Annotated in this window: 93 protein-coding genes and 1 pseudogene (2 of these 94 running past the window's edge); 20 read left to right on the top strand and 74 right to left on the bottom strand. The window is 34.5% G+C overall.

Annotated features, from left to right (window positions below):
• A protein-coding gene (gene gldG, locus V1468_RS11630) for a gliding motility-associated ABC transporter substrate-binding protein GldG (RefSeq protein WP_331810404.1) crosses the window boundary here: on the top strand, nt 1-951 show its 3' portion. 714 nt of this gene lie to the left of the window's left edge; the window shows 951 of its 1665 coding nt (coding positions 715-1665); the start codon falls outside the window, past its left edge; the stop codon is at nt 949-951.
• Between the two features lie 89 nt (nt 952-1040).
• A complete protein-coding gene (gene dnaN / locus V1468_RS11625) occupies nt 1041-2159 on the top strand; it encodes a DNA polymerase III subunit beta (protein ID WP_331810403.1) in 1119 nt (372 codons plus the stop codon).
• Between the two features lie 132 nt (nt 2160-2291).
• Here dnaN and V1468_RS11620 read toward each other — a convergent pair whose 3' ends face one another.
• The 16 genes from V1468_RS11620 to V1468_RS11545 all read right to left on the bottom strand — a co-directional run bounded on the left by V1468_RS11620 (nt 2292) and on the right by V1468_RS11545 (nt 22473).
• Nucleotides 2292-2834 carry a hypothetical protein gene (locus V1468_RS11620; RefSeq protein WP_331810402.1) on the bottom strand — a complete coding sequence of 181 codons (543 nt, stop codon included), beginning with the start codon at nt 2832-2834 and terminating at the stop codon, nt 2292-2294.
• A gap of 78 nt (nt 2835-2912) precedes the next feature.
• Nucleotides 2913-5450 carry a T9SS type A sorting domain-containing protein gene (locus V1468_RS11615; RefSeq protein ID WP_331810401.1) on the bottom strand — a complete coding sequence of 846 codons (2538 nt, stop codon included), beginning with the start codon at nt 5448-5450 and terminating at the stop codon, nt 2913-2915.
• Between the two features lie 104 nt (nt 5451-5554).
• Entirely contained in the window at nt 5555-6307 is a 753-nt protein-coding gene (locus V1468_RS11610; RefSeq protein WP_331810400.1) for a LytR/AlgR family response regulator transcription factor, read from the bottom strand.
• Nucleotides 6308-6310: 3 nt separating this feature from the next.
• Complete coding sequence (locus V1468_RS11605; RefSeq protein WP_331810399.1) at nt 6311-9136, bottom strand: sensor histidine kinase; 2826 nt, start codon at nt 9134-9136, stop codon at nt 6311-6313.
• Nucleotides 9137-9368: 232 nt separating this feature from the next.
• On the bottom strand, nt 9369-9731 hold the full coding sequence (locus V1468_RS11600) for a DUF4870 domain-containing protein (RefSeq protein ID WP_331810398.1): 363 nt from the start codon (nt 9729-9731) through the stop codon (nt 9369-9371).
• 59 nt (nt 9732-9790) lie between these two features.
• Nucleotides 9791-9976, bottom strand: a complete 186-nt coding sequence (locus V1468_RS11595) for a YgaP family membrane protein (RefSeq protein ID WP_331810397.1) — start codon at nt 9974-9976, stop codon at nt 9791-9793.
• Between the two features lie 9 nt (nt 9977-9985).
• On the bottom strand, nt 9986-10291 hold the full coding sequence (locus V1468_RS11590; protein WP_331810396.1) for a hypothetical protein: 306 nt from the start codon (nt 10289-10291) through the stop codon (nt 9986-9988).
• A 116-nt stretch (nt 10292-10407) separates the two neighbouring features.
• Complete coding sequence (locus V1468_RS11585) at nt 10408-13602, bottom strand: efflux RND transporter permease subunit (protein ID WP_331810395.1); 3195 nt, start codon at nt 13600-13602, stop codon at nt 10408-10410.
• Nucleotides 13603-13640: 38 nt separating this feature from the next.
• Nucleotides 13641-14723 carry an efflux RND transporter periplasmic adaptor subunit gene (locus V1468_RS11580; protein ID WP_331810394.1) on the bottom strand — a complete coding sequence of 361 codons (1083 nt, stop codon included), beginning with the start codon at nt 14721-14723 and terminating at the stop codon, nt 13641-13643.
• A gap of 1 nt (nt 14724) precedes the next feature.
• On the bottom strand, nt 14725-16038 hold the full coding sequence (locus V1468_RS11575) for a TolC family protein (RefSeq protein ID WP_331810393.1): 1314 nt from the start codon (nt 16036-16038) through the stop codon (nt 14725-14727).
• A 129-nt stretch (nt 16039-16167) separates the two neighbouring features.
• The gene (locus tag V1468_RS11570) at nt 16168-16305 is read right to left on the bottom strand and encodes a hypothetical protein (RefSeq protein WP_171032517.1); all 138 of its coding nucleotides are present in this window, start codon (nt 16303-16305) and stop codon (nt 16168-16170) included.
• 13 nt (nt 16306-16318) lie between these two features.
• A complete protein-coding gene (locus V1468_RS11565; protein WP_331810392.1) occupies nt 16319-17776 on the bottom strand; it encodes an NAD(P)/FAD-dependent oxidoreductase in 1458 nt (485 codons plus the stop codon).
• Between the two features lie 119 nt (nt 17777-17895).
• Complete coding sequence (cydB, locus tag V1468_RS11560) at nt 17896-18933, bottom strand: cytochrome d ubiquinol oxidase subunit II (protein ID WP_331810391.1); 1038 nt, start codon at nt 18931-18933, stop codon at nt 17896-17898.
• A gap of 10 nt (nt 18934-18943) precedes the next feature.
• A complete protein-coding gene (locus V1468_RS11555; RefSeq protein ID WP_331810390.1) occupies nt 18944-20299 on the bottom strand; it encodes a cytochrome ubiquinol oxidase subunit I in 1356 nt (451 codons plus the stop codon).
• A gap of 94 nt (nt 20300-20393) precedes the next feature.
• Nucleotides 20394-21731: an MBL fold metallo-hydrolase gene (locus tag V1468_RS11550; RefSeq protein ID WP_331810389.1), complete on the bottom strand. Its 1338-nt coding sequence runs from the start codon at nt 21729-21731 to the stop codon at nt 20394-20396.
• 82 nt (nt 21732-21813) lie between these two features.
• Nucleotides 21814-22473 (bottom strand): peroxiredoxin, encoded by a 660-nt coding sequence (locus V1468_RS11545; protein WP_331810388.1) that lies wholly within the window; start codon nt 22471-22473, stop codon nt 21814-21816.
• A gap of 172 nt (nt 22474-22645) precedes the next feature.
• On the opposite strand from V1468_RS11545, the gene V1468_RS11540 reads away from it, so the two are divergent.
• The 3 genes from V1468_RS11540 (at nt 22646) to V1468_RS11530 (ending at nt 25783) form a co-directional block, all read left to right on the top strand.
• A complete protein-coding gene (locus V1468_RS11540) occupies nt 22646-23023 on the top strand; it encodes a hypothetical protein (RefSeq protein ID WP_331810387.1) in 378 nt (125 codons plus the stop codon).
• A gap of 64 nt (nt 23024-23087) precedes the next feature.
• Nucleotides 23088-25184, top strand: coding sequence for a TonB-dependent receptor (locus V1468_RS11535; protein ID WP_331810386.1), 2097 nt, complete (start codon nt 23088-23090; stop codon nt 25182-25184).
• A 59-nt stretch (nt 25185-25243) separates the two neighbouring features.
• Nucleotides 25244-25783 carry a phosphatase domain-containing putative toxin gene (locus V1468_RS11530; protein ID WP_331810385.1) on the top strand — a complete coding sequence of 180 codons (540 nt, stop codon included), beginning with the start codon at nt 25244-25246 and terminating at the stop codon, nt 25781-25783.
• A 130-nt stretch (nt 25784-25913) separates the two neighbouring features.
• On the opposite strand, the gene V1468_RS11525 is transcribed toward V1468_RS11530, so the two are convergent.
• The 7 genes from V1468_RS11525 to V1468_RS11495 all read right to left on the bottom strand — a co-directional run bounded on the left by V1468_RS11525 (nt 25914) and on the right by V1468_RS11495 (nt 31810).
• On the bottom strand, nt 25914-26060 hold the full coding sequence (locus tag V1468_RS11525; RefSeq protein WP_331810384.1) for a hypothetical protein: 147 nt from the start codon (nt 26058-26060) through the stop codon (nt 25914-25916).
• A 140-nt stretch (nt 26061-26200) separates the two neighbouring features.
• Nucleotides 26201-27463 (bottom strand): NAD(P)/FAD-dependent oxidoreductase, encoded by a 1263-nt coding sequence (locus tag V1468_RS11520; RefSeq protein WP_331810383.1) that lies wholly within the window; start codon nt 27461-27463, stop codon nt 26201-26203.
• Between the two features lie 262 nt (nt 27464-27725).
• Entirely contained in the window at nt 27726-28022 is a 297-nt protein-coding gene (gene trxA, locus V1468_RS11515) for a thioredoxin (RefSeq protein WP_331810382.1), read from the bottom strand.
• Nucleotides 28023-28032: 10 nt separating this feature from the next.
• A complete protein-coding gene (locus tag V1468_RS11510) occupies nt 28033-29043 on the bottom strand; it encodes a Tll0287-like domain-containing protein (protein ID WP_331810381.1) in 1011 nt (336 codons plus the stop codon).
• Nucleotides 29044-29053: 10 nt separating this feature from the next.
• Complete coding sequence (locus V1468_RS11505; RefSeq protein WP_331810380.1) at nt 29054-29392, bottom strand: rhodanese-like domain-containing protein; 339 nt, start codon at nt 29390-29392, stop codon at nt 29054-29056.
• Between the two features lie 130 nt (nt 29393-29522).
• Entirely contained in the window at nt 29523-30938 is a 1416-nt protein-coding gene (locus V1468_RS11500; RefSeq protein WP_331810379.1) for an MBL fold metallo-hydrolase, read from the bottom strand.
• Nucleotides 30939-31009: 71 nt separating this feature from the next.
• A complete protein-coding gene (locus V1468_RS11495) occupies nt 31010-31810 on the bottom strand; it encodes a sulfite exporter TauE/SafE family protein (protein WP_331810378.1) in 801 nt (266 codons plus the stop codon).
• A gap of 217 nt (nt 31811-32027) precedes the next feature.
• Between V1468_RS11495 and V1468_RS11490 the strand changes: the two genes are divergently transcribed.
• On the top strand, nt 32028-34154 hold the full coding sequence (locus V1468_RS11490) for an MORN repeat-containing protein (RefSeq protein WP_331810377.1): 2127 nt from the start codon (nt 32028-32030) through the stop codon (nt 34152-34154).
• 78 nt (nt 34155-34232) lie between these two features.
• Here V1468_RS11490 and V1468_RS11485 read toward each other — a convergent pair whose 3' ends face one another.
• The 37 genes and pseudogenes from V1468_RS11485 to mnmE all read right to left on the bottom strand — a co-directional run bounded on the left by V1468_RS11485 (nt 34233) and on the right by mnmE (nt 76814).
• Complete coding sequence (locus V1468_RS11485) at nt 34233-35087, bottom strand: alpha/beta hydrolase (protein ID WP_331810376.1); 855 nt, start codon at nt 35085-35087, stop codon at nt 34233-34235.
• Between the two features lie 53 nt (nt 35088-35140).
• Nucleotides 35141-35827 (bottom strand): DUF6624 domain-containing protein, encoded by a 687-nt coding sequence (locus V1468_RS11480; protein WP_331810375.1) that lies wholly within the window; start codon nt 35825-35827, stop codon nt 35141-35143.
• 62 nt (nt 35828-35889) lie between these two features.
• Nucleotides 35890-36492 (bottom strand): hypothetical protein, encoded by a 603-nt coding sequence (locus tag V1468_RS11475; RefSeq protein ID WP_331810374.1) that lies wholly within the window; start codon nt 36490-36492, stop codon nt 35890-35892.
• A 230-nt stretch (nt 36493-36722) separates the two neighbouring features.
• The gene (locus tag V1468_RS11470) at nt 36723-38945 is read right to left on the bottom strand and encodes a CocE/NonD family hydrolase (protein WP_331810373.1); all 2223 of its coding nucleotides are present in this window, start codon (nt 38943-38945) and stop codon (nt 36723-36725) included.
• A gap of 33 nt (nt 38946-38978) precedes the next feature.
• Nucleotides 38979-39599, bottom strand: coding sequence for a hypothetical protein (locus V1468_RS11465; RefSeq protein ID WP_331810372.1), 621 nt, complete (start codon nt 39597-39599; stop codon nt 38979-38981).
• A 130-nt stretch (nt 39600-39729) separates the two neighbouring features.
• Nucleotides 39730-40452 (bottom strand): LytR/AlgR family response regulator transcription factor, encoded by a 723-nt coding sequence (locus tag V1468_RS11460; protein WP_331810371.1) that lies wholly within the window; start codon nt 40450-40452, stop codon nt 39730-39732.
• The gene (locus V1468_RS11455) at nt 40439-41530 is read right to left on the bottom strand and encodes a sensor histidine kinase (protein ID WP_331810370.1); all 1092 of its coding nucleotides are present in this window, start codon (nt 41528-41530) and stop codon (nt 40439-40441) included. The genes V1468_RS11460 and V1468_RS11455 overlap by 14 nt, the downstream gene beginning before the upstream one ends.
• Before the next feature lie 122 nt (nt 41531-41652).
• Nucleotides 41653-43050 (bottom strand): alpha/beta hydrolase family protein, encoded by a 1398-nt coding sequence (locus tag V1468_RS11450; protein WP_331810369.1) that lies wholly within the window; start codon nt 43048-43050, stop codon nt 41653-41655.
• Between the two features lie 78 nt (nt 43051-43128).
• Entirely contained in the window at nt 43129-43725 is a 597-nt protein-coding gene (locus tag V1468_RS11445; RefSeq protein WP_331810368.1) for a hypothetical protein, read from the bottom strand.
• Nucleotides 43726-43732: 7 nt separating this feature from the next.
• Complete coding sequence (locus tag V1468_RS11440; protein ID WP_331810367.1) at nt 43733-44218, bottom strand: RNA polymerase sigma factor; 486 nt, start codon at nt 44216-44218, stop codon at nt 43733-43735.
• A gap of 540 nt (nt 44219-44758) precedes the next feature.
• Nucleotides 44759-45400, bottom strand: a complete 642-nt coding sequence (locus tag V1468_RS11435; protein WP_331810366.1) for a DUF6266 family protein — start codon at nt 45398-45400, stop codon at nt 44759-44761.
• Between the two features lie 125 nt (nt 45401-45525).
• Nucleotides 45526-45966 carry a DUF6943 family protein gene (locus V1468_RS11430; RefSeq protein WP_036123372.1) on the bottom strand — a complete coding sequence of 147 codons (441 nt, stop codon included), beginning with the start codon at nt 45964-45966 and terminating at the stop codon, nt 45526-45528.
• A gap of 1050 nt (nt 45967-47016) precedes the next feature.
• Nucleotides 47017-48978, bottom strand: coding sequence for a heavy metal translocating P-type ATPase (locus tag V1468_RS11425; protein ID WP_331810365.1), 1962 nt, complete (start codon nt 48976-48978; stop codon nt 47017-47019).
• 33 nt (nt 48979-49011) lie between these two features.
• On the bottom strand, nt 49012-49803 hold the full coding sequence (locus V1468_RS11420) for a cation diffusion facilitator family transporter (RefSeq protein WP_177229164.1): 792 nt from the start codon (nt 49801-49803) through the stop codon (nt 49012-49014).
• Nucleotides 49804-49888: 85 nt separating this feature from the next.
• The gene (locus V1468_RS11415) at nt 49889-50320 is read right to left on the bottom strand and encodes a cytochrome P450 family protein (RefSeq protein ID WP_027885443.1); all 432 of its coding nucleotides are present in this window, start codon (nt 50318-50320) and stop codon (nt 49889-49891) included.
• Between the two features lie 128 nt (nt 50321-50448).
• Complete coding sequence (gene lpdA / locus V1468_RS11410; protein WP_331810364.1) at nt 50449-51852, bottom strand: dihydrolipoyl dehydrogenase; 1404 nt, start codon at nt 51850-51852, stop codon at nt 50449-50451.
• 87 nt (nt 51853-51939) lie between these two features.
• Nucleotides 51940-52359, bottom strand: coding sequence for a Fur family transcriptional regulator (locus tag V1468_RS11405; RefSeq protein ID WP_331810363.1), 420 nt, complete (start codon nt 52357-52359; stop codon nt 51940-51942).
• A gap of 44 nt (nt 52360-52403) precedes the next feature.
• On the bottom strand, nt 52404-54932 hold the full coding sequence (locus V1468_RS11400) for a heavy metal translocating P-type ATPase (RefSeq protein ID WP_116694860.1): 2529 nt from the start codon (nt 54930-54932) through the stop codon (nt 52404-52406).
• 9 nt (nt 54933-54941) lie between these two features.
• A pseudogene (locus tag V1468_RS11395) lies at nt 54942-55115 on the bottom strand (STAS/SEC14 domain-containing protein); the annotation flags it as partial.
• A 15-nt stretch (nt 55116-55130) separates the two neighbouring features.
• Entirely contained in the window at nt 55131-55289 is a 159-nt protein-coding gene (locus V1468_RS11390) for an STAS/SEC14 domain-containing protein (protein ID WP_240607708.1), read from the bottom strand.
• A 26-nt stretch (nt 55290-55315) separates the two neighbouring features.
• Nucleotides 55316-55738: a Fur family transcriptional regulator gene (locus tag V1468_RS11385; protein ID WP_331810362.1), complete on the bottom strand. Its 423-nt coding sequence runs from the start codon at nt 55736-55738 to the stop codon at nt 55316-55318.
• A 15-nt stretch (nt 55739-55753) separates the two neighbouring features.
• Nucleotides 55754-56092: a P-II family nitrogen regulator gene (locus tag V1468_RS11380; protein WP_009778856.1), complete on the bottom strand. Its 339-nt coding sequence runs from the start codon at nt 56090-56092 to the stop codon at nt 55754-55756.
• Nucleotides 56093-56188: 96 nt separating this feature from the next.
• Nucleotides 56189-57412 (bottom strand): efflux RND transporter periplasmic adaptor subunit, encoded by a 1224-nt coding sequence (locus V1468_RS11375; RefSeq protein ID WP_233494438.1) that lies wholly within the window; start codon nt 57410-57412, stop codon nt 56189-56191.
• A 20-nt stretch (nt 57413-57432) separates the two neighbouring features.
• Nucleotides 57433-61866 (bottom strand): CusA/CzcA family heavy metal efflux RND transporter, encoded by a 4434-nt coding sequence (locus tag V1468_RS11370; RefSeq protein ID WP_331810361.1) that lies wholly within the window; start codon nt 61864-61866, stop codon nt 57433-57435.
• A 138-nt stretch (nt 61867-62004) separates the two neighbouring features.
• Entirely contained in the window at nt 62005-62316 is a 312-nt protein-coding gene (locus tag V1468_RS11365) for a DUF6660 family protein (protein ID WP_105045957.1), read from the bottom strand.
• A gap of 58 nt (nt 62317-62374) precedes the next feature.
• Nucleotides 62375-64498: a Piwi domain-containing protein gene (locus tag V1468_RS11360; protein WP_331810360.1), complete on the bottom strand. Its 2124-nt coding sequence runs from the start codon at nt 64496-64498 to the stop codon at nt 62375-62377.
• Between the two features lie 17 nt (nt 64499-64515).
• Complete coding sequence (locus V1468_RS11355) at nt 64516-65442, bottom strand: Abi family protein (protein ID WP_331810359.1); 927 nt, start codon at nt 65440-65442, stop codon at nt 64516-64518.
• Between the two features lie 219 nt (nt 65443-65661).
• Complete coding sequence (locus V1468_RS11350) at nt 65662-68916, bottom strand: Eco57I restriction-modification methylase domain-containing protein (protein WP_331810358.1); 3255 nt, start codon at nt 68914-68916, stop codon at nt 65662-65664.
• 6 nt (nt 68917-68922) lie between these two features.
• Nucleotides 68923-69222, bottom strand: a complete 300-nt coding sequence (locus V1468_RS11345) for a helix-turn-helix domain-containing protein (RefSeq protein ID WP_331810357.1) — start codon at nt 69220-69222, stop codon at nt 68923-68925.
• Nucleotides 69223-69400: 178 nt separating this feature from the next.
• Complete coding sequence (locus V1468_RS11340; protein ID WP_331810356.1) at nt 69401-71152, bottom strand: DUF3987 domain-containing protein; 1752 nt, start codon at nt 71150-71152, stop codon at nt 69401-69403.
• Nucleotides 71149-72057 carry a BT4734/BF3469 family protein gene (locus tag V1468_RS11335; RefSeq protein ID WP_147130649.1) on the bottom strand — a complete coding sequence of 303 codons (909 nt, stop codon included), beginning with the start codon at nt 72055-72057 and terminating at the stop codon, nt 71149-71151. The genes V1468_RS11340 and V1468_RS11335 overlap by 4 nt, the downstream gene beginning before the upstream one ends.
• The gene (locus tag V1468_RS11330) at nt 72044-72340 is read right to left on the bottom strand and encodes a helix-turn-helix domain-containing protein (RefSeq protein ID WP_027879784.1); all 297 of its coding nucleotides are present in this window, start codon (nt 72338-72340) and stop codon (nt 72044-72046) included. The genes V1468_RS11335 and V1468_RS11330 overlap by 14 nt, the downstream gene beginning before the upstream one ends.
• Nucleotides 72337-72636: a helix-turn-helix domain-containing protein gene (locus V1468_RS11325; protein ID WP_036122936.1), complete on the bottom strand. Its 300-nt coding sequence runs from the start codon at nt 72634-72636 to the stop codon at nt 72337-72339. The genes V1468_RS11330 and V1468_RS11325 overlap by 4 nt, the downstream gene beginning before the upstream one ends.
• Before the next feature lie 160 nt (nt 72637-72796).
• Nucleotides 72797-73744, bottom strand: coding sequence for a DUF6617 family protein (locus tag V1468_RS11320; protein ID WP_331810355.1), 948 nt, complete (start codon nt 73742-73744; stop codon nt 72797-72799).
• Nucleotides 73744-74838, bottom strand: coding sequence for a site-specific integrase (locus V1468_RS11315; RefSeq protein ID WP_036122932.1), 1095 nt, complete (start codon nt 74836-74838; stop codon nt 73744-73746). The genes V1468_RS11320 and V1468_RS11315 overlap by 1 nt, the downstream gene beginning before the upstream one ends.
• 7 nt (nt 74839-74845) lie before the next feature.
• A complete protein-coding gene (locus V1468_RS11310; protein ID WP_331810354.1) occupies nt 74846-75307 on the bottom strand; it encodes a helix-turn-helix domain-containing protein in 462 nt (153 codons plus the stop codon).
• 121 nt (nt 75308-75428) lie between these two features.
• Nucleotides 75429-76814, bottom strand: a complete 1386-nt coding sequence (gene mnmE, locus V1468_RS11305; protein ID WP_408647365.1) for a tRNA uridine-5-carboxymethylaminomethyl(34) synthesis GTPase MnmE — start codon at nt 76812-76814, stop codon at nt 75429-75431.
• Between the two features lie 147 nt (nt 76815-76961).
• On the opposite strand from mnmE, the gene V1468_RS11300 reads away from it, so the two are divergent.
• Nucleotides 76962-78116: a TlpA disulfide reductase family protein gene (locus tag V1468_RS11300; protein WP_331810352.1), complete on the top strand. Its 1155-nt coding sequence runs from the start codon at nt 76962-76964 to the stop codon at nt 78114-78116.
• A gap of 52 nt (nt 78117-78168) precedes the next feature.
• Here V1468_RS11300 and V1468_RS11295 read toward each other — a convergent pair whose 3' ends face one another.
• Entirely contained in the window at nt 78169-78804 is a 636-nt protein-coding gene (locus V1468_RS11295; protein WP_331810351.1) for a rhomboid family intramembrane serine protease, read from the bottom strand.
• 62 nt (nt 78805-78866) lie between these two features.
• Between V1468_RS11295 and V1468_RS11290 the strand changes: the two genes are divergently transcribed.
• Nucleotides 78867-79757 carry a lysophospholipid acyltransferase family protein gene (locus V1468_RS11290; RefSeq protein ID WP_331810350.1) on the top strand — a complete coding sequence of 297 codons (891 nt, stop codon included), beginning with the start codon at nt 78867-78869 and terminating at the stop codon, nt 79755-79757.
• Nucleotides 79758-79776: 19 nt separating this feature from the next.
• Here V1468_RS11290 and V1468_RS11285 read toward each other — a convergent pair whose 3' ends face one another.
• The gene (locus V1468_RS11285) at nt 79777-81282 is read right to left on the bottom strand and encodes an aminotransferase class V-fold PLP-dependent enzyme (protein ID WP_331810349.1); all 1506 of its coding nucleotides are present in this window, start codon (nt 81280-81282) and stop codon (nt 79777-79779) included.
• A 12-nt stretch (nt 81283-81294) separates the two neighbouring features.
• On the bottom strand, nt 81295-82683 hold the full coding sequence (glmM, locus tag V1468_RS11280) for a phosphoglucosamine mutase (protein WP_331810348.1): 1389 nt from the start codon (nt 82681-82683) through the stop codon (nt 81295-81297).
• Nucleotides 82684-82774: 91 nt separating this feature from the next.
• Between glmM and V1468_RS11275 the strand changes: the two genes are divergently transcribed.
• The 4 genes from V1468_RS11275 to V1468_RS11260 all read left to right on the top strand — a co-directional run bounded on the left by V1468_RS11275 (nt 82775) and on the right by V1468_RS11260 (nt 89239).
• Nucleotides 82775-83377: an acyl carrier protein phosphodiesterase gene (locus tag V1468_RS11275; RefSeq protein WP_331810347.1), complete on the top strand. Its 603-nt coding sequence runs from the start codon at nt 82775-82777 to the stop codon at nt 83375-83377.
• Nucleotides 83374-85077, top strand: coding sequence for a gamma-glutamyltransferase (gene ggt, locus V1468_RS11270; RefSeq protein ID WP_331810346.1), 1704 nt, complete (start codon nt 83374-83376; stop codon nt 85075-85077). Before V1468_RS11275 ends, ggt begins: the two co-directional genes overlap by 4 nt.
• A gap of 84 nt (nt 85078-85161) precedes the next feature.
• On the top strand, nt 85162-88419 hold the full coding sequence (locus tag V1468_RS11265) for a S41 family peptidase (RefSeq protein WP_331810345.1): 3258 nt from the start codon (nt 85162-85164) through the stop codon (nt 88417-88419).
• 70 nt (nt 88420-88489) lie between these two features.
• Nucleotides 88490-89239, top strand: coding sequence for a hypothetical protein (locus V1468_RS11260; RefSeq protein WP_331810344.1), 750 nt, complete (start codon nt 88490-88492; stop codon nt 89237-89239).
• Between the two features lie 71 nt (nt 89240-89310).
• Here V1468_RS11260 and V1468_RS11255 read toward each other — a convergent pair whose 3' ends face one another.
• Nucleotides 89311-89835, bottom strand: a complete 525-nt coding sequence (locus V1468_RS11255; RefSeq protein ID WP_331810343.1) for a hypothetical protein — start codon at nt 89833-89835, stop codon at nt 89311-89313.
• Between the two features lie 178 nt (nt 89836-90013).
• On the opposite strand from V1468_RS11255, the gene V1468_RS11250 reads away from it, so the two are divergent.
• Nucleotides 90014-91000: an endonuclease/exonuclease/phosphatase family protein gene (locus V1468_RS11250; protein WP_331810342.1), complete on the top strand. Its 987-nt coding sequence runs from the start codon at nt 90014-90016 to the stop codon at nt 90998-91000.
• Nucleotides 91001-91019: 19 nt separating this feature from the next.
• Here V1468_RS11250 and V1468_RS11245 read toward each other — a convergent pair whose 3' ends face one another.
• The 10 genes from V1468_RS11245 to V1468_RS11200 all read right to left on the bottom strand — a co-directional run bounded on the left by V1468_RS11245 (nt 91020) and on the right by V1468_RS11200 (nt 104545).
• Nucleotides 91020-91166 carry a hypothetical protein gene (locus V1468_RS11245; RefSeq protein WP_331810341.1) on the bottom strand — a complete coding sequence of 49 codons (147 nt, stop codon included), beginning with the start codon at nt 91164-91166 and terminating at the stop codon, nt 91020-91022.
• A gap of 131 nt (nt 91167-91297) precedes the next feature.
• Nucleotides 91298-91588, bottom strand: coding sequence for a DUF2188 domain-containing protein (locus V1468_RS11240; protein ID WP_331810340.1), 291 nt, complete (start codon nt 91586-91588; stop codon nt 91298-91300).
• Nucleotides 91589-91709: 121 nt separating this feature from the next.
• Entirely contained in the window at nt 91710-92792 is a 1083-nt protein-coding gene (locus V1468_RS11235) for an adenylate/guanylate cyclase domain-containing protein (RefSeq protein ID WP_331810339.1), read from the bottom strand.
• Between the two features lie 262 nt (nt 92793-93054).
• Entirely contained in the window at nt 93055-94056 is a 1002-nt protein-coding gene (locus V1468_RS11230; protein ID WP_331810338.1) for a PorP/SprF family type IX secretion system membrane protein, read from the bottom strand.
• Nucleotides 94057-94061: 5 nt separating this feature from the next.
• Entirely contained in the window at nt 94062-100109 is a 6048-nt protein-coding gene (locus V1468_RS11225) for a PKD domain-containing protein (protein WP_331810337.1), read from the bottom strand.
• A 211-nt stretch (nt 100110-100320) separates the two neighbouring features.
• Nucleotides 100321-101055, bottom strand: coding sequence for a LytR/AlgR family response regulator transcription factor (locus tag V1468_RS11220; protein WP_331810336.1), 735 nt, complete (start codon nt 101053-101055; stop codon nt 100321-100323).
• Complete coding sequence (locus V1468_RS11215; RefSeq protein ID WP_331810335.1) at nt 101052-102086, bottom strand: sensor histidine kinase; 1035 nt, start codon at nt 102084-102086, stop codon at nt 101052-101054. Before V1468_RS11215 ends, V1468_RS11220 begins: the two co-directional genes overlap by 4 nt.
• Before the next feature lie 26 nt (nt 102087-102112).
• The gene (locus V1468_RS11210; RefSeq protein WP_331810334.1) at nt 102113-102475 is read right to left on the bottom strand and encodes a DUF4907 domain-containing protein; all 363 of its coding nucleotides are present in this window, start codon (nt 102473-102475) and stop codon (nt 102113-102115) included.
• Between the two features lie 146 nt (nt 102476-102621).
• Nucleotides 102622-103632 carry a Kelch repeat-containing protein gene (locus V1468_RS11205; RefSeq protein WP_331810333.1) on the bottom strand — a complete coding sequence of 337 codons (1011 nt, stop codon included), beginning with the start codon at nt 103630-103632 and terminating at the stop codon, nt 102622-102624.
• Between the two features lies 1 nt (nt 103633).
• Entirely contained in the window at nt 103634-104545 is a 912-nt protein-coding gene (locus V1468_RS11200) for a DUF6268 family outer membrane beta-barrel protein (RefSeq protein ID WP_331810332.1), read from the bottom strand.
• A 212-nt stretch (nt 104546-104757) separates the two neighbouring features.
• On the opposite strand from V1468_RS11200, the gene V1468_RS11195 reads away from it, so the two are divergent.
• The 7 genes from V1468_RS11195 to V1468_RS11165 all read left to right on the top strand — a co-directional run.
• Entirely contained in the window at nt 104758-106065 is a 1308-nt protein-coding gene (locus V1468_RS11195) for a hypothetical protein (protein WP_331810331.1), read from the top strand.
• Nucleotides 106052-107287, top strand: a complete 1236-nt coding sequence (locus V1468_RS11190; RefSeq protein WP_331810330.1) for an OmpP1/FadL family transporter — start codon at nt 106052-106054, stop codon at nt 107285-107287. The genes V1468_RS11195 and V1468_RS11190 overlap by 14 nt, the downstream gene beginning before the upstream one ends.
• A 175-nt stretch (nt 107288-107462) precedes the next feature.
• Nucleotides 107463-110291: an excinuclease ABC subunit UvrA gene (gene uvrA / locus V1468_RS11185; RefSeq protein ID WP_331810329.1), complete on the top strand. Its 2829-nt coding sequence runs from the start codon at nt 107463-107465 to the stop codon at nt 110289-110291.
• A gap of 48 nt (nt 110292-110339) precedes the next feature.
• On the top strand, nt 110340-111026 hold the full coding sequence (locus tag V1468_RS11180; RefSeq protein WP_331810328.1) for an LOG family protein: 687 nt from the start codon (nt 110340-110342) through the stop codon (nt 111024-111026).
• Between the two features lie 20 nt (nt 111027-111046).
• Complete coding sequence (locus tag V1468_RS11175) at nt 111047-112321, top strand: T9SS type A sorting domain-containing protein (protein WP_331810327.1); 1275 nt, start codon at nt 111047-111049, stop codon at nt 112319-112321.
• Nucleotides 112318-115164, top strand: coding sequence for a gluzincin family metallopeptidase (locus V1468_RS11170; RefSeq protein WP_331810326.1), 2847 nt, complete (start codon nt 112318-112320; stop codon nt 115162-115164). Before V1468_RS11175 ends, V1468_RS11170 begins: the two co-directional genes overlap by 4 nt.
• A gap of 155 nt (nt 115165-115319) precedes the next feature.
• A protein-coding gene (locus V1468_RS11165; protein WP_331810325.1) for an alpha-ketoacid dehydrogenase subunit alpha/beta crosses the window boundary here: on the top strand, nt 115320-115343 show its 5' end (the start). Its footprint extends 2388 nt past the window's final position; 24 of the gene's 2412 nt are visible here — the first part of the coding sequence; it begins with the start codon at nt 115320-115322; its stop codon lies off the right edge, out of view.

Below are 115343 nucleotides of genomic sequence, written 5' to 3'. Positions count from 1 at the left end.
CAATACGATTTAATTGTTGTTGCTAAACCAACACAAGCCTTTTCAGAAGAAGAAAAACTGGTGCTCGATCAGTATACCATGAGAGGCGGAAAGAGTTTATGGCTTACTGAGTCTGTAATAATGGATGAAGATAGTTTGCGAAATGCCACAAACTCTAGTGTCTCCATTATGAGAGACCTTAATCTTAATGACTTTTTCTTTAAATATGGTGTAAGGGTAAATCCTAGTTTGGTAAAAGACCTCTTCTCTGCTCCAATTATGTTGGCTATAGGTGAAGGAAGCCAAGCACAATTACAACCCATTCAATGGCAATATGCACCATTGGCCTCGTCAAATCAAAAGCATCCTATTACCAAAAATTTAGAATTAGTACGCTACGATTTTGCAAGTCCTATGGACACGCTTAAAAATGATGTCAATAAAACAATATTGCTTCAAAGTTCCCCTAAATCTAGATTAGAAGGCGTACCAACTGGTATATCTCTAAATGACGTTACAAAATCTCCTGATGAGAGTTTATATAATTCTGGTCCACAAAACTTAGCTGTTTTATTAGAGGGTGAATTTACTTCTGTTTATGATCAACGTGTATTGCCTTTTAAAGTGAAAAATTTTAAGTCTAAAAGTTCACCTACAAAAATGGTGGTTATTTCTGATGGTGATGTTATAAAAAATGACGTTAGACAAAGAAGACCTTTAGAACTAGGTGTAGATTACAGAGGTTTTCTATATGGTAATAAAGAATTCTTACTTAATACCGTCAATTACCTTTTAGACGATACCGGACTTATAAACATTAGAGCCAAAGAAATTAGCGTTGCTTACCTTGATGAAGATAAAACAAAGGAAGAAAGCAGTACTTGGCAACTCCTAAACATTGCATTACCATTGGCACTACTTGCTGTTTTTGGTTTGGCTTTTAACTTCTTTAGAAAGAAGAAATACACCTAGAATTTGTTAATAAGTTTGTTTTACAAATCTATACGATTAAGATATATTTGTAGGATACGTTATAATTGATAAAATTTTAAATTATTAGCATGAAATTTATAGTTTCAAGTACATATTTACTCAAACAACTTCAGGTATTAGGAGGTGTTATTAATAACAGTAACACGTTACCTATTTTAGATAATTTCTTATTTGAATTAAGCCAATCGAAACTTACGATTTCGGCTAGTGATTTAGAAACAACAATGTCTTCTACAATCGATGTAGAGAGTGATTCTGAAGGTAGCATTGCTTTACCTGCGCGTTTATTATTAGACACGTTAAAAACGTTTCCTGAGCAACCATTGACGTTTGTTGTAGAAGAAAACAATACTGTAGAAATCAGTTCTAATCATGGTAAATATGCTTTAGCTTATGCTGATGGTGCTGAATTCCCAAATGCTGTTTCTGTAGAAGATGCAAGCAAAACAACCATAATGGGAGATATATTAGCTACAGCAATTAGCAAAACTATTTTTGCTGCAGGTAATGACGATTTAAGACCTGTAATGAGTGGTGTCTTTTTTCAGTTCTCTCAAGACAATTTAACCTTTGTAGCTACAGATGCTCATAAATTGGTGAAATATACTAGAGATGACGTCAGTGCAACAGAGTCTGCTGAATTTATAATGCCTAAAAAACCTTTAAATCTTTTAAAAGGAATTTTAGCAGGAAATGATGAAGATGTTTTAGTAGAGTATAACGAATCTAACGCTAAGTTTACTTTTGATAATTCGGTGTTAATTTGTCGATTAATAGATGGTAAATATCCAAACTACGAAGCTGTGATTCCTAAAGAGAATCCTAACAAACTAGTTATTGCAAGAACACAATTCTTAAATTCTGTTCGTCGTGTTAGTATTTTCTCTAACAAAACAACACATCAAATTCGTTTAAAAATTGCTGGTGCTGAGTTAAATATCTCTGCCGAAGATGTTGATTATAGCAACAAAGCAGAAGAACGATTAACATGCGACTACCAAGGCGACGATATGCAAATTGGTTTTAACTCTCGCTTCTTAACAGAAATGATTAATAACTTAAGCTCTGATGATGTTCAGTTAGAAATGAGCTTACCAAACAGAGCTGGTATTTTAACTCCGGTTGATGGGTTAGATGAAGGTGAGCATGTAACTATGCTAGTAATGCCTGTAATGCTAAATAACTAAGCTTATAATAATATTGCTATTTCTCAAATATTTACTTATTTAAAAGCTCACTGTAATAGTGAGCTTTTTTTTATTCAAAAAAAAGGTTCATCATAAACGGATGAACCTTAAAATTCTTGTTTTTAGAACGACTTATTCATCTCCCGGAGTTATATATAAAAAGCTTCCTACATATAGACCCGAAATTTCTGTACCATCATTTCTTGTGAAGGAAAACGACAAATTAATAGAATCTACTGTATAATCTATAACAGTAATACTGCCAGAAGCAACTTCTAAATCAAAGTTACTTCCACTTTTATAAAATTGACTGAAACCGTTTTCAAATTCAGAATTAATAACATCTCCATTAACAATAAATTCTACACTTGAAATCTCATCTAGACCGTAAGTTTCTCCTGGAGTAAGATCAAAATGATTAATCCTTGCTAAAAAATAATCTACATTATTAAGTGTCGTACCTTCAAATGAAGCTGATATTTCTGCCTCAGTACTGTTTGTTAAACTTAAAAAAACAGAATTAAATGACGGCTCTACGACTGCTGCTTTCATCTCAAAAGAAGATTCACCTACTTTAATGAATTTACTTTCTGAAGTATTGGAATCATCATCTGATGAACAAGAAGTTAATAAAATTATAAGCAGTGCAAATGTGATTGTTTTTAAATATTTCATAGTTTTTGTTTTGAATAGTTTCTTTTTAAAAAAAGCGCCCACAAAGTGAGCGCTAAATCAAGTTGAAGTAGCATCAACCTAGTCCTTAAGGAACTTCTGATTAATAGAATTGTTAGAGGTGTTGATTTGAATCATGTATACTCCTGAAGGTAATACAGATACATCAATACCATTTGTAGTTTCAATAGCTTGCTTTACAAGCTGACCGTTAATATTGTAAATAGATACACTTTCAATTTGCTCTGTAGACTTAATAAATAACCTATCACTTACAGGATTTGGGTATAGCTTTACTGAATTTGTAGTTAAAGAAATAGCATCAATTCCTAATGTAGAATTGTACTCGTAAGATCCTAAATCTATCGTAGTGTTAAAAAATCTTGTATTACCTGATAAATCTAAATCGCCAAATAAAGCCACATCGAAGTAAGTATTATCTCCTTGATCTATGATATAAGAAGAACTTGCTGTTGGTTTATAGTCACTATCTAAATTTAAGTTATCATTTACAGGATCTAAAGTCGTAACATTGGTTGCAGAAAATGTACCGTAAGTTCCAGCATTATTGGGTACAGCTGCGATGGTATTTGCTATAACAACATCATAATTAGTTTCAGCTCCGTTGGAAATATCTCTGGTTGCTGCTGCTCCATTAACTGTATTCTCCCAAAAGATAGAATTATAAACATTTAAATTAACACTTCCGTTTCCTGATGCCACAATTGAATTACCATGAGTACTATTATAGTCGTTATTAACAAACGTACTATTATTAATTACAACATCTAAAGTGTTTCCGTTATTCCAATCTGATCTGTAAATATCTAAGGCCGCAACATTAATATCGTTATCAGCCACTAAAACGTTAGCCCAACGTGTAAAAATATAGCCGTTTGTACTATCAGACTGCACATAAACCAATCCCCTATTAACAATGGTGTTATTAATAAACTTGGTGTTTTCAATAAGTAAGCCTCCGTTTAATGTTCTCATTTTAAGTAAATAACCATTAGAATAATTACTTCTGAATACCGAATTTTTAATTTTTAAGTTATTAATACTTGAACTATTAGGAATAAAGATTACGCCGTTTTCTTCAACACCTCCAGATGTAGATGTATCGTAAATGTTTTCAAACACAATACCATCAAAAGTGACATCATGAGCTCTAACTTCAAATAAACGCTCTGCATTATCTGTTTTGTTAGAAGTGAAATCACCTTCAATATCATCACCATTAATATCTCCAGTAAAAATTGTTGCATTAGTAGTATGTATTAAAGCTAAATCTCTGTCTGCTAAAGTTGTCTCTGTTCCAGAAAAACCTCCAATAATATCAACTTCATTTGTATTAACAGTTAATGGCGTGTTTTTATCAACTAAAGTATAGGTTCCTTTTGCAACCCAAATAACATCGTTTAAACTAGTATTAGGTAAAGCATCTCCTAAATTTGTATAAGCATCAGCCCATGAGCTACCATCATTTGCTCCTGTTGCATTAGCATCTACGAAGTATACAGAAGGAATACAATTTACACTATAACTTGCTTGACTATCTTTTGTCCAGCCTACTACATACTGACCACTGTTTGCTGGTGGCGAAAACCCGTTATCAACCTCAATACAGTATAAACTTGGGTTACTATAAGCTTTCATGTAATTGAAATTACTATTATTTCCGTTTGAAATTAACAAAGTTTCTAACTGACTATTATTGTAGCAGAAAATTTCGTTAATACTTGTATTTAAACGAATATCTAAACTTGTTAAGTTATTAGCAGCAACATGCAAACGTGTTAGGGATAAGTTGTTGCTAACATCTATAGTTGTTAAGCTGTTATTAGGCACGTCTAAACGTGTTAAATTAGTAAAAGCCTCAATACCTGTTAAGTCTGCAATACCAATACCATTCATAATTAACTCGGTTGTAGCTTGTGCCTCAGCCACTGTAATTTCAGAATCGTTATTTAAATTGATACTGCTATCGTTTACTAAAAAACTTTTAAAATTTGTATCAGGAATGTTTACAATTTGATTTAAGGCGGCACAATCGTCGCTATAAAATGCAGAATTACCTTTGGTCCACCCTTGACTATAAAGACCAGCTTCTGCAGGTGGTGTAATACCAGCATCTATTTGAATGCACGATAAACTATTACCATATGCTTTCATCCAATTAATGTTGACGTTGTTACCATTTGCAATATTTAACTGATTTAACACACCATTGTTATGACATTGAATATCTGTAATTAATGAATTTGCACTAATATCTAATGTTTCAATTTGATTAGCAGCACAGTGTAAACGCGTTAATGCAAGGTTATTACTTACATCTAAAGACGTTAAATTATTGCTGTAACAATCTAAACGTGTAATATTTACAAAGGCTTCAATACCTGTTAAATCTGAAATTGACAACCCATTAATTAATAATTCACCAGTGAAAGCCTGAGCTTCTGCGACAGAAATTTCATTATCGCTATTGGTATTAATTGATGCATTTCCTACGAGATACGCCTTAAAATTAGCATCTGGTATATTTACATTTTGAGCAAAAATTGCAGACACACCCAAACATAAATAGGTTGTAAATAAGAGTAATGTTTTTTTCATTGTAGTTGAGATTTATTTTTATTTTCAACTACAAAACAACTACTACATATTAGGTTTTCAATTTGCTTTTTTCTGAATAGCTCTAATTTCTTTCTAAATGAAAATTACATAAAAGTTTCCTTAATCACTTCTAAAAACTGATCGCGTTTCGATTTTGAAATTGGAATGCGTTTTTGATTGTTCATTAATAAATAATCGCCATCATCCTTAACTAATTCATCAACATATTTTAAGTTGATTAAATACGAACGATGACATTTAAAAAACATCGCGTTACGTTCTAATTGCTCAACAAAATGCTTTAATGGCTTGCAAATGGTTTTTTGTTTACCATCCATAAGTTGTACGTTGGTATACATACCATCGGCTTCAAAATATACGATATCATTATGCGATGCGAACATGATGCCTTTTGGGATTTCTAAAGCAATTTTATCCATTGAGAGTTGCTTTAACGAGTCTCGTAACTTGTTAAGCTGGTCGTTTAAATTGTTGGTTTTTATCGCTTCTTCAGCTTTTGTTACAGCTTCTTTTAACTCGGTTGTATCAACTGGTTTTAATAGGTAATCTACAGCAGATAATTTGAAAGCTTCAATCGCATATTGGTTGTACGCCGTTACGAAAATGATTTTAAAATCAATCTGATTTGGAAAGTATTCTAAAATGTCTAATCCTGACTGATTTGGCATTTCAATATCTAAAAAAACAACATCTGGTTTACTGGTTTTAATCAAATCTACACCAGATGCCAAATCTTGCGCTTCTTCAATGCTTGTGATGCTTGCGCAATGTTCGGTAAGCAAGTTTGATAGTAAATGTCTGGCGCGTTTTTCGTCGTCTATAATTATCGCTTTCATATCTTAATGTATTGGCATGGTGATGACCACTTTTGTACCTGCAGCTACGTTGTTTTCGTCATACAAATCGATGGTAGTTATGGTTATATCACGTTTTAATTTGTTTTTATATAGATGCACACGTTCCTCGTTAGCTTTAGTAGCAAACGGTTTGTGCTGTTGGTTTGGTCGTTTTAATTTTTCGGATTGTGCGCGACCAATTCCGTTATCTTCAACCGTAATTTCTAATTTATTTTGCTGAATAATTTTCGCTTCAATATGTAGTTTTCGGTCGTTTAATTTGTGTAGTAATCCGTGTTTTAAAGCATTTTCAACGTACGGTTGAATGAATAATGACGGTACTTTTATCTGTTTTGTTTTCAATTGATTATCAACCGAAATAGTATATTCCAATTCATCTTCAAAACGCACTTTTTCTAATTCTAAATACAGTTTTAAAGCGTTTAGTTCTTCTTCTAAAGTAATTTCGTTTTGCTGACTGTAATCTAAATACATGCGGATTAATCGGCTAAACTTCACTAAATACGAGCTTGCCAATTCCTTTTCGTTAGAAATGATATAATCTTGAATAGAATTTAAAGCATTAAAAATGAAATGCGGATTCATTTGCGAACGCAGATTTTCTAACCTTAAATTCGTTATTTTTTTATCGATTAAAATTTTATCAACTTCAGCAATGCGTTGTGCTTCTTTTTGTTGTAATCGCCATCTAAAATATAGCCAGATCAATCCAAAAACAGTTAATAAAACCAATGCGTAAAACCAATAGGTTTCCCAAAATGGTTTAGCAATAACAAAGGTTATTGGTACTGCAAAAACAGGATTTTTAGCACTAATATTTTGCGCTTTTAACTCGAAAGTATATGTGCCGCTTGATAAACTATTAAAGTTAACAAAGTGCGTATTTAAAGGTATGTTTTGCCAACTAGAATCTATTTCTTGTACACGATATTGGTAATTGACATGCTGGTTAGATTGAAATCCGTTAGAATTGAATTTTAAACCTATTTTATTTAAATGATGAGGCAATTTATAACTTCTTGTTACCAAAGTATCTCGATCGTTAATCGATACCGCTTCTACCCTTACCTTTGCCGTTTTAAAACTCTTAAACAAACCGTTTTGTTTTGGCAAAGTGTAAAAACCATTAGGTAAAACGACGACCAACTGATTTTGTAACACCAAAAGGCTATTTACTGCAGTATTCAAGCCATCTTGAGCGCTTAACGATTTAAGCTCATTAGTTTTGGTGTGATATTGAAATAAGCCCGAATCGGTTCCTATCCACAGTAACCAACCATCGGACAAAATGGTGTTGATTTGAAGATTTTCAGGAAGTTTAATTCCAGAAGGTTGTAATGTGTTTTGCTCGTATTTTAGTAAACCGTTATGCTGCGTTGCTAACCAAATGGTTCCGTTAGTATTTGCGATGGCATTTACTAATAAACTGGCTGAATTGTATTGAATTTCTTCAGAAGAAAAGGTATTACAATTGTATTTGTAAAGTCCGTCGATATAAGACACAAACAACGCGTTACCCGAAACAACAGAAGCCTTTACACGACTTTCCTTCAGGATTTGTTTTTCAGAATTATTAAACGCTTTTTTATACACAATAGCTTGACGGTAATTACCATAAAACAAGGTGCTGTCATTAATTTTTGAAAATGTTTTTGCAACAGAAAATCGGTTTTTAACATCGGTAATTTTATCGGTTTTTAAATCGATTACAAAAGATTCTGAAGCATTTATACTAACAATTAATTGCTCTTTTTCAGCATCAAAATATAATTTACCAATTATCTTTTTACCTGGTAATTGTAGCGTTTTTAAAAGTTGATTTTGGTTATAGAAGAGTAATTTTCCGTCATTGGTTCCTAATACAAAATGATTATTTTGTAACGCTAAAGAAGCTGTAATTTTAGATTCAATAGTTGATAATTCTACACGACGAATATTTAAATTAGGTGATACAAACACTCCATTATCTAGCGTAATAAACCAATAATTGTTGTTAAAATCTATTTGAACATCGGTAACAGATTCGGTACTAAAAAGTTGTTCTTTAAACATAAACAACTCATTTTCAAATTCATAAACAAAAATTCCAGAACTAGTTAAAAACCAATATTCGTTATCAAAATTTAAAATATTGTAGATGGTTTCGTTTTGTAATCGAAACGGTATTGCTACTTTTTTTGATGTATTTTCTGCTTTGTCAATGACATAAAGCACATTTCCTTTTGCATTATTGTGAATCAAAAATACATCGTTTTTAAAAGCAAATAGTTTTGGCGATTGTATACGATTGGCACTTGTTATTTCAAGTATTTTGGTGCTTTTTTTCTTACCGAATTTATATAATCGGTGACGCTTTAATTCGCCTTCAAAATTAATAATAAACGTGTAATTACTATCGTGGTCTCTAACATTGGTAATACACATACCTTTGAAGACTTCGGTAACTTGTTTGGTGGTTTTATTTATGTCGAAAATCCCAATTACGGTAAATAACCTAATGCTGTTTTCTAAAATTTCAAATTGTGCTAATTGCCCATTTACTAATTGGCTTGCGTCGTAGAATAGCTGTAAACGATTATTTTCAACATAAAATAACTGTCCATAAATATTGTTGCACCAAAGGCGATCTTTTGTATCAAATTTTAACTGAAAAAGTGAGTTAGATTTTTGCTCAGGATGTGTAAACTGCTTATAAGTTTTTCCGTCGTAGCGATATAATCCTTTGTTTGCAGCTAACCAAATGTAGTTTTGGTTATCTTCTGCAATATCATAAAATTCTACATCTGGAAGGTTAGAAACTGTAGACATATGCACAAAAACAGGGTTTTGCGCTTGCAACAAAAGTCCAAAACAGAAAAAGATTATATATTTAAAATACCAATACATGCTTACCAAGAAACAAACTTAAGATTAAAGCACATAATCTCTAATGTATTTTTCTGTAAGTGCTATTTTTTTTTCTAAATAAACAAAAACGCCCACATTTCTGTGAGCGTTCTTCTACTATCTCTTTGATTCTGAATTATTTCAGAAATGCTAACTAACTAATAAAACTAAGAGATAATGGATAGCTAGGTAATTCTCCATTACTAGCTTTTATTGCATTTATGATTGGCATTACAAATGATAAAACACATACTAACATAAGAGGTAAAAGTCCTATAAAAAATACAGGAATTAAAATAATACTTAAGAAAAAGTAGATTATCATACTCAATTGAAAGTTTATTATAGCCTTACCATGATCATCCATGCCATCTACCCTATCTTTCTGTGTTGCCCAAATAATTAGTGGAACTATTAATCCACCAAAGCCTGTAATATATGTAAGCATTTGAGATAAATGCGTAATAACCAATAATTGATTGTCTGAACGTTTGAGTGTATGATAATTCGATTCCATAATATTAATTTATTTACACTAATGTGACGCAAACTTTATCAATATGTTACAGACTTTAACTAATTTTTTACACCTAGCTTTTCCAAAATCGTATCCATTAAGCACCATTTGGTTAAAGATGACTGTAATAAATTAGCGCCTACAAAAGCGGTAAACCATAGCCAATTTTGATTGACGTATATAGCTAATAACAAACTGATTAAAATAAATGTTCCTGCTATACCTCTAACTATTCTATTTTTCATAATTAATTTTTAAATATATTTTTCAATAGGTAATACAACTCCTCTGATAGGATTATTAGTTTCAATTTTTGAATTAAATTCTGCAATAAGATGAAATAAACGCTCTATCTGCTCTTCTTCGGTAAATGAGAAAAACATATGAGACTCGCTCCCTCCCTTAACACTAGGAAACCAACTCGATGTTGCCAACAAGTTTGGAATGTTTTTATAGCCATCTATATCTGACGTACTAAAACTATCTATATTGGCACTTTTGAATAATTTCAAAACTTCATTTTGAAACTCTTCTACTGCTGTTACAATAACTAATTTCATATTATTTATATTTTCCGTCAGTTCGAGTGATTTCAACTTGTTGAAATTGTATCGAGAACTTATTCAACTTCTCCATATAATTGATCATTCTTCGCAATCACTCGAAGTGACTTTTTTTATTCGTGATTTTTACGTTCTATCATATAATACACTAAAGGCACAACTAATAAGGTTAATACAGTCGAAACGATAGTTCCTCCCATTAACGAAATAGCTAATCCTTGAAAAATTGGGTCAAACAAGATGACGAATGCACCTATGACTACTGTTCCAGCAGTTAATAAAATTGGTGTTGTACGCACTGCTCCTGCTTCTATTGCAGCTTGTTTTAATGGCACGCCTTCTTCTAATCTTAAATTGATAAAATCGATGAGTAATACCGAATTACGAACCATAATTCCCGCCAAAGCAATCATACCAATAAATGATGTTGCTGTAAAAAATGCGCCCATTAACCAGTGACCTAGAATAATTCCAATCATAGATAATGGTATGGCAACCATCATCACTATTGGTGCTTTAAAGTTTTGGAACCAACCTACAATTAAGATGTAGATTAAAGCAATTGCTCCTAAAAAGGCTATTCCTAAATCTCTAAATACTTCCAAGGTAATTTGCCATTCTCCATCCCATTTTACGGTGTAATCATCTTCAAATTCTGGCTGTCCTAAATACATTTCGTTAATCTCGTAACCTTGTGGTAATGGAATTGCTTTTAGCTTCTCTTCCATTCCTAAAATAACATACGCTGGACTTTCTAATTTACCAGCCATATCAGCTAACACATAAACCACACGCTTTTGATTTTTACGGTAAATGCTTTTCGCACTTGTAGTTTCAGTAATATCAACCAAGTCTACAATCGGAACTAAGTTACCTTGTTGCGATTTCACTTTTAGCTGTGAAATATCTTGAATAGTTGACTTTTCCTTTTCATCTAAAGCCAATACTAAACCGATTTGATTTACAGCATCTTCGTCATATAAAACGGTTAACGGTCTGTTTGATAATGCCATATTCATCGTGTATGCAATTTGCTTTGGTGCTACACCGTAAAGCATTGCTTTTTCTTTGTCTATAGTGAATTGAAATTCTTTTTGATCTGCTTCTACCATCCAATCCACATCAACAACATCTTCTGTGTTATTTAAAATGTTTTGAACTTCGTTAGCAATCTCCATTTGCTTATCATAATCAGGACCGTAAATTTCAGCCACTAAAGTTGATAATACTGGTGGACCTGGTGGTACTTCAACAACCTTAACATTCGCATTATATTTTGAAGCTATCTTTTGAATTTCGGGACGTAATAATTTTGCAATATCGTGAGATTGCGTACTTCGCTCTCCTTTATCAATTAAATTCACTTGTATATCTGCCATATTGCTTCCACCGCGTAAATCATAATGACGTACTAAACCATTAAAAGTAATTGGCGCCGAAGTCCCAATATAATTTTGATAGTTAACCACTTCTGGTCGCGTTGATAGGTATTGCGAAATTTCTTGAGCAACAACTGCTGTTCGCTCTAAGGTTGTCCCTTCTGGCATATCAATCACTACCTGAAATTCGTTTTTGTTATCAAACGGTAACATTTTTACAACTACCGAATTGGTAAAAAACATCACCATTGTTCCCATTAGCAAGATGAAAGTCAATCCTAAAAACAACCAACGTTTTGAAGAACTTTCAATTAACGGACGTTCAAATTTTTCGTAGAATTTGTAAATTTTAGTGTCTTCTAATGGCTTCTTAGGCTTTTCTGCTACGCCTTTCTTGTCTTTTTCACGCAAGAAAATATAACCTAAATATGGTGTAATAGTTAAGGCAACAAATAATGATAATATCATCGCAATAGACGCTCCGATTGGCATTGGCGCCATATATGGTCCCATTAATCCAGACACAAACGCCATAGGCAATACCGAAGCAATTACAGTGAATGTTGCCAAAATAGTTGGATTACCTACTTCGTTAATGGCATATAAAGCTGCTTGTTTAAATGGTAAGCGTTTCATTTTAAAATGCCTATGCATATTTTCGGCAATGATAATGGAATCATCTACCACAATACCAGTTACAAATACTAACGCAAACAAGGTAATTCGGTTAAGTGTATAATCCAACATATAGTAGCTTAACAGCGTTAATGCGAATGTAATTGGCACCGATAAAAACACGACCAATCCACCACGCCAACCCATTGCCAACATCACAACAAATGTTACTGCGATGATAGAACCAATAAGATGCAATAGTAATTCTGACACTTTATGAGACGCTGTTTCACCATAGTTTCTAGTAATTTCTACGTGAACATCATCAGGTATTAAAGTTTTACGTAAATGCTCTACTTTATCAATAATGACATCTGCAATTTTCATCGCGTCTGCACCTTTACGTTTGGCTACAGAAATAGTTACAGCTGGATATTCTGATTTATAATCGCTCGCTTTTTCGCTAGCTTGACCAAAACCAAGACTAACGTAATTTTGTGGCACTTCTGGACCATCTATAATTTTCGCCACTTGCTTTAAATAAATTGGCTGATTTTTCTGAACACCAACGACTAAATTTTCAACATCGGTCATCGATTCTAAAAACTTACCAGTGTTTACAACAAATTCGGTATCATTTTTATCAAAAGTTCCGCTATTTAATTGAGCGTTGTTGGCTTTAATCATTTTAGAAACTGATAAAAAGTCTAAGCCTGCACTCGCTAATTTGTCTTTATCTAAAACGACACGTATTTGACGTTCTCTTCCACCTATTTTGTGCGTAATGGCTACGTCATTCACTTTTTTAATTTCGGCTTCTAATTCTTGAGCCATTTGCCCTAATTGGAAATCGTCATAATTCTCACTCCATAACGTCAATCCTAACATTGGCACATCATCAATAGCACGTGTTTTTACTAACGGAAACGTTACGCCTTCCGGCATTTGATCCATATGCTTATTGATTTCGTTGTATAATTTCACAAAAGAACGCTCAATATCTTCACCCACATAAAACTGAACGATGACCATTCCCTGCTCTTTCATAGATGTAGAATACACATATTCCACACCTTTTATATTCGAAATTAATTGCTCTAAAGGCTTGATCACTCTAGACTCGACCTCGGTTGGACTTGCGCCAGGATAACCAACAAAAATGTCTGCCATAGGCACATCTATTTGCGGCTCTTCTTCACGAGGAATTAGAAACGAGCTGTACACACCAATGACCATAAAAACAATCATTAAAAGCACTGTAAGCTTGGATGTCATAAAGACTTTGGCAATTTTTCCTGCTAAACCTTCTTTCATTTTTTCTTGAATTTCTTGTTAATGCTTACCGCGATTGCTTATTGAATATTGATTTTTGCTCCGTTATACAACTTTCCTTCAGCTGAAACGATATAACTTTCATTGGCATTTAAACCAGATAATACTTCCACTTCATTTCCAAATGCTCTACCTAAACGCAGCCAACGCAAAATGGCTGTATTACTTTGGCTTACCGTATAAACTCCACTTAATTGACCGTTGTTTACAATAGCTGCTTTTGGTATTAAAACCGTTGAAGTTTCAGCTTTTCTCTCTACAGGAAATTGTACCGTTGTGAACATACCTGATAGAATTTTTGCATCGGTTTTATCTAATGCTATTTTCACTAAATATTGTCCGCCTGTTTGTGCTGCAGATGTACTTACTTCGGTTACTTTTCCAGAAATAGTTTGGTTAATAGATTTTACATTTACACTTACTTTTGAATCTTTTTTTATTTCTGAAATTTCGGTTTCTGGAACCATTGCAACCACTTCAAAATCGCCTGGTGCTTCTATTGAAATTAAAGGCAGACCTGGATTTGCCATGTCTCCTTTTTTTACATTTTTGCTTGTAACAACTCCGCTAAAAGGTGCTGTAATATTGGTATAAGCAAATTGTGCATTAATTTCGTTTTTCATTTGTTTTGCAGCTTCAAGACCTGCTTTTGCCATCTCGTAATTGGCTGTCATATCATCCATTTCTTTTTGAGAGGCACTGTTTTGAGCAAATAGCGACTTAAAACGCTCGTAATCTTTTTTAGCGTTATTAAAAGCTGCTGTAGCTTTTGTAATATTTGCATTTACCTGAGCCTTTTGCGCTAGTAAATCAGCATTATTAATTGCTACTAACAATTGTCCTTTGCTTACTTTATCGCCAACATTTACAGGTACGTTATTGACGTAACCCATCATTCTTGTACTTAAATTAGCACTGTTTTCGGCTTGAATTTTTCCGCTTACCGCTAAAAATGGACTGTCATTATTGTCGCTAACCTGTGCTACTTTTACTGGAATAGCTGGCGAGTTGTCTGCAACTGCTTTTTTGTCTTCGCTACCACAACTTAACAATCCTAGTAAAGTGATAACGGCAAATAATTTATGTATAGATAATGTCTTCATTTTAGTTTATGGTTAAAAAATTTAAATACGCTTTTGTGCTATTATATTCAAAAATGGTTTGGTAATATTCGAGTTCTTTTTGTGCAAATTGTGTTTCTGCAATAAGCAAATCTGTTGTTTTTTCTAAGCCTTCTTTAAATCGGTTTGTTCTAATTCTTAAAGCTTCTTTAGATTGCTCCATGGCTAATTTTGATAACTCTAGTTTACTTTCCATATCCTGAAGTAATCGCTTAGTTTTATTCAGTTCTAATTGACTTTTGGAAACATATTGCTGATACTCTAATTTTGATTTTTCTAGAGTAGCCTTAGATTTTTTGGCTTTTCCAAAACGTTTGGTACCTTGAAGGATGTTCCATTTTAATTCGGCACCAACCAAATAACCATCAGCACCAAACTGAAATAAACTATCGTCATACAATTGATAACTACCAAAGGCATTCAATGTTGGTAGAAATGTCATTTTATCTGACTTGTACATAGTTTCTCTTGAATTGGCTGCTAATTGCATCGCTTTTATGTCAGCGCGTTCTTCATTAAGACTTTTATCCGTTTCTAAAACGGTCGTTTCCAACTGCAGAGAGTCCTGAGGTTTTAAAACGACATCTGAAGTATCATTCATTAAAAATGATAAGTAGTTTGAAGCGTTTTTTACATTACTCCTTGCTGTTTGTAATTGATTCTTTACCTCTGTTACTCTCACTTCAACCAAAAGCACATCAGATCTTTGCAAATAGCCTTGGTCAAAACTGTTTTGTGCCAATTTTAAATTTGCCTCTGTTGCTTCTAACGCTTTTTCTAATACAGCCACAGCCTTATATGCCAATTGCAATTGCATATAGGCATTTTCGACTTCAAAATTCACATAATCCTTAACTCTGTCTGTTTGCAAAGCCATGGCTTCCATTTTATACTTCGCGGCTTTACGTTGGTAAAACCCATCCATATTAATTAAGGGTTGCTGAAACTCAAAAACCGTAGCATAATTTTGAATTTGACTAGGATTGTTTAACGCATCTGGATTAAAATCTGCTTGAGTTACAATCTCTTGATTTAGCTTAGATCCAAATGCCATTAATGGATTTGTTGTAGCTATTGCAGTATGAGACACACTAATGTTTGGTAAAAACACAGCATTGGTCTGTCTGTAATCTGCTTTGGCCTCATTAAAAGCTTCAACCGAAATCTTTATCTGTTGATTTGCCTCTGAAACCCTATTTAATACTTCTTCTTTAGAAATAGGTTGTATTTCCTGAGCATTATAACTAGATATAAAACCTATACAAATGAAAGTGATTAGATATTTTAGTTTATACATGTTGCATTTTAATTTATTTCAAAATTAAGGCGAGCTTTAGTTTTACTTAGTAACAAAGGTTACTAAAGCAAGAAGCACCTTTAAAAAAAGATGCTTCTTAACACTAACCAAAAAAACTAGTTAACCAAACTAGTCGACCTTTCGCGTTCCACCATGTCCTCCTGCAACAACAATCATTATTTTAATACTCAAATAAATGAATTTAAAAAACTGTAAAATAGGATTCATCATTTTAAAACGCTGATATTTTGAAATTCTTTGTGTCATAATTTTTAATTTTTTATTCAGGAATCAACCACCAAAATGGACGCATTTTTGCTTTGTATATAAAGGCATAATGCAATGCCAATTTTAGCCAATGACCTGCCAAGCCAATCTCTCCAAAGGTTTTCCCTAATTGTCGCCCTTGTGTTTTTGGATATTTCTTATAATCTGGCACAATCGGATACGTTGTAATACTTACTCCACTACCTTGTGTCATTCCATAACCTGCAGAAGCGATACAAGCTGCTCCCATGTTTCCTAAACTACCTTTGTGGTGCAGTGACTCTTTACCAGATTTTATACTATCAATAATATTATCTGCCACTAATTTTGCAGTAATACCAGATGGCATACCTGTACGAGGTGGCGACGGAGAAATGGCTGTACCATTTTTACTCTGTCTTGGTTGGGATATAGCATGTGGAGGTGCAAATGCTATACCTGGTGCAAAAATGTTTTTATAGTTTGGATTTTGATAGGTTTCTGGCCAATCTTGTACAGTCCATTCTTCATATGGTTTTGAAGAATAATCAGCATCCACAATCATAAAGCCTTTAAACAACTTTTCTGTAATGTCATTATTATTTTTATCATAAGCTTTAAAACCATGACCTGAAAATGCAGGAATTAACATTGCAAAATCATAGGTTTCGTTTTTAAACTCACCGTCAAGATTTTCGTAATGCGCAATTCCATCTTCAATTTTATTAACACCTGCTCCTAAAATCCATTTTATGCCTCGATCCTCAAAAATCATTTCTACCATTTCACTAGACTTCATGGTCATGCCATGATAACTCATTAGCATACCATCCATACCAAAGTCTCCTAAATGATATTCATTAGATATCCACGTAATTTCAGCATTATCTCTTACATCATGACGTCTTAGTTCTTGCTCTACATTGAGAATGTATTCAAAAGCAGCGCCTTGACATGTTGCTTTTCCGTGTCCAGTACCGATAAGAATTTTAGCTTTTTCTCCTGATTTTAGTTTTTGAATTACTGCGTTTAAACCTTCCCATGCATGCTCTGCATGACCATAAGTACAAACAGAATACACTTTATTTTCTCCTGGAATTAATCCTTCGGTCGCTTCAAAATTTAGTTTAGGACCAGTAGCATTTATTAAATAATCATAGGTTATTTTCTCAGTTGTTCCTTTTTTATCACCAAATACATACTCCGACAGTACATAAGGTTTTGACTCCTTTGCATCTCCTTCCGGATGAAAAGTAATTGCTTTAGCCTGTTTATATGTAATTCCTTTTTTCTTGTATAAAGGTGCCAAAGGAAAAAGTACTTGTTTAGATTTCATTCTACCAATACCAACCCAAATATTAGATGGTATCCATTGATAATTACTGTTAGGCGATACTACAACAACTTCGTGCTCCTTTGATAGCTTTCGTCTTAAGTGAGACGCTGCTACATGCCCTGAAATTCCGGCTCCTAAAACAACTATTTTTGACATGATATTTTTCTATATGAATCAAAGTTAAAGCCAATTCAACTTCTAGATGGTTACAATTGTTACATAAAAAAAGCACCTTAATAGGTGCTCTTTTCATAAAAACAGTTATTGCTCATACCTTAATAACTGGTATCGTCTAGTTTCACTTTACCATGAAATGTTTTATATAAAAATAAAAAGTATCCTGCCAAAAGTGGAGCGCCTATTAGTACAATGGTTAACATAATGCCTAAAGATTTCTGAGAAGAAGCTGCATTATAAATAGTAACACTATACTCTGGACTAATTGTAGAAGGTAACAATACTGGATATAACTGAAATGCTACCAGCATTAATAAAAATGCCATAATCAATGATGAAAATATCAAAGCATGCGAATACTTCTTCTTAGAGACCAACCTTGGCACATTTGCTACTGCTAAAAACGCCAAAATGGGCAAAACAAAAAATACAGGTTGCTCTTTAAATTTATCGGTTACGCCATGTAGAAATGTTAGCGTGTATAAAGATGTAATGGCAAAACTTATAATAAAGAATATCATACCTTTTTTAAGTAAAAAGGACAATCTGTCATGTAGTCTACCTTCAGTTTTTAATAGTAGAAAAATAGCACCTTGTGTCATAAAAATAGATAAGGTGGTAAATCCTACCATCAAGGCATAAGGATTTAAAAACGAAAAGAAAATACCTCCTTTATATTCAAAATTTTCATGAAGCTCAAAGCCTTGTAACACATTACCCAAAACAACACCAAGAAGAAATCCGATTAAGGTATTGGATACAAAATAGATAATATCCCAAGTTTTTCGCCACCATTTCATTTCTTCTGCACTTCTAAATTTTATGGCAGCAGAGCGCAACACCAATAGCATTAAAAACAGCATGAATGGAATATACATTGCTGATAACATAGTGGCATACATTACTGGAAATCCTGCAAATAATGCACCTCCACCTATAATTAACCACACTTGGTTAGCATCCCAAAGCGGACCAATGGCATTAATAGCAATACGCCTACTTAAGTCTTTTCTTAAAAATAAATGCCATGCACCAGCACCATAATCAAAACCTTCTAAAATAGCATAACCCGAAAATAACAAGCCTACAACTAAATACCATAATGTTGGATAATCTATACCTAAAAATGTTTCCATAGTACTGCTATTAAGTGTATTTTAAAAATTCATCTGGGTTTTCAGCTTCATTATATGGTCCGTGTTTTATCTTTTTATTTAAAGAATAAAGAAACAGTAAAAATAATATTGCATATACCACTAAAAACAAGATTAAAGAGAATAAAATTTGATTTGCAGAGACTTCTTGAGAAAAAGCTTCACTTGTTTTTAAGTGACCATAAACTACCCAAGGTTGTCTACCCATTTCGGCAGCAAACCAACCAACTTGATTTGCTATTTGAGGTAATAACACCGAAAATGCAAATATTTTAAGTAACCATTTTTTATCGAACAACTTTCCACGCCACCATAAATAAGAAGCGTAAAGGGTTAATCCTATTAAAAACATACCAATAGAAATCATGATATGATAAAACTGAAATACTGCATTAACTTGTGTTGGAATTTCATCTTTTGGAAATGCATTTAAACCTTGTATTGGCTCTTCAAAATCTTGATGTACCAAAAACGATAAACCACCAGGAATACCTAATCCGGTAACTTTTTGTGATTCGTCATCTACCCAACCAAATAAATACAAATCAGCTGCTGAAGATTTATCATAATGCCCTTCCATAGCTGCTAATTTTGCAGGTTGATTAACAGCTACACCATCTGCAGAACTATGTCCTGAAACTAATTGTGTTAGTGATATAATTGTTGCCACCAACAATGAGATTTTAAAGGCTTTTTTAGAGATTTCTACATATCGTCCTTTCAATAAATAATACGCATGTACACTCAATACCATAAAAGCACCAGCTAAAAATGCGCCTTGCCATACATGAATAATTCTATCTACACTCGAAGGATTAAAGACCATAGCCCAAAAATCGGTGACTTCTGCCCTAGCAGTTAATCCTTCACCAACAATATGATATCCAGCTGGTGTTTGTTGCCAGCTGTTAGCTACCACAATCCAAACCGCAGAGAACATAGATCCCAGAAATACACCTATAGTTGAAATGAAATGTACTTTTGGTGACACACGATTCCAACCGAAAATTAAAATCCCTAGAAAGGTACTTTCAAGACCGAAAGCAAATAAACCTTCTGCAGCTAAAGCACTACCAAAAATATCTCCTACATATTTGGAATATACAGACCAGTTAGTACCAAATTCAAACTCCATGATGATTCCGGTTGCAACACCAATACCAAAGGTTATGGCGAATATTTTCAACCAAAAACGTGTTAAAATTTCATACTGTTTTTTACCTGTTTTTAGGTATAAGCCTTCAAAAATCACCATGATTAAACCTATACCAATACTTAAAGGTGGATAGATATAATGAAAAGCTACTGTGAAGGCAAATTGGATTCTGGCAAGGATTTCGGTATCCATAATTGTGAATTTAAAACAAAAATACGATTGACTTTAGATGTAATCTGTAATAAATATTACATAATTGAAATTTTAACATTTTTCGGAAATAGTGCTATTTAAAATTGGATACTGCTTCACTTAAATCGTATACTTTAATATTTTTCTTTAAGTTAGAAACTATACTACTTCCGGCAGCACTTCGGTATCCTCCTGCACAATGCACCACAATAGGCTTATCTGTAGGAATATCCTCTTCAGAATCTCTTAATTCATTTAGTGGGATAGAAATGGCACTATCGAAGATTTTACCCTCTTCTACTTCACTTTTATTTCTAATGTCTATTATGGTATAATGGTCTGGATGACTTTTAAAATCCTCTAAGTCAATTTTATCTGTAGATTCAAAATTTGAATCACCCAAAGTTATTAAACCTAGAAGTTGTTTTTCGTAACCAATTTTTGCAATTCGGTGTAGAATTCCGTCTTTGTCTTCTACTGAATTTAAAACTACGTAGAATTGTTCTTCAGGTTGTACTATAGAACCTAACCAAGTTTCTAGTTTATCATTTTCGGTTTCGGCTATAACATTTATACTTCCTGCAATGTGATTCTTTTTAAAATCGTCTTGATTTCTCACATCAATAATCAAAGAATCACTATCAAAATCTTCTACTCTAAAATGGAAATATGGTTGTGCGATATTAGCTTCATAATTATCTGCTCCAGTTTTATTAATGTCTACATTAAATCCAAAGTACGAAGGAATAAATGGTTGATCTTTTAAAATATGATCTACGAATTCATCCTCAGTTAAATTTTTGAATGCCCAATTTTCTTGTCGCTCTCTACCTAATGTACTTGAAGCATCAGTACTCATATTCTTTCCACATAATGAACCTGCACCATGAGCAGGATAGACTATGGTATTATCTGGCAAATGGTTGAATTTTGTTTGCATGGTCTGATACATGCTTTTGGCTAACTCTTCTCGCTTAGCTTTCATATTCCCAGCTTTTTCGCGCAAATCTGGTCTACCTACATCACCAATAAATAAGGTATCTCCAGAAAACATTGCATAATCATCATTGTTCTGAGCGATAATTGTAATGCTATCTGGTGAATGTCCTGGTGTATTAATGGCGGAAAACACAGTTGTTCCTAAATTATATGTATCTCCATCATCAAAAGTTTTGTGAGGATAATTAGCACCAACCAATTTACTAACAAAAATATCTGCTCCTGTTTCCTTATGAATTTGCAAATGGCTACTTACAAAGTCTGCGTGTGGATGCGTTTCGAAAACCGCTACGATTTTAGCATTATGCTGTTCTGCTAATTTATAATATGGTTTTGGATCGCGAGATGGATCTACCAAGGCCATCATATTATCGCTAATTATAGCGTAAGAATAGTGTGCTAAAGGTTTATCGTTGTATTGAATTATTTTCATTTTATTTTCTTTTTATAGTTACTTTTTAAAATAAAAAAAACGGCCTTAACTGCTAGAAAAGACCGATTTTTTTAAGAGTATTTTATAAGTTTTTCTTAGCCAAATACCAATCTACTTTTTCTAATGTGTCATCATTAATTCTTTCATTTAACTCATCTAAAGTTTTTGGTGGTCCAACGATAACTTTATCACCTTTTTTCCAATCTAAAGGCATTGCAACTTTATGTTTATCTGAAGTTTGAAGTGCTTCTAAAGCTCTTAAAATTTCATCCATATTACGACCTACATTTAATGGATAGTACATTATAAGACGTATTTTTTTACTTGGATCTATAAAGAACACAGCACGTACAGCAGCCGTTTCACTTTCGTTAGGTTGAAGCATTCCGTATAACTTAGATACTTTCATGTCTAAATCGGCAATAATTGGAAAATCAAAGTAAACACCTGTATTTTCTCTTACGTTTTGTACCCAACCTAAATGTGCATGTATACTATCTATACTTAGACCCATAAGTTCAGTATTAAGCGCATCAAACTCTGCTTTTCGAGTTGCAAAACCACTCATTTCTGTTGTACAAACTGGCGTAAAATCTGCTGGATGCGAGAACATTACTACCCACTTGTCTTTTGCAAAATCTGAAAATTTAATTTTTCCTTTTGTTGTTACTGCTTCAAAATCTGGTGCTTGATCGCCAATTCTTGGCATTGCATAAACTTTTTCTATTGTTTCTTCACTCATGATAAATTGTTATTTAAATAATTTATTCAAAATTAAAAAACAATAGTTTAAAGCTATGTAACGAATGTTACGTTGAGGGCACATCATAATGAAGACCTTTATCAGGTTGTATTAAAAAATTTATGACAAAAGTCAGTAGGTTTATTTTACAATACGTATACTTTTGCAATGCATGAAAATAGGTACTTACTTTCTTTCTATACTTCTTGCAGCTCTTATACTATCTAATAGTTTAAGAGTGTCTATTACCTATGCTTACTATAAGCTTGATCCTGTTGGGTTTATAGAAGCGCTCTGTGAAAACAAAGACAAACCAGAATTACAATGTAACGGTAAATGTCACCTTAAAAAGGTAGCAGAATCGCAAGATAGTAATGAGAAAACACCGGAAAGTATTGTAGATTTTAAAGAACTTATTTTAGTTTCTTATCCAAAAGAAGATATTAAGCAGATTACTGAGTTTGTTCTTAAAAAACAATCACCAAATTGTTATAATAATTTATATTCTTTTTTGAATACTGAAGATTGGTTTCATCCTCCACGAGTATAGTTTTCTTTTTTAAACGTAGATAATATCTACCCTTATTTTTTTAAAAATTATAATTATACTATAAATGAAAACATTGTATAGTGCACTGTTATGTGTACTACTTACTGCTGTGTCTTATGCTCAAAAAGAAACAGAGAAAGACACCTTAAATAAAAAAACAACAAAACTAAATGAGGTTATAGTTACAGGAAATAAAAATACCGATCCTGTACTAACAATAGTCTCCAACAAATATGTAGAGAATATTGTACAGCCTAAAAACGTAGCAGATTTATTCAATAATATTATTGGATTTTCTTCTATAAAACGAGGCAATTATGCCATTGATCCATCATTTAGAGCGTCTCAATACGAACAGCTTAATATTCAATATGATGGTGGAACCAAAGCGATGCATGCGTGTCCAAACCGAATGGATCCGATTACAACGCATATTATTCCTGAAGAGATTTCGAAAATTGAAATCATAAAAGGCCCTTATACTGTTAGGTACGGAGCTACGTTTGGCGGAGTCATTAACATGGTGACCCAAAAACCAAATTATTTAGATTATGGATTACATGGCAAAATCTCTGGAGGCTATGAAAGCAATGGTAATTCTTTTGTAAATATGGCTCAACTACAATACATACAAGAAAAGTATGACATTGTAGCGAATGCTGGATACAGAGATTTTGGCAATTATGAAGATGGTGATGGTACTGAAATTCCATCGTCTTTTAGAAGTACAGATTATGGTATAAAAGTTGGTTATAACTTTTCTGATAACCAACGTTTGCAAGCACATTGGAGACAGTCTTTTGGTAGAGATGTTTTACATGCCGCCTTACCTATGGATACAGACTATGATAATAGTAGTATTATTTCATTAGACTATAAACTAGATAATATTGGAAAGGTTATTAAATCTGTAAATGCAAAGGCTTACTACAGCTATGTAGATCATTTAATGACAAACACAAACAGGCCATCTTTTAATATGATGGAGGCAGCATCTAATGTTGATGCTACAACAACAGGTGGTAAAGTAGAGTTACATTGGCAACCTGTAAAAAGTTTAAATATCTTTTCAGGTATCGATATGCTTAATGTTGCCAGAGATGGTAATAGAGAGCGTTTAGTGAAAGTAATGAATGGAAACCCTTTGCCACAGCCTATGTTATTCACCGACAAAGTTTGGCAAGATTCATACATCAATGACTTAGGTGTTTTTACTGAGGCTAAATACAGTGTTAGTCCAAGTACAATTCTAACAGCTGGTATTAGATATGACAACGTCGTTTCAGACATTAAAGATCCTGAAGCAGATTTTGAGGCTATGTATGATTTAGAGAAACGAACAGAGCATAACATAAGTGCAACTGTTTCTGTCAAGAAAATCGTTTCAGACAACTTTACGATAGAAGCAGCTTATGGTCGTGGTGTACGCTCTGCAAATATGATTGAGCGTTTTATAAATCACTTTACTGTTGGACAAGATCCGTATGAATATGTTGGTAATCCTAACTTAGACGCTGAAGTTAATAACCAATTTGAAATCGGATTTAAAGGTTATGAGTCTCTAAAAAATGGCTTAGATGCCTTTAAGTATGAGGCGTCATTTTACTATTCATTTTTTGAAAATTATATCGTTGCCGTTGTTGACGAAAACTTAGACCGTAAGTTTATGCCAATGGCACAGCCACAGCATGCCAAAGTGTTTAGAAATCTTGATGAAGCTTATAAAACTGGATTTGAAGTTAAAGCCGAATTAGATTTTCTTAATGATTATTTTGTAAAAGGTGAGTTTGCCTATGCATATGCAAAAAACAAAGATTTAAATGAGTCTTTACCACTTACACCTCCTTTTACAACACGATTTTCAGCAGGTATTAAAAAAGAGAAGTATTGGGCAAATTTACAATACAACTTAGTATCTCAACAAGATAATATTTCTGAAAGTTTTGATGAAACTACTACTGATGGCTATCAAACATTAGATGCGCGTATTGGTATTAATGCTTTTAAGAATTTTACCTTAGGAGTTGCCGTATTGAATATTTTTGATGAAACATACAATAATCATCTCAATTTTTCATTTACCAATCAGACTGATTTTGGTCGTGTGCCAATTACTGAACCTGGTCGTAATTTTTCAGCATTTTTACAATATAGATTTTAAACATAAAAATTACGTAAGCGGTATAGTTTTTGAATGAATTAATACAAAATTGAAAATCCATGATACGATTAGTGATACTTAGTCTTTTGGTGTGTTCTATAAGTTTTTCTCAAGAGGATAAAAAATATAGCAAAGTCGAATCTAAGTACTTTAATAATTTATATAGTATTAATGATTCTATCTACAGATCTGAACAGCCTAGTAAAAAAGGGTTTAAAGAGCTAGAAGAATCTGGTGCTAAAACCATATTAAATTTAAGACGCTTACGTAGCGACTCTACAAAGGCTAGAGAAACAGATTTAAAACTAAAGCATATACCCTTAGCCACTAAATATATTACAGAAAATCAAATTCTCGATGTATTAAAAGTGATCAAAGATGCTGAAAAACCATTGGTAATTCATTGTTGGCATGGCTCTGATAGGACTGGTGTTGTTGTAGCTGCTAACAGAATGGTTTTTGAAGGTTGGACAAAAGAAGAAGCAATAGAAGAATTTCAAGAAAAGAAATTTGGGTATCATAAGAAGCGATATCCGAATTTGCTTAGTCTACTTGAAAATCTAGATATTGAATTCTTAAAAAAGCAATTAGATCTTTAATTCTAAAATCTAATACAATAAAAAGAGGCTTGATTAAAAAATCAAGCCTCTTTCTTTAGCCCAAAATTCAAGAAGAATTTCAAAATATCGCACAGCTAAAAAACCATGCAATACATAAAGTTAAATTAGTTTAGTTAGTTTCGTTACTGTCGTTTTTCTTTTTTCCGCCAGACATAAAATTAATAAGGACGCCTACTAAAATTACACAGACTAAAGCAAACACAGCTATCATTATTACTCCGTTGCTGTGGTCATATATTAGTAAAGAGTTGTTCATTGGTTAATCTATTTATCGTTTACAAAAGCTAAAGTAGCTTCAAAATTTTACAATAAAGATGACTTTTGTCAGTAAATAAAAAAGCATCTTAAAATTTTTCAAGATGCTCAGTTGCTATTAAATCAAAATTAAAGGATTGACTAGACCTCTTTTCCTTTCATCATTTTATTCCAGTATAAATATGGTAATCCGTATTTTTTTAGCATCCATAATCTCCAGTGCTCTTTCTCACTGTTAAAGACAAGCATTTGCTTAAGTTTAGGATCTGGAATGAAGTTATTATCATAATCAAATTCGGCTAAAATCATTTTACCATAGCCTGTCACTAACGGACAGGATGAATAGCCGTTATAAGATTTATTTCCTTTTTTGTCGTAGGCAATTAACTGACGAATGTTATCAGAAACCACAGGCACTTGCTTGCGTATAGCTGCACCTGTTTTTGCTGTTGGTAATGCAGCAACATCACCTAAACCAAATATGTTTGGATATTTATTGTGCTGTAATGTATGTATATCTACATCTAACCAACCTGCATCATTAACCAACGATGATTCTTTTACAAATTTTGGTGCAGTTTGAGGTGGTGCTAAATGAAGCATATCAAAAGGCATTTCAATAATTTGCTCACCAGACATTACTTCTCTGAGCTCATTATCTTCATTAATCACACACTTATTTTCGCCAGTACCAACACCTTTAAAAGTTACTATTTGGTTTTCTCCATCAATTTTTATTGGTGCATAAAAGGGTTTAAAGTGAATACCATACTTACTAATCACCTGCATTAAACTCTCTCTAATTTCCTTAACGCCAAAAATTACAGAACCAGGCGTTGCAAAAACCACATTGCTCTTATTTTTAAGACCATTCTTTTTAAAATAGTCCGCTGCTAAATATGCTATTTTTTGTGGTGCTCCACCACATTTAATTGGTGTTGTGGGTTGTGTAAAAACCGCATTACCGCCTTTAAAATTTCTTAAAACTTCCCAAGTATGTTTTGGGTCCGTATAATTACTACACACTACACCTTTTCCTAAAGATTCTGTTAAACCTTCTATGAGTGATGTATCCATTACCAATCCAGGAGATACAATTAAATAATCGTAAGTAATATCACCGCTTTCTTTTGTAGACACTGAATTTCCTTCAGGATTAAAGCCTGTTGCATAATCTTTAATCCAATCCACACCATAAGGCATTACAGAAGACATTGGTCGTTTTGTTTTTTCAAAATCATAGGTTCCTCCACCTACAAGTGTCCATGCTGGTTGATAATAATGCCACTCGGCTGGCTCTATTAAACCAATATCCAAGGATTTATCTTTGGCTAATAAGTTGGCAGAAGTCATAATACCTCCAGTACCTCCACCAATTACTAAGATTTGATAGTGAGATTTCATAAAATGTAAAACAATTAGTTAGTGTTAGTTAGTTAAAAATCAATTCGTCTAAAATTAGATTCTTTTAAATGAATGAGTGTAACTTTTGTTACATAAGCACTAATTTATTGATAAAATATCAAAATTCAACTATATTTTTTATTAGACAACTAATAAATTAACTTATATAATGAAGAATTGACAAAACATGTTATAAATGAAAATAAATAGATGACCTTTAAACTGAAGAACAGAAAACAGAACTTTATCGTTTACTTAAAATCTAATCGTTACTGGTGATGAGATTTATTAAATCGTCTTTTTGAAGTAAACCAGATTGTCGCCAAACTTGCTCGCCATTTTTGAATAACATGAGAGTTGGTACACCACGCACTTGATATCTAGCAGCTAAGGCCTGATTTTTATCAACATCAATTTTTATAATAGAGACTCTACTACCAAGGTTATCCTTAACTTGTTTAAGGATAGGAGTCATCATTTTACAAGGTCCACACCACTCTGCAAAAAAATCGACTAAAACGAGTTTATCTTTATTTATTATGTCTGAAAACTTGCTCATACCTAAACTTTTAATTCTTTTTAAAAGATACATTCCAAATACCTCTTACATGGTTTTCTGAATAGCCTATAGCTTTATCTTCAGGATATAGTAAAGTTAGTGATTTTAAAATATCTGGCTTAATATTAGTTTCTGCTTTACCATGGCATTGTAGACACATTGAATTTGTTACAATCGGATAGTACACATGGACATCGTCTTCTGTTTCCTTTACAATTGGATTGACTTCCTTTTTCTCTGAAAGAAGGTTTTTAAAAGTTTCAATATAATCCAACTCTTCTTTATTGGCCTTATTTTTTTGATTTCGTGGTTTATCACTTATACGCTTAATGTTAGCATTATGAACTACAGCCATACTATCGGTCAATGGATACGCTCTAACATTACAAAATTCTAAGGCTTCTAATGCGCCTTTATTTTGAATTGTACCCATAAGGTTTTTACCCAAAACTGCTTTGGTGGTTAAAGCATACTTTAGACCTCTTTCGCCATAAGGTAAATCTCCATAACTGGTTTGTGCTTGTTGCTGATGTTTTCCTTTACCATGTCCCATGCCTTTGCCTCGACCATTTCCGTTGTGTTTTCCTTTTTCTTCATTAAAATGATCTTCGAACCATTCTGGTTGGTCGATGTCAAAATCAAACATGTAGTCAGCAATTTTTTCAATGGTCTCTTCTGGAAAAGCTTGTTTTGGCATTACTCCAAAGCGTCTAACAGCACCACGCATTTTGGCATCAGCCTCGTTTGGATTTTTTATCCAAGCTTGAATATCTTCAATAAATTGCTCTTTAGAAGTTTCATCCTCAATATAATGCTTTTTTATAGCTATCATTGGTGGCCCAATTCTATCATCATGACTGGCAGTTGGACTATGGCAAACGTAGCAGTTGGTTTCCATCAATTTTTTACCTGGATGATTATTGGCCTGCATGTTTTTTTCAAATGCAGATAGGTCTTTATTTTTGGAGTTATTGCAACTCAAAATAAAGACAGAAATGAATAGTATTAAAATGTACCTCATGTTGAAATTACTAATATCTTAATATACCTCCTTTTAAATCATAGATTTCAGTAAAGCCCATAGCTTCTAACTTCTTAGACGTTTGTCTGCTTCTACTTCCACTACGGCAGTATACATAAACAGCTTTATCTTTATTCAATTTATTAAACTCTACGTTGAATTTTCCAGAGAAAAAATCTATGTTTTTTGCACCTTTTATATGACCTCCTTTAAACTCTGGTGGTGTTCTAACATCTATAAGTTGAACGTTTTTGTTTTCAACTTGCGCTTTAAATTCCTCTGGTGACAATAGTTTTATGGCATCACTCTGTGATGTTTTAGAACCAAATAATGAAGCAAAAAATGACATAAGAATAATTTTTATTTTTAACTATCGTAAAATTAGTTGTTTAACCTTTGGTGTAGCGTAACCTATGTTACACAAAAGGCATGTACTACAATAAAGAGTACATGCCTAATTAATTACAACTTAAGGGTTTTTATTTTAATGTTGATGGACACACATAATCTGTTGTTGGTATGTCCGTGTTCTTAATAGCACCATAACCGCCTGCTACGTCTACCAAATTATGTATACCTCTACTTTTTAGAATTGAAGCAGCTATTACAGATCTATATCCACCTGCACAATGCACATAGAAGGTTTTATCTTCTGGAAATTCGCTTAGGTAATTATTTAAATAATCTAGTTGTGTATTCTTAGCTCCATCCACATGTTCAGCAACATATTCACCTTCTCTTCTAACATCAAAAACAACATCCTTTTTATCTTCAAAGTCCTTTGCAAATTCTTCAGCAGAAATTGAAGTTATCATGTCGATTTCCATATTGGCAGCTTTCCAAGCTTCGAAACCTCCATCCAAGTAACCTATAACATTATCAAAACCAACTCTAGATAATCTGGTAACCACTTCTTCTTCTCTTCCTTTTGGCGCTACCAATAAAATAGGCTGTGTAACGTCTACGATTAATGCTCCTACCCATGGCGCAAAATTACCATCGATACCTATAAAAACAGAACGTGGAATATGTCCTTTAATAAACTCTGATTGATGACGAACATCTAATACAATAGCTTCAGTTTCGTTAGCAGCAGCTTCAAAAGCTTTTGGTGATAATGGATTTTGAGCTTTATCCATAACCTTGTCAAAGCTCTCGTAACCTTTAATATTCATTAGCACGTTCTGTGGAAAATATCCTGGTGGCTCTGTTAAACCGTCTAAAAGTTCTTCTATAAACTCTTCTCTGGTCATATCTGCTCTAAGTGCATAGTTTGTTTTCTTCTGGTTACCAAGTGTATCAGTAGTTTCTTTACTCATGTTTTTACCACATGCAGATCCTGCTCCATGATTTGGATACACAATTAAATCGTCACTTAATGGCATTATTTTATTACGCAAAGAATCGTATAAATGAGACGCTAATTTATCTTGAGTAAGTTCAGCTACTACTTTTTGTGCTAAGTCTGGTCTACCAACATCACCAATAAATAATGTATCACCTGTAACAATACCATGTTCTTTTCCGTTTTCGTCTATCAATAAATAGGTTGTACTTTCCATAGTATGACCTGGTGTATGGATGACTTTAACTTTGTAATTACCTACTTCAAACACCTGACCATCTTCTGCTACGATAGCTTCGTAGTTTGGCTTTGCAGTTGGTCCAAATACAATTTTAGCTCCTGTTTTTTCTTTAAGATCTAAATGACCTGAAACAAAGTCTGCATGAAAATGCGTTTCAAAGATATATTTGATTTTTGCATCGTCAAGCTTTGCTCTTTTAATATATGGCTGAACCTCTCGAAGCGGATCAAAAATAGCGGCTTCACCATTACTCTCTAAGTAATAAGCTGCATGCGCTAAACAACCTGTGTAAATCTGTTCTATTTTCATTATTATTTTGGTTAATGTGAATAAATTTCATTCAAATTACTAACACTTCGAAAAATAAGCTGTAACAAAAGTTACATTGTTAATTCCTTATAAATAATGTAGATACCCATTATTAAAACGAACCAACCGAAGCCTTTTTTTAGCTTTTTACCTTCAATAAAATTAGATAGGTAAATCCCTAAAAATATTCCAATAACAGATATGGATGTAAAGGTTAAAAGGAATGTCCAATCAATGTCTAAATTTTCAACATCACCAATAAAGCCAATCAATGATTTTATAGCAATAATGAGTAATGAAGTAGCTACAGCTTTTTTCATTGGGAGCTTGGCTAGTAATACCAATGCAGGAATAATTAAAAATCCACCTCCTGCTCCAACGATTCCTGTAATAACACCAACGATTATACCTTCTGTAACGATTAATGGATAATTAAAAACTACTACGGAATCAGAAACTGCTTTAGCCTTTTTATTCTTAATCATAGATACCGAAGCAACAAGCATAACGATGGCAAAAAAGATCATAATACCTATGTTTTTTGTAACCAAGAAATCACCAACTCTAAACAACTCTTCTGGAATTGCTGGTACCAAATATTTTCTTGTAGTATAAACGGCAATAAAAGCTGGTATAGCAAAAACAATGGCTGTTCTAAAATCTACTAAGCCCTTCTGAATATTTCTTATAGCACCAACCAAAGAAGAAACACCAACTACAAAAAGAGAGTATGCTGTTGCCGTAACAGGATTTACAAACAGTAAATAGACCAAAATAGGAACAGTTAAAATAGAGCCTCCACCTCCAATGAGACCAAGAACAATACCAATAATTAAAGCTCCTATATAGCCAAAAATTTGATTTAAATCCATAAATAATTTAGTTAGTGAAAGTTCAAAGCTAATAGAGAACTAAACTTATATACGTAACAATTGTTACAATGTAGTAATTGTAGAACAAAGATTAATTTTTATAGTCAACTGATTAATTTTAATTTGACGAAATAAATGCGTATTTTCTTCAAAATACGCAATTTATCGTATGGTTTCATTAAGTAACTTTTTTGATTTTTGTATAAACTTTAACATCATGAAGAACCTACTAAGCCTTATTATTTTAGCAATATTTAGTTTAAGTATTTCTGCACAAGAGATAGATTTTGTAAATGCACCTGTTAATCCTATTGGATTTAAACAGAAAAAAGAGCATTATAAATTGAAAGGTGATATATATGCATCTGAGGGAAAAATCTTTGATAGAAAAGGTAACCTTGTATATAATTTTGGAACGAGATATTATTATGACAATTCAGGTCGAATAACAGGAAACAACTACAATGATGAGTTTGAATATGACTACCGAGGAAATATTATTCGTTTCAAATACCCATCTGGTTCTGAGTATAATTACCAATTCAACAGCAAAAACCTATTAACATACGAGAAAAACACCTATGGTGATGAAAAGACCTATAAATATGATAGTCAAAATCGTGTAACTGAAATGGTACACAAAAAAAAGGGCGTACTAAACCTAACCAAATATTTCAGCTATGAAAAAGCAGGTAATATTATAATAGTGACTACAAGAACTGCATATGCTGATGGAAGACCAAATTATACAAGTAAAGTACATTATCGCAATGGCTATTTAGTTAAGGAGGAAGTAACATCAGGTATTTATGAATACGTTGTAGAAACTGATTCTAATGGGAATAAGATTAAATTCTATGACGCAAATAAAGAAGACCCTAGAGTATTTGAATCTTATAATCGATATTATAGCGATATCAACAAACCGCTAAAAATAGAACTTGGATATTATATTCCTGGTGGTCTTAAAACAGGGAATAAAAAAGAGGCTGTTTACATTAATGGAAATCATGCTAAAGATATAGCTATAAGCAAAGGTATGAAGCCCAATGAAAAAGTAATATACGATGGTCTTACAGAAACCTATTATTCTGTTCCAGACTTTATAGACACAAATCACACTTTAGATACTCGTGTTCCTGTTACAACTGTTCTGTCTAAAAACTTACCATATATTAACTATGCTTACGATGGAAAGTTCATTAACTATGTTCATGGTTACAACAGAGTAAAATCAAGAGAGTTTTCTTTCATTGGCCCTCACATGATTGACTACCGCATAGATAAAAGTAACGGTATTACTTATATTATTGATGACTATAAAAACATTAAGTACAAGGAAATAAAACCAATGCGTGTTTTTACGACCGATACGTCTTCAATAGTTTATAACCGTAATCTAGAAACAGAGAATTTTTATGTTGTGGTAAAAGGGAAGCATATTGATTATAAAAAAGCAACGTTTGAATATCTAGAAAACGGAGATCCTGTTATTTCTATTGATAACAAACCTATGTACGTTCTTAATGGTTTTGCAGCAGCAAGAGAAAATAAAGTTTTTAAAGGAAGTCTTTATAATAATGAACTGAACACCAATAAGACATCATCAACACAAGTAACAAATACATCTAAAACTACGAGTACAACATCTAGTAGTTCTAGTTCTTCGGGATACCAATGTATAGAAGGAGATTGCACCAATGGTTGGGGAAAAATAAAACTTCCAGATTCTGAGACGGAGTCTACATTTAGCAATGGTGCTCTTAATGGTGTTACTTACATAAGCTATTCTAATGGAGGTTCTTATCATGGTGAGTATAATGACAACAGACGTGATGGTACTGGGTTTTATTATTGGTCTTCAACAGGTAACACCTACATAGGACAATGGAAAAACGGCAAGCAAGATGGATATGGGTATGTTATTGATAAATATGGCAATATAAATAGTATGGGGAAATACGCAAACGGTGAGTTTGTTAAAAATCTGGGAACAGATTACAAGTCTAAAAAAGTTTCTGGTAATTGTATGGGAGATTGTAGTAATGGATTCGGAAAGTACACATACAGCAACGGAGACGTCTATATTGGTTTTTTTAACAACGGTTACCGTGCTCACATAGGTACATACTATTGGAAAAACAATAGTTCATACACAGGCGCTTACTCAACAAACGGAAAAAGAAATGGATATGGTAAATATACCTATGTAGATACTTCCGTTTATAAAGGTATATTTATTGATGATAAAATTGATGGCTTAGGAAAAATGAAATATGCCAAATCTGGTAATGTAGTTAATGGTGTTTTTAATAATAACGGAGCCAAGGTTAAGGATTATTAATAAACGATAGAGACTTATTGTCTTTGCTGATATAGAAAGTCATAAATCATTGATCCTAATTGCTATTTGAATAAGCTATTAGTTGTCACCAAGTATTATCTCTTCTATTTTTTTAAAGTTTGCTGTATTTGGTACATGTTTAGACCCTTTTAGTAGCAGAACTTTATGCAACGATGAAAAGATATTCTGGGCTCTTTTTATCATCTTTTTTCCTGGAAACATAAGGTCGTTTTCACAAGCAAAAATGGTAATTGGTGTTTTTATGCTTTTAGCTGAATCTTTAGATATTACTGGTAGTGGAGAGAAATCCATATTACAATGCTGAAATGTAAATGACATGTATTTTAATGCAAAATCATCATACTCTGAAAACAAAGCACCCATTACCTTTTTAATATACTTTGAGTTGTTAGTTTTTATAAACTTTTTTAAAGGTATAAACATTTTCCATAAACCTATTAAAGGATTACCATTTACAATATAAACTGGTGCAATAAGAAAGGCCTGTTTTATTAATGTTTCATTAAACTCTAAGGCCTTTAAACTAATAAAACCACCAAACGAAAAACCAACTAAAGTAACCTCTTTAAGTCCTAGTTTTATAATGATTTCTATCAGCCATTTCCCATAATCTAAAGACTTCATGTCTAATCTATTCTCAGCACTTTTATTGGGCTGTGCTAATACATCAATAGCATAGACACAATATTTTGAAGACAAACTTGGAAAAGACTCCAAAATTTGTGGCGCACAACCTCCAGTACCATGAATAAGCAGAAGTGGAGGCAAATTTGTATCACCAACACTTATGATATTGGTTATACCAAACTTGGTTTCTAATAGTTGTTCAGAATAATCTATTGAGAGGTCTTCAAGCTTTTGATGATATAGGTCTAAGATTTTTGATTTTCCTGCTTCCGATTTAAAAAACATAAAGTGTTAGTTTTGGATTGATGTTTGAAAAGGCTCTGTTTGAAAAATAGAATCTAATTGGTTGAACCATTTTTACTCTTTTCCTGTTTATTCAATTCAAATTCTTTTGTTCGCTTGATCTGTTCTTCAAGATTCCATTCAAAATCGAATCTATTCTTTAGAAAAATGGCAATAGAATCTAAACCAATTGCTGTTCTTCTTTTATCTATATTTTCTGGATCAAAAACTGGCCAAAGATTAAAACTTTTAGTTTCTGGATAGTACTTCATCTGTCCACCATAGATTTGTAAATCGCCTCGTTCAGTTGCAATTCTGTCTTCTGCTCTAACCAAAAAGCGTGGTTCTAACTTTTTGTCTTTTACAGCTTGTCTCATCATTGGAAGGTATTGTATTCGAACTTCATTATCTGAGTGTTGAATAACATTACATATAGTCCAATTACCACGTTCTCCAATCATATCTTTAGTTGGCCAACCATGTTTATCTAGAATTTTTTTCACTCTATCTTCATTAACTATATGATTTTTATCTATAATCAACTGCTGTTCTTTTACTAGCTCTGAGTCAACACCATGTACAGCCATTAAAGAATCTCTTAGTCTTATTGGCTCTTGTTCTGTTTTCCAAATGTCATCAATCAGTGCTATTAAGTTTTCTTCCTTAGCCTCTTTGGTTTTAGTAATACAAGAACTAAAAACTAATAACACTAAAAGAGTCAATAAGTAATATGGTTTTTTCATTTTCTTATACTTTTTAATTACTAGGTTCATTTATTGAACCTTATGTTATTATGTTCATTATTTTACAACCAGCTAAAGCCTAATCCTACATTAAAGATTACTGCATCTCTATGTGCATCACCATCTAAAGACGTACGCCCTAAAACTAATTTAGACTGAACATTAAGTGCAAAATTTTTCTTTTTATAAATCTCATAACCTGTACTTGCCATAACAGCACAACCAAAGTTCCAATCGTCATTTACATTGTCTTTAATATCATATAATGCTGGTGAATCTATAGCTAAACCAATTCCGCCATGAATCCACCATCTATCTTTTACCCAATATTGAACGGATGGAATAAAGCCACCAAAGTTTCTGTCATTATCTTGAAATTCGTATATATTTCCTGGCATAGCAACAGTAATGGCGAGTTTTTCGTTTAACATGTAACCAAACTTTAAATCTGGAAAAACGAATGTCCCTTGAGATTTGTCGAAGGTTTGAATACCCTCACTATCTTCTATACTGATAATACCTCCACCTACTACAAATTCGAAGATAAAACCATCTCGTTGTGGTATAGGTTCAGAATTTGTGTTTTGAGCATATGTTGTGCTAGATAATAATGCAAAGGCAACACAAGCCATTTTTAATACAATTTGTTTTTTGATTGTTTTCATTTTAATTGTTTTCATAATTGTTCGTTTTTTGATTAATAATTGATTGATGATTTTTAAATTCGAAGTGCAAACTTCCAGTAAAAAACAGATGTCTAAATATTAAAGTATCTGAACTGTTGACTTAGGATGATGAATTGTCGATTTTCTAATACATAGTTCTCTATAATTTTCAACCCATCATGTGATCTTTATTTATGAAAGCTGAAAACAGTTATTGTAAACAGGATATTTTATTTATTAGAATTCCAAATAGGTAAAGAAATACTACTGTTACCTGTAAACGTTATTTTTAAAGGAATTTCGGCATCTTTAATGCTTTCGCTGTTTACATCTCTACCTGTGCCGTAATTTATTTGAGCATTGTTGTTTTTATTGACGTTAACAACTACAACAATCCGACTACCTTTCTGTATTTTTTTGCTAATCAATTTAGAATTATCAAAAGACACTTTCGTCATTTCGTTCGGTATAAGTAAATTTCTATACTCTCTGTCTTTAGCAAAGCTAGCTCTACCAATATAATAGCTTAAATGAAAGTATTTGTTTTCTGGTGTTAATTGATAAACTATAACAGAATAGTCAACATCTTTTTTATTAATTGAAAACTCAAGATTTCCTGTAAAAGAACCATTCATAATAACATCTTCTTTTAGAGCTTCCGATTTAAAAATTAAACCATCGTTTAAGTTGATGTTGTCTTTTTCTAAAGGCCATGGATAATATTCGGTATTAGTCATGCTTTCTCTATCTTTAAAGTCAATCACCATTTCTATTTCGGAAGGATTCGATTTCGACTTTAACCCATAAAAACCATCTGTTTTTGTGTCACTTAAATGAAATTTTAAGGTGTCATTTGTCATGGCACTTAAACTCGGTTTATGCATCCAAGTATCTGTATCCATCACTTGAAAGTTTACTTTATCTTTTAAAATACTTGGTTTTTCTTTTCCGTTTAAAACATAATCAAACCATTGGTAAATAATATCTTCTTCAATATTGATTAATGCAGATTTGTCTAATTTGTAATTCCTTAAACTTTCTTGTGGCTTCGATTGTGCTGTCCAGTGATCATAAGGGCCAATTAATAAATAATGATTCGGATTTTTTGCGTATTTATGATGTTGATTGTAATAATACATCGCACCTCTTTGTGAGTCATCATAATAACCTGTAATCGTTAAAATTGGAATATCAACCTTAGCAAACTCCTCCTTGTACGGAATCATCTTTTTCCAATAATCATCATAACTTGGATGTTGCATGTAGGTGTTCCATAATTTGTTTACTTGGCCATCTAAACTGTCCAATTTGTTAAATGCAACACCGGTTTCGTACCATGTGTTTTTTAAGGTATTCCAACGATTAAAATCATTTGAAGCTTCAAAGTCTAAAAACTTGTTGTTAGTGACATAAAAATTCCAAGAGTATGAATAATTATGCAGTACATTATTTTCCATCGGATAATCAATTCCAGGCGCAATGGCTACCATTGGAACAATTGTTTTTAGTGCAGGATGTACTTTGCGTTTCATAGAAGCCCATTGCGTAAAACCATTGTAACTACCACCAAACATGGCTACTTTTTGATTGGACCATGATTGTTTACTAATCCAATCGATGACTTCATAAACATCTGTGTTTTCATATTCAAGAGGCTTTATATCGCTTTTGCTCAATCTTTTCCCTCTTGTATTAGCAATAACTCCTACATAACCATTAGATGCTGCTAACATTGCTGAAGCTACATTTGTACCTGTATAGATTGAAGATACAAATATTGCTGATTTTTGGGTTGTTGAACTTCCCTTTCGCTGAACTAATACCACTGAAACTTCTGCGCCATCTTTCATAGGTATTACAATACTATCATTTACAACATATCTACGTTTATGGTCTTGCTTTATTTCTTCAAAATAAATACCTCTGGTAGATGAAAACACAGTACTTAAAAAGTATTTTTTCACTAAATCTTTAGCTATTCCCTGTGTTATTTTTCCTGATTTAATATTACTGTACGTATTGTTGAAATCACTAACATAATAATCTGTAGGATCTCTTAATATCAATGCTTTATCTAAATTAATAACTTGTTTATCATCAGAGTTTTTTACGTATTTGCTGTAAGAGTTTTTAAACGCATTTTTAAAGTTCGTAGAAAGCCTTGCTTCTGCATAATGCATGTATACATCTAAATACGGTCTTTTATCTATTGGTATTTCTTTGATTCCTTTTTTGAAAGTAACTAATGCTGCTTTATAATCACCGCTAATCACCTGTACCTTAAACACATCTAATTCTGATAAATTTTGAATATTACATAATAGGGCTAATTGCTGCATTTGATTTGCAAGTGCTATTGAATCGGATAGTTCTACCTTCTTAAATGGTATTTCTTGACCAAAAGAAGCTATAGGTATTGCGATTAAAAATAATATCAGGACAGATTTTTTCATTGTTTTACGATTGAAAACTGATAGCAAGCTATACTATTTCTCTTTTGGATTTTTATACTTAATTAACTCTTCATTGTATAAAAAACCATCTTGAGTCTGTGTCATTTTAATAAAGTTTTTAATTTCTGGTGCATACAACCAAACTTCATCCGTTTGCGCGTTGTAACCTCTAGAATTTGAAACAGTTCCTTTGTATTCAATGGTGTATGCCATAAATGTACCTGCGTCTACAGTTTCTTGTTTATAAGATACTACTTTTGCATCTTGACTTTGAGTTCCTGTAGTACCATCTTGACTGGTCCAGTTTTTTTCATATTTCCATGTCTCACCAACTTTTAAAGGCCACTTGTATTTTGGTGTTTTGCTTTCTTCTGGCTTTGTAATGTCTGATAAGGGAATCGTATCTTTTCCTATTGTCATACCTAAAACACCTTTCTTACTAACAATTTCTCGTGTATCTTCTCCTTCTGAACGTACTTCGCCTTTTGTGGTTACTCCTTTATATTTCCAAGTCCAAGTTTCTCCAACCATATAATCATTTAATGTTGGTTGTTCTGCTAATGAATCAGTGCTTTCATTACAAGATATCAATATTGAAACAAGCACTAGATAAACAATTTTTACTATTCCGAATACTACTTTTAAATAACTCATAATTAAAACTTTTAAATTAATGATAGTACAAAGTAAAGGTGTCTATTTCTACCTTAAAAGAAAAAGTACATGAGCGTAAATAAATGTAAATGAACGTAAATGAACGTTATAAAATTAAACGATTGTTGATTTACAAACTGTTCCAGTTTTTAAATTTAACAGATTGTCTGCTAGACACTTCTACCTTTTCGCCAGTAGTTAATATAATTTGTAGTTTATTATTGAAGTATGGATGAATCTCTTTGATATAGTGTATATTAATCATTTGGCTACGATTCACACGGAAGAAAACTTTAGGGTCTAATTTTTCTGCTAATAAATTTAAAGAGCGTTTTATCATTGCTTTATCCGAGCCAAAATAAAGACGCGCATAATTTTCTAAAGATTCAATAAAATGAATCTCTGTTAGCGGAATAAAATGACATTTTTCACCATCTTTTATAAATATCTTTTGATGCATCGGTAAGGTTGTAGGCTCTAATTTCACCCTATTAGATAGTTCTTCCTTCACTTTTTCAATAGTTTTAGAAAAACGTTCATCTCTTAAAGGTTTTACTAAATAATCTAAAGCATTCATCTCAAAAGCTTTTACAGCATATTGATCGTAAGCTGTTGTAAAAACAACATCTGGCACATTGGTTAACTCTTCCAATAAATCAAACCCAGATTTCCCTGGCATGTGGATATCTAAAAACAATAGATCTGGCTGTAAGTCTTCAATTAAAGTTATGGCCTCATCTACATGACTTGCTTCACCTATAATTTCAAACTCTATGTGTTTTTCTAATGCACGTTTTACTTCTTCTCTCGCCAAACGTTCATCATCAATGATTATGGTTTTATATCTTTTCATCTTCAATATGCATTGGAATTAATATTTCTGCAACTACAAAGTCATTTCCCTTCCCTCTTAAACTAAAACTAGCCTTGCCTTTATATTGGATATCTAAACGTTTTTTTAAGTTTTTTAAACCTAACCCAGCTCTTTTATCGGTATTAATTACTCCAGGGTTCTCAACAATTATACAAATATTGGCATCCTGTTTATTTATTTTCAAGGAAACAACACCTCCTCCAACTTTTAAGTCGATTCCATGTTTTATAGAGTTTTCAACTAACAACTGAATACTTAACGTGGGAATCTTATAATTAATCAGGTCATTATCAATATTGGTTTTTAGTTGTAGCCGTTCTTCAAAACGCATTTTTTCTAATTCTATATAATCATAAACTAAAGCAAGTTCATTTTTAATAGATATTAAACCTTTGTCTTTTTCGTATAATGATGATCGCAATAAATCTGATAATAAATCAATTGCTCTTCTTGCCACGTTAGGATTTTCAATTACCAACGATTTAATTGAGTTTAAAGAATTGAATAAGAAATGTGGATTTAATTGAGCTGATAAATTATCTAATTGAGCTTGTTTAGCTATTAAAGATAATTGAGCATTTTCTTTAGCGGTAACAACTTCCCTCTGATAGTAATGATACAAGTGATATGCCAAAACCCAAATAGACATTAATCGAAGTCCTGTAAGTAATATTGGATCCCAATAAATAATTGCCTGTAATAAATTTTTATTCTCGCCTGCTATGAAAGTCCAGTATGCATACCATTTCAAATTATTCAATAACACATATAAAACAGCTAATAGAAGTATGGTAGGCACTAAACGGATTAGTAATTTTTTTATGGGCAAACTACTCCATTTTGCTTTTAAGGCAAATCGTCTGTACATGTGTGTTAAAAATATTCCAATGGAAATATCTAATACATAATTTAACAGCGTATAAAAAATGCCGTAATTATCTCTTGTATATACTGTATATGCCCAATAAATAGAAACGGTACTCCATCCTATTAATTGACATTTCCAATAAAGCGATAGTCTTGTATTACTATTATTTGTTTTTTTATTGATATCCATTCCTAAACAAAGCAACAAAATACTTTAAAATAGTGAAAGGAAAAGTACAGGAACGTCAAATATGAGGTTTAAGTGCTATTTAAAAACAGCAAACTAGGTTTAAACCGTTCTAACTTTCTGAATCAATTTATATGCTCTAAAACCCAGCTCGATACTTCTTTTAATGCGATTGGAGAAAATGTTTGCTCTATCTTTCTATATTCATCCATCTTTCCTGTTTCACACTCTTGAAAAAAATGGTTTAAATTTTCTAATTCTAAGATTTTATAATCCTTATTTCCACCTTTAATCAAAGCTTCTCGTATACCATTTTGATTTATTTGAGCGTTCACTTGGGTGTCTTTACTTCCATTTAAAGACAACACAGGAATTTGCAATTTCTCGATTTCGTCAGCTGGATTATATTGTAAAAAGTAACGCGACCATGGTTTTATACTTGTATTTACCTGACTGGTAATAAACGTATTGATATTCTTTTCTGGCACATTTAAACCACTTAAAATTGGTCTTAAAAAATCATTGTAGTGAGCTGTCAATTCTGCTTTAATTTCAGATTCACTCTTATTAGAGGTGACAATGGCTATGGCTTTTCTAGTATTTTTTTCATAAGCTTCTTCATCTTTTACAGGAAATTCTCTTAATGTCTTAGACTGCATTACGGACAATTCAGTTCCTGATATTCCTGTAGAAGCAAGCAATACCATAAATGCAACATCCTTAGAGTTATTAGCTGCTAAGGGTGCAATAATACCACCTTCACTATGACTGATTAAACCAATATTCTTTTTATCTACTTCCTTTCTAGTTTTCAAATAAGCGATTGCGCTTAATACATCTTTAGAAAAATCTTCTGTTGTTGCACTTCCAAAATATCCTGTAGATTCTCCTTGACCACGATCATCAAAACGCAATACACCAATGCCTTGTTTTGTAAGATGATCTGCCAATACTAAAAAAGGTTTGTGTCCCATAAAGGTTTCATCTCTGTCTTGTGGGCCGCTTCCACTAATTAAGATAACCACAGGAAATGTACCTTCTTTATTAGGTAAGGTTAAAGTACCTGCTAGGCTTATATTTGCTTCCTTATTTTGAAACATAACCTCTTCTTCATAATAAGGATAAGGTTTTACGGGTTCTTGAGGTCTGCGTTGGTCTACTATCTCTACTGCACCTTTTTTCAAATTTAGTGTCATTTCTATACCGCCTTCTTTATACGTGCCTTCAAATTGCTGCAGTTCGTTATTAAACTCTGCTACATAAGACATGCCTAAATTTGAACCATCAATTATCAACTTTACGTTTGTAAAAGTAGTTGCTGCTGGTTTAATACCAGAAATCCTAAAGGTAGGTACATTCATTATTGAAGAATAGTTAGTACCTTCTTGTTTTATGTTAAACACAAAGGTAATTTCTTTATCACCTCTTTTGGCTTTTCCACTCCAATCTCCAGAGATTTCTTGAGAAAATGCGCTTACTATAGATAGTATAAGTATTAATATGATTGATATTATTGTTTTCATTTTAGGTTGTTTTTTTCTTGCCGAATAGTATTCGGCTATTAAATTTTAGACTTGTTCGTAATTAATTGATGAATGAGATTAATCCTCTAGTTCTTTTAGTATATCGTTGGCTGAATCCGTTGCTTTTTTATATTTTTTTAGTACCCATTGAGAGAAAATAAATAAAACACCAATTCCTGAAGGGACTAACCAATTAAGTTTTTCTGTCATTATAAAAACATCAATGCCTTTCATGATTTTTCCGAATGTAATAACAGCAAGTATCAATACTAAAAAGCTTGCATAAAAGCTTATTTTTTGCAAACGCATAAACTTTGTTTTTTCCTTTGCGTAATTCACTAATACCTCTTTATAAGTACTTTTAGAAATATCTATAGCCTTCATCTTTTTAATTGATTTTAATGAAAGTATAGGTAAAAGCAAACAAGCAACTATTGTGAGTACACCTGAAAGCTGAAGATACCAAACATCCAATAAGTTAAAGTTAATTATCAGATAAATGACAGCTGTAAAACAGACAAAAGCACTAATGGTTTCTGGCACAGAGATTCTGCGCATTCTATTTTCATAACGCTCTTTAGTCATATCTAGAATTAATTGATCGGTCAATATTTTTTGTTGGTCAACTTTCTGACTCATATCTTCCCATAAAGATTTCATTTCTTCAAGTTCCATACTATTGTTATTTCTTAATTTGAGATTTTAATTTATTTTTTATTCTAGCTAAACGTGTACCAACATTGGTAGCTGTAAAGCCTGTGATTGCAGCAATTTCATCATAGCTTTTACCTTCTAAATAAAGCAATATGATTCCTCTTTCTACAACACTGAGTTTTTTTATATGCGCATATAAAAGTGTAATTCGCTCTTCCATTACTGTATCAACATGATCGATTTTATTCAAGAGAAAATTGTCCATAGATACTCGAATTCCTTTTCTCTTTTCTTTTTTTAAATTGTTGATTGCAGTATTTAATGCAACACGATACATCCAAGTACTAATTTTTGAATCAGCCTTAAAAGAAGGGTAAGATTTCCAAAGTTGATATACAATTTCTTGATATACATCCTTTTGATCTTCGATAGTATTGGTGTAAAGCCTTGCAACTTTATAAATAATACCTTCGTTCTCTTTTATTTGTTGAATAAAGTCCTCTTTTGTATGCATTTAAAGATTGATTACAATCTATTAGTATGTGAAGTATTCAAAAAATCACAAAAAAGTGTTTTTATTTTTGAAAAAATTTATAATTAATTGATTTTCAAATAAATAATATCAAATAAAAATACAACAATAAACAGTGATTTCAGTACTTTGGTGTTGATGGTTTAATTTAATGAAGTAAAATTAATTGATTACTCTTAAAGGTTTTAATAGCCCTTAATGAGCTATCATAATCTAATTTCATTTAAATATCGTCCTACCTATTCTTTATAAAAGCTACCTTTAACTTTTCGCCTATTTCAAATGAAATTATGTCTAGTAACTGCTTAAGGAACAATATAAAAAATGCCTTTAAACTCTATTTACCGATACAATATTTAACTATCCTTATGTCTATTGACGTTAAGGCATTTGGGCAACAAATAGGGTGCAAAAAATACATAAAAAGAATAAATAAAGAGTAAACATCAATAAATTGAGCTACTAATATAGCACAAAAAAAACCGCTCGATTAGAGCGGTTTCCAAATAAAAACACCAAGCATTAATTAGCTGTACCAGAGCCTAAATAAATACTGTTTGATACTTGACTACCATCAGCAGTAATAAACGCCATAAATAACTCTACCGTATCTCCTGCATAAGTTGTTGGGATTGAAACAATTTGAGAACCTACTGTTCTGTCTGCTCCATCAAGTAAAGAAATAGATTCCTTTTTTGAGGGATTGTAAACCAACAACATCGCTTTATCAGTTGCATTTGCGTTACCTTCGGCAGAGTTATCATCCCACCCAAAAGTTACTTCTCCAGCAGTTGCTAAATCAGTCGTCGGGTTTAACGCACCAGATAAACCTCCGCGACTTACTAAAGCGTTTGGATAGTCAACAACAAAGTTAGGTTCTGTACCTGTAATCTCATTATTCAACACATACGACATTGCAGCATTAAATTCTGTTTTCTTAACTGCTAATCCTTTATACCCTAACTTAATAAAAGGCTTTACAGCCTGTAAAAATTCTAAAGTGGCAGTAAACTTTGTTCTTTGGTTTACTTGACCAACAGTTCTTGGATTGGCTACACTTGAGGGTTTAATTCTAATGTAATCAATTCCTTTCCAGCTTCCACCGATAACGTTTCCAACCTTACCTGAAAGCCCTCCTAAAATACCTTGGGAAATTTTACCCATAACATAAATAATTTAAATGAAACTTATTTTTCTTCGGACTTGGTACGGACTTAACACGAAGTTGTACCTTCCGACTGAATATATGGCAAGTTTTATGCTATTCGTTAGATATGGATTTTGTTGCTTTAGATTGCTTCTTTTTGCATTTTAGAAAATAAACTTTGAATGTATGATACTTTCAAATCTGCCATTTTTGAAATGACTTTTTGAAGTTCGGCTTCTTTTTTACTAATCGCTGACACTATATTAATATGCTTTTGCAATTGAAATTCATTATTTATTAATGATATAAAACTATTTTTTAGAGTATTTCTGCAATCATCTATTGAAATAAACGGAATAACACTTCCTTTTAAATGGTAAGCGTAAAAACCGCCTATTTGTAACATCATAGATAAGTTAAAAAGTGTGTGTTTTACCTCTTCTGTTGTAGTAGTGACAACGAAACAGTTAGCACAGGATTTTAAGAGTGGTTTTCCGCTGTTTAGCCCTTTGTTTAGTATAAAAAAATGAGGGTTTGAGTAAGCTTTTCCGACTTGGTGTGTTTTTAGTTCAAAAGTTGACATAGCTATCCAATTTAAAATTGCTTCGCTACGCTTCGCGCCATTATTTTTTTTTGAAAAGAAAAAAGATAGCCATAGTTGTTGTGGCGTGGGTAAGGCTGTCAAGGTTTTTGGATAAAAGTTTTTTTATTGAATGACTAAATCAAAAAAAAAGGTATTGAAAAAAGTTTTATTCAAAACCCGTAGGGCTTGACCTTTATAGCCTTGTGCGGTTGGCAGAGGTAGCCACATATATTTGCCATCTTTTTTATTTTAAATTTTCAAATTAGTTAAACTTGATTGAAAATGCCTTTAACTTTTCTGGGGAATTAACACTTAAAAAAATAGGTTTTAGTACCGTACTGAGCGTTGGGTGAAGCGTTTGTATGGGTAGCATTTTAAATAGTTGTTTGATAAAACAGCATTTAAACAAGCTACTTATACAGGACTTTTAGACAATAGCTTTTTGTTTTTTTGAGGCACGAGAAAAAGCAATATGCTATGGCGTAGCACTACACTTTATAAACCTATTTTTTTATAACCGCTGACTTGGGTGGTGGGGAAAAGTGGACTTTTATATTTGTTAACGAAATGAAACAAACAAAGACTTGAGGTAAGGAATACTTGGACTTAACGATGGTTTTGTGCAGCTTGAATGAGATAACGAATATTATTATCAATTAACAGAAACCTTAAAATGTTTAAATGTTTAATGTTAGTTCAAAATGTGGTTAAATGTTCGGAATTGCGCGTTGGAATTGCGGATATTTTACATAATACCAGTTATAGCTACGAAAATATAAGAATGCTGCGATAGCAAACCCTTGAAAGGATTTTTGCTACTATAACTACCCGTTATGTAAACATAGCTTGGGGTAGTTTTTGGTGTGAGGGATGGCAACAGCTCTTTGCTTTTTTATTGTACTACTTTTAAAATATAATAGCAAATAAAATAAGCAATGTGCTGTGTGAGGGTTGGCAACCAAAAACTACAAGTGCGGTGGATAGCGGAACAAAACAAAAGACAGAGGATTTTGAGGTACGAAAAAACTGGGTTTTGGGTTGTGGGGACAATTACCAACTCATTCGTTGTAATCTAACTGCATTTAAAATTGCTAATAATGCTACTCCTACATCTGCAAAAACTGCTTCCCACATTGTAGCTAAACCACCTGCACCGAGAATGAGGACTATAACCTTGACTCCAAATGCAAGCCCGATATTCTGCCATACAATACGGCGCGTTGAACGACCAATTTTAATCGCTCTTGCAATCTTGCTCGGTTGGTCTGTCTGGATGATAACATCGGCTGTTTCGATGGCGACATCGCTTCCTAAACCACCCATCGCAATACCTACACCACTTGCTGCCAAAACGGGTGCATCGTTAATACCATCGCCAATAAATGCTACTTTGGTTTCGGGTTGTTTTTTGAGCTCTTCAACTTCATTGAGTTTATCTTCAGGCAACAATCCACCTTTCGCCCAATCAATATTTAACTCTTTTGCAACTTGCTGTGTAATAGAGTCCTTGTCGCCTGATAGCATTATAATTTTTGAAATTCCGGAATCTCGAATTTGTTTAATGGCCTGGTGCGCATCATCCTTTAGTTCATCTGCAATGGTTACATAACCTGCAAAATTTCCATCAATGGATACCATTACGATGGATTCTACAATACCATCTGTTTCCGAGGGGACTTCTATGCCATTTGAGGTCATCAAAGCTTTATTACCTACCAATACCGTTTTACCATTGACCGTTCCTTTTAAACCTTTTCCTGCAACTTCTGAAACATCGGTCGCCTCGTAATCCGAACCGTCTGCTTTGTATTCGAGAATCGCTTTTGCAATAGGATGGGTAGATTGCTCTTCCATTGCCATCAGGTATTTCATAAATTCGGCTTCCTCAAATGTGATGGAATTGATTTCTTTGATTTTAAAAACCCCTTTGGTAACGGTTCCTGTTTTGTCCATTACGACCGTGTTTACTTGGGTCATTGCATCTAAAAAGGATGCACCTTTAAAAAGAATACCATTGCGCGATGCCGCACCCAAACCGCCAAAATAGCCGAGAGGAATAGAGATGACCAACGCACAAGGACACGAAATCACGAGGAATATCAATGCTCGATAGAGCCAATCCCTAAACACATAATCATCTACAAAAAAGTAAGGTAGAAACGTCAGTCCGATGGCAAGGAATACAACGATAGGCGTATAAATCCTTGCAAATTTTCTAATGAACAGTTCGGTCTTTGATTTTTTGGCGGTTGCATTCTGCACCATATCCAGAATTCGTGCAATGGAACTATCCTTGAATTCCTTGGTCGTCTCGATTTCGATTACGCCATCAAGATTAATGCTTCCGGCAAAAACAGTATTGCCTTTAGCAATCGTATCAGGTTTGCTTTCGCCTGTCAAGGCAGCAGTATTAAAAGAACCCTTTTCAGAAAGCAGAATACCATCAAGCGGAACTTTTTCGCCTACACGTACCTGTATCTTTTCGCCAATTTCAACAGTCTCGGGATTTACTGAAACAAAGTCGCCATCACGATAAACCAAAGCTTCATTGGGTCTTACATCGAGTAAGGCTTTTATATTTCCTTTCGCACGGTTAACGGCCGCATTTTGGAAGAGTTCGCCCACAGCATAAAACAGCATTACGGCAACACCTTCGGGATATTCGCCAATGGCAAATGCACCTAAAGTGGCTATGGACATTAAGAAGAATTCCGTAAAAAAATCACCATTTTTAATACTTTTCCAGCCTTCTCTTATCACCGGAAAACCTACAGGGATATAGGCTACCGTGTACCATACTACGCGAATCCATCCTTTGAAGAAAGGAAACGCATCAAAGTAATCAATAGCGATTCCGGCTATCAACATCACAAAGCTGAAAATAGCCGGTAGATAGGTTCTAAAATTTGAAATTTCTTCAGGGCTGCTATGGTTATGGCCATCGTCGTGACTGTGCTCGCCTTGTTGTTTTTTTGGTTCTAAGTCACGTAAGTTTATTTTTTTCTTTTTCATATGTTCTAATCAAGTTTGATATCATTTTAAAAACTACTTCGATAATTTCAATATTCTTAATGCACCGCGCATTACAAAAGTGAAAACGATGCCGCCAATCACTAAATCGGGCCATTTACTATTCAGAAAATAAACCAGCACCCCAGCTACTATAACACCACCATTAACAATAATATCATTGGATGTAAAAATGGCACTTGCCTGCATATGAGCCTCTTGACTCTTTGCCTTGTTGATGAGCCAGAGCGATATCAAATTACCTGCCAATGCGAAAATTGAAACGATAATCATCCATTGAAACAAGGGTGTTTCGGTATTGCTAAAAAACCTTCTCAAGACCTCTGCAAACCCAAGTGTTGCCAATGCCATCTGAAAGTATCCGCTGTATTTCGCAACCTTCTTTTTTCTTGAAATGGCACCGCCTACCGCAAATAGGCTTAATGCATATACGATGGAATCTGCCAGCATATCTAATGAGTCTGCCACAAGACCCATCGAAGAAGAAATCCAACCGGTGGTCATTTCGATAACGAAAAAACCAAAGTTGATGCCCAAGACCCACCAAAGGATTCTTTTTTGTTTGGATTGGTCTTCCATTACGGGTGGTTCGGCTTCTGTGGTTCCCTCTAAAGAATCCCCAAGGTTTAAACCGGCTATTGATGTTTGTATATCTTCAATGCCATCCACATGATATACTTCCAATTTCCTGTTGGGAATATCAAAATCCAAATATTTCACTTGAGCATAAGATTCCAACTTCATCCGGATCATCTGCTCTTCCGAAGGGCAATCCATTTTGGTTATCTTAAATGTTGTTTTCTCCATTATCTCTTTTTTTATTTTTAATATTCGTTATAATAGTTGTCCTTTATCCGGATACAATTGTTACAAAATCCTTTTAGCAGCAGGTTTACTTCTTCTGCCTGAAACCACTCCGGCAAAGGCACTTTTGCTCTTCATCTTTCTCCCATTTACCAATGTATGTTTCCCAGTAGCTCTTTTGAATTTTTAGGAACCCCCGCAGGCTATCCGGTTTCATCAAAGACATAGACATTTCATTTCTTTGCCTGTATGCTGAATTATTCAGTGTCTGGACACCCTTCTGGAGGAATAATGTTTTTTGCACTCTTTTAGGAGCAGCGTCTTTTCGCTGAAACTTTTCAGTGTCATAGAAAACCTCCGCGGCTTCTTTTCCACTCATGCAGATCGTTTCCTTTAACATCAAACGGGTTCTAAAAATATCGGACCAAAGCTTTTGACGCTTTTTCTGAATAAATTCATAGCCGTCACGAAGTAGCGTCAAACTACTATCGATGTTTTTGTCTTTCGGAATAGTTCTCATGCTCTTTACATTTTTAAAATATTTATTTTATTTTTTAGACCATAAACTTAAACTTAATACAAACTGATTTAAGTCTTATGAAATGATTAAAAACTGCCTAATCCGATTTTACAATTAAATTAAGGCCGTTAAATATGCAACGCTCTGTCTTCGGTGGCTGCCAGACAGGCCTCTTTAAAGGTTTCTGAAAAAGTTGGGTGCCCGTGGGACATCCTTGCAACATCTTCGGCAGATGCCCTGAATTCCATCGCTACCACCGCTTCGGTATAGCTGTCTGCAATGCGTGGCCCTATCATATGCACTCCCAATATCTCATCAGTTTCTTTATCTGCGATTACTTTTATGAAGCCGTCGGTGTCCATACTTATTTTCGCCCTTGCGTTGGCCTTAAAAGGAAAAGAGCCTGTTTTAATACTTCTTCCTGCTTCTTTCAATTCTTCTTCGGTTAAGCCTACCCCGGCCACTTCGGGCTGGGTATAAACAATATTAGGAATAAGCGAATAATTGATATGTGGCTTTTGATCTGCTATCCTTTCGGCTACAAAAACGCCCTCTTCACTGGCTTTATGGGCAAGCATTGCCCCTCGGATTACATCCCCAATGGCATATACACCCTTGACATTGGTTTCAAGGTTCTCATTTACCGTTACCTGTCCTTTCTCATTGGTTTCCACGCCAATGTTTTCAAGGCCTAAATTGGCGGTGTACGGTTTCCGGCCAATGGCCATAAGGCAATAGTCGCCTTCTAAATTCATTTCTTTTTTATCGGACAGGTTTTCCGCTTTCAATTCAACTTTGTTGTCCGTTGCTGTTGCATTGGTCACTTTATGTTCCAAATAAAACTCAATTCCCTGTTTTCTTAGGGAACGATGCAATTGATGTCCCAGTGCGCCATCCATAGTGGCGATGAGGCTATCAAAATATTCCACAATAGACACCTTAGAGCCCAGGCGGGCGAAAACAGAACCTATCTCAACCCCGATAACGCCTCCACCAACGACCAATAAATGGTCGGGAATTTCCTGTAGGGCAAGGGCTTGGGTGGAAGAGATTATCCTTTTTTTATCGATTTTAATATTGGGCAAGGAAGCGGGTTTGGACCCTGTGGCAATGATAATTTTATCGGTTTCTATAGTTTCCGTTTTAGCTTCGGCCTTAATCTCAATCGTGTTTTTGTCCTTGATGGTGCCGTGGCCTTCATAAACGGTAACCTTGTTCTTTTTCATCAGATACCCAACGCCATTGATGATTTCCTGTACCACATCCTGAACCCTTTGGTTCATTTTTTTGATATCGACATTGGCTTCTTTTACATCAATCCCAAAATTTTCGAATTGATGTTTGAGTTTGTAATAATGCTCAGAGGCTTCAAGCCAGGCTTTTGACGGGATACAGCCCACGTTAAGGCAGGTGCCGCCAAGCGTGCTGTACCTTTCAATAATGGCTACTTTTAATCCTAATTGGGCGCAACGTATAGCGCTTACATACCCGCCAGGGCCAGAGCCTATAATTGTTACATCATATTTTTCCATATTCGTAAATTTTTTAATTAAATAAGGTGGGGGAAACCTTAAGCTGACCAGGGGCGCAAGGGTTCAGTTTTAAGGTACTCCCACCTATTATTTTTTACTACAATTTTTACATACCCCTTTTAATACCAGGTTCAAATCGTTTATTTCATAATCGTCCGGCAAGTTTTGTTTCGATATTCTATCCGGCAAGCAAATAGTTTTTCCGCAAACGGTACAATGAAAATGCATATGTAAATCTGAGATGTTTTCATCAGAAAGTGCATATTTTGCAACGGCTGTTCCATCATCAATCTGGTGGACTATGTTTTTTTCCTCAAACAACTTCATCGTTCTATAAAACGTGGTTTTATTTGCTGTTTTGTTACTTTTACTTTTTTTGAGAAAGACCTTCTGCATTTCGTTCAAACTATCAGCATAAGTCTTCCTTTTGAGGTATTTGTATATCTTCGATCTCATTTGGGTAGGCCGAATTCCTTTGGACGATAATGTTCTTTCCGTTTTTGTCATTTTATATTCTTTCAAAAAACCGGATTCTTCCAAGTCCGGATTTTCTATTCTTTTTTATAAGCCAAAAGACGTAGCGCATTGGCCACGACTACCAAGGTAGACCCCTCGTGAAATGCCACGGCTATACCTATGTTTGCCCAGCTCAAAATGGTAGCCGGTATCAGCAGTGCCACAACCCCAAGGCTTATCCAAAGGTTCTGCTTGATAATAGCTTTTGCTTTTCTACTTAAACCTATCGCAAAGGGCAGGGTCTCAAGCTTATCGGCCATAAGGGCAACATCGGCTGTTTCTAAGGCCACATCACTTCCAGCCGCTCCCATCGCAATACCTACGGTACTATTTGCCATTGCAGGCGCATCGTTTACACCATCGCCTACCATTGCCACCTTGGATTCTTTTTCTTTTAGCTCTTTAATAGCATCCACCTTTTCTTCCGGCAATAGGCTGCCCCAGGCATCGGTCAATCCTATTTCTTCCGCAACGGCATCGGCTACTTTTTGGTTATCGCCCGTAAGCATAATCATACGTTTAATACCGATTCCCTTTAGTTTTTTGAGGGTTCCCTTGGCGGCTTCACGAGGGGTATCCATTAGAGCGATGATGCCTATATATTCTTCATTCTTCCGAATGAGCATCGTAGTATTTCCCCCACCTTCAAGACCACGGACTTTTGTGGTTACCTCTTCGGAAGGTGTACTTTTATCAAGCCCTTCGTACAGGTCGAGGTTGCCGACATAGATTTTGTCATTGTCCAATGATGCTTTTATACCCTTGCCCAGCACAGCTTCCAAATCGGTCGCATCAGGTATTTCATCCCCTTTCAGCCGCTCCTTTCCATCTCTAACTACTGCTTTTGCCAGGGGATGGTCGCTTAGATTCTCTACGGCCACAGCTATTTTTAAAAGTTCGTTTTCAGAAATATCCCCAAGTGGAACCACTTCGGTAAGCTTGGGTTTTCCTTCGGTGAGGGTACCGGTCTTGTCAAAGGCAAGGGCGGTAATAACGCCGAGGTCTTCCAAAGGTCGCCCTCCTTTGATAAGCACTCCGCCACGGGCGGCCCTCGCCACGCCACTCAATACGGCACTCGGTGTCGAAATCGCAAGGGCACAGGGACTGGCAGCAACCAAAACGGCCATTGCCCTATAAAAACTATCGCTAAAGGGTTCATCGATGACCAAGAAAGCGAAGAGCAGCAGCACGACCAATACCAGTACGGAAGGCACAAAATATCTTTCAAATTTATCGGTAAGCAACTGAGTCGGCGATTTTTGGGTCTGCGCCTCATTCACCAATTTTACCAATCGGGATAGTGTAGAGTCCTTCGCCTCTTTGATAACCTTTATTTCAAGGGTGTTGTTGCCGTTAATTGTTCCAGAAAAAACGCGGTTTTCGTCCTTTATTTCATCATTGTCTGAATAGTCCTTGGCAGTATCCTCCACGGGAACTTTGTCCACCGGTACACTTTCCCCGGTAATAGGGGCTTGGTTGACACTACTTTTACCATCGACCACAACGCCATCGGCAGATATTTTACTGTTTGGTTTGACCACGATGATATCGCCTATACTCAATTTTTCGATACCGACCTCTTCGGTCTTGCCATCTTTTTTTAGCAGGGCGGTTTTTGGTGCTAAATCTGCCAGTGCCGCAATGGACTTTCGGGCCTTTTCCATTGCATAATGTTCAAGGGCGTGCCCCAAACTAAACAGGAACAATAACAATGCACCTTCTGCCCATTCTCCCAGAATGGCAGCGCCAATGGCGGCAACCAGCATTAAAAAGTCAATTTCAAAACCGCCTTTGGCGACGGTCTGTATTGCTTCCTTGGCCGTAAAGAAACCACCGAAAAAGTAAGCACCAATGTATAAAGTAAGACTGACCCAATCTGGGATGGATTCCACATAGAAAAGGCCGAATCCTATTCCGAGAAGTGCCCCACAGATAATGGAAAAAATAAGCTCCGTATTTTTACCGAAAATACCACCGTGGGCGTGCTCTTCTCCTTCCTCGTGGGTCTCGCCTTCTTTGTGCTCGTATCCCTCTGTGGAAGTTTGCTCTTTTGTCTCTTCCTTCTTTGAACGCTCCTGTTTTTTGGATGCTTTGGTGTAATCATTTTCGTTTGAAGCACTCCTTTGAATCTGAAGGTCTTCTTTTTCAATTTGTTTACTTATTTCATCAAAATTTGTTTGCTTTTTATCAAATTCAAGTCGTACCATTCCAGAACCTGAAACGGAAGCTTCCAAAACTCCATTGATTGCCAAAAGGCTTTTCTCTATGGAACGTGCCTGCCTTGTGTCTCTGATTCCTTTAACTTCAATGAGCAAATGCCCGTATTTTTCGGTAATCTCGGCACCAGTACTTTCGGCGAGAGATTGAATGCGGTCAATGGAAATGATATCTGGGTCATAATGAAAACAGAGCTGTGGCACATCTGCTCCGTTTGCATCGGCAATGTGCACTTTTTCGATGCCCTCTTTAGCTTGTAGTTTTTGAATAAGCCTTTCAACACAAGAATCTTTTTCGTTAGGAACTTGCGGAAGGATGACCGGTATTTTTAGTTGTAGTTTTTCCATTTTTTATTTTTATTTTATCCACTCTTTGGCATCGTCTTTTTCTTCGGTCCTATAAAATTTTATATGAGCTTCTGAGAAAGGAAGCAATACCTCGGTAAATTGCTCTTGCCATTTAACGCTACCCACCAAAGTAACACGCTTTAAATGCTTTTCATTCGGAAGGTTTAATTCAATTCCCTTCCAATATGCCTCTGCTGTTCAACCTTCAAAATTTTCCATCTCGATGTACCAGGAAACTTCCTGATGGGCAGTTATATGCTCTGTTAAGACTGGTATCAAGTTTTCATAATCCTTGGCATCCAGCTTATTCTCTGCTACCATATATACAGTAGCCTCTTTTTTATAAATTTTCATCATTGTTCCAATTTTTTAAATCAAAAAACTTAATCCAAGTCATTGCTACATTTTTCACAGATACCCTTTACCACCAAGTTGATTTCCTCCGAGATGTAGCCATCAGGCAAGTTGATTTGGGGTATTTTATGGTCTGTGAGACAAATTGTTTCATCACATTTATTACAGTGAAAATGCAAATGAAGGTCATTGCCAACTTCGCATTGACAATCTTCATCACAAAGGGCATATTTTACAAAGCCAGTACCGTCTTCGATGGCGTGTACCAATTTGTTTTCCTCAAATGTCTTCATAGTACGGAAAAGCGTACTCCTTTCCGAGCTTTCGAAATCCTTTCCAAGGTCGCCTAAGCTAACGGCCACATTCAGTTGTGCCAGCCGTCTATAGGTCATCAGGCGCATTGCCGTAGGGCGGATGCCTTTGCTTTCCAACTTTTTTACTATTTTTTCCATTTGCTATAAAAGTATTTAGGGATCGTAACGCTTTATGGATTCCCCGGTTTTTATCTGGAAGGCATCTTCAATATCGGAAAGATAAATTATTCCGTCACCGGGTTCAGTTGTTTTTGCATTCTCAAGGATAATATCTATTGCTGATTGTGCTTCTTCGTTTTGACATACCAGTTCTAACTTTACCACCGGACTGTCTGTTACACGGAAATCTAAAGAAGGTGATGCGCCTTTTGCTTTAAAAGCCCCCGTTCCTTCTCCCTGGGAAAGGGTCATACTTTTAAATCCGCTTTCACTAAGAGCTTCAATTACATTTTGAACTCGTTTCGGTTTTATAAATGCTTTTATTTCTTTCATTGCTGTAATATTAATTTTAGTATTAAGGATGAACCCTCTGGAATTTTAATTAAGACAAACATTTAACAGAGAGTCCATCCATCTAATTTTTTTAATTTAATGACCATGGGAAGTCTGGCTTTTCTGCATTTCAGAAACCAGATAATAGGCATTATTATAGGCAACCAACGTACCTTCAGGCAGAGGCTCCAGCAGTTTAATTTCAACCCAACCATCTTCATTTATTCCCGTTCTAACCTGCACTGGTTTCAATTCCCATTCGGTTTCACCATCTTCCTGGTGTTTTTGGGCCGTAAAGATGTAGGGATTTCCTTCTTCTTCAATTATTGCTTCTTCCGGTAAGGCAGGAACAGCTTCTTCACCGGTCCTGATTTTTCCGTTTATATACATCCCCGGAATTAGAAAATCTTCTTTATTATCGATTTCTGCATGCACATGTACCGCTTTGGGGTTTTGTTCAAATTGTTTCCCCACTGAATAAATTTCCCCGGTTAAATTACTGCCTGGAACCGATTCCAGTGTAAACTCAATCTTTTGGCCTTCTTTCACCTTATAAATATCTTTTTCAAAAACCATTAGATCGGCATGAACATGTTCATTATCAACTACCATAAACATGCTGGTTTGCGGCTCCACATACTGTCCTATCTGCACCAGTACTTTTTCTATATAACCTCCAATTGGGCTTACTACCGGAATATATTCATATAATTCACCGTCTCTAACCTGGGAAGCATTTAGGTTTAACTGGCGCAATTGCGATTCGTACCCCCGCACTTCACCTTGTACAGACTGGTAATCTGCCTGGGTTTGTTGAAAAGATTTTCCAGATCCTACCTCTGCTTCATATAAACGTTTCTGTCTTTCAAATTCCTTTTCCAAAAATTGCATCCTGCTATATGCATTAATATAATCAGACTGCATTCTGGTTAAATTTGGGTGAGAAAGATAAGCCAGTACCTGACCTTTATTTACCTTATCCCCCTCAATAACCTTTATAGAAGTTATATTACCGCCTAAAACTGCCGTCACGGTAGCCTCATATTGTGGCGGCACTTCTAGTTGTCCATTGGCTTCCACTATTCCTGATAATGCTTTCTTAGGTAAGGTATCTACTTTGATTCCCAAACTATTAAATTTCATCTCTGAAAGATGTACCGAGCGCATCCCGCCTTCTTCTTCATTGTGACCTTTTGTTTCTTTAGAATCCGATGCTTTAGTCTCCTGAGTATCTTTTTCCGAATTAGAATTTTCTTCACACCCCAAAAACAATGTAAGTGATAAGGCAAGCATTAAAATATTTATTGATCTTATGTTCATATCGTTTTCTTTCTTAGTTTTTAATTTGAATTCTTAAGGTAATATTCCAGTTGGTAACGGCTGTCGAGATAATCATTAAAAGCACTCCAGGCATTTACCTCAATTCTAATGGCATCCCTTATATTTTGAAGGAAAGTTATATAATCTATAGCTCCCTCTTTAAATGCTAATACTGACCCTTCCTGTTGTTCCTGTGCTAAAGGAAGTGCTTCATCCCTATAATAATTCCATGAGTTTCTCCATTTGATATAGTCTTCACGCATATTTTTATAGGCGGTTTCCAGTTCGATTTTATCCTGATAAAAGTTTTGCTCTGCAATCTGTCTATTTACTTGTGCTTCCTGTGTACGGCCTAATTCCGGCCCAAAAAACAGCGGAATTTGAATTCCTATTTGATATTGGAAGAAACCCGATTGCCCGGCTATTTCCTGCCTACCGTACTGACCCTGAAATTTGGGCAAAAATTCAGATTTTCGTTCTCTGGTAACCGCTTTGGCAACATCTATCCTTTGTTCCGAAACCTGTAGCAACGGATGATTTTCAAGCGACTCTACCAGAAAGTTTAAAGGTTCGTCTAAAGTTTCAACAGGCAAATCTGGTACATCATAGATTGTGTCACTAACGAACCATAGGTTTAAACGCTGTATTGATTTCAGGTAATCTCGGTACGATTGTTCCAGCTGTATTTTAACCTCGTTCGCCTGGTTGGAGGTAGCAAGATATTCCAATTTGGAGGTGGCCTCTGTTTCATACCTGATTCTTGCAGCCCTTTCAATATCTTCAAAAATTGAATCCATTTTTCTATAAACCTGGAATGTCCTTTTAGTTGTATAAACCGAGGCCCAGGCCCTGCTTACTTCACGTTCAATTTCAATAGTAGATAACTCTAAGGCACTTTCAGCAAGGGCAACCCTTTCTTTCTGCAATTTTAACCGGGGGGCAATTCCAAAAATATCAATGCCTTGCTGTTGGACGCCAATTTGAGTATAGACCCCATCAGAGCCATTTCCTACTTCTTCTTTTCCTGTAAAGATTTGGGTATTTCCAAAATCATAGGCGGTTTTACGCAATACTTCCTCACTTTCAATTTCAAGTTGAGCAGCTTTTAATTGCGGAAAGTTTTGGATTGCCATTTCTTTAGCCTCTTGCAAACTAATAGTTTGTAAAGAATCCTGTTGTGAATATTCAGATGACATTGCATCAGATTGTGCATTTACAGAAAAGGTTCCGCCTAAAACAAAGCCAATTATCAAAATCGTAGCTAAAGATCGTGAATTGGAAGAACCAAGCTTGTTCTGTTCCTTTTTCTCCCGTCTCTTCTCTACAAATGTATAAAGGACAGGAAGAACCACCAGCGTAAGCAAGGTAGCCGTAAGCATACCACCTATAACCACTGTAGCAAGTGGTTGTTGAACTTCTGCACCGGCAGATGTGGAAAATCCCATTGGTAAAAAACCGAAAATATCTGTTGTTGCTGTTAACATAATAGGTCGTATTCGTTCTTTGGTTCCTGTAAAAATTCTATCTCTTAGACTGGTTACTCCTTCTTCTTTTAAAGAATTGAATCTATTTATTAGTACCAGTCCGTTTAAAACTGCAACACCAAACAGAACAATGAAGCCTACACCTGCGGAAATGCTAAATGGCATACCTCTTAACCAAAGGGCAAAAACACCTCCGATAGCAGCCAATGGTATCGCCATATAGATCATGATAGATTGGGAAAAAGATTTTAAGGCAAAATATAGAAGCACGAAAATCAGGAATAAGGCTATCGGTACCACAATCACTAATCGGTCTTTGGCACTCTGAAGGTTTTCGAACTCCCCTCCATAAGTAATATAATAACCTGGTGGCAATTCTAATTCCTCATCTAATTTTTGCTGAATGTCGTTCACCACAGACTCTACATCCCTTCCCCGGGCGTTTACACCCACATAGGTTCTTCTGTAGGTATCATCTCTTGAAATTTGCATAGGCCCCGGAACATACTCAATATCTGCTATTTCTTTTATAGGCACCTGAGTTCCGTCTGGAAGATCGATATACATACCACGCAAATCATCAATATTCTTTCTATGATCTTCATCAAATCTTACTACCAGATCAAATCGTTTTTCTCCTTCAAAAATGACTCCGGCTGTTCCTCCTGCAAAAGCTGTACTTATGTAATCATTGGCTTTTTGGATATCCAGTCCATATTGCGCAATTTTATCACGGTTAAATTTAACGGTCATTTGTGGGAGGCCTGATGTTCGCTCCGCGTTTACGTCTCCTGCACCAGGCACGGTTTGGATAATACTGGCCATTTCCTGTACCTTTTCCGACAACACCCCCAGGTCCTCTCCATATAGTTTAACCGCAATATCTTCTCTAACCCCCTCTAATAATTCGTTGAACCTTAATTCTACAGGTTGCGTAAACACAAGGTTTACCCCAGTAAGTTCTTTATTGAGTTTTTCCTTGATTTGCGCTATAAGTCCTTCTTTAGTTTCAGCGGTTGTCCAATTATCCTTATCTTTTTCAAGAATCAGGTACATATCTGCTATATCCATCGGCATTGGATCTGTTGGGATGTCCGCTACTCCAATTCTTGCTGTTGCTGTTTTAATTTCAGGAAAATTTTCTAGAAGGATATTTTCTATTTTTTTGGAAACTTCAATAGACTCTGTTAATGAACTTCCTGGTCTGATTAAAGCCTGCATTGCAATATCACCTTCATCCAGTTGAGGCACAAATTCTCCTCCCATTCTGGAAAAAAGGAAACCGGCTAATACAAGTAGAACAGCAGCAGCACCTACAACAATGAGCTTCAGTTTTAATGCCCCTTTCAGTAAAGGCATATATACCCTTTGTATTCCACCAATTATCTTATCACTTATCCTTTCCAGCCAGCGTTCAAACCTTCCAAACCAGTTCTTTTTATTCTGAATGGGTTTCATAAATAGGGCAGACATCATAGGGACATAGGTAAGGCATAAGAAAATAGCACCTATCATGGCAAAACCGAAAGTGTACGCCATCGGCTTAAACATTTTACCTTCTACCCCCGTAAGAAAAAGTATAGGCGTGAATACAATAAGAATTATAATCTGTCCAAAAAATGCGGAACCCATCATCGTGGTTCCGGCATCATAGGCTACTTTATCCATTACGCCTTGATTGAATTTTAGCTTTCCAGACCTAATCCGTTTTTGGATCTCATACACCGTTCCTTCTATAATAATCACGGCACCATCTATAATAATCCCAAAGTCTATAGCTCCCAAGCTCATTAAGTTTGCCCATACATTAAATTGCTTCATTAATATAAAGGCAAAAAGCAAGGACAACGGTATGGTCGTGGCCGTTATGATGCCACCTCTTAAACTACCCAACAATAAAACAAGGGCAAATATCACGATTAGGGCGCCTTCCAGTAAATTGGTTTTAACGGTATCGGTCGTTCTGGCAATTAGCTCACTACGATCAATGATAGGGGCGATAGTGAGACCTTCTGGCAGGGATTTTTCAATTTCTGCCATACGATTCTTAACATTTTGAATAACCGCATTAGGGTTTGAACCTTTTAGCATCATTATTATTCCTCCCACGGCTTCCTTACCGTCTTGCGTAAAAGCACCATAACGTACCTGATTCCCAAAATGGACGCGTGTTGCAACATCTCCAATAGTTACGGGAATGTTGCCCTCGTTAATAATCGAAATATCTTTAATGTCTTCCAAAGAGCGAATAAGACCTTCACCTCTTATGAAATTTGACATTTTATTTTTTTCTATGTAAGCACCGCCTGTATTCACATTGTTCCGAGCGAGAGCCTCATACACTTGTGAAATACTAATACCCAAACTATTCAACTTATCTGGGTTGACAGTGACCTCGTACTGTTTAATACTGCCTCCATAAGAGTTGACCTCTACCACGCCTTCCAGTAATGTGAGTTGTCGTTTGATAACCCAATCTTGCACGGTGCGCAGTTCCATAGGCGAATACTTGTTTTCAAAACCCTCCTCTGGCTTTATAGTGTATTCATAGATTTGACCTAAACCAGTAGAGATGGGACCCATAGATGGACTTCCAAATTTTTCAGGGATAGATTCGCCCAGTTCGTTTAGTTTTTCCTGTACCAGCTGTCGAGGAAGATAGGTTCCCATATCGTCTTCAAAAACGATAGTAACTACGGAAAGGCCAAAGCGTGAGATAGATCTTATTTCTGTAACGCCTGGTAAATTACCCATAGATAGTTCTACGGGATAGGTTACAAATTGTTCAATATCTTCTGTGGCAAGATTTGGCGACTGGGTGATCACCTGAACCTGATTGTTAGTAATATCTGGCACCGATCCCAGGTTGACGGTCATCATGGACCAAATACCCGTCCCTATCAGCGCTAAGGTAAGTAGTCCAATAATAAATTTATTATTAATGGAAAATGCGATTATCTTATTAATCATATAAATAAAAATTTAATTCAGTTAAAATTCTTGATAATAATTTTGTGCCTAACAAAATCTATCAATAGGACCAAGGATCTAGTATGAGAACCAGGATTTGGTCAAAAAAGGATATAATTATCCTTTAAAAAAACTGAATTATGCCTGTGGTGGCTGTAAAATGGAAGTGGTAAAATCTTTTTTTATACCGTTTAAGTAGAGAAAATCTTGAGAAGAAATGTATTTAAACTCAAATTTTATTTCTGCGAATTTGAAATAAGTTACGTTTAAATGGCAACATTGGCAAATACAAAATGGGGAACATAAATCTGCATCTTGATGTTGGTGGTTATCACCTAAATCTTGAGAAATTTCTGTTTTAACTTCATTGTCAAAAGTACCTGTATCTTCACAAGGCACTAAATTTAGTGTGAAGATATAGATTGACAATATGAATGCTAAAAATTTCATTAAGGCAAATATAAGAATTTTTTAATGCAATGGTTGTGCAAAGAAAAAAGGCTTCGGATTATAAAAACCATAAGGTTTCTTGACCAAAAGGTGGTATTTCCTTGCTTTCAAAACGAGGTGCTATTTCTGCAACCATTTCAGGATATTTAATTGTTATTGGTACGTTTTGTTGACGTAAGGATTTCCAATATAGCCTACTAAATTGATACACTTGCTCTATTAGCTTTCTAATCATTTTACTATCATTTAAAGCCTCTGGTGTAGGACTTGATATTTTAAGTTTTATTGGAAATGAATAACTTGAATGACTTGGGTATTTTACAGTATTGTTATACCTCAAATTATTAAAGAGTAAATATTTATATTCTCCTTTAGGGCCAATATTTATATATGTGCCACTCATTGGAATTAACTCACCATTCCAATTTTGGTCAAAAGCAATAATATCTTCTGCTTCTGTTTTATTGATATTTAAAATGTAAAGAGGAATTTTCAACCCTAATGTATGCATCCCTCTTATAATAGGTTTTAGTTCCTCGTAACTCATTTCCTTATAAAAGTGAATCACTACTTTATCTGCTTCTGCAACCGATGTAAAATCTCTTATGGCTTTACATATACTACCTGCTAATAGGTCTGTTTCGCTTTGGTCGAAATACTCGAACTTTCTAAACAAACCATTGTTTTGAAAACTAAAGGCACTTGCTATATAGCGTCTGTTTTCTCCTTGATTGGTAAATGCACCAACACCTATTACTAATTCTTTTTTATCAGTTACTGCGAGCTTCCAAGGTGCGCCACCTAATTTAGCGTGCATTGCTAACGCCATATTTTGTAATGAGAATTGGAAGTTGTATTGATTCTCAATATTGACCACCATTTTTTCATAATCTACAACCTGTGTAACAATGCCTTCGTTTAAAAACAATTCTTTGATTTGAATATAGATGTCTCGGTCTTCGGGATTTGGCGTGAACTTATCGAAAGGACTTAAATAGAACGCCGCATAACGTATATTATCGTGGTCGAAGGTTAAGCTCTCTAACTTTTCAACTATTTCTGGTATTGGGTTGTTTTCGTTGGTAAACTCAATAAAATGTTCTTTAGACGTTGAAGCCTTAATATTTACATAAGCCTCAATCCCTTTAAAATATTTTTTTTGAGAGGTAACACCAAATTTTAGATTGTTGTAAAAGGTTTTAATTGCTTCTTTATGTGAGGTATGGTACACAAAGAAAAACTTAATGTTTTGGTTGTTAGGTCTTTTATAAGGATTAAGATTATTCATTGCCAATTTAGGCACTAAATGGGTTTTCTTGTTACCATATTGGTCTTTACCAAATTCTAACAATCCTACTTGTGGGTCTATGTGGTTAATACGATTAAGTGGCACATCAATAAATGCATCAGTCTTAAAAGGAAATATGGCTTTAAAATCTTCTGTAAACAGATAGTTGGTTGCAAAATTATTAATAAGTGCTACGTACTTTTGGTATTTATTAATTGGTCTTACAGGTTCTTCAATAGGTATATCTAATGCTCGTGCTAATGGCAAATTAAAAATTGGGTATGCTTGCTCAAACTGAATGGCATTGTAAAATTCTTCTTTTTCCTCTGTGTCGAGGTCCATTTGATAATTGAACGTTTTTTGACCATATACACAACGCTTTATTAACTCTGAATCCTCTATATCCTTAACTGACGTTGTAAGGACTTTTGAAGTACCATCGTATGAAACAATTAACTCTGGTAGGTCTGTGAGTTTTGCAAACTGTATTTTAAATGAAAATTTATAGTAGAGGTTATAGTCTTCTGTATTACCTTTTTTTGAAGGCATCCACACTTGTACATCACCAACGAAGTTTTTTACTACGATATAGTCTTTAGATTTAAAATAGCTTCTTAATTGGTGTTTAAGGAATTGCTTGTATATTCTTAATTCTCTACCATCTACTAAATTTAGCTTAATGCTTGGTGCATCTGGTATTTCTGTTGTAAATGTTGTAAATATTTGGTCTTTGTTAGATAAGTCTGCATCTGGAAACACCTCTTTAATCTGCCTTGAAAATTTAGATTTATGTATGGGATGGCTACCTTCTATATCCTCTGAAGTTAAATAAATGGTAGGCGCACTATTAGGCCATTTAAAGTTAAGTATGTTGGTTTTGAGGTGTTCTTGCATTGGTATTCGTATTTAAATTATTGCCATAAAGGTTCTTTTTGCCAATTAGGTTTCATTCCCAATGCATTAGGGTCTACATTAGGATATTTAACAAATAGGTCATTTAAACGGGTTGTAAATTGGTTGTTAGGTTGTATGGTATTCAATAGATATTTCATTAAACACATATGTACATACAGCTTACTAAACTCGTGCTGTTTTGGTACATTATCTATATCTGTAATCCAAGGATTAGGTGGTTTTGGCAACAGCTTTACCGTACCTGGAAGATTACGATTCCATAGACGTGAGTGATGCGCACAAAAGTTGCGTATTTGTGCAATAGATTGTAACCAACTTGGTAAATAGGTATGGTTAACTGCACCAAATTCTTGGGCAATACTATCTTTGGATTTTAAATTGTTATTTAAATTTCTATACATTTTTGATAAATTACCAATACTTGTATGTTCGACGGTTTTCCAAGCAGGTGGTAGTTTCTTATTGGTATATTTTTTAAAATGCTTTTTAAGTGTAACATCCTTTCTTTGAGAACGCTTAACTTCTTTTTGAATAGATTCTAATGACTCTTTGAAATATTGATAATTTATGAAACACTTTTTGTTCTGAAACCACCAAGGGTCAATTTCGTGTGAAAGATTATAAATGAGTTTGGTTCGTAAACTAATTTCTATTTTTTCAATGACATCAAATAACAATAGTCGTAATTCTGCATCAAAATTATATAAGGCTACGACATCTGTAAATCTACTATTGGGCTTAAAAATGTGTTGCTCCTTATCTGCTTGCATTACATACCAATACTCCCCAAGACGGTAGTAACTTATATTAGCCAAGTATTTTTCTGCCAATGGTCCATTAGAGATTTGTAAACCTCTTTTTTGTAATTGAGCAATTTGTTGTTGTATGGTAATTGGCTTTTTGCTAAACATTGAAAGTTGCATTACTGTTTAACAAAAGGAAGGTATATAAAGCAAAAGACACACCCTGGGACGCTGTTCTAATGGGTAGCGTGGTGTGTACTGTTATTGCAAAAGTACAAACTTTATACCATATTTTATTGTTTTTTACCATATTTTTTGGTTTTACTATCTGTTTATGAGATTGCTTCGTTGCTCTCGCAATGACCTTTCGACTGCGCTCAAGGCAGGCTAATTATAATTTTATGAGTTTTCTATAATGCTACGTTCTTCTTGTGTTAAGCCATATAAATCGTACACCATCGTATCAATTGTTTTTTCTGTTTGGGTGATTTGGGTTTGTAACTCTTGGGCTTTTTTCTTGTTATCCTCGAAGAGTTCTAACCACTCAAACTCGTCTTTTTTGGTTAGTGGCGTACCACCTGCTTTTTTAATGGCTTTGTTGAGTTCTTTTATAAAGTCTGCAAAGTCTAACTCGTGCCAGTTATCGAGTTTGCGGGTTACAACTAATTCATTGTATTGGTGCAATAAATAGGTTGTAAACTTTGATATAATATTATCATACGTACTGTATAGTTCAATTATTTTTAAAGATTTTTCTTTGAGGCTTGTTGTTTCGTACTTTTCTGGAATAGGAATAGTATTCAGAATAGTTGATGAATATGAGTAATAACCTCCTTGTTTTAATGGGGATGTTGAATGCAAGTAAAATTCAACCAATTTAGAATTTAAAAGGGCTAACAATGCCAATAGGTTATCCTCATGATTAGTTGTTGAATTTAGAGTAATTGAAAAAACCCTTGCTCCACTGTAACCAGATTTGTTATAATCAATACCAAATTTATTATTCTTGGTTTCTCCTGGGTAAACAATTTTAGTCTTATTAAACATATCAATTGTGCCAAATCTTGTTAGCTTATACCAATCTTTAGCACCTTTAAGAGTTTTCCGAGAATCCTTTCTTTCTTCTAATGTTTTTTTGTGAGCATTTAAATAAGCATAGGCGTTTGGAAAATTATTCATTAGTTCTTCTTCAGAAAACAATATGGTATCACCATCTAAATTTTTATAAGGATAAATAATTCTTTTGAGGGCTTCAACCTTTTTATATCTACCACAATTTTCAGCTCTTAATAAAGGCAATAAAATTCCATCTTCGATACTGTGTAATGCTAAATCATTCGCGTCAACTATAAATACTGAATCATTACCTGAAACAATTCCATAATTACAATTACCTATATTTTTTAGATTAGGATAAAGTTTTATTTTTTCGATAATTTCAGTTTCTCTTGAATCTTTTAAAGTCCAACTATCATCAGTCAAATTCTTTATTTGAATGTTTATAGCTTCCCCAAAATCTAATTCTTGTGCTTTTTGTAAAGATTCAACATTAAATAAATTAAAGTTTGTCGGTTTGCTGTTCCGCAATGTAAAAATGCTGACGTAGGTCAAAGCACCTTCAAAAACAGGTAAATCAGCAAAATCTATTAACCTCTCAATTTTAAATTCTTTCAACAATAATTTTCTACAGTTTCTACCATATTCTGTTGTTAAAAATTGATTAGATGTTATGAATGACACCAATCCGTTTTCTCTCAAAATCGCACTTGCGAGTTCAAAAAACATAAGAGAAATATCTATCCTTTTGTGTGCAACTTTTTTATTCTTTTTAAACCAATCAATTTGAGTATGTTCAAGGAATTGTACTCTTACATAAGGTGGATTCCCAATAATGACATCAAAACCACCTTTATCAAATATTTGTGGAAATTCTTGATGCCAATTAAAGGCTTTATCTCCTGCTACAGTTTTGCTATCAATTAATGAGTTGCCACATTTAATGTTGCTGCTTAAATCGTTGAGTTTTCGGCGTGGTTGTGCGGTACGCAACCATAGGGATAGTTTGGCAATTTCTACAGATTCTTCATTGAGGTCTACGCCATAAATATTGTTTTCTAAAATGGTGTTTTCTATATCACTTAATATAAGGCCACCACCTAATACTTTTGCTTTTAGCTCATCGATGTAACGGTGTTCTTTAATAAGAAAATCTAACGCTTGGTTTAAAAATGCTCCAGAGCCACAAGCAGGGTCGCAAATGGTTATTTGCAGTAACCACGCTCTGTAATTATCTAAAACCTCTAATAGTTGTTTTTTGGTGTTTTGGTGTGTCCCTTTTTTTATCTCGAAATAGGCTTCTTCCTTAAAACCTAATTGGTCTTTTTTCTCTTGGCAAAGTTTACCAACGGTATTTTCTACAATGTATTTGGTAATGTATTTTGGTGTGTAGAACACGCCATCTTTTTTACGCTTACTCTTTTGCTTATCGAACTCGCCACCTTCAATTTCAGCATTAACGCTTTCTATTTCGTTAAGTGAGTTTTCAAAAATGTGACCTAAAATATTAACATCTACTTGACTGCTAAAATCGTATTTAGCGAGTTTGTAGGTGTGTTTGTAAAGTAAGTCATCATCAATCTCTAAACTATCGAGAATGGCATCCGGTTTAAACAATCCGCCATTGTAGGCATAGATTTCTGCTCTTGAGGTTGTGCCTTTTCTACCTTCATCTAAAAAATGAAAGTATTGTTTAAAGAGGTTGTATAATGGGCGTTCATCACCAAAATCGATGTCGGCTTTCCACTTATCTAATATCTGTATTGTTGAGTTTGGTGGTAATAAGTCTCTATCTTCCGCAAAGAAAATGAACAGGAAACGGTCTATGAGTTTCTGTGATTTTTTGAATAGGGATAGTTTTACGTTTTTTTCGAGTGCTTTTAGTTCGTCAGCTTCTTGAGACATCTCGACTGCGCTCGATGTGACAGCTTCGGATTTAATGCGTTTGGCATTTCGTTTTACGAGGTCTCTAAAGAGTTCGCGTTTAAATACGGAATAGTCGTTGTAAAACTGTTTGGTAATCTTGTCTTCCTCAACTAAAGACGCTTCTTTAACGGTTAATGGTAGATTGTTGAGAATGTTATCCTTTTGTAAGCACAGGTGCATTAAAGCAAATTCTTCGGGCGCTAACTGAAAGAGATTAAACTCTAAAAACTCGGTAGCATCATTGATGTAAAACCGCAACTTCTCAAAGTTGGATGTGATGACATACACACAGCCTTTTTGATTGGCTTTATAGTCGAATGCCTGTTTACGGATGCTTTCTAAATCTTTGGTGTTGGTTCCCTTTAGCTCAATAACTCCAATAGCTTTGGTTTCCTTTAAAATAGCTCCATCTGCTTTTCCTGCTCCTTTTTGGTTTTTAAACTCGGTAGTGATATTAAAATCAGGCTTTGGATTTAGCGTATAACCCAAGACATTGACAAACAGCTCATCCAGAAACTTTGCCTGGTACTGTTCTTCTTTAGAGTTTTTAATATTCTCTTGAATGGTAGCATTGTGAAAATACTTGGTATATTTTTTATAGGCACGCTCTACTACTGAATTATCTTGTTGCGCCAGATATGTTTTTAATACTGATGTTTGAAATAATGCCATTTAAAGCTACTTTTTTTGGTTGGTTAAGTTCTTAATTTCTTCTTCTACTTTTTTGAGGATTTCCGTACTGTTGGATACATCTTTAAGCATATTGACAATTTTATCAGCCATCCAAAACTTTAGTAAATCACTTTCACTTTTGTTTAATGCCTTTGCTAAATCTTCCACCTGTTCCTTTCGGGCCATACGTGTACCACGTTCAATTTTACTTAATAAGGCGGTATCAATGTTCATTTGAGAGGCAACCTCACGCAGTAATAGTTGCTTTTCTTCCCTTAACTTCCTTATATAATTACCAAATGTCATTTTAGAGATATTTTGACTTGTCAATATTTGTCTAATTTAAGAAAAGGAAACAAAAGGAAAGTAAAAAGATATAAACAGTTATTAACAGCATTTCGACTGCGCTCAATGTGACATTTGAGGAAGTTGAGGATTTGAGGAAATCCATTTAATCATATCCTTAAATCCTCGAAATCCTTAACTATATCTTTGCAGGATTTGAATAGTTGTTGTGGGCTTCTCTGTGTATTAATCCTGCATCAACAAATTTAGTCATATAGCCTTCTGCGGTTTTGTGTGGGATGCTCTGATTTGTAGCTAAATCTAAATACTCCTGTCTGTTAAATTGCTTTGGTAAACTCTCTAAAAAGCGTTCTTTTCTATTTAAACGTTTTGTTGCTTTTTGCTCAATAGGTAAATCATTAAAGACTTTACTACTGTGCTTCACTAAAATTGAAATTATGGTTAGTGCGTTTTCAAAATCTATATCCTCACATTCTTTAGTTGTGTTTACATCGCCATCTTCCATAATGCGAAAGGCTGTAAATAGCATCATTATCCTAAACGCAATTAAACCTAAACGTCTTATTGTTGCAATGTACTCTTCGGGTTGTAGGTTGATGTATTTGGTCTGTAAGGATTCAAAAAACGTATTGAATTGCTGTTGTTGGGTTGTAGTTAACCGTATTTCAATCTCTGGATTGTTTTTTAGCGTTTTGTACAGTTCTAAAAACTCGCTACCCAATTGGTTGTAGTAATCGTCTAAACCTACTTTATTGCTATTTTGAAACACGTTTTTCCAAGTTGGTTTTATATTCATATAGTAAAACATAAAACGACTAAACAAACCATTTTCTGCGTTGGGTATTAAGGTTGCCACTTGTTTAGGTGTGCCTGATAATACTGTTGACAAACACGGTTTCTCAATATCTACATATTCTCTATCTGTTCTGCGATAATAGCTTATAGTTTCGTGATGAAAGGCTTTACGAAAACCATCGGAATAATTACCATAATCGCTTTTAAAGGCTTGTGCTAACGTATCGCCTTCGGTTTCAAAAATTAACCCTCTGCCTTTATTATCAGAAATTAATTGATATACGCCTGTTACACTATTGTTAGCAGGAATAAACAGCATTCTTTCTGGTGGTTTACTTGGTTTTTCCAAGTTTTCATCTTTACCCTTGTTCATATTATAAGTTGCCATTTCTGTATTAAATTGTTGCTTTAGAACTTTGGCTTGTTCCCGTTTTAACTTGTGAACAGGTTCTACCAAATTTTTAATTTGATTAAGCCTGCCTTTACCTGCAGATGCAGGTGCAGTTACAAAAAGATATAAATTAGCAAACACCTTACGTTGGTCGTAGATACCAAAGAGTTTAGGAAAGCAGGCACTAAAAGCCGTTAAAGCTCCTAACAACAAAATGTCCTTTTCCTCTTGACTGCTCGCTGGATTTACAACTTGTTGTAAAAACTGCGGTAAGGTATTAAATACCTCATCCGGTATTGTTGGCATTGCTTGGTTGGGTGTATCAACAATAGTTGCAACGTTTGTTGCAACTTCGTTGTTGTACTGTTGTTTGGTCGGTTTGATACCTGATTGATGTGCGTTATGGTAAAAGGTAGCAATAGTAATTCCGTGTCCTTTTGCGTTTAGGCATTTGTTGAATTGTGCGTCACACTCTTTGGCATCGTAACCTGCATAATTTTTGCTTATTCGGTGGAAATAATCTCTTCCTGTTTCTCCATATTCTTCAGCTAAAGCAAAACCTAAATCTCTCCAAGTTGCATAGTTTCCTGTTATGTCCAAACCTGATTGCTCGATTGCTGAAATGTAGGATTCAATGTCGTTATCAGCAACAGCAACAACATTAGTTGTTGCCGTGTTGCTTTTTGGTTGAGGTTGCTCTTTAGGAACTTCTAACCAATCTTTTGGGTTAAATATTTTTGTCATAATGCTTGATGTCTTTTATGTAGAAAGGCTGTTGGGTCATATGGTAAAAAACACGCTCTGGAAACGTCTTTACCTGACTGGTCAACCTCAATGTTATAATTGTGTTTAATGTAATTTGCTACTGCTGTGAAATATTCTGAATGTGATACTTCTGAAACATCTATTCTAATAATCCATTTTAAACCATCACCAGATGGTGATATGAATAGCATTTCGGTTTCAAAATATTCATCATTTAAGAGTTGTGTTCTTAACTCTTGTAAATTCTCTAAATGGTCAAAATCAATCGTTAATAGATTAGAATGCTTTAGCAAATTGTTATCACTTCGTTTTTCAAATGTTCCTGAAAGTGTTACGTAATCAAAGCGATTTGCTTTGAATTTACGTGCTTCTTTTACATTGGTAATTGCTCTTAATTCTTCAGTAATCCTTTTGTATTTATCACTTGTGATTAATGCAAATATTTGATGCAGTCGCAATGTTTCCGCAGGAAATACATTACGAACAGGTGCTTTGAAAAAGCTACAGTAAGCATACCAGGTATCGTCTGGTTCGTTTAACCATTCTAACTCGTCATTTTCTTTGATTTCTAAATTCAGATGTACTGCTTCATTTATTTTCTGCAATAAATCAGCTTCATCAATAGTTTTAAAATGATATTTGGCAAATTCAAATACATCACCGTTAAAGGTTTTTAGTTCGGTATCTCTATGGGTTGCAATCACTCCATCAATATGAATCCGTAAAGTTTCTTTTCCACCATTAAATGGGTTACGAGTTATCCCGCAGTCCCTTCCTTTTACGGAAAGGACTGTTGTATCAGGATAATACTGTCTTAACACATAGGCATAAATCTTTAAGCCATAATGTGTTTTGTCTAAAATTGCTTCTCTACTTATTTCCATCTTGCTTGAAATTATGGTTGTAGTAGTTATCTTGAAGCAATTGCTCTATGTCAGCAACTCTATAGTAAAATTTACCTTTTACTTTGCTGTAAGGCAAAGTGCCATTGGTTCTTAAAGTTTGCAACGTACGCTTACTAATATGTAAAGTCTGCAATACATCTTGATTGTCTATCCACGTATCCTTTAATACTTCTGCTCTCGATTGTCGCAACAATTCGATACGTGCTTTTAAGTCCTTTATATCTTGCGAGAGTGCCAAGATTAAATCGATTATTTCAGTCATAACTTCACCGCTCCTTTCTTAATTAGGTAATCGGCAGCTTGCTGTTCGATTTCATCTTGTGAATCAACACGGTTACTTAATAACCATTCTTCTAATTCGACTCTGTTAAAATAAATTTTCTTTCCATTCGGTTTATAATGTGGAATGGTTCCTGTACTTGTAAGTTTGTATAAATGGGATTGTGATAATTCCAAAAACTTACACGCTTCGTTGAAGCTCAATACGTTTTTTACAATAATGTTTCTGTCTAAAACGTGCTGTTCAATAATTTTGAGACGTTCTAATATTTCGTCCATAACTAATAAAATTTTAGTTTTTAGTAAATGGACATCTGGCCAAATGTCATTCTTGGTTTTCAAGAACAGGACAAAGGTTCAAAATTGGCTTCTCGATTTTAGTAAGAGTGTAAAACAAGGGTAAGACAACAGTAAGGTTTCTTACTATTCTTACTGTTTTTTATTGCAGTTGTTGGATAATGTTATCTATTTCTTCCTTTTCTTTTGGGTTATGAACTTTGTTTTTGTGAAGATTATTAGCCTTTAATAGCGTACCTGTTTTGGTAACAAATTTTCCAGAACGTTCTATTGCCGTAGGATTGAAATAAATAAAAAATGGTTTAAGTTTTGTTACAAGGTAACTAAACTGTGTCGTCTCGCATTGAAGATAAATTTGCGATTCTGTATTTGTGAAATCTTTTGCTAATAAGAGTTCGTGCAACTGTTCTACAGTTGTACGGTTATCTAACAAATCTATTTTTAGATTTACCAGTTTGAGCACAGTTAGCAAAGTTGAAGTGTCATTACTTTTATATCCGAAAGAAGTCTTTGGTTTTGCTTTCGTTTTTGATGTTTTTTTGGTAGCAACTTTTTTAGTGGTGCTCTTTTCTATCACATTAACATCAAAAGTTTCATCATTAAAGTATTTTTCTGCAATTTCTGAAATAGAAAATGTTGTGTTTTCTGAAAACTGACCGTATTGCTCTTGTAGTTCAGCATACAATCTTATAGCAGACACTTTTAAGTAGTTTATGATATAATTATCATCATTATTTAAATCTGCTGTTATTCCTCTCTTATTGATATAAGTTGCAATGTCATTTAAGTACTTATCAAATTTATTAAGTAGAATAGTATAGCTATATTTATTTTCCGGTGTAGTTGCATTTACGGGAAATTCTTTTGAAAATGATGCTACTGTATTTTCTGTTTCAACAAAGATTAGCTTTTGGTAGTATTCTTTTTTCGCATTTAAAGGCTTTTTAAAGTTTACTTTAAAAACTGCATTATTGGCTTTTGGATTCAATTTAAAATCAGACAGTAGGTATTTAAAATCCTTTTTTTGTCTATTATCTCTATGTAAGCCATTGGTTATAGAAACCAAACTTGAAAATACACTTCCTTTCATTATAAATCCAGTTGAATACGGTTAGCAGCTTCTTTCTTTTTATCGTCAATTACTTTAGCATATATCTGTGTAGTGCGTAATTCTTTATGACCTAATAATTTTGATACTGTATATATGTCTGTACCCAATGTTAATTGTAAGGTAGCGTAGGTATGGCGCGCGCAATGGAAGGTTATATTTTTAGTAATACCTGCTTTCATCATCCATTGTTGTAGCTTTAAGTTAGACCAGGCACTATAATGTAAGCCATCAAACACTTTATCATCTGGATTACCTTTTTCTCCTAATAGATTTCTTGCTTGGTCTGATATTGGTAAGGTTTCAACACCTTTAGTTTTCTTTTGTCTAAACCTGATATAATATCCCATTTCTTTAGAGTGCTGGATTTCTGACCATATTAGTTTTTCAATATCTGACCAACGTAATCCGGTTAAAGCTGAAAAAATAAAAGCATTCTTTAAAATAGGCAGTTCACATTCTGTATTAACTACTTTTTGTAATTCATCAAGCGTTAAAAATTCTCGTTGAGGTTCGCCTTGTTTGAAGTATTCAACACCATTTGCAGGATTTACTTTTAAAATACCATCCTTGACCGCCTGTTTTAATGCTGCTGAAAATTTTCCGAAATATGAATATTTTGAATTTTGAGACAGTTTTTTACCTGCTCTACTTATTGCATCTTTATCTAAATACTCTTTGAAACGCTCAACAAATGATTTGTCTATGTCTTGAAAACTAACATCAGTTGGACAAAACTTTTTTAAATGTTTTAGCATACTATTCCAATTTCCATAGTTGCCAGAGCTTGTATTTTTCTTTTCTGCTAAAGCTGTGATATAAGTAATAAAACTGCCTTTTAGCTTTTCAATATCTTGAAAGCCATAAATACCGTTTTGAATTTCAATCTGTCGTTGTGCACAAATAGTTTCTGCAAGTTGCTTCGTTTTCCTATTTACCTCTCTTTCCGTTTTGGTTTTAGGATTTGGTGTAAGGTATAAGCGTAAGTATTCGGTTTTACGTTTACCTTTATGATAGTAATCTAAATACAGGCTTATTTTGTCGTTTTTCTTGCGTTGTCTTAATGTTACTTTCATAATGGAATTAATTAAAGAGGTTTTCTATTTGCCATCTGGCCACAATACGCTTTCTACCAAAAGGAACTGCTTTTAAACGTCCTTGTTGAATCATTCTTTGAATGGTCCATCTACTCACACCAATAAGTTGTGAGGCTTCTGTAACGCTTAAAAAATCTTTGTTATTTACAGCATTAGGATTGTGAACTTCAACAACTTGTTTTTGCTGTTGCATATCTTCAGTAAGAGTAGCTTGGATTTTTTCTTTACGCTTACGTGCCTTATATGCTCTTTTTGCACAAGTATCGCCACAGTATTTAGTAACTGTTGTACGTGCTGTGAAGGCATTACCGCAATGCTTACAAGTTTTAGGAATGAATAAATTACTGCTCATAAATGGTGCTTTATGTAGCGTAATGGTGCAACGTGGTGCGTTATGGTGCATCATTTCGCCTTTATTTTTGCCAACAGATTTGGGCAACAAATCCATATTTAAGGCAACAGATATACAACAAATTTAATCAAAAAAGAGTAAATAAGCAACAAATAAAAGAAGATAAAACACTATAAAATCAACAATAACAAGGTATTAACAAATAAAAGAAAGTAAGTTACTTCCCGATACAGAAATTAGCAAAAATATTACCAAGTAAGTCATCATTTGTAATCTCACCTGTAATTTCACCAAAATGATATAAGGCTTGGCGAATGTCTATAGCCAACAAATCGCCTGAAAGCCCTGTTTCTAAACCATATTTCACTTTTTGAATCTCTTCAAAAGCCTTTAAAAGAGCATCATAATGTCGAGTATTGGTCACTATGGTTTCATTATTTCGTAAAGCACCAGTATTTATAAGATTTAATAATGAATTTGTTAATTGCTCAACACCAAATCCTGTTTTAGCAGAGAGTAGTAAAACATCTGCAATAGTAGAATTAATCTTTGCCAATTGAGTATCATCCAATTGATCTATTTTGTTAGCTATAACCAATAATGGTTTTTGAGGGTATTTATTTCTTATCTTTTCAATCTCAATTCTTACATCTTCAAGAGCATTTATATTTTTGCTGGCATCAAAAAGATAAATCGTTACTTGAGATTGCTCTATTTTTTCAAAAGTCTTTTTTATACCTATACTTTCAACCACATCCTTGGTCTCTCTTATTCCTGCTGTATCAATAAATCGAAAACCGATACCTCCAATGGAAATTTCGTCTTCAATAGTATCTCTTGTAGTACCAGCAATTTCAGAAACTATGGCACGCTCTTCATTTAATAATGCATTAAGAAGTGTGGATTTACCAACATTAGGTTCACCTACAATGGCTACAGGAATGCCATTTTTAATCACATTACCAACAGCAAAAGAGTCTATTAAACGCTTTAATACAAAAGTGATGCGCTCTATTAATTCTTTAAATTGAGTTCTGTCTGCAAACTCAACATCTTCTTCTGCAAAATCTAATTCTAACTCAATTAGAGATGCAAAGTTTAAAAGCTCTGCTCTCAACTTGGCTATCTCAGAAGAAAAACCTCCACGCATTTGTTGCATAGCAATTTGGTGTGAAGCTTCATTATCACTACTTATTAAATCTGCAACTGCTTCTGCCTGACTTAAATCTAATTTACCGTTTAAAAATGCACGAAGTGTAAACTCACCAGCATTTGCCATTCTACAACCTTGTCGCAAAAATAGTTGTATAATTTCTTGTTGAATGTAAGGCGATCCATGACATGACACTTCTATAACATCTTCACCTGTATACGAATTTGGGTTTTTAAAAACAGACACCAAAACCTCATCTATAGTCTTACTACCATCTATAATATGACCTAAATGAATCGTATGAGTAGATTGATTTTTAAGATTTTTACCAGAAACAGATTTAAAAGCAGAAGAGGCTATCGCAATAGCGTCTTTACCAGATAATCTTATAATAGCAATAGCGCCACTACCTGATGGTGTTGCCAAGGCTACAATGGTATCATTTTGCATAGTCATTAGATTTATTACAAAAGTATTGTAAAATATGGGATTGTTAAAAAGTTAAAGAATTCTATTTAAGATTTAATTCACATCGAAATCTTAGAATAATCAGCCTAGGTTGTTATATTTGCTAAGCAAAAATTGAAAATGATAAAAATGAAAAAATTACTAATCTTATTAGTTGTAACACTTGTATTTGCAAGTTGTAATGAAAGTAAAGAAACAGGATATGTTATAAATGGTAATGCTGAAGGCATACACAATGGTGTTAGAGTACGTTTGGCTCAAATTGATGAAAAAGGAAAACAAGTTATAAAAGACTCTGCCGTTGTAATGGATGGAAAATTTAATATTAAAGGTGCTGTTGAAGAACCTGGTGTATATTTTTTATCTGCCGATGGAACTCCGGGAAATATGGTTTTTATGCTTGAGAACAGCGATATAAATATAGATTTCAATTCTAAAATGCCAATGGATTCTAAGGTTACTGGTTCTGAATCTAACAAAAGTTATGAAGATTTTCAGAATGGAATGCTAGAATTTAGAAAAGAAGGAGAGGCAATTATGAAAAGATTTCAAGAATTAGGACAAGAGCCTGCACCAGAAACTAGAGATTCTATTAAGAAAGCTATGGATAATATGAGACAAAGACAATCGGCGTATCCACTTAGCTTTGTAGAAAACAATAACGATAGTTATTTTAGTTTAAATCTTATTCAATTAGAATCTAGTAGACCTACTTTTGATGTTGTAAAATACAAAGAGATTTTTGAAAGTTTTCCTGCCAATTTAAAGGAATCTAAAAGAGGTCAAATTGTAAAGCAAAGACTAGACGAACTTTATAAAGAATACGAAAAAATAGCTCATTTAGATTTAGGTAAGATAGCCCCAAACTTTGAGTCTAAAACACCAGAGGGTGAAACAGTAAGTTTAAATGACTTAAAAGGAAAAGTAACTATTATCGATTTTTGGGCAGCATGGTGTGGTCCTTGCAGAAGAGAAAACCCTAATGTGGTTAAGGTATACGAGCAATACCATGATAAAGGTTTAGAAATTATTGGTATCTCATTAGATGGTGCACCAAATCAAAAAGATCCTAAAAAAGCGTGGTTAGATGCCATAGAAAAAGATGGATTAGAATGGAACCATTTATCTAGCCTAATGTACTTTAACGATCCTGTTGCTAAGCAATACAATATAAAATCTATACCTGCCACTTACATCTTAGACGAGGAAGGTAAAATCGTAGCAAAAAATTTAAGAGGTGCTGCGCTAGAGCTTAAAATTAAAGAGCTTCTTGGTAATCCTTAATTTGCGTGATTTTTTGATATAAAAAAGCCTGCACTATGCAGGCTTTTTCTTTTTAATGTAATTTGCCGGTTTTATAAAGCACAAACAAAATAATTATAGGAATGGCTAATAAACCTATGTGAGCTAAATCGGTTTCAAATAAACTGGGTTTTAAAATTAAAGTCACAGCGTAACCTCCTACAGCACCACCAAAGTGTGCATCGTGGCCTATGTTTCCAACTCTGTTTTTCATTCCGTATATGGAATATAGAAGATAACCAATACCAAATATATAGCCTGGTATAAAATTAATTCGCATATTCGGTTCTAATAAAATAGCCGAGTATAACACGCCAGTTACCGCACCACTTGCTCCAATAGCACTATACCAAAACTCTTCTTTGTGAAAATACAATGAGAGTAAATTTCCAAAAATTAAACTTGCCAAATAAACAGTTATAAAATTTATGTTTCCAAGGTCTTTTATAACGGTATGAGCAAAAAAGAAAAGCGTTACCATATTAAACAATAGATGCTTAGAATCTGCATGTAAAAAGCCAGAACTAAACATTCTTATTTGTTCTCCACGTCTTATACTACCTACATTAAACTTATACTTTTCAAAAAATAAACGATCATCAAAACCTTTTAAAGACATTATAACATTAGCTGCAATAATTGCAACAGTAACGGAATCTAAATTGTACATAAACTCTAATCTTATAAATCAAATATAGCATATATTTGCTGTTGCAAAACTAACATACTTTCATGCAACTTATTGCCTATATTCTCATTTATCCTATTCTTTGGTTAATTTCTATTTTGCCGTTTAGATTACTCTATGGTCTTTCTGATGTATTATACATCTTTCTTTTTAAAATTTTCGGATATAGAAAGTCTACTGTAAAAGAGAATCTTCGTCTGGTATTTCCTGATAAACCTGAAAAGGAAATAGCTACCATTACTAGTCAATTTTATCATCATTTATGTGATATGATAGTTGAAGCTATTAAATCTTTAACTATTTCTGAGAAAGAAATGAAAAAGCGTTTCAAGTTTACCAATATTGAAGAACTACATAAGCTTGAAGAAAAAGAACGCAGCATTATACTTATGTGCGCTCATTATGGCAGTTGGGAGTGGATATTTATATTACAAACTTACTTGAAGTATAAAGGTTATGCTGTGTATAAAAGACTAGCTAATAAACATTTTGACAAACTAGTAAAGAGAATACGTGCTAAGTACAATTCACATTTAATTACTACAAAAGAAACATTTGACATTCTTGCAAAAGCCAAAAGTAAAGGAGAACTAACGATTAACGGATTTGTCTCAGATCAATCCCCAAAAGCAAATAAAGCCTTCCACTGGAATGATTTTATGGGTATAAAAGTACCTATGTACACTGGCGCAGAAATGCTTGCAAAAAAGCTTGATATGGCTGTTGTATTTTTTAGTGTAAAACGATTAAAAAGAGGATACTACGAAACCACATTTCAAACAATTACAGAAAACCCTAAAGAATATAAAGACTACGAAATTACAGATATCTTCTTTAAACTAGTTGAACAACAAATTAAAGAAGCTCCTCAATATTATCTTTGGACACATAAACGTTGGAAGCACAGAGACAAGGTTCCTGAACGTTTTAAATAAAATATAAGTTTGATGGTTATTAATCCAAATCAAACCAACCATCTACATTAGTCGTAGTACATGGTTTATCGATTAAAGATTTATGGATAAATTCGTTATTGCAACGAGAGTATTCATAGTCTTTAGCCCATTCCTCGTGATTTTTGGCTAAGTCAACAATACTATTACAAACATACTCAATCTCTTCATTGGTTGTTGTTGGATGAATAGACATACGTATCCAACCTGGCTTGCGGACTAAATCTCCAATAGAAATCTCGTCCGTAAGCTCTTTAGATGTTTGCTGATCTACGTGTAATAAAAAATGTCCATACGTACCTGCACAACTGCAACCTCCACGAGTTTGTATTCCAAATCTGTCGTTTAGTAATTTTACACCAAGGTTGTAATGCAAATCATCAATGTAAAAAGAAATAACACCCAAACGATCTTGATGCTGACCAGCCAAAATATTAATGTTAGAAACCGGTTGAAGCTTATTGAAAATAATATCTATAAGCTCATGCTCGCGCTCAAGGATATTACTAACTCCCATTTGCTCTTTCAGCTTAATAGATAAAGCCGTTTTTATAGTTTGAAGAAATCCTGGTGTACCACCATCTTCTCTGTCTTCAATGTTATCAATGTATTTATGCTCTCCCCAAGGATTCGTCCAACTTACAGTACCTCCACCAGGACAATCTGGTACCATATTATGGTATAATTTCTTATTGAAAACCAACACACCAGAAGTACCTGGTCCACCTAAAAATTTATGTGGTGAGAAAAATATAGCATCAAGCTGTTCTTCTTCATCTTCTGGGTTCATATCTATATCTACATAAGGTGCCGAACATGCAAAATCCACAAAACACACACCTCCATGCTGATGCATAAGCTTAGCTGCCTTATGATATGGTGTTTGTATGCCTGTAACATTAGATCCACCAACAATAGAGCAAATTTTTAATGTTCTGTCTTTATACTGTTCTAGTAATACTTCAAGATTATTTAAACAGAATAAACCGTTATCGTCTGGTGGCACTACTTCTACTTTTGCAATGGTTTCTAACCATGAGGTTTGGTTAGAGTGATGCTCCATATGTGAGATAAAAACAACAGGTCGCATTTCATCTGGCACAGTTGTATACTCTCTTAGATTCTCAGGAATTTTTAGTCCTAAAATACGTTGAAACTTATTAACTACACCTGTCATTCCATTACCAGTAACAATTAAAACATCGTCCTCATTAGCATTAACATGGTTTTTTATAATGTGTTTGGCTTTGTGATACGCTTTTGTCATAGCTGTACCAGAAACCGTCGTTTCAGTATGAGTATTAGCTACAAAAGGGCCAAACTCATTAAGTAGTTTTTCTTCTATTGGTCTATACAAACGTCCTGAAGCCGTCCAATCTGTATAGATTATTTTTTGTTCACCAAAAGGAGATACAAATGTCTGATCTTGACCAACAATGTGTTTTCTAAATTGCTCAAAATAAGCTTCAAGCGTTGATGTGTTATGTGTTGTTGCTTCAGAAATCATAACTTAAATATACTAAATATTAGCGATAGCTTTAATTTCTGCAATAAAACGATCTGCTAAATCATCTGCAGCTTCTTGCGACTGAGCTTCTGTATAAATACGAATAATAGGTTCGGTATTACTCTTCCTTAAGTGTACCCAACTTTCTGCAAAATCAATTTTTACACCATCTATGGTTGTTAATGTTTCGTGACTGTAATTAGCTTCCATAGTTTTTAAAATAGCATCAACATCTAATTGTGGTGTTAATTGAATTTTCTTCTTACTCATGTAGTAATTCGGATACGTTGCACGTAATGAACTTACCGACATCTTTTTCTCTGCTAAAAGACTTAAGAATAAAGCCACACCAACTAACGCATCGCGTCCATAATGTAACTCAGGATAAATAATTCCTCCATTACCTTCACCACCAATAACCACATTATTTTTCTTCATCAATTCTACCACATTTACCTCACCAACTGCACTGGCTTCGTAAGTTCCTCCATGCTTTTCGGTAACATCGCGTAAGGCACGTGTAGAACTCATATTACTAACGGTATTCCCTGGATTTTTACTCAACACATAGTCTGCACAAGCCACTAAAGTATATTCTTCACCAAACATTTCTCCTTTTTCATCCATAAAGGCCAAACGATCTACATCTGGATCTACTACTATACCAAAATCAGCATGTTCTTTTACCACAGCTTTTGCTAAATCACCTAAGTGCTCCTTTAAAGGCTCTGGATTATGCGGAAAATGACCTGTTGGTTCGCAATACAATTTTACAGGTTCAACACCTAAACGCTCTAATAATAATGGAATCGCAATACCTCCTGTAGAATTTACACCATCAACTACAACTTTAAAATTAGCGGCTTCAATAGCATCTTTGTTGACTAACGGTAAATCTAAAACCTCATCGATATGCAAATCGATATACGCATCGTTTTTAGTAATCTTACCAAGGTCATCCACCTCAGCAAAAGTCATATCGTTAGATGCAGCAATATCAAGAATCTTCTTGCCTTCTACTCCATTTAAAAACTCACCTTTATGATTCAATAATTTTAAAGCATTCCATTGTTTTGGGTTATGGCTTGCTGTTAAAATAATACCACCATCTGCATGTTCCATTGGTACAGCAACCTCAACGGTAGGTGTTGTTGATAGGCCTAAATCTATAACATGAATTCCCATACCAACTAAGGTGTTCATTACTAAACTCTGAATCATTTCACCAGAGATACGTGCATCTCTACCAACCACAACTCTATAGTTATCCTTACTGCGTTGTTGTTTTAGCCAAGTACCGTAAGCTGCTGCAAATTTTACAGCATCTATTGGTGTTAAATTGTCTTCAACAGCACCTCCAATTGTTCCACGAATTCCTGAAATTGATTTAATTAAAGTCATAGATTTTTGATTTTAAGCAAATATAAGATGTTAGAGACGCTTTAAAAATGATTTTTGAAATTTGTTATTATGAATTCGTAAATTCGAGCCTATGAATTTTTTAGCCCACATTTATCTATCTGGAGACGACGAGCTCTTAACCATCGGAAATTTTGTTGCCGATGGCATTAGAGGCAATAAATACAAAGCTTACCCTAAAAAAGTTCAAGCTGGAATTTTGCTGCACAGAGCTATTGACACCTTTACAGATGCGCATCCTACTTTTAGACAAAGCACCAAGCGTTTACACAAAAATTATGGGCATTATAGTGGAGTTATAGTTGATATTTTCTATGACCATTTCTTGGCAAAAAACTGGCAACAATATTCAGATATTCCATTAGCAAAATATATAGACGATTTTTACCAAAGTCTTAATGCTAATTTTGAAATTTTACCAGATCGCTTCAAACATTTAACACCAATAATGATTGAAGGCAACTGGCTTTTAAGCTATGCCACAGTTGAAGGTATTCAACTTGTATTAAATGGAATGAATAAACGTACCAAAGGCAAATCTAAAATGAATGAAGCTACTAAAGAGCTAAAAGAACATTACTCAGAATTTGAACATGAGTTTACCACATTTTTTGAAGAATTAAGAGCCTACAGCAACTCAAAACTAATTAAAATAAAAAAGCAATTCGAACTATGAAAAACCGCTTTCTAACATTATTAATTTTATTCAGTTTTATTGCTTGTAAAGATGTATCAAAACAGCATAAAACAGAGGTTAATACACGTGGGACTATTGCAGAAAAAGCAATGGTTGTTAGTGCCAGAAAAGAGGCTTCAGAGATTGGTGTACAAATTCTAAAACTTGGTGGTAATGCTTTTGATGCTATGATGGCAACCGAAATGGCTTTGGCTGTAACCTATCCTTATGCTGGTAATCTTGGTGGTGGTGGATTTCTGGTTTTTAGATTAGCTGATGGCACAAAAGGCGCATTAGATTATAGAGAAAAGGCTCCGCTGGCATCAACAAAAAACATGTATCTCGATGACAATGGTAATGTGATTAAGAACCTAAGCACTGTTGGCAGCATGGCTATTGGAGTTCCAGGAACAATTGCAGGTATATTTGAAGCCCAACAAAAATATGGTAAGCTCGATGTAAAAACCGTCTTAAAACCTGTTATAGAACTAGCAAATAACGGCTTCGTTGTTACCAAAAGACAAGCAAAACGATTCGCTGCTTACGATAGCATTTTCAATGCCGTAAACAAAAAGCAAATACTATTTAACAAATCTATTAAAGCCGGAGATACAATAAGAAACAAAGCTTTAGCACACACACTTCAACGTATCTCTGATCATGGAAGAAATGAATTTTATAGTGGCAAAACCGCGGAAACTCTCGTATCATTTCTTCAATCTGAAGGCAGTATCATTACTCTTGAAGATTTAAAGAAATATGAAGCCAAATGGCGAAATCCTGTAACGTTTGAATACGATGATTTAACCATTACCTCCATGTCTCCACCTTCATCTGGTGGTATTTGCTTAGGGCAAATTATGAAAATGATTGAACCCTTCGATTTAAATGATTATGGTCACAACGCTTTAAAAACCATTCAGGTTATCATCGAAGCCGAAAAGCGTGCTTATGCAGACCGAAGCTACTATTTAGGAGATCCAGATTTTGTAGATATCCCAACAGAAACCTTATTGAGTGATGTCTATCTTCAAGATAGAATGAATAATTTTTCATTTGAAAAACCGACTCCATCAGATGACTTATCACATGGTAATATTGTGGGTTACGAAAGTGATGAAACCACGCACTACTCTATCGTAGACCAATTCGGTAATGCCATTGCTGTAACCACGACACTAAATGGTGCTTATGGTTCTAAATTGTATGCTGAAGAATTAGGGTTTTTTCTTAATAATGAAATGGACGACTTTAGCAGCAAGCCTGGCGAACCAAATTATTTTGGCCTTATTGGCGCAGAAGCTAATAGCATTGCGCCAGAAAAACGCATGTTGAGTTCTATGACACCAACTATTGTAGAAAAAGAAGGCGAACTCTATATGACGGTTGGCACACCTGGTGGATCTACAATTATAACCTCTGTATTACAAACCATTCTTAATGTGCATGAGTTTGGACTTACAATGCAAAATGCAGTAGATGCTCCGCGTTTTCATCATCAATGGTTACCAGATGAAATACGAATGGAGCCAAATGGTTTTGATGACAAACTCATTAAAGAATTAGAAGCCTTGGGCTATACCATCAACTTAAAGCGCTCACCTGTTATTGGCAAAGTAGATGGTATTTTAATTTTAGATAATGGCACATTAGAAGGTGGTGCAGATCATAGAGGCGACGATACTGCTGTTGGTTTTTAACATTGTTTTAAAATTTTCAATTTAAGGATATCGTATCTTTAGCTACATCAATCAACTATTAACCACCATTAAAACCAACCAGATATGAAAAATCACATTGCAATTGTAGCGCTATGCGCTTCTATTTTCTCATTTTCTCAAGGCACACAATTATTAAGACAACCTACACTTCATGGAGATGATGTGGTCTTTGTATATGCCAACGACCTTTGGAAATCATCTCTAAATGGTGGCACAGCAATACGATTAACCAGTGATGAAGGCTATGAGTCTAATCCTCATTTTTCTAATGACGGAAAACTAATTGCCTTTACTGCGCAATACGACGGCAATGTTGATGTATTTGTTATGCCTGCTGAAGGAGGTGAACCTAAGCGTCTTACCTATCATCCTGGTGGTGATTTTGTGCAAGGATGGACACCAGACGGCAAAGTATTATTCCGATCCGGAAGAGAAGCACAGCCAACCATGACCAATAAATTTTTCACAGTCTCTACAGATGGTGGTTTGCCAGAAGCTCTAGATATTCCCAGAGCAGCTTATGGAGAAATGTCTCCAGATGGCAAACATCTCGCCTATACTCCTATTACAGGTTGGGATGCTGAGTGGAGAAACTATCGTGGTGGACAAGCAATGCCTATTTGGGTTGTAGATTTAAAAACAAAAGACCTAGTAAGAACATCGCAACCAACAAAGGAGCGTCATTTAGATCCTGTTTGGTTAAACGGACTGGTATATTTTATGTCCGAACGCGATTATACCATGAACATCTGGTCTTTTAATCCTTCAACTAAAGAAGAAAAACAAGTGACTTTTCATAAAAAGTTTGATGTAAAAAGTTTAGATGCGAGTGATGATAAATTGATTTACGAACAAGGTGGTTATCTTCATGTTTTCAATCCTTCAACAAACAAAACAAAGCAATTAAATATTGATGTTAAAGCAGATCTCAATTTCTACAGAACAAAATGGGATAATGTTTCTGCCAGACAATTAATAAATCCTAATGTTTCACCAACAGGAAAGCGTGCTATTTTTGAACATCGTGGTGAAATCTTTACCGTACCTAAAGAAAACGGTACATGGAAAAATATTACCAACTCTCCTGCTGTTGCAGATCGAAATCCTATCTGGTCACCAAATGGTGATAAAATTGCTTGGTTTTCTGACAAAAGCGGCGAATACCAATTAATGCTAGCTGATCAAAATGGTGATAATGTCGAAGCGATTTCGTTGCCAAATCCAACGTTTTATTTTCAACCAGATTGGTCTCCTGATGGTAAGCACATTGCCTATACAGACACACATTATAACGTTTGGATTATAAATCTTGAAACTAAAAAAACAAAAAAGATTGATACAGATCGATATGCACATCCTAACCGTTCTATGAATCCTGTTTGGTCACCAGACAGCAAGTGGATAGCATACGCTAAACAGCAAGACAACCATTTTAAAGCGATTTTTGCTTACAACATAGACTCTAAAAAAGTGATTCAGATTACAGATCCTATAGCTGACGCCATCACGCCTGTTTGGGATGAGTCTGGGAAATACTTATATACGTTAGCAAGTACGAATTATGGATTGCAAAGTGGTTGGTTAGACATGAGTAATTATGATCCTGCAGCAAATCTTACCAGAAGTTTATACGCAGTTGTTTTAAGTAAAGATGGCAAAGCGCCTAATCTTCCTAAAAGTGACATGGAGGAAGAAAAGAAGGAAAATGGTAATAAGAAAGAGGATAAAAAGGACGATAAAAAATCATCTGATGGTGTTACGGTAACAATTGATGAAGATGGTATTTTTGATCGTGCTGTTGCCTTAGACTTACCAGCGAGAAACTATGTAGCATTACTAAAAGGCCCTAAAAATAACATATTTATTGCTGAGGCTATTCCTAATTCCAGAGGACTAAAAGTACATTCGTATAATGTTGAAAAAGAAAAAGCTTCAGACTTTGCTGAAGGTGTTTGGGACATGGTAGCCTCTAACGACAGAAAATCTATTTTGCTATCTCAGAATGGTAATTGGGTACTAACAGGTGCCTCTGCTCCACCAAAACCCGGAAAAGACAACTTAAAGATTGATATCAAAATAAAGTTAGATCCTAAAGCTGAAGCGCATCAAATTTTTAAAGAAGGCTGGCGTTACATGAGAGACTTCTTATATGTAGATAATGTGCATGGTGCACCTTGGGACGAAGTATACAAATGGTATGCACCTTGGATAGACCATGTACGTCACAGAACAGACTTAAACTATGTTGTAGATATAATGAGTGGTGAAGTTGCTGTTGGACATTCTTATGTTTCTGGTGGTGATTTCCCTGACGTAGACCGTGTAGCTGTTGGGTTGCTAGGTTGTGATTTTGAAAAAACCAATGGTAACTTCAAGATTTCTAAAATTTACACTGGAGAACGTTGGAATCCTAATATTGATGCTCCTTTGGCAAAACCAGGTATTGACGTTAAAGAAGGTGATTACATCCTTGCGATTAACGGAACTGCATTAGATAGCAAAACCAATCCTTATGCCTTGTTAGAACAAACAGCAGGCAGAGAAATTACCATAATGGTAAATTCGCAACCAACACTAACCAACGCTCGAAGCATTCTTGTTAAACCTGTAAGTAATGAACGTGGCTTAAGAAGTATCGATTGGATTGAGAGTAACCGTCGTAAAGTTGATGAACTATCTAATGGTAAACTCGCTTACGTCTATGTACCAAACACTGGTGGTGGAGGTTTTACCTCTTTCAATAGGTATTATTTCTCTCAGCAAGATAAAAAAGGGGTTGTTATAGACGAACGTAATAATGGAGGTGGTTCTGCGGCAGACTATATGATGGATATTATGTCTAGAGAGATCTACGGTTACTTTAACAGTAAAGCTGGCGATAAACGCCCTTGGACCACACCTATTGCTGGTATTTGGGGACCAAAAGTAATGCTAATTAACGAGCGTGCTGGCTCTGGTGGTGATTTACTACCATACATGTTTAAAATGAGAAACTTAGGACCATTAATCGGTACAAGAACTTGGGGAGGACTCGTTGGTACTTGGGATACACCTGCATTTATTGATGGTGGACGCATGGTAGCACCTCGTGGAGGTTTTTATGATGTAAATGGTGAATGGGCTGTAGAAGGAGAAGGTGTAGCACCAGATATTGAAGTGATTCAGCATCCTAGAGAAACTTCAAAAGGAAATGATCCTCAATTAGAACGTGCTGTACAAGAAGCTCTAAAGCTTTTAAAAGACAACGAATTTGAACTAAAACCAGAACCAAAAGCTCCTGTTCGCTGGAAACGTCCTAAGGGCTACAAATCTGATAATTAATAATACAACTCATTACGAGTAATGTTGTTCTGTGGCAAATTACAATTGCACTGAAAATTAATTACTCGTAATGAACAATAACATTACAATGCCAAAAACCTCAAAGACTAAACGCATATTTAAAATCATAGGAGGACTCATAGTGTTCTTTACATTACCTACACTACTCTTCTTTGGGTTTATGTATTTGAAGTATAACGAGGACTTACCTACTGGAAAACTAGGCACAGAAGCTGACCAATTAGCAACTAGCATGTTAAATGCCTTAAACGAAGAAGCATACCTTAATACGGATTATATAGAATGGACCTTTAAAGGCAGACATCATTACAAATGGTACAAAACAGATTATACATGTGAAGTATCGTGGGATGCCATGACCGTTATTTTAGACTTTGAAAATTCTGATAATTCTAAAGTATTTGCTGGTCAAGACGAATACAACGGTATTGAAAAACTAGATTACATCAATAAAGCTACAGACTACTTTAATAATGATTCCTTTTGGTTAGTGGCACCTTATAAAGTCTTTGACAAGGGAACTGAACGTCGATTGGTAACATCAGAAGAGGGTGAAAAATCCTTACTTGTAACTTATACCAAAGGTGGCACCACTCCTGGAGATTCTTATCTATGGCATTTGGATAAAAACGGACTACCAAAAAGCTTTCAAATGTGGGTAGATATTTTGCCTATTGATGGCCTTGAAGCGTCTTGGGATCAATGGATCACAACAGAAAGTGGCGCCAAATTACCCACAACCCATAAATTCCTAGTGTTCGATTTGAATATGGGAGAGGTTAAAGGATTAAAGTTTTAATCAATTAATTAGTACTGTTAGATAGAAGTATCAAATTACTGAAACTGCCTACGACATACTGCGACTGAATACTATTTAGACCGCTGCCCAACAAATTGCTGTGTTTTCAGCTTAAATAATACATTAAAGCTTGTTAAACTACCATAACTTCTGGTAATGTATTGTTGTAAATCTATCTTTTCTTGCTCTTCAAGATTACTTGAGTTTATCTTTTGCTCCATTACGCGCAAGCGATCACGTACCATGGTAATCTTATGAAAAAAGGTATCTATTGGCAGTTCTTTGCCCTGTAGATTAGTATCACCAGGCTCTAAAATAAGTTTACCACCTTTCCACTTATCGGCAATGGAAACCACTTCAGAAACATCTGACCATTTTTTAAGAATGTCTTTCAGGCTTTTTTCAACCTCATAAAAGCTTACAGTATCTACATCACCCTCTGCTGCTTCAATAACCTCAAAGTCCTCATCGATCTCTAAGGTCTCTAAACCTTTATCTATAAAGGTCACCCAATAGTGTTTTGAGGTGACATTAGTAACAACTCCTTTGCCATGTTCTGTATGATTAATTCGCGATCCTATTCCTAGTAATTTCATTATTGATTGTATTTTGTTATTGGTGTAACAAGTATACTAAATCTCTGTTAGATTTCCACTTTGTATCTATGAATCTTACTTAACTAACCCTATTTTGATTTTAGTCTAAAATCTACTACTTTTAAACATCCTCTTTAACCAATCTATTTAATAGTCGTATCCCAAAACAATATACGATATGGACTACCACATTACTTTTTGGAATTTAGAAAACCTCTTTGATATAGAACACTCTCCTAGACGCACGGAGAAACTACAACGGGCTATTGGCAGTGATGTTAAAGGTTGGGGACCAACCCAACTAAATCAGAAACTAGACCAGCTTAACCGTATTATTATTCAGTTAAATAATGGTAACGGTCCTGATATTCTTGGAGTCTGTGAGGTTGAAAATGCTCACGTGCTTCATCTGTTGATTCAGAAAATGGGTGTTTTAAATCGGAATTACTCCTTGGTGCATGACGACTCGGATGATCGTCGTGGTATTGATGTAGCTTTTATTTATGACGCTGATATGTTCACTGTTGAAGAAGAAAACGGCGAGCCTAAAGTGTACGACCATTTTGTACTTAGACGAACAGCCACCAGAGATATTTTACAGGTTAACTTTTTAACCAACCATAGCCAAGGCCAACAGCGTTTGGTATTGATTGCTAATCACTGGCCTTCACGTAGTGGTGGACAGTACGAATCTGAAGGATACCGACAGATTGCTGGTGAAACGTTGAGTTATTTCCATCAGCGTATTAGAGAGGTGCATGGTGATGCTACTCCGGTACTAGCAATGGGTGACTTTAATGATGAGCCTTTCAATGAATCTTTAACACGTTTTGCGCTGGCTTTACGCAGTAGGGCTCGTGTAGTACGTGGTCGTATTCCTTATTTTTTAAACCTAATGTGGCCTTTAATGGATTATGGTACTGCCAGTTTTTACTTTGGAAATAAGCCTAATATGCTAGACCAGTTTTTGGCCAATGAAAACATGCTAAAAAGTAACAGTGCTATTAAAGTAGTACCAGATTCTGTGAGTATTGAGCGTTTCTCTGAAATGATAAAACCTGGTGCTTATGGTGTGCCTAAGCATTTTGGTGGTATGGGTAAAAAGATTGCAGCAGATGGTTATAGCGACCATTATCCTATTTCAGTGAAGCTGCGCGAATCTTAGACTATTTTTATATTTTAAACTAGATGAACATAAAAGCATCATCGTCTTTAACAGTCTTATTAGCATCTTTAGCTTTAGGTGACACCTCTACCTTTGGCTGAGGTACATTTATGGTCTGCGACCTGGATTTTAGTAGTCTTAATCTTAATTTTTGAAATGAGTTCATAGCACTTATTTTTATCGTTACTAAAGATACGATGCAAAAGGGACATTTAGACGTCTTAAATGATTAGTTTTTAAATATTTAGTGTTTTGTTAACATTCAAAATCTTCTAAAAGATCTATAATTCATCAAAATCACCTGCTTTTGTAACTAATTCGCTTACGAATACCACCACTCGCACGGTGAATGATAACATCGGCATTATAGCGTTTCGCCAATGTTTTGGCTTTGCGGATAGCTGTGCCTTGCTTACGATGCTTAGAGGTAATACGCTTGTTGCCTTCGCGACGCACTGCCCAGCCACCTTCATAGGGTACTACATGTTGGTGCCAGGTACGCTTAGGAGTATTGTGATAGCCTAAGACTTTTAGAATAGCACTTATTAATTGCTGAATAGCGTCTGTTAGGGAATTTTGCTTAGACATTTTTATGAGCTATAAAGTAAATATAGTAAATAAAACTAGACCAACACTAATGATCATTGTGAGTGATTAATGTAATATGCAAAGCGATTCTGCAGTCTAAATGTCTATAACAATCTAACCCTTAATGTACTGAAAACAGTTCAACTACCTGTGTTTTTCCTTTTAACTGCACTAAACCCAGACTTTCACATTGATACATGCTTGTAGATACTCTATCTATTACTGCTTTGGACACTAATAAATCTACACCATAGGTATGACATTCTGATTGAAGACGTGCTGCGGTATTGAGTACATCTCCTGTGAAAAATATGTCTTTTTTAAGTGCACCTATTTCACCCGTTGAGACTTCACCAAGATGAATAGCAGCTTTAAAATCGGGAAATACACCATAGTGTTTTATATAATGGGCTTGCCTTTGTTTTAAGTCCGTTTTCATAGCATAAAAACAATCTAAGCTTAACTGCACAAAACCATTAGTAGTACTTGGCCATGTTAATACAATCTCATTACCTACATACTGATACACCTCCCCTTTATGACGTAAAATAGCATCTGATAAATCGTTGTAATAGGATTTTAAAAACTGAAAATATAGATCATGTCCTAATGTTTCAGCAATTTGTGTGGATGATTTCATGTCGCTAAACATAAATAACCTGGTCTCTGTTTTTGGATGATGGTACCTCCCTGTGATAAAATTGGTTAAAACTGAATGTCCTAAATGCTCACTTACCTCTACATAAAACAAAGACAACAACATGGAAAACGCTAACTGAATTAGCGTGGTGGTATGGGTTATACTATTAAAGAAAATCAAATATTTTTCCCACACTTCATTTGAAAATATAGATATACTTTGTTCTATACTTGCGGCTATAATAAACGTTACAAATACAATAATTTCCATGAAAAACACATAGAATACAAACTTACCCAACAATTTAATTACAAAGCGATATGGTTTAAAAAGCGTATTAATAAAACGGTACTCTATAAAACCAACTAAAACCCCAATACATGCCACACTAAAGGTCGCAAACCAAAATACTTGAGGGGTTAAAGAAATTGCGGAGTCTGGTGTGTTTTCCTGATGTCCTATAATGGATTGTTCGGTCCATAAAAACACCCAACCCGTAATCAGCCATATAATCGCGATAGGTAATGATTGACTTAATAGACGTTTATGTTTTGGTGATAACACTATTACAAAAAATGTTGGTCGCTACTAAATTAAGCAACTTATTGCTAGCAACTTTAATTGACGACTAAAATAAAGTACCTATTGTTTTTCGAGTGGTTCCGAGGTATGAAGATTTGTATCTCAAGCCTTTTGGGTTGTTAAAATTCTTATTCTCGATACAAATTTTTCTCATTGTAATCGAAAAATTCACTCGAACTGACGAATTTTATCTCGATGTGATTTCTTTGCCATACTTCATCGTAATGATAGTGGACGAAAAAACTTATTTCTTACGACTACGATCGGTATTACAACGTCTGCAGCGTGACAGGTAGGTCATGGATAACTCATACACTCCATCCGTGCGGCCTATATTAGATGTGTTCTTATCATACGAAAAGCCAAAACGAAAGGTTTGATACTCTAATCCAACAAAAGCATTAATGGATGTTAGTAAATGTGCGTTCCCATCATTTCGTGCAGGATTAGTGGCCGCTGTAAGCCCTAATAAAATAGCATCAAGTTGAAAAATGGTACCAATGTCTAAACGGTTATATGGTCCTTGTACCATAAAATTTGTTGTCATCATTATTGTATTCTCATATAAGAACGGAAATCTAACATTACCATGAAACGAATAAAATATATCTAACGGTAGCTTTTCACCTTCAACAATAGAAATATTAGGACGGTTAAGATGACGTACAGAGCCTCCTACCCAATAGCTAATATCATTAAAGGTTTGTTTTTCTACCAAAAAGCCAGCATTGATATCTAAAAAAGGGTCTGCATTAATGCGACTTGCCAGAGGGTCTACTGATACCGGATTAATAACTCCTGAACTGATATTTATCTGATCTGCTAGGGTTAGATTTCTAAAACGGTTGCTCTTATTCCCTACTCCGACTTCTATTGCTGGTCTAAAGTACCAACCATTATTAAGATTTATACGGTGTGCATAATTCAAATTAACCTGTGCGTAGTTATAATTATTAAACGATTCGTACTGCCAAACAGCATTGATACCGACACCAAAGCCAAGGCTTGGTCCATAATCATAAGATTTATTCACATAGGCATATTGTGTATGAATCTGTAAATCGAGATTTGGCCATTGCACACGACTTAATAGTCCAGCCGCAATACGGTCGTTATCTTCAAAACCTGAAAATGCGGGATTCAAGGTTTCTTGTATGTAGTTGGATTGTGTAAAAACCGGATCTTGTGCCTGAGCAAAGCAGCAACTAACAAGTACAATTATAGTGAGTATGGGTCTTAATGTCATGAGGTTTATTTTATAAATACAAATGCGCCTTGGGCAGTGATGGTTTTTCCGTAAAATGTTTTGGCACTAAAGGTGTAATAGTAATTACCGTTTTCGGCAATTTCGTCGTTTATCTTTCCGTTCCAACCCGTGAAATTCTCATCGTCTTCAGTATAGATAAGACTGCCCCAAGTATCGTAAATATTTATCTCTAAATTATCGAGTCCTTCGTAAACAGGACCAAAGAAATCGTTAATACCATCTTCATTTGGTGTAAACGCGTCTGGCATTATTAACTTATAGCCTTTTTCAACGTATAAGGTAATTACGCGCTCATAGACACAACCAAATGGATAAGTAACTGTTTGGGTAACCACGTAAGAACCAACGTTAGCATAAGTATGTGTTGGGTTTTCTTCACCTGAAAAATTACCATCACCAAAATCCCATAAAACACTGAGATAATCTCCTGTAGCCAGATTAGTAAAGGTAATTGGGTCTTCTATAGAATACACACCAAAATTGCTAAACCCAAAGGAAGACAAATCAAAATCTGGATCTCCCAGGACTGGGATATCCACGTTAAGACTATAATTGGCGGTACAGCCTTGTGCATCGGTAACTTCAAGCAATACCAACCCATCTTCATCTGTAGTCATTAATTCATTATTAGCACCACTTACTGTGCCACTAGACCAGTTATAGGTAAACGGTGGCACTCCTCCACTAGCCATGGCTACAAAGGTTTGGTTCACAGTTTTTGTATCACAATCCACTTCAGATTGGGTATCCACATCTAAAACTAACGGTTCAAAACGGTTGACATCCCAACTGCCTTCGATACTACAACCATTAGCATCAGTAACTGTCACCACATACGTATTTGGTGGAATAGCTGTTAAATCCTCTGTAGTCGCACCATTAGACCAAGCTACAGAGAACGGAGGTGTTCCGCCTTGAATTAATAGATTGATTGCACCACTATTGGTGTCGTCACAATCTAAAGCATCTGTAACATTAGCAGACAATTGCAATGGTAAAATATTGAAAATAGTAAAACTCTCTTGAATCACACACGGAGTGCCATCTGTAATGGTAACACTATACGTACCAGGTGCTAAATTATTACGCTCTACACCTGCTGAAGCGTCATCATCCCAAACCACGGTTATTGGATCTAATCCACCTTGAAAATTAAGTACAATACTGGCATCATTTTCACCTGCACAAGACATTTGCGTCACAACAGGGTCAATGAGGAAAATAGGTGCTTCATCAATTACGATTGGAAACTCGCGCACACAATCTTCAGCATCGGTAATGGTAATAGTGTACGTACCAGCTGAAAGGTTAAACTGACTCATACCAGTACCAAAGTTACTCCAAGCCACATCATAAGGCGCTACACCACCTGATATATTATTTATGATTATAGACGCATCATTATCTCCGTAACATTCTATCTCTGTAGTCGTGACATCGATGGTGATTTGATCATTCTGAATAATTTCAACACTCAACGTATCAGTACAATTTGAGCTATCGGTTACCGTTAATACATACGTACCTGCAAACAAGTTAGTGATATTGGCTGTAGTACTTGTAAATCCATTAGGTCCATTCCAACTATAGGTATAGTCTGGTCTACCTCCAACTGTAGTAACTTCGATTGCACCTGTGGCATCTCCAAAACAAATTACATTCGTTTGATTTTGTATACTAACATCTAACAATGGAGGTTCTATAATTACAAAAGTAGAACTGATAGGCCCACAATTATTGGCATCGGTTACTGTAACTTCATATGTGCCAGGCTCGAGGTTATCAAGGTCTTCATTATTAGAAAACGGATTACCATTAAGCGTCCAGTTATAGGCATAAGGTTCTGTACCACCACTAATATCTATAGAAATCTCTCCATCATTGGCTCCGAAACAAGAAATAGTTTCAGGATCGAAATTAACAGCGCTAAAAACAAGTTCATCAGGTTCAGTAATACTAAATGTTTCATTGTATGGACAGCCACCATCATCCAAAATATCTAAAGTATAAGTCCCTGCTTCTAAGTTTGAAATCGTCGTTGCACTACTAACAAAACCATTAGGTCCTGTCCAACTTACTTGATAAGCATCACCAGATGTAAAAGGAATGCCTCCAGTAATCGTAATTGCAATTGAGGCATCATCTGAATTGAAACAACTGTTATAGACCACTGTTGAAGCCACACTAATTGAAGGATTAACCGTAACGACAACCTCAAAATCAGTACCAATACAGCCGTTAGTATCTGGTGTTACCGTATAAGTAACCGTTGCTGGATTAACTGTTGTATTCTCTAAAAACTGAGATATTGTTGTACTAGGTGTCGCCTGAGCTGCTGCTCCTGTTATACTTCCTGCTGGATTTACAACAGGATTAGACCATGTATAGGTCGTTCCAACCGGAACTACATTACCTGTAATGTTTTCTGGTAAAAATTCAAACGTATTACCACTACAAATCAGGACATCACCATCAACTATACTCGGAGTATTGTTTACAATGATTTCGGCCACATTTGAAATAATCTCAGAACAACCTCCTGTATTGAATGTAATAACGACGTAGTAATATGTTGTTCCTACTGTATCCACTAATGGTTGGTATGTATCTGTGGCTGCACCTGCAATTGGTGTCCCTGTAGTTGTATCATTTACTGTATTTTGGTACCACTGGTAACTCGGTGTACCAGTACCATTGGTATAAGACACGCTTAATGCAGCTGTTGTTTCACCCAAACACAACTCATCTGAAAGTGGTTGTGTGCTAAATTGAGCAGCTGCAGTTACCTCAACTGTGGCAACAGAACTCGTCTCCTCACAACCTGATACATCTTGCGTTACAATACAGTAATAATAAAATGTACCCACCACATCTGAAGGTGGTGTATATATCGCTGCTGTCGCACCTGCAATAGGTGTTCCTGATGTGGTGTCATTTACCGTATTGACATACCATTGGTAGGTTATATTTCCTAATCCTCCAGAAACAATAATATCTAAAGGGTCTACAGTACTATTCTGACATACACTTTGCATTCCAAAATCAGGACTCGTAATCTCAGGATCGTCTACCACAATAACTTCAGCAACAGCACTTACCAATCCTGAACAACCACTACCTGTAAAACTGATTTCTACATAATAATAAAACGTTCCAGAAGTCGTAAAAACAGGAGGAGTATAACTTGCTGATGTTGCACCTGCAATAGCAGTACCTCCTGTATTAGTATTAGCCGTATTACTGTACCATTGGTAAGTTACTGTTCCTGCTCCACCAATAAGATTAACCGACAACTCTTCCGATGTTCCTCCTACACAAATGGACTGTGTAGGTATTGGCTCCGTGTCGATTTGCGCAATGTCTTCTACTGTAATTTCAGCAGTATCGGAAATAATTTCATTACAATCTCCTGTAGTAAATGTAATTATTACATAATAATATAGCGTACCAACACTATCAGTTGGTGGTGTATATGTTGGTCCATTAGCTCCTGCTATGGCTGTACCACTTGTATTGTCATCAACTGTATTTACATACCATTGGTAACTTGGAGTACCTGTTCCTTGGTAACTTACCGATAAATCATTTGGTGTACCATTAAGACATATGTCTTCCGGTTGCGGTTGGACATCTATGAAAGGGGCTGGTTCTACTGTTATTGTAAAACTTTCAGATGGCCCAACACAACCATTGATATCTGGAGTTACAGTGTATATGAGATCTATTGGTGTACCCAAAGTATTGATAAGTGTTTGAACCGGAATTGTATCACCTGTACCATTAGGAATATAACCTGTAAGACCCGCTGGATTATTGGACGTCCACGTGTAAGTGGTGTTCGCATTATCTGATGTAAGTACAATGGCATTACTATCATTACCCGAACATAAGGTTTGATTAAAATCGGTATTGGTAATCGTTGGACTTTCACTGACAGAGAAATCTTCAGTTACTGTGGCTGTACCACAAGCATTAGTAACACTAAAGGTTACAGTATAATCACCTGGCGTAGTATAACTAATCGTCCCTGGATCTAATTGATTGGAAGTCGCTGGTGTACCACCTGGAAACGACCAACTATATGTTATGGTATCTGTTGCAGGTGCACAAGTAGTTACTGTAGCAGTAGGATTAAAACTAGCTGTTCCACAGGCATCTGCTATTGTATTGATAGTTGCTGCAGGTGGACGTTTTACATTAATTTGCTGAGTTGTTGTAAAATCACCACAAGAATTGGTAATCGTCATGCTTATAATATAGATGCCTGCATTTAAAAACTGAAACGATGGATTTTCAGAATTTTCATCGGTATTATTGGTAAAACTCCAAGATGCCGAAGTACCACAAAAGTCTGCTGCATAAGTAACATCCCAAAAATAGGTTTCCCCTCCACAAGACTGTGATAAATCTGTTGTATTTGTAGCTGCAACATCAAAAGGGATACAACCGTCTGTGTTGTCTAAAGCAAAATCGGCAATCAAATCTGGTTCTATACAAATAGTCTTAACTACAGGCTCTGATATACCACAAAAGTTTTCTTCCGTTAAAGTGACTGTATATGTACCTGGTGATGTATAAATATGTGTAGGGTTTTCTAAGTTAGACGTTGTACCATCACCAAAATCCCAGTTATGTGCTGCTTGGGTTACGCAGTTAGGTCCAAAACCACCTTCGGTAAGATTTGTAAATTGAACAGCAGTATTAACACAACTCGGACTCTCGAACTCGAAATCTACCTCAGGTTGTGCCAAAATTATTATTGGTCCAGCTGTTAATACAGTTTGTCCGCATGAGGTCGCAATGATTAATGTTATGGTATAATTCGGATTTGGACAATTTGATTCTGTGTATTCATGCGGAATTGGGAAAGGATCTGCCAATTCTGGATTATTAGGATCATAATTGGCTACTGCAGCAATTAAATCGTCTTGGGTATAAGTCGCTTGTGTACCATCGCCATAATCAATAAAATACGTTGTATCTGGTGGATTGGATCCCCAAGAACCAATAGCAAATGCAAGTTCATTAGCTGGTAAACATAAGTTTACCGTGTTACCTGGGCTTATAATAGCACCAATAGGATTACTTGAATTTTTAACCAAAATGGTTTCTGTGGCATTACAACCACTATCACCATAACCAGTTATCACCATACTGAAAGATCCTAAATTTGCATAGGTATGTGATAATGGGAATGTAACGTTAGTCTCGGACGTACCATCTCCCCAATCTATATCGTAAGATGTGATGCATGCTGTTGAAGTTGAAGTATTACCAACATTAATGGTATAAGCAGGATCAACAGTATTATTACCACAATTATCAAAAGGTGGTGTAAACTGCGCATCTAAATCCTCAAAACTTAAATCTGGACGCTGTTCTACATTCACTGTCTCTGAAACTGAAGCCGTACATCCATTCACATCTGTGACTTCTAAAGTTGCTGTATAATTTGAAAAACCGCAACCAAAAGCATCGTAAATATGTAAAGGGTCCTCATCTGTAGAGGTATTACCATCTCCGAAGGACCAGTTGTAAGTAAAAGGTCCATTACCTGAGGCTGTAGCATTAAAATTAACGCCATCAGCAGAGCAATCTCCATTATTAAATGTAAAATTCACTGTTGGAGGATTGGCCACTATTACAGTCGCTGTACCATTAACAGTTTCTGTATCACTATTATCATCTGTAACAGAAACTAATTCATATACAAAGGTGCCTGCTGTATCTGTATTAACTGGCAAAGTCGCAGAATCATTTGTGCCTGTACTCGATATCGTCTGATTGGCACCTCCATTTAAAGTATATGTAAATGTATAAGGCGCATCGCCATCTGTACCTGTAAATGTTATGACGGGTTGTGGTGTTTCATTAAGACAAACAGTTGTTGTACCAGATATACTAGCAGAAGGAGGTAGTATTACTTTGTTTTTTGGTGAAACCGTTACAAGTTTAGTTATGTTATAAGCAGCAGCGATACCTATACATAAATAAAAAAGCAATGCAAAGGCATGGCGTTTATGATACTTCATAATTGATTAATAGCTAATTAACGATTGTTAAAGTAGAAAAAAATATATAACATAAAATATCTAAACTGTTATTTTTCGTTTAGATTACTATAATTTCTTTAAACGGTAACTCTTTAAAGCTAAATTAGTTATGATATCATAAGGAAACTATACCTAATAAAGGGTATATAAATAAGGGAAAAGTATAATTAGTTATAACGCTATTAAAATGCTATATATCTAATCTGTTATACACCAAAGACTTGTAGCTTTCGCCAATAGGTATGCGCTCTCCATCAATTATAATTCGATTTTTTTGTATTGAATTAATTTTGTTAACATTAACTACAAAGGAACGATGTACTCTAATAAAAGTGGTTTCTGGTAGTTTTGCTTGTATTTCCTTGAAATTCATTAAGGTAAGTACTGACTTATTGGTGCCATTATGAATTTTTAAATAATCCTTAAGTCCTTGAATGTAAGTAATATCCTTTACTTCCAACTTTACGTTTTCATATTCGGATTTTACAAAAATAAAATCATCTTTAGTACTTGATTCTAGACTTATACTACCTGCAGAAGATACATTGAAAGATGTCTGAATGTTATTCAGTTTTATCATCTCTTTTACTCTGTTCACTGCTTTTATAAAGCGCGGAAAAGGTATTGGCTTTACTAAGTAATCTACGGCATTGAGATCGAACCCTTCTAAAGCATATTGCGGATATGCTGTAGTAAAAATGAAGTATGGTACTTTGCCTTCTAAGGATTTTACCAAATCTATACCATTAATATTTGGCATTTCAATATCAGAAAACACTAATTGTATATTTTGATTATTAATAAACTCTAGTGCCTCTAAGGCATTTGTAAAAGTTTTAATTACCTCTACACCTCCTATTGCTTTGCAGTAAGACTCTATAACGTCTACTGCTAAAGGCTCATCATCTATAATTATGCATTTCATTGTGTATTTAGGTTTAAGGTTAGATTGACTTCGTAATAGCCTTGATTAGAATCTATTGATAGATTGTGTTGTTCATTATAAAGATACTGCAACTGACTCTTTATGTTTTCTAAACCTATGCCTGAGTTTTCTTTATCTTCTTTATGTATGCCTATATTATTCTTTACATAAAAATGAAGCTGATCCTTTATTATATTAATCTTAATGTCTATAAAAGTTTTCCCTTTGTAATCTGTTCCGTATTTAAAGGCGTTTTCAATAAACGTAATAAGTATTAATGGGTATATCTTAAGACCTTTGGAATTGCCATGTATATTGATTTTTACATCTTCACTATTTTTGATTCTAAGGCGTTGAAGTGAGATATAATTTTGAATATAGTCTAATTCTTTTTCTAGTGGTACTTCTTTATCGTTTGCTTCATATAACATGTAACGCATTAACTCTGAAAGTGTAATCACTGCTTCTGGCGCATCGTCTGATTTACGTCTTACTAAAGAGTAAATACTGTTAAGAGAATTGAACAGAAAGTGAGGATTTAATTGGTTTCTTAAATATTGAAGTCTTATATCTGTCTTCTCGTGCTCCATAGCTCTTGAAATCCGTTCTCTTTTGTAAAAATCTATTACTAATGCATAAATTCCACCCAATAAATAAACAGTTAATGAAAAAACTGCTGGTACTACATACCGCATATTGAGCATAGGTCTTGGACCATTAGGTGGTTTACGAAAAGGCAATTGCTCCCCAATATCAGAAAAATTAAAAATTAATGTTTCTGTAATATAGTTGTAGAGAAATAAAAACAAAAAGGATACTAAAATATACAGAGCTACCTTCCGTCTTAATAGTAAAAAAGGGACAAATATTAAATAGTTGGTGTAAAACAAAACAGGACGCAAAAGTTGTTTTATAAACAAGTTATTAGGAATAATACCTAAATCTACATACGTAATTAGTAATGGAAATAGGCTAAGTCCTACCCATACAACGATATGAATTAAAATAATCTTAGTTTGAAGTTTTTTCACGACACAAATTTGACAAAACTAGTTTTTTATAAGGGCTGAAAAGCAATTTTACATGTAATTAACTCTTCTTTAGTAATTAAGGGTAGTTGTTGTTTCTGTAACTTGTTTAAAACTAATTGTGCTACCTGATTTGCATCATTTTTAGAGGCAAACCTTTGTTTACCATGTACCGCTGGCACATATTCTTGTTTAATATATAGAAGATCATCTCTGTAAATCTTATACAACCAGTTACCGTCTTCTTTTACAACTTCAACGCTATATGTAATTTCACTTTTCGTTTCTTTTGAAGATTGTGGATTTAGAAGTGTAATTATAAGACCACTTAACAAAATCACAAAACCCAGAGTTTTTAATAGCGTACTGTATTTTTTTAAAACTGCTTTCATAAAAATAATTATTCTTGAAAATGAAGTTGAAGAGTGTCGAGGGCAAAACAAAATCATAGTTCTGCCACTCGAACACTACCAACCGCTATTAACCAGCCTCATTTAGGTTAATAACCATCAATCAAATCAAAATTTAAAACTAACTATTAATTATCGTCGTCATCTTGTTCTTCATTAGGATAAAACTCCATAAAATCATCAAGATAAAGTGTACCATTTCTTCCAAGACCAACAAAAGCTCTAGAACCATTACCAAAGGCAATAGCATCTCGTCTGGCATAAAGTTCAAATTCGGTCTTCTCTTCCCATTCTTCGGTAGCAGGATTATACTCATAAACACTAGATTGGCTCCCAGAATAATCTCCACATGCTACATAACCCTTACCATCTATAGTAAATGCAACAGCATTTGAGCGTTGTACATAATCATCATCGTCATCATCTACATCAACTAAAGCCGTCCATGTTTCGGTATCTAAATCAAACTTCCAAAAATCCTCTTCATATATACCATTGCTTACTCCTGTAACCAAATAAACTTCATTGCCAATAGTAAATGTGGTACCTTCTCTACGTTTATCTCCACCAAAGCCAAAAATCTCCTCCCATGTATCATTACTTGGGTCATATTTCCAAAAATCTTTTTTATCACTACCATCGTAACCTGTACCTACATAACCATATGTGTCTGAACCAAAACCAACTGCACCATAACGCGCTGAACCGCCAAAGTCTGCTATAGCCTCCCAAGTATTGGATGCTGGATTATATTTGTAAAAATCTGTAAGTTCTTCATTGTTATCTCCATTATATCCTGTTCCTAAGTAACCTTCATCTCCTATAGTAAATGCTGTTGCAGAACTGCGGGCAATTCCAGGAAAATCTGCCAGTTGCTGCCATGAGTTAGTATCCATATCATAACTCCAAAAATCATTATAATAATCATCACCATCGTAGCCAGTTCCCATGTAGCCTATATTACCAATAGTAAATGCAGCTGAGCTACTTCTAGCTTCTTCATTAAAAGTTGACATTTTCACCCAATTACCATCTAAATCAGAGCTGTCATCATCGTTATTACAACTATTAAAGGTCACAAATACAACTATTAAAAGTGTTAGTGACATCCATTGTTGGTTGTTTGTTATTTTCATCATTCTACTTATTATTATTTATATTAAAATTTAATCCGAAACCTACCATAAAGCCATTATCAGCTTTAAAATCGTATATAGTATTATCTGTATCTAGAGCTTTAATCTTCATTGTTGATGAAGTTGTATAGCCTATTTTAAAAAATGAAGACCAGTTGTTATTAAAATCGAAATGATATCTTAAGCTTGATTGTAGTGCTGTAAATTCTAAATATGAGTCTGTAACGTCTGCTGCCAGATTATTATCGTACAACGGCTGATTATGTAATGTATAAACAGACTGTGGTGCTACTGTAAAGTCAAATTTGCTTTGATTGTTTAATCTGTAATATATTGCAGTTTCTGGAAAACCTAGTTTGTAACTTAACTTTTCATTTACCGTGTTGAAATAACTTAACGTAGGATATATTTTTGGTGCTCCTAATTCTGTTCCGTAAGCTAAACCAACAGATAAGTAAGAAGGCTTAGCCTTTTGATCTAAAATTCGTTTTAACTCTACCTGAGATTCTAAAACGATAGCATTACTTTGCAATGAAGTTTCTAAAGTAGATGTAATTAATGGAGAAAATTCTACTCCTAACGACCATTTATTATTAATAGTGTAGTTGTAGTTCATCAATAGTTGTATTTGATGAAAATCTCCAAAAGCCATTAGTTCTGGAGACCATGTGTATGTGTCGCTATTTAACATATTATATGTGTAAGCAGCACCAATCCCTAGCTCTCCTTTAGGTACTGTAAATATTGTATTAAACACAAATCCTTTAGTATCTAAGTCTACAGAATTTAATGTAGGATACAGATCATAGAAAAGATTCAAAGAAGTTTTTGTTTCCTTTTCTGTTCCTAAATCTTGTCCTGCAACTGCATTGACCATTGCATTAACAATTATTATATGTAGTATGATTTTCTTCATCTTTGGCGAACATACTACCTAAACCTAATTGGATAAATACGAAATAGACTGATCCGTTTTTTTTATAGACCAATACCTTGTTTTAACCTATAAATACTTCCATGAAAACTAATCGGCAAAATTTAAGCGTTTGTAGACCTATCATGCAAACTCGTCTATTTCGCTTTTATAAGCACCTTTTGTTATGTTGATTTGCTGAAATTCTTATAATCATGTTTAAAAAACATCTTTCATTCTATATCATTCTGGGCTGTACTTTTTTATTTCTAAATTGTAATTCTGATGACATTACGTCGCTATCTGTTGGTGAAGATTTTACCAGCACAAATATCAGGGTGCTGTCTATAGATACGTTTGCTGTTGAACTTTCTACAATGAAGTTTGACTCTTTGGTTACTTCGAGTCAAGAACGCTTATTATTAGGACGTTATTTAGACGATTATATGGGAACCGTAAAAGCATCTACCTTTCTCAGAGTTCACCCAACCACCTATTACGTGGATGATGATGCTATATTAGATAGTATTGGTTTGGTTTTAGGATACGATCAATACTTTTACAACGACACGACACAAACCTCAACGATAAGTGTACATAAACTGGAGCAAAAATTAGATTCAGAAAATGGATATTTATACAACACCAGTCATTTTGATTATGATACTAGTAGTTTAGGAAGTATAACCTTTGAAGCAGAACCTCATTCAGACTCTCTTTATGTGGGTTTAGATTACAATTTTGGATTAGAAATATTCAATGATATTAAAGAAAATATCATCACTGATGAAGAGTCACTTTACCAAAAGCTTAAAGGGTTTTACATACAACCAGGATCTAATGATAATAGCGCAGTTGTAGGGTTTGCTTCATCAGAGGTTTATCTTCGCCTGTTCTACTCCATACCAGATGAGTTAGAAAATACCGCATATACTTACGATTTTTATATTGACTCAGAAAGCACAGCTTATTATAATAAAATTGAAAGTGATGTAACAGGATTAACATTAGAAGATATCACATCCCAAGAGTACAACTTAGCGAGTACCTACAGTAACAATGTAAGCTATAATCAATCTGGCATTGGTTATGTAACTCGAATACAATTTCCCACCATAAAAAACATTTACGACATTAATGATGAAGGTACTATACTAGATGCTACATTATATGTAGAGCCGGTAGTCGAGGCGTATTCAGAAATACAACCCATTTCCGAAGAATTGTCTTTATACACAGTTGATCAAAACAATTATTTATCATCACAAATAAGCGATAGTTCAGACTTCATATACGCGTATTTAGAAACCAGTGACTCTGAATTTAACAATCAAGTATATACAATGTCTGTATTAAACTATATAGATAGCAAACTCAACGAAGAACCCGAAATTGATAATGCTCTTATAATGCTTCCTGAAGATTACAATAGCACTATTAACAAACTCTTAATCAACAATCCAGAAGCTTCTAACTTTAAAACAAAACTCGTCATTACCTATGCCATTTATGAAAAAAATTAAAAGCAGCATCCTTGTAATCGGTCTTGTTTTTAGTGTTGCTATTAACAGCCAAACTAATAATCTTACATCGTCTCCTTATTCTTTATTTGGTTTGGGTGTAGAAAGCTCTATAAGTTCAGGACGTAATACCGCAATGGGAAATACAGGTATTGCTCTAGATGCTTCTAACGGATTTAATTTGTATAATCCAGCTGCGTTTGCTTCGATGTTAGAAGATAATTTTGTCCTTGAATTTGGAGTTACTTCAGAAATGGTTAATATCTCTAATTCAGACATAAACGAATCTCGAAACACCTACAACTTTTCTAACATATCTGTAGGCTATAGCAGAAAAAAATATGGTGTCGGATTAACTCTAAAACCATCAACTAACATTGGCTACGAGCTTATTGGATTAGAAAATAATATCGAAGGAAGTAATGATACTTTCTCAACTAATATAACAGGTTCTGGAGGTATTAACGAAATGCGTTTAGATTATGGATATAAACTAACAGACAACCTTAATCTTGGAGCAAGATTTTCGTATTTATTTGGTAAAGTTGAAGAAACAGAGTCTATTATTGCAGCATCTAACTATCTAGAAATATACGACGAGACTTATTACAGCGGAGCACGCTTTGGTCTAGGCGCACAATATAATCTCTCAGAGAACCATCGGTTTGGACTAACCTTAGATTTTCCAACAAGCTTAGGTGCAAAACAAAGTAGCTTAGTCATAAAGTATAACTTAGAATCATCTAGCACATTAGAAGATACTACAGACGAAAGAATAAATAGTTTTGATTTACCATTACAACTGGGTTTTGGATATAGTACAAAATTCAATAATATACTTTTTACAACGGACTACAATAAAAGATTTTGGTCTAACACTAACCAAACAGATGCCATTGGCGACTATGTAGATCAGGATATTTTTAGCTTAGGAGTATCATATAAAATAAACCCTAAAAGTCGTAACTATTTTGAACGTGTCGACTACAGGTTAGGATTTAATTACAACTCAGGATATTTAAAAATTGACGACACAAAAATTGACAGCTTTAATACGTCTCTAGGTCTTGGCTTGCCGTTAAGCAAAAACTCTAGTCTTAATTTTTCATACACGTATAGCAACAGAGGAACAACAGAAGACATATTAGTGCAAGAACGTTCTAATATGTTTAATATCAATTTAACGCTTTCAGACCTGTGGTTTCAAAAACGAAAATACAATTAGCACAGTACTTTTAATTCAATTTTACTTATTTATATTAAAGACTTCATTCCTATTTGTTTAATTGTTTCGATAAAAATTCTACGTAAAACAATGGCATCATAACTTCACAACTATTTAACATCTAAAATCGTACCTTTGCAACTTTGCTAGAATTAAAGAAGAAGGATAACCATTTATGAGCCATTTCGACGAGTCTATTGAAGTAAAAGGAGCCAGAGTTCACAACTTAAAAAATATAGATATTACCATACCAAGAGAAAAACTTGTGGTTATTACAGGTCTTTCAGGCAGTGGTAAATCGTCTTTAGCCTTCGATACTATTTATGCTGAAGGGCAACGACGCTACATCGAAACGTTTTCGGCTTATGCCAGACAATTTTTGGGCAGTTTAGAACGTCCAGACGTTGATAAAATTGATGGGCTTTCGCCTGTAATTGCCATTGAGCAAAAAACCACTAGCAAATCTCCTCGCTCTACCGTTGGTACAATTACCGAAATCTATGACTTTCTGCGTCTTCTGTTTGCCAGAGCTGCAGATGCATACAGTTACGAAACTGGCGAAAAAATGGTGAGCTACAGCGATGAGCAGATCAAAGACCTTATACTAGAATCCTATAATGGCAAACGCATTAATATCTTATCGCCTGTTATTCGTTCGCGTAAAGGCCATTATCGTGAGTTGTTTGAGCAAATTGCCAAACAAGGTTTTGTAAAAGTACGTACCGATGGTGAAATTGTAGATCTTGAAAAAGGCATGAAACTCGATCGTTATAAAACACACGATATAGAAATTGTTATAGATCGCTTAAAAATTGATAATTCTCAGGACAACGAAAAACGTCTCATGGAATCTATAAATACAGCCATGTATCATGGTGATGATGTATTGATGGTTATAGATCAAGACACCAATGAGCCACGTTATTTTAGTCGAAATTTAATGTGTCCTTCATCTGGTATTTCGTATCCTAATCCAGAGCCTAATAACTTTTCATTTAACTCGCCAAAAGGTGCTTGTCCTAACTGTAACGGTATTGGAGAGCTATATGTGGTTAATGATAAAAAATTAGTGCCAGACGAAACACTATCGATAAAAAATGGTGCTTTGGCACCTCATGGACCTGAGAAAAAAAGCTGGATTTTCAAACAGTTCCATACCATAGCACAACGTTTCGACTTTACATTAAACGATCCTTGGAAAGACATTCCTGAAGAGGCTAAACAAATGATTCTTCATGGCGGAAAAGATAAATTTACTGTAGAGAGTAAATTGCTTGGTGTTACTAGAGACTATAACATAGATTTTGAAGGTGTTGCTAACTTCATAGAAAACCAATACAAATCAGATTCTACATCTTTAGTGCGTTGGGCTAAAGAATATATGGATAAGGTTGAATGTGATGTATGTGAAGGCTCTCGTTTACGCAAAGAATCGCTCTACTTTAAGGTTGATGGTAAAAGCATTGCAGACCTTGTTAAAATGGATGTAGTTGATTTAGCTGAATGGTTAAAAGATTTGGAAAACAGACTTTCTGAAACACAACGCAAAATTTCTGAAGAAATCATAAAAGAAATAAAAGCGCGTACTCAGTTTTTATTAGATGTTGGCTTAACGTATTTAACGCTTAATCGTAGCTCAAAATCTCTCTCAGGTGGAGAAGCTCAGCGTATTCGTTTGGCTACACAGATTGGGTCGCAACTTGTTGGTGTATTATACATCCTGGACGAACCTAGTATTGGACTGCACCAACGCGATAATGAAAAACTTATCAACTCATTAGTATCGCTTAGAGACGTTGGCAACTCTGTACTTGTTGTAGAACACGACAAAGACATGATAGAACGTGCAGATCATGTTATAGATATAGGTCCTTTTGCAGGTAAACATGGTGGAGAAATCATTAGTGAAGGCACACCAAAAGAGTTGTTATCCTTTAATACGCTTACGGCTGAGTACCTTAATGGAAAAAAAGAAATTGAAGTTCCGAAAGAACGTCGCAAAGGCAATGGTAATAAAATTGTACTTAAAGGCTGTACAGGTAATAACCTAAAAAATATTGATGTAGAATTTCCATTAGGAAAAATGATTGGAGTTACTGGTGTTTCAGGTAGTGGTAAATCTACTTTAATCAACGAAACCCTCTACCCTATTTTAAATGCACATTTCTTTAATGGTGTTAAAAAACCGATGCCGTACAAAAGCATTAAAGGCTTAGAGCATATAGATAAGGTTATAGACATTAACCAATCTCCAATCGGCAGAACACCAAGAAGTAATCCTGCAACGTATACCAAGACTTTTGACGAAATACGTAAGCTTTTTGCACAAATCCCAGAAGCTATGATTCGTGGTTACAAACCAGGACGCTTTAGTTTTAACGTGGCTGGTGGACGATGCGAAACCTGCCAAGGAGGTGGATTGCGTGTTATAGAAATGAACTTTTTACCAGATGTTTACGTAGAATGTGAAACTTGCCAAGGCAAACGTTTTAATCGCGAAACATTAGAAATCCGATACAAAGGAAAATCAATAAGCGATGTGCTAGACATGACGATTGAAGAAGCTGTAGATTTCTTTGAGCACATTCCAAAAATTCACCGAAAGTTAAAAACCATTAAAGACGTTGGTTTAGGTTACATTACATTAGGTCAACAGAGTACAACACTTTCTGGTGGAGAAGCACAACGAATTAAATTAGCTACAGAGCTAAGTAAGCGCGATACTGGTAATACATTTTACATCTTAGACGAGCCTACAACAGGTCTTCATTTTGAAGACATCAGAGTTTTAATGAAAGTTCTTAATAAGTTGGTAGACAAAGGAAATACCGTTTTAATTATAGAACATAACTTAGATGTTATTAAAACAGTAGATTATATAATAGATATTGGTTACGAAGGTGGTAAAGGTGGCGGAAACGTTGTGGCCAAAGGAACTCCAGAACAAATAGTGAAAGACAAAAAAAGCTATACGGCTAAATTTTTGAAAAAGGAATTGAAATAATACTATATTGTAAAGCAATAAATTAATAAAAAAGACATCAAATTATAAATGAGAAAAGAAAACAAACATAAAGGCTGGAATGAAATTAAAACTAACGACTCATGGGCTATTTTTAAAATTATGGGTGAGTTTGTTAATGGTTACGAAAAGCTGAGTAAAATAGGACCTTGTGTATCTATATTTGGATCTGCACGTACCAAGCCAGATCACAAGTATTACAAGCTAGCAGTAGATGTAGCACAAAAAATAGTAGATCATGGCTATGGTGTTATCACAGGTGGTGGACCTGGTATTATGGAAGCTGGTAACAAAGGTGCACATATTGCAGGAGGAACCTCTGTTGGTCTTAATATTGAATTACCATTTGAACAGCACGACAATCCATATATAGATAGTGATAAAAGCTTAGATTTTGATTATTTCTTTGTTCGTAAAGTAATGTTTGTTAAATATTCTCAAGGTTTTGTTGTAATGCCTGGCGGATTTGGAACATTAGATGAACTTTTTGAAGCGATTACACTTATACAAACTCACAAAATTGAAACCTTTCCTATCATTTTAGTTGGAAAAGAATTTTGGGGAGGCTTGTTTGAGTGGGTAAAAACAACGCTTTTAGAAGCTGGTAATATAAGTCCCAAAGACTTAGATTTAATTCATCTTGTAGACACCTCTGATGAGGTAATAGATATTTTAAACAAATTCTACAAAGAATATGGCTTAAGTCCAAACTTCTAGAGATTTTCTATTTTAATGCTATGAAAAAGAAATTAATAGGTTTAGTGGCCACAGTATTTTTGGTATGCTTAAATGTTTCTGCACAAGAAACTTTTAAGGTAATGTTCTATAACTTATTGAACTATCCATTGGAAGATGCTGTACCAGGACGAGAACAAGATTTGGCCTTCATTTTAACAGATTACCAACCAGATTTGTTTTTAGTCTGCGAGTTAAATAATATTACTGGCGCTAACAACGTTCTTAATATTACCAGATCTGCTATTAATCCAAACTTTGAAATGGCTACTTACGTGTCTAACACATCTGATGATATTTTTGGAGACCAAAATGATCTTCAGAATTTACTCTACTACAACAGTTCTAAATTTAGCATTCAAGAAGAGACTATTGTACAAACAGATTTAAGAGATTTTAATGTTTATAGAATAAGATTAAATACTGTAGACCAAGACACAAATCCTGTTGATGTTTATGTAGTTGTCTGCCACTTAAAAGCTTCTAGTGGTACAGTAAATGCTCAGAGAAGATTTGAGATGGTTACAGAATTGGTTGCCTATTTAGACACTTTACCAACAGATGCCAATGTACTTTTAGGTGGAGATCTTAATCTTTACACTGCTTCAGAAGCTGCATTTCAAGAGCTTTTAAGTACTAATAACAACATTACTTTTGTGGATCCACCAAACCGTGTTGGAAGTTGGAGTAATAACACTAACTATGTTGATGTATTTACACAATCTACCAGAACCCAAACAGGATTGGGTGGTACCACAGGAGGTTTTGATGATCGATTTGATTTTATTTTAACTTCTGAAAACATGCTCAGTTCTGCGGACATTACTTATGTTGCAGATTCTTTTCAGGTTTATGGCAATAATGGTTTAACCACTTGTTACAATAGTTCTATAAACACTGCGAATTGTGGAAGCAGTAACTCGGAATTTTCATTTGAAATTAGAGATGCCTTACACAATTTTAGTGACCATTTACCTGTAACACTTTCTCTTGAAGCTGATGTTACACTTTCTAACAACAACGATATTAAAATACAACAAAAAATAGCATTAGAAAAAACAATAACAAACTCAGAATTAACCATTTACATAAATTCACCTGAATTTTTAAATCAATCATTCAATATTTATAATCAACTTGGTCAGTTAGTCGAAGTATTTCAAACCAATACTAAGCAAGTACAAACTTTCAACATTAACAATCTTAGTAACGGTATCTATTTCATAGGATTTTTAGAAAACCAAACAAGACCATTAAAATTTATTGTTTCGCATTGATAAAAAGACTCCTCATATCATATTTATTTTTTGTTTTTAGCGCATCAATGTATTCTCAGAATTACATTAATGTAAATGCAGATGTAGATGTAGAAACAAAAACTATCACAATATCTCAAGACATAATTTATAAAAACGAGACAGGAGATAACTTAAACGAAATTTATCTTCACGATTGGAATAACAGTTACTCTTCTAAATCTACACCTTTAGCCAAACGGTTTGAAGAAGAGTTTAGCACAAAGTTTCATCTTGCAAAAAGTGAGCAACGTGGGTTTACCTTAGTTACATCTATTGCAGATAACAAAAACAAAGTAAACCTTAACTTTGAGTACTTAGACGAACATCCTGATGTTTTAAAAGTTACCTTAGCTGAGCCTCTAAAATCAGGGGAATCTTACAGTATTAACCTTAGCTACATTTTAGTACTACCAGATGCTACCTTCACAGATTATGGTATTACTAAAAATAGAGATTTTGAATTAAAATACTGGTACATTACACCAGCTATATATGATGGAGATTGGCATTATTATAGTAATAAAAACCTCGATGACCTTTATATCCCTAAAGCTGATGTAAAAATTACGATTGAGCATCCTATAAATTACAGACCTACATCAGAGTTAGATCTTTTATCAGCCGACCCTGATAAGGATACAAAAAGACAAACTACAGTATACTTTGGTAAAGACCGAACAGACACCTACTTAGCTCTTCAAAAGTTTCCTTTGTTTCGCTCTATTCAAACAGACGATTTAATAGTAGTATCTAACATCAACGAAAGAGGTTTGCCTGGACCAGACAAAGCTATTCTTACAGACAAAATTGCCAGATTCCTTACTGAAAATTTAGGGGAATATCCTCATAAACGATTATTGGTCTCAAGAATTGATTACAACAAGAATCCATTGTACGGACTTAATCAATTACCTGATTTTTTAAGACCGTTTCCAGACCAATTTCAGTATGAATTAAAATTATTAAAAAGTGCCTTAAAAAAGTATATAAATAATATTCTACTTTTAAACCCGAGAAAGGAACACTGGCTGTCTGAAGGACTTCAAATTTATTTCATGATAAAGTATGTTGAAGAGTACTATCCTGATATGAAATTATTAGGAACATTGGCTAATGTTTGGGGAATTAGAGCTTTTCATGCTGCAGATGTAGATTTTAACTTTCAGTATTTCCTTTACTCCATGGAAATTGCCAGAAAAAATAGAGATCAGCCTTTAAACACCTCTAAAGATTCATTAATAAAATTTAATGCCAATATAGCCGGAAAATACAAAGCTGGTGTAGGTCTTAACTACCTAGATAAGTTTACTGATGATATTGATTTATCTGAAACAATTACCGAGTTTTTAATACAAAACAGACTAAACCAAAGTACTGGTATTGCAGATTTTGAAGCCTTTCTAAATTCAAAAACATCAAAAAATATTGATTGGTTTTTTACTGATTATGTAGGTACTCGTAAGAAGATAGATTTTAAAATTAAAAGTGTTGAAACTACTGAAGACTCTATAAAAGTTACCGTTAAAAATAAACGTAACAATAAAATGCCTATTTCGTTATTCAGCATTAGTAATGACTCTGTAATTGGTAAACAATGGGTAGAAAACATTAAAGGCACAAAAATCATAAGCCTACCTAAAGACCAAACCGATAAGTTTGTTTTAGATTACAACAATGTAATTCCAGAGTTTAATCAGCGTGATAATTACAAGTCGGTTAATGGTTCGTTTATAAGCAATAAACCACTTCAATTTAGGTTATTTAAGGATATAGAAGATCCTTATTATAACCAAGTATTTTTTATGCCATTGGTTGAGTTTAATAACATTTATGACGGTCTAACATTAGGGACAAAAGTCTATAACAAAACCATACTAAGAAAACGACTTAATTATAGGTTTTCACCACAGTATGCCACTAAATCAAAATCGCTTACTGGCTCTACCTCTATTTTTTATACGCATAATATTGAAAATAAAAACTTATATGATATTACTTACGGAATAAATGCTGGTTATCAATCCTTTGCCGAGGATGCTTTCTATACAAGAATTCGTCCTACATTGTCCTTTAGTTTTAGAAATGACAATGATTTTAGAGCTGATCAAATTGATAACATTACAGCTAGATTTGTGAGTATTAATAGAGATGTTGGTGAAAATGCTATTGTTGAAATAAATGAACCAGACTACAACGTATTTAATCTAAGGTATACACATTATAATCCTGGTAGAATTAACTTCTCTAGCTTTAGTACAGATTTACAATTGGCTAACAACTTTAGCAAACTTTCTTTGAGTTATGAGTTTAGAAAGTTAACTCAAAGCAACAGAAATATTAATCTTAGATTATTTGCTGGAATATTTCTTAATAATGACACTGACCCAAGCTCAGACTTTTTTAGTTTTGGTTTAGACAAACCAACAGATTATTTATTTGACCTAAACTACTTAGGTCGCTCTGAGGCTGCTGGCTTATTTAGTCAACAACTTATTATTGCTGATGGTGGTTTTAAGTCTGTGCTAGACACACCTTTTGCAAATCAATGGATGACTACGGCCAACTTTAGCACATCTATATGGAGGTACATTCAGGCTTATGGTGACCTTGGCTTGGTTAAAAACAAATTTGACAGTACTCATTTTGTATACGATTCTGGTGTAAGGCTTAATCTGGTAGAAGACTATTTTGAACTATATTTTCCTGTTTACTCTAACCTTGGATGGGAAATTGCAGAGCCAAATTATGGCGAACGCATTCGTTTTATTATCACTGTAGATCCTCAAGTACTTCTAGGTCTATTTAGACGTAAATGGTATTAGCATATTCTTACTTAAATGTTAATTTTTTGTATTTTTTTAATTAAAAATTAACAAAAAAGCACTTATTTTGAGAATTATTTAAAATTATACTTATTTCAGCTATTGCATAAAAGGTCGATATTTAGTACATTTGTATCTCCAAAAATTCGACCAATATGAAATCAAATCCCAATACAAAA

The organism is Winogradskyella poriferorum, from assembly GCF_036553625.1.
Classification (GTDB): domain Bacteria; phylum Bacteroidota; class Bacteroidia; order Flavobacteriales; family Flavobacteriaceae; genus Winogradskyella; species Winogradskyella poriferorum.
Note: the sequence above shows the minus strand (reverse complement) of the source record. Positions and strands in the feature narration are given on the sequence as shown.

What these genes read in the sequence shown, in the direction of transcription:
- V1468_RS11300 (WP_331810352.1), top strand. Translation starts at nt 76,962, where the DNA reads ATGAAAAAATTACTAATCTTATTAGTTGTAACACTTGTATTTGCAAGT.
- V1468_RS11240 (WP_331810340.1), bottom strand. Translation starts at nt 91,588, where the DNA reads ATGTCTAAGCAAAATTCCCTAACAGACGCTATTCAGCAATTAATAAGT.
- V1468_RS11350 (WP_331810358.1), bottom strand. Translation starts at nt 68,916, where the DNA reads ATGGCATTATTTCAAACATCAGTATTAAAAACATATCTGGCGCAACAA.
- V1468_RS11470 (WP_331810373.1), bottom strand. Translation starts at nt 38,945, where the DNA reads ATGAAAAAATCTGTCCTGATATTATTTTTAATCGCAATACCTATAGCT.
- V1468_RS11550 (WP_331810389.1), bottom strand. Translation starts at nt 21,731, where the DNA reads ATGAAAATAATTCAATACAACGATAAACCTTTAGCACACTATTCTTAC.
- V1468_RS11180 (WP_331810328.1), top strand. Translation starts at nt 110,340, where the DNA reads ATGAGAAAAGAAAACAAACATAAAGGCTGGAATGAAATTAAAACTAAC.
- V1468_RS11505 (WP_331810380.1), bottom strand. Translation starts at nt 29,392, where the DNA reads ATGTCATTTTTTGCTTCATTATTTGGTTCTAAAACATCACAGAGTGAT.
- V1468_RS11435 (WP_331810366.1), bottom strand. Translation starts at nt 45,400, where the DNA reads ATGGGTAAAATTTCCCAAGGTATTTTAGGAGGGCTTTCAGGTAAGGTT.
- V1468_RS11585 (WP_331810395.1), bottom strand. Translation starts at nt 13,602, where the DNA reads ATGAAAGAAGGTTTAGCAGGAAAAATTGCCAAAGTCTTTATGACATCC.
- V1468_RS11565 (WP_331810392.1), bottom strand. Translation starts at nt 17,776, where the DNA reads ATGTCAAAAATAGTTGTTTTAGGAGCCGGAATTTCAGGGCATGTAGCA.
- V1468_RS11475 (WP_331810374.1), bottom strand. Translation starts at nt 36,492, where the DNA reads ATGAAAACAATCAAAAAACAAATTGTATTAAAAATGGCTTGTGTTGCC.
- V1468_RS11500 (WP_331810379.1), bottom strand. Translation starts at nt 30,938, where the DNA reads ATGAAAATAGAACAGATTTACACAGGTTGTTTAGCGCATGCAGCTTAT.
- V1468_RS11530 (WP_331810385.1), top strand. Translation starts at nt 25,244, where the DNA reads ATGATACGATTAGTGATACTTAGTCTTTTGGTGTGTTCTATAAGTTTT.
- V1468_RS11385 (WP_331810362.1), bottom strand. Translation starts at nt 55,738, where the DNA reads ATGGAAAAAATAGTAAAAAAGTTGGAAAGCAAAGGCATCCGCCCTACG.
- V1468_RS11485 (WP_331810376.1), bottom strand. Translation starts at nt 35,087, where the DNA reads ATGTTTTTTAAATCGGAAGCAGGAAAATCAAAAATCTTAGACCTATAT.
- V1468_RS11375 (WP_233494438.1), bottom strand. Translation starts at nt 57,412, where the DNA reads ATGAACATAAGATCAATAAATATTTTAATGCTTGCCTTATCACTTACA.
- V1468_RS11545 (WP_331810388.1), bottom strand. Translation starts at nt 22,473, where the DNA reads ATGAGTGAAGAAACAATAGAAAAAGTTTATGCAATGCCAAGAATTGGC.
- V1468_RS11370 (WP_331810361.1), bottom strand. Translation starts at nt 61,866, where the DNA reads ATGATTAATAAGATAATCGCATTTTCCATTAATAATAAATTTATTATT.
- ggt (WP_331810346.1), top strand. Translation starts at nt 83,374, where the DNA reads ATGAAAAACCGCTTTCTAACATTATTAATTTTATTCAGTTTTATTGCT.
- V1468_RS11420 (WP_177229164.1), bottom strand. Translation starts at nt 49,803, where the DNA reads ATGGAGAAAACAACATTTAAGATAACCAAAATGGATTGCCCTTCGGAA.
- V1468_RS11430 (WP_036123372.1), bottom strand. Translation starts at nt 45,966, where the DNA reads ATGTCAACTTTTGAACTAAAAACACACCAAGTCGGAAAAGCTTACTCA.
- V1468_RS11230 (WP_331810338.1), bottom strand. Translation starts at nt 94,056, where the DNA reads ATGACATTAAGACCCATACTCACTATAATTGTACTTGTTAGTTGCTGC.
- V1468_RS11580 (WP_331810394.1), bottom strand. Translation starts at nt 14,723, where the DNA reads ATGAAGACATTATCTATACATAAATTATTTGCCGTTATCACTTTACTA.
- V1468_RS11570 (WP_171032517.1), bottom strand. Translation starts at nt 16,305, where the DNA reads ATGACACAAAGAATTTCAAAATATCAGCGTTTTAAAATGATGAATCCT.
- V1468_RS11445 (WP_331810368.1), bottom strand. Translation starts at nt 43,725, where the DNA reads ATGGAACTTGAAGAAATGAAATCTTTATGGGAAGATATGAGTCAGAAA.
- V1468_RS11605 (WP_331810399.1), bottom strand. Translation starts at nt 9,136, where the DNA reads ATGTCTACAGTTTCTAACCTTCCAGATGTAGAATTTTATGATATTGCA.
- V1468_RS11615 (WP_331810401.1), bottom strand. Translation starts at nt 5,450, where the DNA reads ATGAAAAAAACATTACTCTTATTTACAACCTATTTATGTTTGGGTGTG.
- V1468_RS11595 (WP_331810397.1), bottom strand. Translation starts at nt 9,976, where the DNA reads ATGAAAAATAGAATAGTTAGAGGTATAGCAGGAACATTTATTTTAATC.
- V1468_RS11455 (WP_331810370.1), bottom strand. Translation starts at nt 41,530, where the DNA reads ATGGATATCAATAAAAAAACAAATAATAGTAATACAAGACTATCGCTT.
- V1468_RS11555 (WP_331810390.1), bottom strand. Translation starts at nt 20,299, where the DNA reads ATGGATACCGAAATCCTTGCCAGAATCCAATTTGCCTTCACAGTAGCT.
- V1468_RS11260 (WP_331810344.1), top strand. Translation starts at nt 88,490, where the DNA reads ATGAACAATAACATTACAATGCCAAAAACCTCAAAGACTAAACGCATA.
- V1468_RS11250 (WP_331810342.1), top strand. Translation starts at nt 90,014, where the DNA reads ATGGACTACCACATTACTTTTTGGAATTTAGAAAACCTCTTTGATATA.
- V1468_RS11390 (WP_240607708.1), bottom strand. Translation starts at nt 55,289, where the DNA reads ATGATGAAAATTTATAAAAAAGAGGCTACTGTATATATGGTAGCAGAG.
- dnaN (WP_331810403.1), top strand. Translation starts at nt 1,041, where the DNA reads ATGAAATTTATAGTTTCAAGTACATATTTACTCAAACAACTTCAGGTA.
- glmM (WP_331810348.1), bottom strand. Translation starts at nt 82,683, where the DNA reads ATGACTTTAATTAAATCAATTTCAGGAATTCGTGGAACAATTGGAGGT.
- V1468_RS11380 (WP_009778856.1), bottom strand. Translation starts at nt 56,092, where the DNA reads ATGAAAGAAATAAAAGCATTTATAAAACCGAAACGAGTTCAAAATGTA.
- V1468_RS11495 (WP_331810378.1), bottom strand. Translation starts at nt 31,810, where the DNA reads ATGGATTTAAATCAAATTTTTGGCTATATAGGAGCTTTAATTATTGGT.
- V1468_RS11200 (WP_331810332.1), bottom strand. Translation starts at nt 104,545, where the DNA reads ATGAAGAAAATCATACTACATATAATAATTGTTAATGCAATGGTCAAT.
- V1468_RS11325 (WP_036122936.1), bottom strand. Translation starts at nt 72,636, where the DNA reads ATGGACGAAATATTAGAACGTCTCAAAATTATTGAACAGCACGTTTTA.
- V1468_RS11290 (WP_331810350.1), top strand. Translation starts at nt 78,867, where the DNA reads ATGCAACTTATTGCCTATATTCTCATTTATCCTATTCTTTGGTTAATT.
- V1468_RS11525 (WP_331810384.1), bottom strand. Translation starts at nt 26,060, where the DNA reads ATGAACAACTCTTTACTAATATATGACCACAGCAACGGAGTAATAATG.
- V1468_RS11460 (WP_331810371.1), bottom strand. Translation starts at nt 40,452, where the DNA reads ATGAAAAGATATAAAACCATAATCATTGATGATGAACGTTTGGCGAGA.
- V1468_RS11450 (WP_331810369.1), bottom strand. Translation starts at nt 43,050, where the DNA reads ATGAAAACAATAATATCAATCATATTAATACTTATACTATCTATAGTA.
- V1468_RS11245 (WP_331810341.1), bottom strand. Translation starts at nt 91,166, where the DNA reads ATGAACTCATTTCAAAAATTAAGATTAAGACTACTAAAATCCAGGTCG.
- V1468_RS11405 (WP_331810363.1), bottom strand. Translation starts at nt 52,359, where the DNA reads ATGACAAAAACGGAAAGAACATTATCGTCCAAAGGAATTCGGCCTACC.
- V1468_RS11610 (WP_331810400.1), bottom strand. Translation starts at nt 6,307, where the DNA reads ATGAAAGCGATAATTATAGACGACGAAAAACGCGCCAGACATTTACTA.
- V1468_RS11600 (WP_331810398.1), bottom strand. Translation starts at nt 9,731, where the DNA reads ATGGAATCGAATTATCATACACTCAAACGTTCAGACAATCAATTATTG.
- lpdA (WP_331810364.1), bottom strand. Translation starts at nt 51,852, where the DNA reads ATGGAAAAATATGATGTAACAATTATAGGCTCTGGCCCTGGCGGGTAT.
- V1468_RS11590 (WP_331810396.1), bottom strand. Translation starts at nt 10,291, where the DNA reads ATGAAATTAGTTATTGTAACAGCAGTAGAAGAGTTTCAAAATGAAGTT.
- V1468_RS11210 (WP_331810334.1), bottom strand. Translation starts at nt 102,475, where the DNA reads ATGAAAGCAGTTTTAAAAAAATACAGTACGCTATTAAAAACTCTGGGT.
- uvrA (WP_331810329.1), top strand. Translation starts at nt 107,463, where the DNA reads ATGAGCCATTTCGACGAGTCTATTGAAGTAAAAGGAGCCAGAGTTCAC.
- trxA (WP_331810382.1), bottom strand. Translation starts at nt 28,022, where the DNA reads ATGAGCAAGTTTTCAGACATAATAAATAAAGATAAACTCGTTTTAGTC.
- V1468_RS11425 (WP_331810365.1), bottom strand. Translation starts at nt 48,978, where the DNA reads ATGAAAAAGAAAAAAATAAACTTACGTGACTTAGAACCAAAAAAACAA.
- V1468_RS11575 (WP_331810393.1), bottom strand. Translation starts at nt 16,038, where the DNA reads ATGTATAAACTAAAATATCTAATCACTTTCATTTGTATAGGTTTTATA.
- V1468_RS11400 (WP_116694860.1), bottom strand. Translation starts at nt 54,932, where the DNA reads ATGGAAAAACTACAACTAAAAATACCGGTCATCCTTCCGCAAGTTCCT.
- V1468_RS11220 (WP_331810336.1), bottom strand. Translation starts at nt 101,055, where the DNA reads ATGAAATGCATAATTATAGATGATGAGCCTTTAGCAGTAGACGTTATA.
- V1468_RS11315 (WP_036122932.1), bottom strand. Translation starts at nt 74,838, where the DNA reads ATGAAAGTAACATTAAGACAACGCAAGAAAAACGACAAAATAAGCCTG.
- V1468_RS11340 (WP_331810356.1), bottom strand. Translation starts at nt 71,152, where the DNA reads ATGACAAAAATATTTAACCCAAAAGATTGGTTAGAAGTTCCTAAAGAG.
- V1468_RS11320 (WP_331810355.1), bottom strand. Translation starts at nt 73,744, where the DNA reads ATGAAAGGAAGTGTATTTTCAAGTTTGGTTTCTATAACCAATGGCTTA.
- V1468_RS11510 (WP_331810381.1), bottom strand. Translation starts at nt 29,043, where the DNA reads ATGAGGTACATTTTAATACTATTCATTTCTGTCTTTATTTTGAGTTGC.
- V1468_RS11285 (WP_331810349.1), bottom strand. Translation starts at nt 81,282, where the DNA reads ATGATTTCTGAAGCAACAACACATAACACATCAACGCTTGAAGCTTAT.
- V1468_RS11535 (WP_331810386.1), top strand. Translation starts at nt 23,088, where the DNA reads ATGAAAACATTGTATAGTGCACTGTTATGTGTACTACTTACTGCTGTG.
- V1468_RS11255 (WP_331810343.1), bottom strand. Translation starts at nt 89,835, where the DNA reads ATGAAATTACTAGGAATAGGATCGCGAATTAATCATACAGAACATGGC.
- V1468_RS11225 (WP_331810337.1), bottom strand. Translation starts at nt 100,109, where the DNA reads ATGAAGTATCATAAACGCCATGCCTTTGCATTGCTTTTTTATTTATGT.
- mnmE (WP_408647365.1), bottom strand. Translation starts at nt 76,814, where the DNA reads ATGCAAAATGATACCATTGTAGCCTTGGCAACACCATCAGGTAGTGGC.
- V1468_RS11440 (WP_331810367.1), bottom strand. Translation starts at nt 44,218, where the DNA reads ATGCATACAAAAGAGGACTTTATTCAACAAATAAAAGAGAACGAAGGT.
- V1468_RS11195 (WP_331810331.1), top strand. Translation starts at nt 104,758, where the DNA reads ATGTTTAAAAAACATCTTTCATTCTATATCATTCTGGGCTGTACTTTT.
- V1468_RS11335 (WP_147130649.1), bottom strand. Translation starts at nt 72,057, where the DNA reads ATGGAAATAAGTAGAGAAGCAATTTTAGACAAAACACATTATGGCTTA.
- V1468_RS11175 (WP_331810327.1), top strand. Translation starts at nt 111,047, where the DNA reads ATGAAAAAGAAATTAATAGGTTTAGTGGCCACAGTATTTTTGGTATGC.
- V1468_RS11620 (WP_331810402.1), bottom strand. Translation starts at nt 2,834, where the DNA reads ATGAAATATTTAAAAACAATCACATTTGCACTGCTTATAATTTTATTA.
- V1468_RS11275 (WP_331810347.1), top strand. Translation starts at nt 82,775, where the DNA reads ATGAATTTTTTAGCCCACATTTATCTATCTGGAGACGACGAGCTCTTA.
- V1468_RS11415 (WP_027885443.1), bottom strand. Translation starts at nt 50,320, where the DNA reads ATGAGAACTATTCCGAAAGACAAAAACATCGATAGTAGTTTGACGCTA.
- V1468_RS11295 (WP_331810351.1), bottom strand. Translation starts at nt 78,804, where the DNA reads ATGTACAATTTAGATTCCGTTACTGTTGCAATTATTGCAGCTAATGTT.
- V1468_RS11520 (WP_331810383.1), bottom strand. Translation starts at nt 27,463, where the DNA reads ATGAAATCTCACTATCAAATCTTAGTAATTGGTGGAGGTACTGGAGGT.
- V1468_RS11265 (WP_331810345.1), top strand. Translation starts at nt 85,162, where the DNA reads ATGAAAAATCACATTGCAATTGTAGCGCTATGCGCTTCTATTTTCTCA.
- V1468_RS11465 (WP_331810372.1), bottom strand. Translation starts at nt 39,599, where the DNA reads ATGAGTTATTTAAAAGTAGTATTCGGAATAGTAAAAATTGTTTATCTA.
- V1468_RS11310 (WP_331810354.1), bottom strand. Translation starts at nt 75,307, where the DNA reads ATGGATTTGTTGCCCAAATCTGTTGGCAAAAATAAAGGCGAAATGATG.
- V1468_RS11360 (WP_331810360.1), bottom strand. Translation starts at nt 64,498, where the DNA reads ATGCAAGAACACCTCAAAACCAACATACTTAACTTTAAATGGCCTAAT.
- V1468_RS11365 (WP_105045957.1), bottom strand. Translation starts at nt 62,316, where the DNA reads ATGAAATTTTTAGCATTCATATTGTCAATCTATATCTTCACACTAAAT.
- V1468_RS11480 (WP_331810375.1), bottom strand. Translation starts at nt 35,827, where the DNA reads ATGAAAAAACCATATTACTTATTGACTCTTTTAGTGTTATTAGTTTTT.
- V1468_RS11540 (WP_331810387.1), top strand. Translation starts at nt 22,646, where the DNA reads ATGAAAATAGGTACTTACTTTCTTTCTATACTTCTTGCAGCTCTTATA.
- V1468_RS11355 (WP_331810359.1), bottom strand. Translation starts at nt 65,442, where the DNA reads ATGCAACTTTCAATGTTTAGCAAAAAGCCAATTACCATACAACAACAA.
- V1468_RS11330 (WP_027879784.1), bottom strand. Translation starts at nt 72,340, where the DNA reads ATGACTGAAATAATCGATTTAATCTTGGCACTCTCGCAAGATATAAAG.
- V1468_RS11345 (WP_331810357.1), bottom strand. Translation starts at nt 69,222, where the DNA reads ATGACATTTGGTAATTATATAAGGAAGTTAAGGGAAGAAAAGCAACTA.
- cydB (WP_331810391.1), bottom strand. Translation starts at nt 18,933, where the DNA reads ATGGAAACATTTTTAGGTATAGATTATCCAACATTATGGTATTTAGTT.
- V1468_RS11190 (WP_331810330.1), top strand. Translation starts at nt 106,052, where the DNA reads ATGAAAAAAATTAAAAGCAGCATCCTTGTAATCGGTCTTGTTTTTAGT.
- V1468_RS11490 (WP_331810377.1), top strand. Translation starts at nt 32,028, where the DNA reads ATGAAGAACCTACTAAGCCTTATTATTTTAGCAATATTTAGTTTAAGT.
- V1468_RS11205 (WP_331810333.1), bottom strand. Translation starts at nt 103,632, where the DNA reads ATGATGAAAATAACAAACAACCAACAATGGATGTCACTAACACTTTTA.